The sequence below is a fragment of the Pseudomonas sp. PDM32 genome (genome assembly GCF_019219225.1).
In the GTDB taxonomy this organism is placed as follows: domain Bacteria; phylum Pseudomonadota; class Gammaproteobacteria; order Pseudomonadales; family Pseudomonadaceae; genus Aquipseudomonas; species Aquipseudomonas laurylsulfatiphila.
This window is the reverse complement of the sequence record NZ_JAHUWE010000007.1, coordinates 229,145-344,487: the sequence shown is the minus strand read 5'-3', so window position 1 is coordinate 344,487 and position 115,343 is coordinate 229,145. Positions and strand designations below refer to the sequence as shown.

Annotated in this window: 95 protein-coding genes and 1 pseudogene (2 of these 96 running past the window's edge); 53 read left to right on the top strand and 43 right to left on the bottom strand. The window is 61.1% G+C overall.

Going from position 1 to position 115,343, the window contains the following annotated elements:
- The 23 genes from KW846_RS15960 to gspM form a co-directional block, all read left to right on the top strand.
- Positions 1-939: the 3' portion of a pilus assembly protein PilM gene (locus tag KW846_RS15960; RefSeq protein WP_218483339.1), read on the top strand. 126 nt of this gene lie to the left of the window's left edge; only the last 939 of its 1,065 coding nucleotides appear in the window; the start codon falls outside the window, past its left edge; the stop codon is at positions 937-939.
- Positions 939-1,505: a PilN domain-containing protein gene (locus KW846_RS15955; RefSeq protein ID WP_218483337.1), complete on the top strand. Its 567-nt coding sequence runs from the start codon at positions 939-941 to the stop codon at positions 1,503-1,505. Before KW846_RS15960 ends, KW846_RS15955 begins: the two co-directional genes overlap by 1 nt.
- Positions 1,502-2,125, top strand: coding sequence for a type 4a pilus biogenesis protein PilO (locus KW846_RS15950; RefSeq protein WP_218483335.1), 624 nt, complete (start codon positions 1,502-1,504; stop codon positions 2,123-2,125). The genes KW846_RS15955 and KW846_RS15950 overlap by 4 nt, the downstream gene beginning before the upstream one ends.
- Positions 2,122-2,649, top strand: a complete 528-nt coding sequence (locus KW846_RS15945) for a pilus assembly protein PilP (protein WP_218483333.1) — start codon at positions 2,122-2,124, stop codon at positions 2,647-2,649. The genes KW846_RS15950 and KW846_RS15945 overlap by 4 nt, the downstream gene beginning before the upstream one ends.
- 13 nt (positions 2,650-2,662) lie before the next feature.
- Entirely contained in the window at positions 2,663-4,726 is a 2,064-nt protein-coding gene (gene pilQ / locus KW846_RS15940; protein WP_218483331.1) for a type IV pilus secretin PilQ, read from the top strand.
- 4 nt (positions 4,727-4,730) lie between these two features.
- A complete protein-coding gene (aroK, locus tag KW846_RS15935; protein WP_015093141.1) occupies positions 4,731-5,249 on the top strand; it encodes a shikimate kinase AroK in 519 nt (172 codons plus the stop codon).
- 150 nt (positions 5,250-5,399) lie between these two features.
- Positions 5,400-6,500: a 3-dehydroquinate synthase gene (gene aroB / locus KW846_RS15930; protein ID WP_007975598.1), complete on the top strand. Its 1,101-nt coding sequence runs from the start codon at positions 5,400-5,402 to the stop codon at positions 6,498-6,500.
- A gap of 10 nt (positions 6,501-6,510) precedes the next feature.
- Positions 6,511-8,106 (top strand): AAA family ATPase, encoded by a 1,596-nt coding sequence (locus KW846_RS15925; protein ID WP_218483328.1) that lies wholly within the window; start codon positions 6,511-6,513, stop codon positions 8,104-8,106.
- Between the two features lie 349 nt (positions 8,107-8,455).
- On the top strand, positions 8,456-12,901 hold the full coding sequence (gltB, locus tag KW846_RS15920) for a glutamate synthase large subunit (RefSeq protein ID WP_218483326.1): 4,446 nt from the start codon (positions 8,456-8,458) through the stop codon (positions 12,899-12,901).
- A 32-nt stretch (positions 12,902-12,933) separates the two neighbouring features.
- Positions 12,934-14,352 (top strand): FAD-dependent oxidoreductase, encoded by a 1,419-nt coding sequence (locus KW846_RS15915; protein ID WP_126048793.1) that lies wholly within the window; start codon positions 12,934-12,936, stop codon positions 14,350-14,352.
- A 255-nt stretch (positions 14,353-14,607) separates the two neighbouring features.
- Positions 14,608-15,675: a uroporphyrinogen decarboxylase gene (gene hemE / locus KW846_RS15910; RefSeq protein ID WP_095964623.1), complete on the top strand. Its 1,068-nt coding sequence runs from the start codon at positions 14,608-14,610 to the stop codon at positions 15,673-15,675.
- A gap of 512 nt (positions 15,676-16,187) precedes the next feature.
- Positions 16,188-17,654 carry an N-acetylglucosamine-binding protein GbpA gene (gene gbpA / locus KW846_RS15905; RefSeq protein WP_218483324.1) on the top strand — a complete coding sequence of 489 codons (1,467 nt, stop codon included), beginning with the start codon at positions 16,188-16,190 and terminating at the stop codon, positions 17,652-17,654.
- A gap of 58 nt (positions 17,655-17,712) precedes the next feature.
- Entirely contained in the window at positions 17,713-18,267 is a 555-nt protein-coding gene (locus KW846_RS15900; protein WP_371321753.1) for a type II secretion system protein N, read from the top strand.
- A gap of 8 nt (positions 18,268-18,275) precedes the next feature.
- On the top strand, positions 18,276-20,195 hold the full coding sequence (gspD, locus tag KW846_RS15895) for a type II secretion system secretin GspD (protein ID WP_218483322.1): 1,920 nt from the start codon (positions 18,276-18,278) through the stop codon (positions 20,193-20,195).
- A 3-nt stretch (positions 20,196-20,198) separates the two neighbouring features.
- On the top strand, positions 20,199-21,671 hold the full coding sequence (gene gspE / locus KW846_RS15890) for a type II secretion system ATPase GspE (RefSeq protein WP_218483320.1): 1,473 nt from the start codon (positions 20,199-20,201) through the stop codon (positions 21,669-21,671).
- Positions 21,672-21,674: 3 nt separating this feature from the next.
- Positions 21,675-22,883: a type II secretion system inner membrane protein GspF gene (gene gspF / locus KW846_RS15885; protein WP_218483318.1), complete on the top strand. Its 1,209-nt coding sequence runs from the start codon at positions 21,675-21,677 to the stop codon at positions 22,881-22,883.
- A 171-nt stretch (positions 22,884-23,054) separates the two neighbouring features.
- Positions 23,055-23,486, top strand: coding sequence for a type II secretion system major pseudopilin GspG (gene gspG / locus KW846_RS15880; protein ID WP_218483316.1), 432 nt, complete (start codon positions 23,055-23,057; stop codon positions 23,484-23,486).
- 3 nt (positions 23,487-23,489) lie between these two features.
- Positions 23,490-23,957 (top strand): type II secretion system minor pseudopilin GspH, encoded by a 468-nt coding sequence (gene gspH / locus KW846_RS15875; RefSeq protein ID WP_218483314.1) that lies wholly within the window; start codon positions 23,490-23,492, stop codon positions 23,955-23,957.
- Positions 23,950-24,333 carry a type II secretion system minor pseudopilin GspI gene (gene gspI, locus KW846_RS15870; protein WP_007975611.1) on the top strand — a complete coding sequence of 128 codons (384 nt, stop codon included), beginning with the start codon at positions 23,950-23,952 and terminating at the stop codon, positions 24,331-24,333. The genes gspH and gspI overlap by 8 nt, the downstream gene beginning before the upstream one ends.
- The gene (locus KW846_RS15865; protein WP_218483312.1) at positions 24,326-24,868 is read left to right on the top strand and encodes a type II secretion system protein GspJ; all 543 of its coding nucleotides are present in this window, start codon (positions 24,326-24,328) and stop codon (positions 24,866-24,868) included. Before gspI ends, KW846_RS15865 begins: the two co-directional genes overlap by 8 nt.
- The gene (locus tag KW846_RS15860) at positions 24,865-25,716 is read left to right on the top strand and encodes a type II secretion system protein GspK (protein WP_218483310.1); all 852 of its coding nucleotides are present in this window, start codon (positions 24,865-24,867) and stop codon (positions 25,714-25,716) included. Before KW846_RS15865 ends, KW846_RS15860 begins: the two co-directional genes overlap by 4 nt.
- Complete coding sequence (gene gspL, locus KW846_RS15855) at positions 25,713-26,819, top strand: type II secretion system protein GspL (protein ID WP_218483308.1); 1,107 nt, start codon at positions 25,713-25,715, stop codon at positions 26,817-26,819. Before KW846_RS15860 ends, gspL begins: the two co-directional genes overlap by 4 nt.
- On the top strand, positions 26,816-27,247 hold the full coding sequence (gene gspM, locus KW846_RS15850) for a type II secretion system protein GspM (protein ID WP_218483306.1): 432 nt from the start codon (positions 26,816-26,818) through the stop codon (positions 27,245-27,247). The genes gspL and gspM overlap by 4 nt, the downstream gene beginning before the upstream one ends.
- A 61-nt stretch (positions 27,248-27,308) precedes the next feature.
- Here gspM and KW846_RS15845 read toward each other — a convergent pair whose 3' ends face one another.
- The 3 genes from KW846_RS15845 to KW846_RS15835 form a co-directional block, all read right to left on the bottom strand.
- Positions 27,309-27,953: a retron system putative HNH endonuclease gene (locus KW846_RS15845; RefSeq protein WP_218483304.1), complete on the bottom strand. Its 645-nt coding sequence runs from the start codon at positions 27,951-27,953 to the stop codon at positions 27,309-27,311.
- On the bottom strand, positions 27,950-29,221 hold the full coding sequence (locus KW846_RS15840) for an AAA family ATPase (protein ID WP_218483302.1): 1,272 nt from the start codon (positions 29,219-29,221) through the stop codon (positions 27,950-27,952). Before KW846_RS15840 ends, KW846_RS15845 begins: the two co-directional genes overlap by 4 nt.
- Before the next feature lie 78 nt (positions 29,222-29,299).
- Entirely contained in the window at positions 29,300-30,577 is a 1,278-nt protein-coding gene (locus tag KW846_RS15835; protein WP_218483300.1) for an MFS transporter, read from the bottom strand.
- Between the two features lie 118 nt (positions 30,578-30,695).
- Between KW846_RS15835 and KW846_RS15830 the strand changes: the two genes are divergently transcribed.
- Positions 30,696-31,598, top strand: coding sequence for a LysR family transcriptional regulator (locus KW846_RS15830; protein ID WP_218483298.1), 903 nt, complete (start codon positions 30,696-30,698; stop codon positions 31,596-31,598).
- A 401-nt stretch (positions 31,599-31,999) separates the two neighbouring features.
- Entirely contained in the window at positions 32,000-32,215 is a 216-nt protein-coding gene (locus KW846_RS15825) for a DUF6124 family protein (protein WP_218483297.1), read from the top strand.
- A gap of 93 nt (positions 32,216-32,308) precedes the next feature.
- Here KW846_RS15825 and KW846_RS15820 read toward each other — a convergent pair whose 3' ends face one another.
- From KW846_RS15820 to KW846_RS15725, 20 genes are all read right to left on the bottom strand, one after another.
- Complete coding sequence (locus KW846_RS15820) at positions 32,309-33,535, bottom strand: beta-ketoacyl-ACP synthase (RefSeq protein WP_218483295.1); 1,227 nt, start codon at positions 33,533-33,535, stop codon at positions 32,309-32,311.
- Positions 33,535-34,263 carry a 3-oxoacyl-ACP reductase FabG gene (gene fabG / locus KW846_RS15815; RefSeq protein ID WP_102698590.1) on the bottom strand — a complete coding sequence of 243 codons (729 nt, stop codon included), beginning with the start codon at positions 34,261-34,263 and terminating at the stop codon, positions 33,535-33,537. Before fabG ends, KW846_RS15820 begins: the two co-directional genes overlap by 1 nt.
- The gene (locus tag KW846_RS15810; protein WP_218483293.1) at positions 34,260-34,721 is read right to left on the bottom strand and encodes a hotdog family protein; all 462 of its coding nucleotides are present in this window, start codon (positions 34,719-34,721) and stop codon (positions 34,260-34,262) included. The genes fabG and KW846_RS15810 overlap by 4 nt, the downstream gene beginning before the upstream one ends.
- Complete coding sequence (locus tag KW846_RS15805) at positions 34,718-35,914, bottom strand: beta-ketoacyl-[acyl-carrier-protein] synthase family protein (RefSeq protein ID WP_218483290.1); 1,197 nt, start codon at positions 35,912-35,914, stop codon at positions 34,718-34,720. Before KW846_RS15805 ends, KW846_RS15810 begins: the two co-directional genes overlap by 4 nt.
- A complete protein-coding gene (locus tag KW846_RS15800; protein WP_218483288.1) occupies positions 35,911-36,528 on the bottom strand; it encodes a hypothetical protein in 618 nt (205 codons plus the stop codon). The genes KW846_RS15805 and KW846_RS15800 overlap by 4 nt, the downstream gene beginning before the upstream one ends.
- Positions 36,528-37,253 carry a class I SAM-dependent methyltransferase gene (locus tag KW846_RS15795; protein ID WP_218483285.1) on the bottom strand — a complete coding sequence of 242 codons (726 nt, stop codon included), beginning with the start codon at positions 37,251-37,253 and terminating at the stop codon, positions 36,528-36,530. Before KW846_RS15795 ends, KW846_RS15800 begins: the two co-directional genes overlap by 1 nt.
- On the bottom strand, positions 37,250-38,497 hold the full coding sequence (locus KW846_RS15790; protein ID WP_218483283.1) for an NAD(P)/FAD-dependent oxidoreductase: 1,248 nt from the start codon (positions 38,495-38,497) through the stop codon (positions 37,250-37,252). The genes KW846_RS15795 and KW846_RS15790 overlap by 4 nt, the downstream gene beginning before the upstream one ends.
- Positions 38,484-39,641, bottom strand: a complete 1,158-nt coding sequence (locus KW846_RS15785; RefSeq protein ID WP_218483376.1) for a sodium:proton antiporter — start codon at positions 39,639-39,641, stop codon at positions 38,484-38,486. The genes KW846_RS15790 and KW846_RS15785 overlap by 14 nt, the downstream gene beginning before the upstream one ends.
- Positions 39,641-41,980, bottom strand: a complete 2,340-nt coding sequence (locus KW846_RS15780; RefSeq protein ID WP_218483280.1) for an MMPL family transporter — start codon at positions 41,978-41,980, stop codon at positions 39,641-39,643. The genes KW846_RS15785 and KW846_RS15780 overlap by 1 nt, the downstream gene beginning before the upstream one ends.
- Entirely contained in the window at positions 41,964-42,512 is a 549-nt protein-coding gene (locus KW846_RS15775; RefSeq protein ID WP_218483374.1) for an outer membrane lipoprotein carrier protein LolA, read from the bottom strand. The genes KW846_RS15780 and KW846_RS15775 overlap by 17 nt, the downstream gene beginning before the upstream one ends.
- Before the next feature lie 206 nt (positions 42,513-42,718).
- Complete coding sequence (locus KW846_RS15770; protein ID WP_218483278.1) at positions 42,719-43,144, bottom strand: thioesterase family protein; 426 nt, start codon at positions 43,142-43,144, stop codon at positions 42,719-42,721.
- Entirely contained in the window at positions 43,137-44,681 is a 1,545-nt protein-coding gene (hutH, locus tag KW846_RS15765; RefSeq protein WP_218483276.1) for a histidine ammonia-lyase, read from the bottom strand. Before hutH ends, KW846_RS15770 begins: the two co-directional genes overlap by 8 nt.
- Complete coding sequence (locus KW846_RS15760) at positions 44,662-45,603, bottom strand: glycosyl transferase (protein ID WP_218483274.1); 942 nt, start codon at positions 45,601-45,603, stop codon at positions 44,662-44,664. Before KW846_RS15760 ends, hutH begins: the two co-directional genes overlap by 20 nt.
- Positions 45,600-46,334, bottom strand: coding sequence for a glycosyltransferase family 2 protein (locus KW846_RS15755; protein ID WP_218483272.1), 735 nt, complete (start codon positions 46,332-46,334; stop codon positions 45,600-45,602). Before KW846_RS15755 ends, KW846_RS15760 begins: the two co-directional genes overlap by 4 nt.
- A gap of 149 nt (positions 46,335-46,483) precedes the next feature.
- Positions 46,484-48,163, bottom strand: a complete 1,680-nt coding sequence (locus KW846_RS15750; protein ID WP_218483270.1) for an acyl-CoA synthetase family protein — start codon at positions 48,161-48,163, stop codon at positions 46,484-46,486.
- Positions 48,160-48,705 (bottom strand): hypothetical protein, encoded by a 546-nt coding sequence (locus tag KW846_RS15745; RefSeq protein WP_015093164.1) that lies wholly within the window; start codon positions 48,703-48,705, stop codon positions 48,160-48,162. The genes KW846_RS15750 and KW846_RS15745 overlap by 4 nt, the downstream gene beginning before the upstream one ends.
- On the bottom strand, positions 48,702-48,956 hold the full coding sequence (locus tag KW846_RS15740) for an acyl carrier protein (protein WP_007972204.1): 255 nt from the start codon (positions 48,954-48,956) through the stop codon (positions 48,702-48,704). Before KW846_RS15740 ends, KW846_RS15745 begins: the two co-directional genes overlap by 4 nt.
- 9 nt (positions 48,957-48,965) lie before the next feature.
- Positions 48,966-49,241, bottom strand: a complete 276-nt coding sequence (locus KW846_RS15735) for a phosphopantetheine-binding protein (protein ID WP_095964643.1) — start codon at positions 49,239-49,241, stop codon at positions 48,966-48,968.
- Positions 49,219-50,031, bottom strand: coding sequence for a 1-acyl-sn-glycerol-3-phosphate acyltransferase (locus KW846_RS15730; protein ID WP_218483268.1), 813 nt, complete (start codon positions 50,029-50,031; stop codon positions 49,219-49,221). The genes KW846_RS15735 and KW846_RS15730 overlap by 23 nt, the downstream gene beginning before the upstream one ends.
- Positions 50,007-50,732, bottom strand: a complete 726-nt coding sequence (locus tag KW846_RS15725; RefSeq protein ID WP_218483266.1) for a beta-ketoacyl synthase chain length factor — start codon at positions 50,730-50,732, stop codon at positions 50,007-50,009. The genes KW846_RS15730 and KW846_RS15725 overlap by 25 nt, the downstream gene beginning before the upstream one ends.
- A 355-nt stretch (positions 50,733-51,087) precedes the next feature.
- Here KW846_RS15725 and KW846_RS15720 point away from each other — a divergent pair, with 355 nt between their 5' ends.
- Entirely contained in the window at positions 51,088-51,858 is a 771-nt protein-coding gene (locus KW846_RS15720) for a ParA family protein (RefSeq protein ID WP_218483264.1), read from the top strand.
- 126 nt (positions 51,859-51,984) lie between these two features.
- Here KW846_RS15720 and trxC read toward each other — a convergent pair whose 3' ends face one another.
- A complete protein-coding gene (gene trxC, locus KW846_RS15715; RefSeq protein ID WP_126048827.1) occupies positions 51,985-52,419 on the bottom strand; it encodes a thioredoxin TrxC in 435 nt (144 codons plus the stop codon).
- A gap of 195 nt (positions 52,420-52,614) precedes the next feature.
- On the opposite strand from trxC, the gene KW846_RS15710 reads away from it, so the two are divergent.
- The gene (locus KW846_RS15710; RefSeq protein WP_102698606.1) at positions 52,615-52,911 is read left to right on the top strand and encodes a type II toxin-antitoxin system HigB family toxin; all 297 of its coding nucleotides are present in this window, start codon (positions 52,615-52,617) and stop codon (positions 52,909-52,911) included.
- Positions 52,908-53,309 (top strand): type II toxin-antitoxin system HigA family antitoxin, encoded by a 402-nt coding sequence (locus KW846_RS15705; protein ID WP_102698607.1) that lies wholly within the window; start codon positions 52,908-52,910, stop codon positions 53,307-53,309. The genes KW846_RS15710 and KW846_RS15705 overlap by 4 nt, the downstream gene beginning before the upstream one ends.
- A 6-nt stretch (positions 53,310-53,315) precedes the next feature.
- On the opposite strand, the gene selO is transcribed toward KW846_RS15705, so the two are convergent.
- The 3 genes from selO to KW846_RS15690 are packed head-to-tail and all read right to left on the bottom strand — an operon-like array spanning position 53,316 to position 59,973.
- On the bottom strand, positions 53,316-54,779 hold the full coding sequence (gene selO / locus KW846_RS15700) for a protein adenylyltransferase SelO (RefSeq protein ID WP_218483263.1): 1,464 nt from the start codon (positions 54,777-54,779) through the stop codon (positions 53,316-53,318).
- Between the two features lie 48 nt (positions 54,780-54,827).
- Positions 54,828-58,196 (bottom strand): mechanosensitive channel MscK, encoded by a 3,369-nt coding sequence (mscK, locus tag KW846_RS15695; protein WP_116580751.1) that lies wholly within the window; start codon positions 58,194-58,196, stop codon positions 54,828-54,830.
- 34 nt (positions 58,197-58,230) lie between these two features.
- Complete coding sequence (locus tag KW846_RS15690; RefSeq protein ID WP_116580750.1) at positions 58,231-59,973, bottom strand: potassium/proton antiporter; 1,743 nt, start codon at positions 59,971-59,973, stop codon at positions 58,231-58,233.
- A 374-nt stretch (positions 59,974-60,347) separates the two neighbouring features.
- On the opposite strand from KW846_RS15690, the gene KW846_RS15685 reads away from it, so the two are divergent.
- The 4 genes and pseudogenes from KW846_RS15685 (at position 60,348) to KW846_RS30470 (ending at position 62,915) form a co-directional block, all read left to right on the top strand.
- Complete coding sequence (locus KW846_RS15685; protein WP_007971835.1) at positions 60,348-60,578, top strand: hypothetical protein; 231 nt, start codon at positions 60,348-60,350, stop codon at positions 60,576-60,578.
- Positions 60,575-60,877: a cell division protein ZapA gene (locus KW846_RS15680; RefSeq protein WP_007981180.1), complete on the top strand. Its 303-nt coding sequence runs from the start codon at positions 60,575-60,577 to the stop codon at positions 60,875-60,877. The genes KW846_RS15685 and KW846_RS15680 overlap by 4 nt, the downstream gene beginning before the upstream one ends.
- Positions 60,878-60,977: 100 nt before the next feature.
- A pseudogene (locus tag KW846_RS30475) lies at positions 60,978-62,051 on the top strand (cache domain-containing protein); the annotation flags it as partial.
- 18 nt (positions 62,052-62,069) lie between these two features.
- Positions 62,070-62,915: a methyl-accepting chemotaxis protein gene (locus KW846_RS30470; protein ID WP_371321755.1), complete on the top strand. Its 846-nt coding sequence runs from the start codon at positions 62,070-62,072 to the stop codon at positions 62,913-62,915.
- Between the two features lie 51 nt (positions 62,916-62,966).
- Here the strand turns inward: KW846_RS30470 and KW846_RS15670 are convergent, their stop codons facing one another.
- The 3 genes from KW846_RS15670 to putA all read right to left on the bottom strand — a co-directional run bounded on the left by KW846_RS15670 (position 62,967) and on the right by putA (position 69,828).
- Entirely contained in the window at positions 62,967-63,686 is a 720-nt protein-coding gene (locus KW846_RS15670) for a hypothetical protein (protein ID WP_218483261.1), read from the bottom strand.
- Positions 63,687-63,861: 175 nt separating this feature from the next.
- Positions 63,862-65,664, bottom strand: coding sequence for an acyl-CoA dehydrogenase (locus tag KW846_RS15665; protein ID WP_218483259.1), 1,803 nt, complete (start codon positions 65,662-65,664; stop codon positions 63,862-63,864).
- Positions 65,665-65,877: 213 nt separating this feature from the next.
- The gene (gene putA / locus KW846_RS15660; RefSeq protein WP_218483257.1) at positions 65,878-69,828 is read right to left on the bottom strand and encodes a trifunctional transcriptional regulator/proline dehydrogenase/L-glutamate gamma-semialdehyde dehydrogenase; all 3,951 of its coding nucleotides are present in this window, start codon (positions 69,826-69,828) and stop codon (positions 65,878-65,880) included.
- A 459-nt stretch (positions 69,829-70,287) separates the two neighbouring features.
- Here putA and putP point away from each other — a divergent pair, with 459 nt between their 5' ends.
- Positions 70,288-71,772, top strand: a complete 1,485-nt coding sequence (putP, locus tag KW846_RS15655; protein ID WP_218483255.1) for a sodium/proline symporter PutP — start codon at positions 70,288-70,290, stop codon at positions 71,770-71,772.
- Positions 71,773-71,852: 80 nt separating this feature from the next.
- On the opposite strand, the gene KW846_RS15650 is transcribed toward putP, so the two are convergent.
- Positions 71,853-72,347 (bottom strand): DUF2165 family protein, encoded by a 495-nt coding sequence (locus KW846_RS15650; RefSeq protein WP_218483253.1) that lies wholly within the window; start codon positions 72,345-72,347, stop codon positions 71,853-71,855.
- 207 nt (positions 72,348-72,554) lie between these two features.
- On the opposite strand from KW846_RS15650, the gene KW846_RS15645 reads away from it, so the two are divergent.
- Positions 72,555-73,391, top strand: a complete 837-nt coding sequence (locus tag KW846_RS15645) for a 23S rRNA (adenine(2030)-N(6))-methyltransferase RlmJ (protein WP_095964657.1) — start codon at positions 72,555-72,557, stop codon at positions 73,389-73,391.
- Positions 73,392-73,490: 99 nt separating this feature from the next.
- Here the strand turns inward: KW846_RS15645 and msrA are convergent, their stop codons facing one another.
- From msrA to aceE, 5 genes are all read right to left on the bottom strand, one after another.
- Complete coding sequence (gene msrA / locus KW846_RS15640) at positions 73,491-74,138, bottom strand: peptide-methionine (S)-S-oxide reductase MsrA (protein ID WP_218483251.1); 648 nt, start codon at positions 74,136-74,138, stop codon at positions 73,491-73,493.
- 63 nt (positions 74,139-74,201) lie between these two features.
- Positions 74,202-76,895, bottom strand: a complete 2,694-nt coding sequence (locus KW846_RS15635; RefSeq protein WP_007971820.1) for a bifunctional diguanylate cyclase/phosphodiesterase — start codon at positions 76,893-76,895, stop codon at positions 74,202-74,204.
- 235 nt (positions 76,896-77,130) lie between these two features.
- Entirely contained in the window at positions 77,131-78,525 is a 1,395-nt protein-coding gene (locus KW846_RS15630; protein ID WP_218483249.1) for an alkaline phosphatase D family protein, read from the bottom strand.
- Positions 78,526-78,798: 273 nt separating this feature from the next.
- Positions 78,799-80,757: a dihydrolipoyllysine-residue acetyltransferase gene (aceF, locus tag KW846_RS15625; RefSeq protein ID WP_218483247.1), complete on the bottom strand. Its 1,959-nt coding sequence runs from the start codon at positions 80,755-80,757 to the stop codon at positions 78,799-78,801.
- Positions 80,758-80,768: 11 nt separating this feature from the next.
- Positions 80,769-83,414: a pyruvate dehydrogenase (acetyl-transferring), homodimeric type gene (aceE, locus tag KW846_RS15620; RefSeq protein WP_116580741.1), complete on the bottom strand. Its 2,646-nt coding sequence runs from the start codon at positions 83,412-83,414 to the stop codon at positions 80,769-80,771.
- A 383-nt stretch (positions 83,415-83,797) separates the two neighbouring features.
- On the opposite strand from aceE, the gene glnE reads away from it, so the two are divergent.
- The 15 genes from glnE (at position 83,798) to KW846_RS15545 (ending at position 101,982) form a co-directional block, all read left to right on the top strand.
- On the top strand, positions 83,798-86,737 hold the full coding sequence (gene glnE, locus KW846_RS15615) for a bifunctional [glutamate--ammonia ligase]-adenylyl-L-tyrosine phosphorylase/[glutamate--ammonia-ligase] adenylyltransferase (protein WP_218483245.1): 2,940 nt from the start codon (positions 83,798-83,800) through the stop codon (positions 86,735-86,737).
- 307 nt (positions 86,738-87,044) lie between these two features.
- Positions 87,045-88,079 (top strand): lipopolysaccharide heptosyltransferase II, encoded by a 1,035-nt coding sequence (waaF, locus tag KW846_RS15610; RefSeq protein ID WP_218483243.1) that lies wholly within the window; start codon positions 87,045-87,047, stop codon positions 88,077-88,079.
- Position 88,080: 1 nt separating this feature from the next.
- The gene (gene waaC, locus KW846_RS15605) at positions 88,081-89,142 is read left to right on the top strand and encodes a lipopolysaccharide heptosyltransferase I (RefSeq protein WP_218483240.1); all 1,062 of its coding nucleotides are present in this window, start codon (positions 88,081-88,083) and stop codon (positions 89,140-89,142) included.
- Positions 89,142-90,266 (top strand): glycosyltransferase family 4 protein, encoded by a 1,125-nt coding sequence (locus tag KW846_RS15600; protein ID WP_218483238.1) that lies wholly within the window; start codon positions 89,142-89,144, stop codon positions 90,264-90,266. The genes waaC and KW846_RS15600 overlap by 1 nt, the downstream gene beginning before the upstream one ends.
- Positions 90,263-91,069: a lipopolysaccharide core heptose(I) kinase RfaP gene (gene rfaP / locus KW846_RS15595; RefSeq protein ID WP_218483235.1), complete on the top strand. Its 807-nt coding sequence runs from the start codon at positions 90,263-90,265 to the stop codon at positions 91,067-91,069. The genes KW846_RS15600 and rfaP overlap by 4 nt, the downstream gene beginning before the upstream one ends.
- Entirely contained in the window at positions 91,069-91,803 is a 735-nt protein-coding gene (locus KW846_RS15590; RefSeq protein ID WP_218475957.1) for a lipopolysaccharide kinase InaA family protein, read from the top strand. The genes rfaP and KW846_RS15590 overlap by 1 nt, the downstream gene beginning before the upstream one ends.
- Positions 91,800-92,552: a lipopolysaccharide kinase InaA family protein gene (locus KW846_RS15585; RefSeq protein WP_218483233.1), complete on the top strand. Its 753-nt coding sequence runs from the start codon at positions 91,800-91,802 to the stop codon at positions 92,550-92,552. Before KW846_RS15590 ends, KW846_RS15585 begins: the two co-directional genes overlap by 4 nt.
- Positions 92,552-94,003 carry a lipopolysaccharide kinase InaA family protein gene (locus tag KW846_RS15580; protein ID WP_218483230.1) on the top strand — a complete coding sequence of 484 codons (1,452 nt, stop codon included), beginning with the start codon at positions 92,552-92,554 and terminating at the stop codon, positions 94,001-94,003. The genes KW846_RS15585 and KW846_RS15580 overlap by 1 nt, the downstream gene beginning before the upstream one ends.
- A gap of 227 nt (positions 94,004-94,230) precedes the next feature.
- Positions 94,231-94,566 carry a YceK/YidQ family lipoprotein gene (locus KW846_RS15575; protein WP_218475963.1) on the top strand — a complete coding sequence of 112 codons (336 nt, stop codon included), beginning with the start codon at positions 94,231-94,233 and terminating at the stop codon, positions 94,564-94,566.
- A 165-nt stretch (positions 94,567-94,731) separates the two neighbouring features.
- Positions 94,732-96,489 (top strand): carbamoyltransferase, encoded by a 1,758-nt coding sequence (locus tag KW846_RS15570; RefSeq protein WP_116580734.1) that lies wholly within the window; start codon positions 94,732-94,734, stop codon positions 96,487-96,489.
- Positions 96,473-97,603, top strand: coding sequence for a glycosyltransferase (locus KW846_RS15565; protein WP_218483228.1), 1,131 nt, complete (start codon positions 96,473-96,475; stop codon positions 97,601-97,603). The genes KW846_RS15570 and KW846_RS15565 overlap by 17 nt, the downstream gene beginning before the upstream one ends.
- Complete coding sequence (locus tag KW846_RS15560; RefSeq protein ID WP_218483226.1) at positions 97,603-98,499, top strand: antimicrobial resistance protein Mig-14; 897 nt, start codon at positions 97,603-97,605, stop codon at positions 98,497-98,499. The genes KW846_RS15565 and KW846_RS15560 overlap by 1 nt, the downstream gene beginning before the upstream one ends.
- Positions 98,500-98,507: 8 nt before the next feature.
- On the top strand, positions 98,508-99,950 hold the full coding sequence (locus KW846_RS15555) for a PIG-L deacetylase family protein (protein WP_218483224.1): 1,443 nt from the start codon (positions 98,508-98,510) through the stop codon (positions 99,948-99,950).
- Positions 99,947-101,101, top strand: coding sequence for a glycosyltransferase family 4 protein (locus tag KW846_RS15550; RefSeq protein WP_218483222.1), 1,155 nt, complete (start codon positions 99,947-99,949; stop codon positions 101,099-101,101). Before KW846_RS15555 ends, KW846_RS15550 begins: the two co-directional genes overlap by 4 nt.
- Positions 101,098-101,982 carry a glycosyltransferase gene (locus KW846_RS15545; RefSeq protein ID WP_102698633.1) on the top strand — a complete coding sequence of 295 codons (885 nt, stop codon included), beginning with the start codon at positions 101,098-101,100 and terminating at the stop codon, positions 101,980-101,982. The genes KW846_RS15550 and KW846_RS15545 overlap by 4 nt, the downstream gene beginning before the upstream one ends.
- A 25-nt stretch (positions 101,983-102,007) precedes the next feature.
- On the opposite strand, the gene KW846_RS15540 is transcribed toward KW846_RS15545, so the two are convergent.
- Positions 102,008-103,228 (bottom strand): acyltransferase, encoded by a 1,221-nt coding sequence (locus KW846_RS15540; RefSeq protein ID WP_218483220.1) that lies wholly within the window; start codon positions 103,226-103,228, stop codon positions 102,008-102,010.
- Positions 103,228-105,090 carry a bifunctional O-antigen ligase/aminoglycoside phosphotransferase family protein gene (locus tag KW846_RS15535; RefSeq protein ID WP_218483218.1) on the bottom strand — a complete coding sequence of 621 codons (1,863 nt, stop codon included), beginning with the start codon at positions 105,088-105,090 and terminating at the stop codon, positions 103,228-103,230. Before KW846_RS15535 ends, KW846_RS15540 begins: the two co-directional genes overlap by 1 nt.
- A gap of 154 nt (positions 105,091-105,244) precedes the next feature.
- Between KW846_RS15535 and msbA the strand changes: the two genes are divergently transcribed.
- Positions 105,245-107,047 (top strand): lipid A export permease/ATP-binding protein MsbA, encoded by a 1,803-nt coding sequence (msbA, locus tag KW846_RS15530; RefSeq protein ID WP_218483216.1) that lies wholly within the window; start codon positions 105,245-105,247, stop codon positions 107,045-107,047.
- Between the two features lie 176 nt (positions 107,048-107,223).
- Positions 107,224-108,648 carry a bifunctional D-glycero-beta-D-manno-heptose-7-phosphate kinase/D-glycero-beta-D-manno-heptose 1-phosphate adenylyltransferase HldE gene (gene hldE, locus KW846_RS15525; protein ID WP_218475980.1) on the top strand — a complete coding sequence of 475 codons (1,425 nt, stop codon included), beginning with the start codon at positions 107,224-107,226 and terminating at the stop codon, positions 108,646-108,648.
- An 88-nt stretch (positions 108,649-108,736) separates the two neighbouring features.
- Here hldE and KW846_RS15520 read toward each other — a convergent pair whose 3' ends face one another.
- From KW846_RS15520 to KW846_RS15505, 4 genes are all read right to left on the bottom strand, one after another.
- Positions 108,737-109,705: a hypothetical protein gene (locus tag KW846_RS15520; protein WP_007977441.1), complete on the bottom strand. Its 969-nt coding sequence runs from the start codon at positions 109,703-109,705 to the stop codon at positions 108,737-108,739.
- A gap of 32 nt (positions 109,706-109,737) precedes the next feature.
- A complete protein-coding gene (locus tag KW846_RS15515; protein ID WP_104451584.1) occupies positions 109,738-110,550 on the bottom strand; it encodes an aldo/keto reductase in 813 nt (270 codons plus the stop codon).
- Positions 110,547-111,722 carry an FAD-binding oxidoreductase gene (locus KW846_RS15510; RefSeq protein ID WP_218483213.1) on the bottom strand — a complete coding sequence of 392 codons (1,176 nt, stop codon included), beginning with the start codon at positions 111,720-111,722 and terminating at the stop codon, positions 110,547-110,549. The genes KW846_RS15515 and KW846_RS15510 overlap by 4 nt, the downstream gene beginning before the upstream one ends.
- 201 nt (positions 111,723-111,923) lie before the next feature.
- Positions 111,924-112,256 (bottom strand): multidrug efflux SMR transporter, encoded by a 333-nt coding sequence (locus KW846_RS15505; protein ID WP_007977444.1) that lies wholly within the window; start codon positions 112,254-112,256, stop codon positions 111,924-111,926.
- 103 nt (positions 112,257-112,359) lie between these two features.
- Here KW846_RS15505 and KW846_RS15500 point away from each other — a divergent pair, with 103 nt between their 5' ends.
- Both KW846_RS15500 and waaA read left to right on the top strand, forming a co-directional pair.
- Positions 112,360-113,262 carry a LysR family transcriptional regulator gene (locus tag KW846_RS15500; protein WP_015093203.1) on the top strand — a complete coding sequence of 301 codons (903 nt, stop codon included), beginning with the start codon at positions 112,360-112,362 and terminating at the stop codon, positions 113,260-113,262.
- 11 nt (positions 113,263-113,273) lie between these two features.
- A complete protein-coding gene (waaA, locus tag KW846_RS15495; protein ID WP_218483211.1) occupies positions 113,274-114,551 on the top strand; it encodes a lipid IV(A) 3-deoxy-D-manno-octulosonic acid transferase in 1,278 nt (425 codons plus the stop codon).
- A 68-nt stretch (positions 114,552-114,619) separates the two neighbouring features.
- Here waaA and KW846_RS15490 read toward each other — a convergent pair whose 3' ends face one another.
- Positions 114,620-115,343 carry the 3' portion of a TolC family outer membrane protein gene (locus KW846_RS15490; protein WP_007977451.1) on the bottom strand. The gene runs 716 nt beyond the window's last position, so only the last 724 of its 1,440 coding nucleotides appear in the window; its start codon lies off the right edge, out of view; it ends in the stop codon at positions 114,620-114,622.

Genomic DNA, 115,343 nt, shown 5'->3' with positions numbered 1-115,343 from the left:
CCGTTGCCGGTAGGCGCGCTGATCGAAAAGAACATCGCTGACCTCGAAGGCGTGGGGCTGGCCCTCTCGCGCGCGCTGACCAGGGCCAGAACCGGCCTCAAGGGTGTGGCCGTGGCTGTGGCAGGCTCGGCGGTGATAACCAAGATCATCGAGATGGATGCCGCTCTTTCCGAAGACGAAATGGAAAGCCAGCTGAAGATCGAGGCGGATCAATACATCCCTTATCCCCTGGATGAAGTCGCGATCGACTTTGAAGTCCAGGGTTCCTCCGCGCGCAACCCGGAGCGCGTCAACGTGCTGCTCGCGGCTTGCCGCAAGGAAAACCTCGAGGTCCGCGAGGCCGCCCTGGCCCTGGCCGGGCTGACTGCCCGCGTAGTCGATGTCGAGGCCTACGCACTGGAGCGCTCCTTTGCGTTGCTGGCCAGTCGGCTTGCGGCTTCCGATGAGCCGTTGACGGTCGCAGTGGTGGATATCGGCGCCACCATGACCACCCTGAGCGTGCTGCACGGCGGGCGGATTATCTACACCCGTGAGCAACTGTTCGGCGGTCGGCAGTTGACCGGGGAAATCCAGCGTCGCTATGGCCTGACGCTGGAGCAGGCGAGTCTGGCGCAAAGGAAGGGCGGCCTGCCGGATGACTATGCCGGTGAGGTCTTGCAGCCCTTTCAACAGGCACTGGTGCAGCAGGTGTCGCGCTCGTTGCAATTCTTCTTTGCCGCCGGCCAGTACAGCGCCGTCGACCATATCCTGCTGGCCGGCGGTACCGCGTCGGTCCCGGGGCTGGACCGTTTGGTCGAGCGGCAATTGGGTACGCCGACCCTGATCGCGAACCCTTTTTCCGCAATGACGCTGGGCAGCAAGGTCAACGGTGCTGCCCTGGCGAGTGATGCCCCGGCGTTGATGATCGCCTGTGGTCTGGCCCTCAGGAGCTTCGACTGATGGCGCGGATCAACCTTTTACCCTGGCGCGAGGAGCGGCGTGAAGCCCGCCGCAAACGCTTTCTGCAGGTCCTGGTGGCCGCTATGGTGGGCACGATGGGTGCGGTGCTGGTTGCCAACCAGGCCATCAGCCGTGCCATCGACCGGCAAATCGCCCGTAACGATTACATCGGCAGGCAAATCGCCGTGGTCGATGAGCGGATCACGCAGATCACTGATCTCAAGGAGCGCCGCCAGCAACTGGTCGAGCGCATGCGCATCATCCAGGACCTGCAAGACAACCGCCAAATCAGCGGGCGAATATTTGACCAGCTGGCGCGGGCACTGCCTGACGGCGTGTATTTCACAGAAGTGAGAATGGCCGGAAAGACCTTGTCCATCACCGGTGCCGCGCAATCCAACAGCCGTGTTTCAGACTTGATGCGCAACCTCGAGGCATCAGACTGGTTCGATGCGCCGAGCCTGACTGAAGTCAAGGCCGCGGCTGCCGGTCAGGTGGCGCAGGCCAACATCTTCCAGTTGACCGTTCGCCAGACTCAACCCGCAGCACCGGAGGGCGGCAAATGAACCTGTCCGAATGGTTCGAAGGGTTGCGCAAGATCGACTTCAACGATCTGGACACCGGCAACATGGGGGCTTGGCCGCCGGTGATCAAGTGTCTGGTGGCTGGTTTGCTCATGCTTGTGGTGCTGGTCTTGGGCTACAACTTTTCCACTCGCGACCTCGAGAGCCAGCTCGATCTGAAGCGTGAGGAAGAGTCGACGCTCAAGGAGCAGTTGGCCGGCAAAGCCCGTATGGCGGCGAATCTCGATCTCTACACCCAGCAGTTGAAAGAGTTGGAGAACGCTTTCGGCGTGCTGTTGCGGCAACTTCCCGGCGACACCGAAGTGCCCGGCTTGCTGGAAGACATCACGCGTACAGGTCTGGGCAGTGGCCTGGAGTTCGAGGAGATCAAGCTGCTGCCGGAGGTCGCCCAGCCGTTCTACGTCGAGTTGCCGATCCAGATCACGGTCACCGGCGGTTACCACGACCTGGCCACCTTCGTCAGTGGTGTGGCCGGGTTGCCGCGAATCGTCACCTTGCACGATTTCGACCTTGCCCCCGTCAGTCCCCAGGGTGCTTCGAAACTGCGCTTGCGCATCCTCGCCAAGACCTACCGCTACAGCGAAACGGGGCGACATCAATGACCCTGGCGCGTTGTTTTCCGATGGCGCTGTTGCTGTCTGTTCTGTCCGGCTGTGGCGCTGGCGATGACTACAGCGATCTGGACGCCTACCTGGGCGAAATACGCCTGCGCGGCCCGGGCAATATTGAACCAACGCCGGTATTCCGGTCTTACCCGACATTCATCTACGAGGCAGCGAACCTGCGCAGTCCGTTTTCACCGCAGCTCAGTAATGATCTGGCGGCCCATCGGCGGGGTTCGCGCAATGTCAAACCCGACCCTGACCGGGTCAGGCAATACCTCGAAGGTTTCAACATCGAGCAGTTTGAAATGGTCGGCACTCTTTCCAATGCGACAGGCTCCTTTGCCTTGTTGCGCGGGGCGGGTGGCGTGCACCGCCTGAAGGTCGGTGATTACCTGGGGCGTAACGACGGACGAATCGTTGCGATCAGTGGTTCGCAAGTCGATGTGGTTGAAATTGTCCCTGATGGTCAGGGTGCGTGGCTGGAGCGTCCCCGGACCATCCCTTTGAAAGAGCACTCATAGTGGAACCCGCATAATGAACAGGATTTTCTCCGCCTTCGGCCTTTCGCTATGGATAGCGATGTTGTCGCCGATGGTACAAGCGGCCAATCTCAAGGCGCTGGATGTCGCTGCGCTGCCGGGAGACCGGGTCGAGTTGAAGTTGTCGTTCGATGCACCGCCCCCGTTGCCTCAGGGCTACATGACGGAGTCGCCGGCCCGGATTGCGCTGGATTTGCCGGGTGTCACCAGTCAACTGGCCAGCAAGACTCGCGATCTCGGCAGTGGAAATGCCCGTAGTGCAACGGTGGTGGAGGCCGGGGACCGTACGCGATTGATCATCAACCTGGCTCAGTCGGCCCCGTACGACTCGCGAATTGAAGGCAACAATTTGCTGGTGGTAGTCGGGCAGGGTGTCAAACCGTCGACACTCAGGTCGGCGGTCCCGGCAATGCCAGCACGCGCCGCTGCGACGCCAGGCAAGGCCATTCGGGGTGTGGATTTTCAGCGAGGCACGCAGGGCGAGGGCAACGTGGTGATCGACTTGTCGGATCCATCGATTGCGCCCGACATACAGCAGCGCGAGGGCAAGATTATTGTCGGGTTTGCCAAAACCCGATTGCCCGAGCCGCTGCGCGTGCGTCTGGATGTGAAGGATTTCGCCACGCCTGTGCAGTTCGTCAATGCCAGCGCAAGCGGCGATCGAGCCATCATCAGCATCGAGCCCGGTGGTGCGTTCGACTACTCGACCTATCAGACCGATAGCAAGCTCACGGTCAGCGTTCGCCCGGCGACGGTCGACGACCTGCAAAAGCGCAATGCCGGGCTACAGGCTTATAGCGGCGAGAAGCTTTCGCTGAATTTCCAGGACATCGATGTGCGTTCGGTGCTGCAATTGATCGCCGATTTCACCAACCTCAATCTGGTGGCCAGCGACACGGTGCAGGGTGGTATCACATTGCGCCTGCAGAACGTGCCGTGGGATCAGGCGCTGGATCTGGTGCTGAAAACCAAGGGGCTGGACAAGCGCAAGGTCGGCAATGTCCTGCTTGTTGCGCCGGCCGATGAAATTGCTGCTCGTGAGCGTCAGGAGCTGGAATCACAAAAGCAGATTGCCGATCTGGCGCCGTTGCGCCGGGAACTGTTGCAGGTGAATTACGCCAAGGCGGCGGACATCGCCAAGCTCTTCCAGTCGGTGACCAGTGCCGAAGCGAAACCCGACGAACGGGGGTCTATCACCGTCGACGAACGCACCAACAACATCATTGCCTACCAGACCCAGGAGCGGCTTGATGAGCTGCGCAGGATCGTCACGCAGCTGGATATCCCTGTGCGTCAGGTCATGATCGAGGCGCGGATTGTCGAAGCCAACGTCGACTATGACAAAAGCCTCGGGGTGCGCTGGGGCGGATCGATACAGAACAGGGGCAACTGGAACACCTCCGGTGTCAGCAATGGACTCAACGGGTCATCGACCATCGGCACGCCCGGCAGTACCAGTACCAACTCACCGTTCGTCGACATGGGCGTCGCCAACAACACCTCGGGAATCGGCATCGCGTTCATCACCGATAACGTCTTGCTGGACCTGGAGCTGACGGCCATGGAGAAAACCGGCAACGGGGAAATCGTCTCGCAACCCAAGGTGGTCACGTCCGACAAGGAAACCGCCAAGATCCTCAAGGGCACCGAGATTCCCTATCAGGAGGCCAGTTCCAGCGGCGCGACTTCGGTGTCGTTCAAGGAGGCTTCGCTGTCGCTGGAGGTGACGCCGCAGATCACGCCCGACAACCGGATCATCATGGAGGTCAAGGTGACCAAGGACGAACCGGACTACCTGAACAAGGTCCAGGATGTACCGCCGATCAAGAAAAATGAAGTCAACGCCAAGGTCCTGGTCAACGATGGCGAGACCATCGTCATTGGCGGCGTTTTCTCAAATACTCAGAGCAAGGTCGTAGATAAGGTGCCATTTCTTGGCGATGTGCCGTATCTTGGCCGCCTTTTCCGGCGTGATGTGGTTTCGGAGAAAAAATCCGAGCTGTTGGTATTCCTCACTCCGCGTATCATGAATAATCAGGCGATTGCTGTGAGTCATTGATTCTGTGCGAAATTTGATTCTTGTAGGACCGATGGGTGCTGGAAAAAGCACCATCGGCCGGTTGCTGGCCAAAGAGCTGCGCCTGCCATTCAAAGATTCCGATAAGGAAATTGAATTGCGCACGGGCGCCAATATCCCTTGGATCTTCGATAAAGAAGGCGAACCGGGCTTTCGTGATCGCGAGCAGGCAATGATTGCCGAGCTGTGCGACTACGACGGTGTGGTGCTGGCGACAGGCGGGGGCGCGGTCATGCGCGAAGCCAATCGTCGGGCACTGCATGCCGGTGGGCGGGTGGTTTATCTGCATGCCTCGGTCGAGCAGCAGGTCGGCCGCACGGCCCGTGACCGCAATCGGCCATTGTTGCGTACCGCCGATCCGGCCAAGACCCTTCGGGACTTGTTGGCGATCCGCGATCCGCTTTACCGGGAAATTGCCGACCTGGTGGTCGAAACCGATGAGCGACCACCGCGAATGGTCGTACTCGATATTCTAGAGCGCCTGCAGCAGTTGCCACCCCGTTAAAGCGCCGCGCGAAATGCGCTATCCTCGGCGTCTCGCGATGACCGCTCAAGGTTGTGGCGGATGGCTACCGAACGGCGTCACACCAGCAGATGCCGTGGATATTCGTTAACTCAAGGCAGGACGCCTGATTCATCTTCACTGTGGGGACACATGCAGACACTCAAGGTCGATCTAGGCGAGCGCAGCTACCCGATTCATATTGGCGAAGGTTTGTTGGATCAGCCTGAGCTGCTGGCCCCGCACATTCGCGGACGGCAAGTGGCGATCATCTCCAACGAGACTGTTGCACCACTCTATCTCGAGCGTCTGACCCGCAGCCTGGCGCAGTTCTCGGTGATTTCCGTGGTGCTGCCCGACGGTGAAGCCTTCAAGACCTGGGAAACCCTGCAACTGATTTTCGACGGTCTGCTGACCGCGCGGCATGATCGCCGCACCACGGTGATCGCCCTCGGTGGCGGTGTGATCGGTGACATGGCCGGCTTTGCCGCCGCCTGCTACCAGCGCGGCGTCGATTTCATCCAGGTTCCGACCACGCTGCTGTCGCAGGTCGACTCCTCGGTGGGTGGCAAGACCGGGATCAACCATCCGCTGGGCAAGAACATGGTCGGCGCCTTCTATCAGCCGAACGTGGTGCTGATCGATACCGCCAGTCTCAATACCCTGCCTGCGCGCGAACTGTCCGCCGGTCTGGCCGAAGTCATCAAGTACGGGCTGATCTGTGATGAGCCGTTCCTGACCTGGCTGGAAGACAACGTCGACCGCCTGCGCAACCTGGACCAGCAAGCCCTGACCTATGCCATCGAGCGCTCCTGCGCGGCCAAGGCCGCGGTGGTCGGTGCCGATGAGAAAGAGACGGGCGTCCGGGCCACATTGAACCTGGGCCACACTTTTGGCCACGCCATCGAAACCCACATGGGCTATGGTGTCTGGCTACATGGAGAAGCGGTGGCTGCTGGCACCGTGATGGCGCTGGAAATGTCCGCGCGACTGGGCTGGATCAGCGAGCAGGAGCGTGATCGCGGCATTCGTCTGTTCCAGCGTGCAGGGCTGCCGGTCATTCCGCCAGAAGAGATGACAGAAGCCGATTTCCTCGAACATATGTCCATTGATAAAAAAGTGATCGACGGTCGTTTGCGCCTGGTGCTGCTGCGCCACATGGGTGAAGCGGTGGTGACTGACGATTATCCGAAAGAGGTTCTACAGGCCACGCTGGGGGCAGACTACCGCGCCCTGGCTCAGCTTAAAGGTTAATAAGAACACGATGACTAGTTTGCATGCCGACGAGGCTTTCCTCGGCCATTACCAGTTGAGTCACGACCCTTTTGCTCCACGGGTGCCTGGCTTCAAATTTTTCCCGGCCCAGCGCAAACCCGTGCTGGGACAGTTGCATCACCTGGCCCGCTACAGTCAGTTGCTGCTGGTCGTCACCGGTCCCGAGGGCAGTGGTAAGACCCTGTTGCGTCAGGCCCTGGTCGCCAGCACCAACAAGCAGTCGGTACAAAGCGTGGTGGTGTCCGCCCGTGGCGCTGGCGATGCGGCCGGTGTGCTGCGTCAAGTGGCCCAGGCGCTGAATGTCGCCCAGGCGGATGCCGACGCTATCCTGGCCCAGGTGGTGCAGCTTGCGCTCACCGGCCAGGAAGTCTATTTGCTGGTCGATGACGCCGAACAGCTCGATGAGTCCGGCCTTGAGGTTCTGATGGTCCTGGCGGCCGGTGCGCCTGAAGGTCGCCCGCATGTGTTCCTGTTCGGTGAAACCTCGCTGATCGTTCAGCTTGAGGCTTTGCATCTCGAGGAGGAGCGATTCCACGTCATCGAACTGCAGCCCTATACCGAGGACGAAACCCGCGAGTATCTGGAGCAGCGGCTCGAGGGCGCTGGCCGCGGCATCGAACTTTTCACCGCGAATCAGATCTCTGATATTCACGAAAGCTCCGAAGGCTGGCCTGGCAGCATCAATCAGGTCGCTCGCGATGCAATGATCGAAGCCATGATCGCCAGCCGCTCTGCGGTCAAGCGTCCAAAAATGGGGTTCAATATGCCGAAGAAACACGTATTGGCGATTTCCGCCGTTGTCGTGGTTGCGGTAGCTGCCGCCTGGATGATACCGGGTCGCAACAAGGCGCCGACCACCGGTGCGCCGGCCAATGAACAGGCGCAACTGCCGCTTGGCCAGGGCCAGCCGACCGCGAATGGCGGTGCTCCGGCCGTCGAATTCGCCGGCAACACGCAGCCAATGCCATTGCCGTTGGTCGGCAACTCGCAACCGGTCATGCGCGCTCCGCTGGCTGAGGCCGCAGGCGGCATCACCGAAGGCGACGACGGCGTTCCGGTTGAAGGCTCCAGCGCCACACCGCCGACGGTGACCACTACGGCGCCGCCTGTGGGCGTTCCTGCCGGCCCTGCGCCGACACCAGCGGCCAAGCCGGCACCTGCGCCGACTCAGGTTGCCACGGCCAAGCCAGCACCTGCCCCAGCTCCAGTGGCCAAGCCTGCTCCAGTGCCAGCCAAGCCAGCCGTTGCTGCGGCGGCCAAGCCAGCCGAGAAACCGGCTCCGGCAGCCAAGGCGGCGGGTGGCACTTGGTACGCCGGTCAGGCACCGGGCAACTACGTGGTGCAAATCCTCGGCACCAGCTCCGAGACTGCCGCACAGAGCTTCGTCAAGGAGCAGGGCGGCGAGTACCGCTATTTCAAGAAAGTCCTCAATGGCAAGCCGCTCTACGTGATCACCTACGGCAACTTCGCCAATCGTGATGCAGCCGTTTCCGCCATCAAGGCCTTGCCAGCGAAGGTTCAGGCTGGTAAACCTTGGCCTCGCACTGTCGCCAGCGTCCAACAGGAACTGGCAACAACTCGCTGAAGATTCGGCGGCCTTACCCAGGCCGCCTCTCCAAGCACCTCAAAATTTCTACAAGTGCGCGCCGCCTTCTGGGCTGCGTGCCTTGTGGTGTCTGCGTCACAGTAGTCTTTGAGTCGTTGCGGTCAAAATTAAAAAAGTTTTGACTAGCACAGCATATCGCTTTAAACCTTTCACAAATGCGACATGGATTTGCGACATTTCGTCGTCAAATTTGTGAGGCCAAGTGTCGGTGTGTACAATGACCTCCCTTTTGTCCCCGCAAAGCTGGCGTACGTTCGGCGCGGATGGCAAGTGGTTGAATTGAAAAGAAATTTGCCTCGTGCAGAGGCAGCCTGGTGAGAAAGTGTCTATGAAAGCAGGTCTGTACCAACCAGATGAATTCAAGGATAACTGTGGTTTCGGCCTGATAGCCCATATGCAGGGCGAGCCCAGTCATACCCTTTTGCAAACGGCCATCGAGGCCCTGACCTGCATGACCCACCGCGGTGGGATTAATGCCGACGGCAAGACCGGTGACGGTTGCGGTCTGCTGATTCAAAAGCCGGACGTGTTCCTGCGAGCCATCGCCCAGGAAACCTTCGGCGTCGAAATGCCCAAGCAATATGCGGTGGGCATGGTCTTCTTCAACCAGGACCCGGTCAAAGCCGAAGCCGCTCGCGAGAACATGAACCGCGAGATCCTGGCCGCCGGCTTGCAGTTGGTCGGCTGGCGCAAAGTGCCGATCGACACCAGCGTCCTCGGCCGCCTGGCCCTTGAACGCCTGCCGCAGATCGAGCAAGTGTTCATCGGCGGTGAAGGCCTGAGCGACCAGGACATGGCCGTCAAGCTGTTCACCTCCCGTCGGCGCTCGTCCGTGGCCAACGCCGCCGACACCGACCACTACGTCTGCAGCTTTTCGCACAAGACCATCATTTACAAAGGCCTGATGATGCCGGCGGACTTGACCGCCTTCTATCCGGACCTGAGCGATGAGCGCCTGCAAACTTCGATTTGCGTGTTCCACCAGCGCTTCTCCACCAACACCCTGCCGAAATGGCCGCTGGCTCAACCGTTCCGCTTCCTGGCGCACAACGGCGAGATCAACACCATCACCGGCAACCGCAACTGGGCCGTGGCCCGTCGCACCAAGTTCACCAACGATCTGATGGACCTGGAAGAACTCGGCCCGCTGGTCAACCGCGTGGGTTCCGACTCCTCGAGCATGGACAACATGCTGGAGCTGATGGTCACCGGTGGCATCGACCTGTTCCGTGGCGTACGGATGATCATTCCGCCAGCGTGGCAGAACGTCGAGACCATGGACCCGGACCTGCGCGCGTTCTACGAATACAACTCGATGCACATGGAACCGTGGGACGGCCCGGCCGGCGTGGTAATGACCGACGGTCGCTACGCGGTGTGCCTGCTCGACCGTAACGGTCTGCGTCCGGCGCGTTGGGTCACCACCAAGAACGGCTTCATCACCCTGGCCTCGGAAATCGGTGTCTGGAACTACCAGCCTGAAGACGTGATCGCCAAGGGTCGCGTTGGCCCGGGGCAGATCTTTGCCGTGGACACCGAGACCGGTCAGATCCTCGACACCGATGCCATCGACAACCGTTTGAAGTCGCGTCATCCGTACAAGCAATGGCTGCGCAAGAATGCCCTGCGCATCCAGGCGACCATGGAAGACAACGACCACGGTTCGGCGTTCTACGACGTCGATCAGCTCAAGCAATACATGAAGATGTATCAGGTCACGTTCGAAGAGCGCGACCAGGTGCTGCGTCCGCTCGGCGAACAGGGCTACGAAGCCGTGGGCTCGATGGGCGACGATACGCCGATGGCCGTGCTGTCCCAGCGCGTGCGCACGCCGTACGACTATTTCCGCCAGCAGTTCGCGCAGGTCACCAACCCGCCAATCGACCCGCTGCGCGAAGCCATCGTCATGTCGCTGGAAATCTGCCTCGGTGCCGAGCGCAACATTTTCCAGGAGTCGCCGGAACACGCCTCGCGCGTGATCCTCAGCTCGCCGGTCATTTCCCCGGCCAAATGGCGCTCGCTGATGAACCTCGATCGTCCGGGCTTCGAGCGCGCGATTATCGACCTGAACTACGACGAAAGCGTCGGCCTCGAAGCGGCCATCCGCAACGTCGCCGATCAGGCTGAAGAAGCCGTGCGCGCCGGTCGTACCCAGGTCGTGCTGAGTGACCGTCACATCGCCCCGGGCAAGTTGCCGATCCATGCGTCCCTGGCTACCGGCGCGGTGCACCACCGCCTGACCGAAAAAGGCCTGCGTTGCGACTCCAACATCCTGGTGGAAACCGCAACCGCCCGCGATCCGCATCACTTTGCCGTGTTGATCGGTTTCGGTGCCTCTGCCGTTTATCCGTTCCTGGCGTACGAAGTGCTGGGCGACCTGATCCGTACCGGTGAAGTGTTGGGCGACCTCTACGAGGTGTTCAAGAACTACCGTAAAGGCATCACCAAGGGCCTGCTGAAGATCCTGTCGAAGATGGGCATCTCGACCATCACTTCGTACCGCGGTGCGCAGCTGTTCGAAGCCATCGGCCTGTCCGAGGAAGTCTGCAACCTGAGCTTCCGTGGCGTGCCGAGCCGCATCAAGGGTGCGCGTTTCGTTGACATCGAAGCCGAGCAGAAAGCCCTGGCCACTGAAGCCTGGAGTCCGCGCAAGCCGATCCAGCAAGGCGGCCTGCTGAAGTTCGTCCACGGTGGCGAATATCATGCGTACAACCCGGACGTGGTCAACACCCTGCAAGTCGCTGTGCAGCAGGGCGACTACAGCAAGTTCAAGGAATACACCTCGCTGGTGGACAACCGTCCGGTATCGATGATCCGCGACCTGCTGAAAGTCAAAACCCTCGACACTCCTTTGGACATGAGCGAGATCGAACCGCTGGAATCGGTGCTCAAGCGCTTCGACTCCGCCGGTATCTCCCTGGGCGCCCTGTCGCCGGAAGCTCACGAAGCCCTGGCCGAAGCCATGAACCGCCTCGGTGCGCGTTCCAACTCCGGCGAAGGCGGCGAAGACCCGGCGCGCTACGGCACCATCAAGAGCTCGAAAATCAAGCAGGTTGCGACTGGCCGTTTCGGTGTAACCCCGGAATACCTGGTCAACGCCGAAGTGCTGCAGATCAAGGTCGCCCAAGGCGCCAAGCCGGGCGAGGGTGGTCAACTGCCGGGCGGTAAAGTGAACGGTCTGATCGCCAAGCTGCGTTACGCAGTGCCAGGTGTGACCCTGATTTCGCCACCGCCGCACCACGACATCTATTCGATCGAAGACTTGTCGCAGCTGATTTTCGACCTGAAACAAGTCAACCCGAAGGCGCTGGTTTCGGTGAAGCTGGTAGCAGAGGCGGGCGTCGGCACCATCGCCGCCGGTGTGGCCAAGGCCTACGCGGACTTGATCACCATCTCCGGCTACGACGGCGGCACCGGTGCATCGCCGCTGACCTCGATCAAGTACGCGGGCGCGCCGTGGGAGCTCGGTCTGGCGGAAACCCACCAGACCCTGCGCGGCAACGACCTGCGTGGCAAAGTCCGGGTACAGACCGACGGCGGCCTGAAAACTGGCCTCGACGTGATCAAGGCGGCCATCCTCGGCGCTGAAAGCTTCGGCTTCGGCACCGCACCGATGATCGCCCTGGGCTGCAAATACCTGCGTATCTGCCACCTGAACAACTGCGCCACCGGCGTTGCGACCCAGAACGAGAAGCTGCGCAAGGACCACTACATCGGTACCGTCGACATGGTGGTGAACTTCTTCACCTACGTCGCCGAAGAAACCCGTGAGTGGCTGGCCAAGCTGGGCGTGCGTTCCCTCGAGGAACTGATCGGCCGTACCGATCTGCTGGAGGTCCTCGAAGGCCAGACCGCCAAGCAGCATCACCTGGACCTGACTCCGTTGCTGGGCAGCGACCATGTGCCGGCGGACAAGCCGCAGTTCTGTGGCGTAGACCGCAACCCGCCGTTCGACAAAGGCCTGCTGGCCGAGAAGATGGTCGACATGGCCACCTCGGCGATCAACGACCTGAGCGGCGCTGAATTCGCCCTGGATATCTGCAACTGCGACCGTTCCATCGGTGCACGGATCTCCGGCGAAATCGCGCGCAAGCACGGCAACCAGGGCATGGCCAATGCGCCGATCACCTTCCGCTTCAAGGGCACTGCGGGCCAGAGCTTTGGTGTGTGGAACGCCGGCGGCCTGAACATGTACCTGGAAGGCGACGCCAACGACTACGTCGGCAAGGGCATGACCGGCGGCAAGCTGGTGATCGTTCCGCCGAAGGGCAGCGTCTACCGCACCCAGGACAGTGCCATCATCGGCAACACCTGCCTGTACGGCGCCACGGGCGGCAAGCTTTTCGCCGCCGGCACCGCAGGCGAGCGTTTCGCCGTGCGTAACTCCGGTGCCCACACCGTGGTGGAAGGCACTGGCGATCACTGCTGCGAGTACATGACCGGTGGTTTCGTCTGCGTATTGGGCAAGACCGGTTACAACTTCGGCTCTGGCATGACCGGCGGTTTCGCCTATGTGCTCGACCAGGACAACACCTTCGTTGACCGGGTCAACCACGAACTGGTGGAAATCCAGCGGATCAGCGGCGAGGCGATGGAAGCCTACCGTAGCCACCTGCAACGCGTGCTGAACGAGTACGTCGAGGAAACCGACAGCGAGTGGGGTCGTGAACTCGCCGAGAACCTCGATGATTACGTGCGCCGTTTCTGGCTGGTCAAGCCCAAGGCTGCCAACCTGAAGTCGTTGCTTTCCAGCACCCGTGCCAACCCGCAGTGATATGCGCCTGAAGAGTTTGATGAGGTTTTAAAATGGCTGAACGTCTGAATAATGACTTCCAGTTCATCGAGGTCGGGCGCAAGGATCCGAAGAAGAAACTGTTGCGTCAACGCAAGAAAGAGTTCGTGGAAATCTACGAACCCTTCAAACCCCAGCAGTCGGCCGACCAGGCCCACCGCTGTCTGGGTTGCGGTAACCCGTATTGCGAATGGAAGTGCCCGGTGCACAACTTCATTCCCAACTGGCTGAAGCTGGTGGCCGAGGGCAACATCCTCCAGGCCGCCGAGTTGTCGCACCAGACCAACACCCTGCCGGAAGTCTGCGGCCGGGTGTGCCCGCAGGATCGTCTGTGCGAGGGTGCCTGCACCCTCAACGACGGCTTCGGCGCGGTGACCATCGGTTCGGTGGAGAAGTACATCACTGACACCGCGTTCGCCATGGGCTGGCGCCCGGACATGTCCAAGGTCAAGCCAACCGGAAAGCGTGTCGCGATCATCGGTGCCGGGCCGGCGGGCCTGGGTTGCGCCGATGTGCTGGTGCGCGGCGGCGTGACCCCGGTGGTGTTTGACAAGAACCCGGAAATCGGTGGCCTGCTGACCTTCGGCATCCCCGAGTTCAAGCTGGAAAAGACCGTGCTCAGCAATCGCCGCGAAGTCTTCACCGGCATGGGCATTGAGTTCCGCCTCAACACCGAGGTGGGCAAGGACGTGACCATGGAGCAACTGCTCGAAGAATACGATGCCGTATTCATGGGCATGGGCACCTACACCTACATGAAGGGCGGCTTCGCTGGTGAAGACCTGCCGGGCGTGTACGACGCGCTGGACTTCCTGATCGCCAACGTCAACCGCAACCTGGGCTTTGAAAAGTCGCCGGAAGATTTCGTCGACATGAAAGGCAAGAAGGTCGTGGTCCTGGGTGGTGGCGACACGGCGATGGACTGCAACCGTACCTCGATCCGCCAGGGCGCCAAGTCGGTGACCTGCGCCTATCGTCGTGACGAAGCGAACATGCCGGGCTCGCGCAAAGAGGTGAAGAACGCCAAGGAAGAAGGCGTGAAATTCCTCTACAACCGCCAGCCGATCGCGATTGTCGGCGAAGACAGGGTCGAAGGCGTGAAAGTGGTCGAGACCCGTCTCGGCGAGCCGGACGCCCGTGGCCGTCGCAGCCCCGAGCCGATCCCGGGTTCCGAAGAGATCATCCCGGCCGACGCCGTGGTCATCGCCTTCGGTTTCCGTCCGAGCCCGGCGCCGTGGTTCGAGCAGTTCGAGATCCAGACCGACAGCCAGGGCCGCGTCGTGGCACCGGAACAAGGCCAGTACAAGCACCAGACCAGCAACCCGAAAATCTTCGCCGGTGGCGACATGGTGCGCGGTTCGGACCTGGTGGTGACGGCGATCTTCGAAGGCCGTAATGCGGCTGAAGGGATCCTGGATTACCTGGGCGTCTAAGCACCCGATCCAGACTTGAAATGCAGTAAAAATGTGGGAGCGGGCTTGCTCGCGAAGAGGGAGTGTCAGTCGACAGTTTTGTTGCCTGACAAACCGCATTCGCGAGCAAGCCCGCTCCCACAGTTGTTTCGCGGTGTTGCTAAACTCTGTATTTCATTGCGACAAATTGACCCGATAGACAAAAGCCTCCGCTCTTGCCGTGCCTTTTGCGTCCGGCTCTGAGAAAATGCCCTCACTTTTTTTCCGGATGCCGACATGACTGCCCTGAAGAACGACCGTTTCCTGCGCGCCCTGCTCAAGCAACCCGTAGACGTCACCCCCGTGTGGATGATGCGTCAGGCCGGTCGCTACCTGCCTGAATACCGCGCCAGCCGCGCCAAGGCCGGCGATTTCATGAGCCTGTGCATGAACCCGGCGTTCGCTTGCGAAGTCACGATGCAACCGCTCGACCGCTATCCGCAACTGGACGCGGCGATCCTCTTTTCCGACATCCTGACCATCCCCGATGCCATGGGCCAGGGCCTGTACTTCGAAACCGGCGAAGGCCCGCGCTTCAAGAAAGTCGTCAGCACCCTGGCCGACATCGAAGCCCTGCCGATTCCCGACCCGCAGAAAGACCTCGGCTACGTGATGGATGCGGTCAGCACCATCCGTCGTGAACTGAACGGTCGTGTGCCGTTGATTGGTTTCTCCGGCAGCCCATGGACCCTGGCGACCTACATGGTCGAAGGCGGCTCGTCGAAAGACTTCCGCAAGACCAAGGCCATGCTCTACGACAACCCGCAAGCCATGCACCTGTTGCTGGACAAGCTTGCGCAGTCGGTCACCAGCTACCTCAACGGCCAGATCATGGCCGGTGCGCAAGCGGTGCAGATCTTCGACACCTGGGGTGGCAACCTGTCGGCAGCGGCGTACCAGGAGTTCTCCCTGGCCTACATGCGCAAAATCGTCAGCGGCCTGATTCGCGAGCACGAAGGCCGCAAGGTGCCGGTCATCCTGTTCACCAAAAACGGCGGCCTGTGGCTGGAAAGCATCGCCGATGCCGGTGCTGATGCATTGGGCCTGGACTGGACCTGCGACATCGGCAACGCCCGTGCCCGTGTTGGCGACAAGGTCGCGCTGCAAGGCAACATGGACCCGACGGTGCTCTACGCCAAACCGGAAGCCATTCGCGCTGAAGTCGGGCGCATTCTCGCCAGCTACGGCAAGGGCAGCGGCCACGTGTTCAACCTCGGTCATGGCATTACGCCGGAAGTCGATCCGGAACACGCCGGTGCATTCCTGCGCGCCGTGCATGAATTGTCGGCGCAATATCACGAGTAACGGCCAGCGCCGTTTTCCAGAGGCCTGTCCCGCCTCGTGCCGGACAGGTTTTTTATGGTTGTTCACGCCATGCCGGGGAGCACCGATAACTATTTGGTGGTGCACGTGTTCCCCTGTAGGAGCTGTCGAAGGCTGCGATCTTTTGATCTTGATCTTCAACAATCTCCAGATCGCAAAAGCAAAAGATCGTCCGAACGCGGCCCGAGCCTTCGGCAGCTCCTACAGATATTTCGTTATCTGTGTTCCCCCCGGGATTCCGTGAAGAACCTTTTTTATGCCCTGCAGAAATACATCTCCGGATGTAGCGTTTCTGTTGGCAGGGTATTCTCTTTCCTGATTGAAATTCGAATGAGCAGACCATTCCTGCCCAGCTCGATGATTACTCCTACATAGAATTCCTCGTCATCCCCGTAAGGTTCCAGACCCCTGTTCAGTACAACGCTGAACGATAACGAAGCAAATATCGCCGCCTGCAAGGCGTTTTGTTTTCGATAAGCAGTCTGGAACACATCATGAAAATTACATTTGATAAAAGAAGTGCATTAACGGCCTGCACCTCATCGATGATCCTGTTATCGGCAATGCTGGCCTCTCAAACCGTTTCCGCCCATGGCTATCTGGATGTGCCGCCGTCACGCGCACTGGCCTGCCAGAAAGGCTTGAACACCAACTGTGGTGGCGCCCAGTACGAGCCGCAGAGCGTCGGTGAAACCTTCAAGGGCTTTCCGGCAGGTGTCGGCGGTGCCCCCTTGCAGGGGCCGGTGGATGGCAAGATCGCCAGCGGCGGTCACGCGCTGTTCTCCGCACTGGACGCACAGTCCGCCACTCGCTGGCACCTGACGGAAATCAAGGATCGCAACATCGATTTCCAATGGCGTTACACCGCCGTTCACCCGGCTACCAAGCACGAGTATTTCATCTCCAGCGACGGTTGGAACCCGAACGAGTCGCTCAAGCGCACCACCTTCGAAAGCACGCCGTTCTGCACCATCGATGGCGGCAACCAGTTACCGGTGTCGGGTACCAGGCACAGCTGCACCCTCCCGTCTGACAAGTCCGGCCACCACGTCATCCTGGCCATCTGGACCGTCGGTGACACTGCCGCCGCGTTTTACAATGTCGCAGACGTGAACATCCTTGCTGAACCCGACTTGCCGGGCGGCTGGGCGCCAGTAGGCAGTATTGCGTCATCGACCCCGTTGCTGGTTGGTGACAAGGTCAAGGCCCGCGCGTTTACTGCCAAGGGCGAGAGTGCGCAATACAGCGTGGAAATCAGCATCGATAACGCTGAAGAAGGCATACCGCAAAACTGGTCGTATAAGCTGGCGGAAAAAATCAACCAGACCCACACCCTGGTTCGCGCCGGTATCCGTGACGAGAGCGGCAATGTTGCCCCGGTCAAAGGCACCAACCGCCTCTACGTGCAAAAAGAAAGCGGCGTAGTCCGCTATGAAGTGCAGTTGGACATGAAGGAAGACGCCGCTGCGCACATGGCGGTGACCTCTCAGCAAGCCGAATACGTCCTGGATAAAGGCCGGGCCAAAGTCGAATTCAGCATGACTGCGAACCGCGCGATGGACGTCGAAGCGACCTTGTTCGATCAGAACAACAAACCGGTCGGCACCACATCGGCACAAGTGGCCACCGGTTCCACCTCGTTGTCCCTGGATGTGCGCAGCAATCCTGGTGCGCACACGCTGACCCTGGTCGGCACCACCCTGGATGGCCGCACTACCCGTCAGGACACCAAGACCACTCAACTGACCGGCGATGGCGCGGTCATCGAATACGACTTCGTATTCCCTGAAGGCCTCAGCGACTACACCGCCGGCACCAAGGTGCTGCAACCGAAGACCGACGAAGTCTTTGAGTGCAAGCCATTCCCAGCGTCGGGTTATTGCAAGCAGTACGCCCCTACCGCCAACGGTTTTGAACCGGGTGTCGGTGCTCACTCGCACATGGCGTGGGACAAGTTGTAAGTCCCCGCAACTGGCTTCAGACGGCCTCAAAAAGGTCGCCTGAAGCTAGGTGTTTCTGTTGAGTACCGAGTTGAAAATGAAGGTTTCGAATTTTTCCGGACAACGCTTTCGGGCATGCCTGAGCAGCATTTGTTGGCTCGCGTTGCCAGTGGGCGCTGCGGTGTTTCTGGCGTGGCAGGAACGGGCGTTTCGCGAGCGCCTGGCTTCACCGTCGCCCGACATCGCAACGCTGGAGACGGTACCTGCACGTGAACCGCTCGAAACAACATCGATTGCCATTGTATTCGGCCTGACGACGGAGGCCACACCGCGGCCCAGCGCCGAACCGCTGACCCTGCAAGCGAGCTTTGTCAGCAGCGGACTATCCAAGGCACTGCTGGCCAATACTCAAGGCTCCCGTCTCTATCAGGTGGGCGAGCGTTTGCCTGGCGGCAGTGTCCTGCGTCGTATCGAGACCCACCAGGTTGTGCTGTGGAACAAGGGCCGGGAAGAGCTGCTAACGCTCGTCCCCTCTGGCGCAAGGTTCCTGACGGTACTCGAATCATCCGCCGATGCTCAATCGGCCACCACGACCACGCGTTTTTTACGCCCGCTCTCCGGGCAACCAGAGTGAAGAATTTCATGAACAGCTTCGTCGGCGCGCATTGGTTGCGTTCCATGCTTTTGCTTGCCGTTCTGGCGGCTGCAGCCTTCCCGGGCACGCTTCGAGGCGCCGAAGAAAAATGGCAACTGGCGATGAACAACGCAGAGCTGCGCGACATCGTCGAAGAGATCTCCAGCATTCTCGGGACCACGGTAGTCCTGGACCCCAAGGTCTCCGGTCGTATCACCGTCATGTCCCGGCAGGCCCTCGATCGTGAAGGGGTGCGCCGGTTGTTCTATTCAGTGCTCGACGCCCACAATTTTACGGTGATCGATGAGGGCGACCGGATTCTCATCACCCCGGTTGCCGAGGCCAGGACCCGGGCCGGTCAGGGCACGGTAAAAACCACCACGGCGTCGCAGTTCGTGACTGAAGTCATCGGATTGAACACCGGTAGCGCCACCGATATCGCCGGGCTGGTGCGGCCGTTGGTTTCTGCCAACGGTTATGTCGGCCCCTCGGTGTCGGCCAACGCGTTGGTGCTGACCGATACGGCCGCCAATGTGAAGCGCATCGCCCGGGTGATCCGTGAACTGGACTCGGGGCAGAACAACCTGCACGCGGTGCTTCAGCTCAAGCATGCCCAGGCGGGGGATGTCGCGCCAGTGATCGAGGCCTCCATGGGCAAGCGCAATGCCGAGTCGGCGATACAGGTACTGGCTGACATCCGGACCAATCGCCTGATTTTCATTGGCCCGCCGGTCGTTCGCCAGCGCTTGATCGAGCTGGCCCGTGGGCTCGATACGCCGGCCACCACGACCCTCGACAACGCCCGGGTGATTCGCCTGCGCCACAGCGATGCCAAGCAGTTGGCCGAGATTCTGGAGTCAATGGGGCAGGGCAGGAAACAGACGTCCGCCACCGGCAGCGCCAAGGACATGTCGGGCGGCGCAGCCTTCATGATCAAAGCCGACGAAAGCCAGAACGCACTGGTGCTGATTGCCGAGCCGGCACAGGTGCGGACCATCGAAAGCATCGTGCGCCAACTGGACCAACCGCGGGCCCAGGTGTTGATCCATGCCGCCATCGTCGAAATCTCCGGCGACATCGCCGAGGCCGTCGGAGTGCAGTGGAACCTCAATACCGGCGACGCCAAGGGCTTCATCAACTTTCCCGGCACCGACATTCCGATTGTCGGCGGGCTGAAGTTTGACGAGAAACGATCGGCGCCGGAAGGGGCGATCCTGCAACTGGGCAGCGACCGCTTCGGTGCGCTGATTTCGGCGCTGGCCAGCAACACCCACAGCAACTTGCTGTCCACCCCGAGCCTGTTGACCCTGGACAATCAGGAAGCAGAAATCATCGTCGGCCAGAACGTGCCGTTCAAGACCGGCTCCTACGCCACCAACAGCAACGGCGCGGATAATCCGTTCACCACCGTCGAGCGCAAGGACGTCGGCATCAGCCTGAAGATCAAGCCTTACATCAACGAAGGCTCGACGTTGCGCCTGGAGGTCGAGCAGGAAGTGTCGGACATCGCCCCCTCGGTGTCGGGCATCGACTCCTCGGACCTGATCACCAACAAGCGCGCGCTCAAAAGCACCATCCTCGCCGACGATGGCGAAATCATCGTGATCGGCGGCCTGATCCGCGACAGCGTGCGCACCCAGAAAAGCGGCGTGCCGCTGCTGCGTGACATTCCCTACCTCGGCGCGTTGTTCCGCTGGAGCCGCGACACCCAGACCAAAAGCAATCTGATGGTGTTCTTGCGCCCGACCATCGTGCGCAGCAAGGAGGACCTGTCCCAGGTCAGCCAGCAGCGTTACAACGCGCTGCGTGACCTGAGCAAGTCAGGAGCGGGGGAAAACAACTCGTTGTTGCTGCCATCCGAGGCACGCGGGTTGTTTGAACCGGCCAGTGACGCGCCAGTGTTCGACTTGCGCGGCAAGGCGCAGTAACCCATGGGCGAATTCAGCGAGCAATTGCCCTTCGGCTTCGCCCGGCGTTTTGGTGTGTTGCTGGAGCGTGACGGCGACGATCTGCGCCTTGCCCTGCGCAGCGATGCACCGCTCAGCGCACTGTCAGAGGCGCGCCGGGTGTGCGGGTCGACGCTGCCGTTCGTCATCGTCGACGCCGAAGAATACGCCTCACGCCTGGCGGCAGCCTATCGCGAGGGGCAAAGCGCGATGGAGCAGGTAGCCCAAGGGCTGGACGAAGAGCTGGACTTGCTCAGCCTGGTCGATCAGGTGCCGCAGACCGCCGACCTGCTGGAGCAACAGGGCGATGCGCCGATCATTCGCCTGATCAACGCACTGCTCGGTGAGGCCGTGCGCGAGCACGCCTCGGACGTGCACCTGGAAACCTTCGAGCAGTACCTCTCGGTGCGCATGCGGGTGGATGGCCAACTGCGTGAAATGCTCAGGCCCAAGCGCGAACTGGCGACGCTGCTGGTGTCGCGGATCAAGGTCATGGCGCGCCTGGACATCGCGGAAAAACGCGTGCCCCAGGATGGGCGAATGGCCTTGCGTCTGGCCGGGCATGAAGTCGATGTGCGGGTCTCGACGCTGCCTTCGGCCCACGGTGAACGGGTGGTGCTGCGCCTGCTCGACAAGCAGGCCGGGCGCCTGGACCTGCATCGGCTGGGCATGCCGGACGATACCCTCGCGGCCCTGCGCCAGCTATTGGGCAAACCCCACGGCATCCTGTTGGTGACCGGGCCGACCGGCTCCGGCAAGACCACCAGCCTGTACGCCGCGTTGAGCAGCTTGAATGACCAGACCCGCAACATCCTCACGGTCGAAGACCCGATCGAATATCACCTGCCGGGTGTGGGCCAGATGCCGGTCAATCCGAAAGTCGACATGACCTTTGCCCGCGGCCTGCGGGCGATTCTGCGCCAGGACCCGGACGTGGTGATGGTCGGCGAAATCCGCGACCGCGAAACCGCCGAGATCGCCGTGCAGGCGTCTTTGACCGGGCATCTGGTGCTGTCGACCTTGCACACCAACAGTGCGGTGGGCGCCGTCACGCGGCTGGTCGACATGGGCGTCGATGCCTACCTGTTGGCGTCCTCGCTGGTGGGCATTCTGGCCCAGCGCCTGCTGCGCACCCTGTGCCCCCATTGCAAGGTTTCGTACACCGCCGATGCAGCGGCCTGTGAGCGCCTGGGGCTCGACACGGCCACGTCGCACACCCTGTGCAAAGCCTCGGGCTGCGCGCAGTGCCAGCACGGCTATCGCGGGCGCATCGGCATCTACGAACTGATCAGCGTAACGCCCGCTGTCTCGGCGCTGATCCATCAGGGCGCCAGCGAGCAAATCCTCGTCGACGCAACGCGCAAGGTCTCGCGCAGCCTGTTCCAGGACGGGCGTCAGCGGGTGCTGGAAGGCTTGACCAGCCTCGATGAGTTGCTGCGCGTGACCCAGGAGCACTGACGGATGCCCACTTTCGACTACCGCGCCCTTGATGCCCAGGGCCGATCCTGCAAGGGGCGCCTGGAGGCCGATGGACCCCGTCATGCACGACAGCTGTTGCGCGAGCGTGGCGTGTGGCCGCGTGTGTTGATCGAGGTCCGGGTCGGCAGCGATACAGGCAGGCAAACTCGCGGCGCAGGCCTGAGCGCGGCTGATCTGGCGTTGTTGACCTTGCAGCTGGCAACGCTGGTTCAGGCCGGGCTGCCTCTGGAAGAAGCACTCGAGGCGGTGGCGAAACAGAGCTCGAAGCGCAAGGTCGCAGGCCTGCTCTCGGCGGTCAGGAGCCGGGTGATGGAAGGCCACGCCCTGGCCTCGGCCCTGGGACAATTTCCCAGGGCCTTCCCCGAATTGTTCCGCGCCACCGTGGCCGCCGGCGAACGCTCGGGGCATTTGGGCCATGTGCTGGAGCAACTGGCGGCTTATACACAGGCCCGCCAGGCCTCGCGGCAAAAGATCCAGATGGCCCTGGTGTACCCCTTGATCCTGATGCTGGCCAGCGCAGCAATCGTCGGTTTTCTGCTCGGCTACGTGGTGCCGGATGTGGTGAAGATCTTCGTCGACAGCGGCCAGCCGTTGCCCTGGCTGACCCAGGCACTGATCGGCGTGAGCAACGGCCTGCGCAACCATTTCCTGTTGCTGACAGGCGTGCTGGTGACGCTGTTCGGCCTGTGGCGCTGGAGCTGGCAGCAGCCGCAGTGGCGTCTGCGCTGGCATCGTTGGCTGCTGAGTGCGCCTGTCATAGGTGAAGTACTGCGGGCCATGGAAGCCGCGCGGTTTGCCAGCACCCTGGCGATCCTCGGCAAAAGTGCCGTGCCCTTGGTGGACGCATTGGAGATTGCCGCCGCGGTCATCGGCAACCTGACCATTCGCGCGCGGATGGTCGATGTCGCCCGTTCCGTGCGCGAAGGCGGAACGCTCACCCGCGGCCTGGAACTGAGCGGCGACATCCCGCCGATGATGTTGCACATGATCGCAAGCGGTGAACGTGCCGGCGAACTCGACCGCATGTTGGCCCGGGCCGCCGAACAACAGGAAAGCAGCCTCGCCGCGCGCATTGCGCTGGTGGTGAGCCTGTTCGAGCCGGCCATGCTGGTGCTGATGGGCGGCGTTGTGCTGCTGATCGTCATGGCCATCCTGCTTCCGATTCTCAGCCTCAACCAATTGGTGAATTGATCCATGCAACCTGTCCATAAAATCCTCCGTTCCCGGTGCCATGCTGACCCATCAAGACAATGTCGAGACGAACGAAAACCTGTGGCGAGGGAGCTTGCTCCCGTTGGGTCGCGCAGCGGCCCCGAAAAGGGATGGTGCGGCGATCCGACAAGCTCCCTCGCCACGGGCGCGGTGTCGCGTCAGCGCGGTTTTACCCTGATCGAAATCATGGTGGTGGTGGTCATCATCGGAGTGCTGGGGGCCATTGTGGTGCCGCAGTTCATGAGCCGTCCCGATCAGGCCAAGGTCACCGCCGCCAGAATCGATATCCAGGCCATCGCCACCGCCCTGGAAATGTATCGCCTCGACAACGCCCATTACCCCTCGACCCAGCAAGGCCTGGAAGCGTTGGTCAAACTTCCCTCCGGACTGCCCACGGCGCGTGGCTGGAACCCTGAGGGTTACCTCAAGAGCATGCCGGTCGACCCGTGGAACACGCCTTATCAGTACCTCAATCCGGGTGTGAGATCGACGGATGGCACGTACGACCTGTATTCCCTGGGTGCCGATGGCGTAGCCGGCGGTGAAGGGTTTGCAGCGGAAATCGGCAATTGGGGTCATTGAACCGTGGGCTACCGTTGCCGGGGATTTACGTTGTTGGAGTTGATGATCGTGATTGTCATGATCGGCTTTTTGCTGGGTATGGTGAGCTTTGCCGGTGGGGGCAATCCCGCGCGCGAGGTCAGGCAGGAGGCTGAGACGATGGTGCAGGTGATCCATCAATTGCGCGAGCGAGCGGTATTCGAGGGGCAGGACTATGGCTTGCGGCTGAGTACCGATGGCCACCGGCCGATGCGCCAGGGTGTTCACGGATGGGAATCGGTGGCGGAGCTTACTGACTGGCCCCTGAGCATGCGGGTGCATTTTCGGCATGACGGCTATGCGGTAGACCTGGACGCTGATGAAGGACCGCCGCAGTTGTTGATATTCAGCAACGATGAGACCAGCGTCTTCACCCTGACATTCGAGTCCAGCAACCGGACCTGGCTGAGGTTGTCCGGCGATGGCCTTGGCGAGGTGGAGATCGATGGCTAGCTCGCGATCCCGACCCGCCATGGGCGGTTTCACACTGCTGGAAATCATGGTGGCCCTGGCGGTCTTCGCGACACTGGCGGCTGCCGTGCTGTCGGCCAGTCAATACGTGGTCAAACAGCGTGGCGCCGTTGAGGCGCGACTGTTCGCGGCGTGGCTGGCGGACAACCGGTTGAACGAATTGCGCCTGCAACCCGGGTTGGCGGTTGGGCAGCAACAACAGGGGGTGTCCATGGATCAGCGCGACTGGGTGTTGCAGCAACACATCAGCGCCACCGGTGATCCACGTTTGCTCCAGGTCGACATTCAAGTCAGCCCCGCAAACAGTACACACGCCTTGCATCGTGCCAGCGGTTGGATACTCGCGGTTGATGAATAAGCAGCGCGGGTTCACCTTGCTGGAGCTGGTCATCGCCCTGGCGATCTTCACCGTGCTGGGGCTGGCCAGTTGGGGCTTGTTCGATAGCGTGGTGCGGGTGCAACGGGGCACGACGGCCCACGAGCGAGAACTCAGGAGCCTGCAACGCGCGGTGGCGGTGATCGAGCGGGATCTGCTGCATGTCACTGCGCAGCCGATGGTGCTCGCACCGCCGCTTTTGCAGTTCCAGCGCAGTCACTGGCGCAATCCCCTGGACCAGCCGCGCAGTGAGCTTCAAGCGCTGATCTATCGACTCGACGGCGACGTGCTGTGGCGCGAAAGCCAGGGCGAAGGCACCGAACTCGTGCAGCGGCAAAAACTGCTGGAGGACGTTCGCGAGTTGAACTGGCGCCTGTTCGACAGCCAGTCCGGATGGGTCGCAAATTGGCCGTCCGGGCAGGACGCGAAGGCGCCCCTGGCGCTGGAGGTGCAGGTCTCGGTCGGTCGCTTCGAATCGATTCGTCGGGTGTTGCCGATGCCGGGTGCATTGCCATGAACGGGCAGCAACGCGGCATGGCGTTGATCAGTGTTTTGCTGGTCCTGAGCCTGGCACTGCTGATCACCGCTGGCTTGTTGCGCAGCCATCACCTGTCGCTGCAAAGCAGCGGGCAACAGTTGCAGCAGATACACCTGCGCCAACTCGCATCGGGCGGGGAAAGCTGGGCGTTGCTGCTGTTGCGCGACGCGCTACAGGACAGGGAAAAACCCGTCGAGCGGATTCAGGGCTGGACGGCCATGGCGCCGGGTTTCGACGTTGAGGATGCGCAGATCCGCATCGATATCGATGACCTCGCCGGGCGTTTCAATCTCAACGCTTTGTTACGCCAGGGACAGGTGGACCAGGTCACCCTCAACCGTTGGGCGCGCCTGCTCGAGCTGCTCGAGCTTCCTCCCGTGCAATTGAGCCAGGTCGGGCCGTTGCGGGAACTGAGCCAGCTGCGCTTGCTTCCCGGCATTGACACTCGCCTGCTGCAACGACTGGAGCCCTGGGTGGCACTGCTGCCCACCGACGTCACCTTGAACATCAACACCGCACCGGCGTTGGTGTTGAGAACGCTCGGCGAGGTGGACGCCGCGACCGCCGATGCGCTGGCGCTTCAGGCCGCAACAACGCCCTGGGCGAGTGTCCAGACGTTTACCCAGGACCCGTTGCTCTCCGGGCAGGGCTTGAGCAGTCACGGCCTTGGCACCCATAGCCGGTGGTATCGGATCGGCGTGCAGGTGATCCGGGACGGGCGCCAATTGCATCTGGCCACGGATGTCGGGTACGACCCCAAGACTCAGCGGCTGACGGTGCTGCAACGACGTTTTCTTCCTACCAGTAGCCACGAGAAACCGCGATGAACACTTGGCTTTACCTGACCGCCGAGGGCCGGGATGCGCCATCCGCACTCTGGCCTTGCGTGTTGTGGTCCCCCACCGGTCAACGCCAGCCGATGCCACTGAGTCAGACGGCCTCGGCATTGCAGGGAAAGTCGGTCGATGTGCTGCTGCCCATGGAAATGTGCAGTTGGGTACGCAGCGAGCCATGGCCGGCACGGCGTAAACCCGAGGCCCAGGCCATCGCCTTCGCCGTGGAAGATCAACTGAGCGAGGCGCTGGACGTTGTGCATCTGGGTGTCGGCGCTCGTGATCGCGACGGCTGCTACCAGGCCATGGTCATCGGCCGGGAACGGTTGGCCGCCGTGCTCGCCCTGCTGCGCGAGACGGGTATCGAGGTGCGCGGGGTGTTCGTTGATGCCGATGTGTTGTCAGGTGATCAGCCGTGCGGCGCATGGTGGTTCGGTCGTTGGCTGTTGGGTGGAAGCCTTTCGGCACGCATGGCGTTGTCGCAAGACCACCTGGCGCTGCTCACCCCGCTATTGCCCAAGGACATGCAATGGCTGGACGAACGTGAGGACCCCGCTGTCATCGACCAATGCCTGACCCACCGCCCGATCCGGGCCATCAACCTGTTGCAAGGCGCATTCGCCCCACGCGGCAAGCGTCTGCCCTGGCGTGCCGGCGGGTGGGTGATGGTGATGCTGGCGCTGTTGATCTGGGGGGCCAGCGAGACGCGGATTCGCTTCATCGACAGCGAAGCCCGCCGCCTCGCCAGCCAAAATGAATTGCGATTCAAGGCGCTTTACCCGGAACAAGGCCGCATCGTCGATTTGGCAGCGCAGCTCAAGGCCCTGCAAAACCAGCCTGTCGAATCGCAAAACACCCGCATTGCGGGGCTGGTCCGGTTGGTTGAGCAGGTGATCGGCGCCAGCCCGGTCGAGGTCCGACGCATCGAGTTCAGAGCAGGTGAAGGCTGGAAAATCCAGCTGACCGCCAGCGGCTTTGCCGAGCTGGAGCAATTGCGTGAGCACGGACGCCAACAAGGCATGCCCATCCGGCTCGATAGTGCGAACAAAGCAGCAGACCGGGTGCACGCCACCCTCACCGTGGAGGACGAGGCATGATCCAGGCATGGCGGCGCCTTTCTGTGCGCGAACAAGGGCTGTTGCAGGTGTTGGGGGCTTTTTTGTTGGCGGTCGTGGTTTTCAGCCTGATCTGGCAACCGAACCGGCAGCGCCTGGAGATAGTCGAACGACAGTATCAACGGCAGGCGGAGCTGGCCGCGCAAATGCAGCGGGCGTCACCGCGCAGCCATGTCTCCGCCGACTCCGGTCAGCCCCTGTCGCTGCGCATCAGTGAAAGCGCAGCGGCAGCGGGGCTGGAAATCCGTCAGATGGAGAGCGATAGCGACCTGCTGCGCCTGACCCTCAATGGCAACGCGCAGCCGTTGATACAGTGGCTCGACGCTATGGAGCGCAACGGTGTCGCGTTGCAGTCGCTGACCCTGGAAAAACGTGACGATGCTTTGGAGGCGCGGCTGGTGCTCAGGTAGTTGCACTTCCTTTCAATAAAAACGCCCGGCTTATGCTGGGCGCTTTTCATTGTGCAGACTTTCAGTGTCCGATGAGCTGTTCGGCGTAGCGCGCGATCACATGATCGAAAGCTTGTTGCTCAAGAGCGCTGTTAGAGCGAATTGCATCAACGAGGCGGGTCAGATCTTCCTCGCTGGCCTGTGTGATGAACTCGTCATCGAACAGGCCACGGATTGTGCTCTGCCGGCGATTGTTGAGGTAGGCAATATCGAGTGCCAGTACTTCAATCATTTTCGTGGCCGGCAGATCGTCCCGCTTGGTGGCTTGAATTTCACCGGTTTGCAGATAACGGAAACGGTGTTCGCAATGCTCATCCATTGGAGATATGTGCTGCGCCTCGTCAAACCAGTTGCCTTTGCGATGACCACAGTGCAATGGATTGCCAGGTGTTGTCTCCCGCAGGCAGGAGGCGTGGAGGTTGTGGTACTCCAATGCCAACGCCTCATAGTGTTCTTGAGGTCTGAAGTGTTCAATATGACTGCTGGCAGCATCTATCTCTCTGCCGCAGTAGCAACAGAGGAAACCTTGTTCTTGCAGCAAACTGTTGTGCAAATCACGCTTTTGCGGATTTTGCAGTGTTGGATAAGTAGGACTCCACTCTTCGTTTGCCGAGCTTTTCCATCTTGTAAATGAAACGGGTTCAATTCCTTTGAGCACTCGTTTCATTTTTCGAGGATCTCCTTGCGCCTGATCAGCGCCTCTGCTCCAGCGAACTCCGGAAGATCAGGGGCTCTCAGCTTCAGTGCCTTGAGTTGCGCCTTGGCTTTCTTCAGGTCGTTGTCTTCCAGTGTTGAAAACAGTTCCGAGAGCAATTTTTCAATTTCGGGTTCGCGTTGTGTAACCCCCATGACTTCCTCCAGCACGCTGCTGGAGTCCAGACCATAGGTGACCCGAGGGTGGGACGGATCGCCGTTGTGCAGAACGATGACTTCTTCGGGTTGGAGGCTGCCGATGATTTGAGGGGAGTGGCTGGCGGCGATGAACTGGACTTTCGGGAAAGCTTGTTTCAGCGCAGGCACGATGTTGCGTTGCCAGGCTGGGTGAAGGTGGATGTCCAACTCGTCGATGATGACTACGCCTGAAGTGTTTTTCAGGACGTCCTTGCCCATGTGAGGGTTGAGGATGCACATGCGGCGGGCGATGTCGGCGAAGAGGGCGACCATGCCTCGCTGGCCGTCACTGAGGTTGTTGAAGGGAATGGTTGTACCACCTTCAACATCTATCAGTAGGCTTTGAAGCCTGAGGTCGTAACGAAGGTCTTTTGCATTCGGCAGAGCGATCTCGATTGCTTGATTGACTAGCGCCAGTTCGTCATCGAATGTCGATGTTACCGTTTTTGAATCCAGCAAATTTTGCATGCGTTCGAGCGTCTTGCCGATCAGCCAACTTTCGAAGTCTTTTAAGTCGGTAACTGCATCAAACCAGTTCGTGTAACCATCCAGGCGGGAGATTTTTTGTTGTGCCGCAAACTCGGCCGAAATATTTGCGCCTTTCCATTGACGATTAGATCGATAGAAAGCGAGAACAGGTAGCTCGACACTTTCTCCGAGATCGAACCTTGCGAGCTCTTTATCTGTTGCGAGCATTAAATCGAGGTCTGCCAAAGGTGGGAGATGGTCACCCGCTTGAGTGGTTTCCCATTTATTGACTCCTAAGATATCCCCCTTAGCTACAAGCAGAAGCGGGAACTCTCTTTCGAAGCGGCTACGACTTTCAAATTTGTTGATGACAAAGCGCACGTCGTTTTGGTCTAGGCCGATTGGCTGAGGTTTTATCGAATTCGCATATTCAATGAACGAAACGGCCACCGCCTGCAACAACGAAGTCTTCCCGCTCCCATTAACCCCTACCACCAGATTGAAACCCGGCTGAAAGTCGAAAGTGGCATCTTCGTAGCAACGAAAATTCTGAATGTGGAGACGGTCCAGGCGCATTCTGGCTTCCCTTTACCAAGACTGACGAATGCCGTCAGTGTACCTTGGCTCGCGATTACCGCTAGGGTGCAGTTGTGGCTAAACCTGCGCTGTACCCGGCAGCAGCGGCAACTTTGCCAGCTTCAACGCGATCAGCAGCGCAATCACCAGCAGCGTGCCGATGAACAGCCCGATTCCGTTCCAGCCACCCAGATGCCAGAACACGCCACCCGCCGTACCGGCAATGCTCGACCCGGCGTAGTAGCTGAACAGGTACAGCGATGACGCCTGGCCCTTGGCCTTGGTGGCGCGGCGGCCGATCCAGCTGCTGGCCACCGAATGGGCACCGAAGAAGCCGAAGGTGAACACCAGCATGCCGATGATCACCAGCGACAGCGGTGTGAACATCGTCAGCGCCAGGCCGGCGATCATCAGTGCAATGGTGCTCCAGAGCATTTTGCGTCGACCGAGCTTGTCGGCCAGGGCACCGATTTTCGCCGAGCTGTAGATACCCGACAGGTACACCACCGAGAGCATCCCGACGAACGCCTGTTCCATGTGATACGGCTCGGCCAGCAGGCGATAGCCGATGTAGTTGAACAGCGTGACGAACGCCCCCATCAGCACAAAGGCCTCGAGGAACAGCAGCGGCAAGCCGGCGTCGCGAAAGTGCATGGTGAAGCCGTCAAGCAGGCTGCGCGGATGCAACGAGCGAGAGCGGAAATTGCGCGATTCGGGGAGGATTTTCCAGAACACCGCCGCCGCAATCAGGGCCAGGCCGCCGATCACCAGCATTGCCGTGTGCCAACTGACGAAGTCGATCAGTACCCCGGTGATCAAGCGCCCGCTCATCCCGCCAATCGCGTTGCCGCCGATGTACAGGCCCATCGCCAGGCCGATGTGCTGCGGATGGATCTCTTCGCTCAGGTAGGTCATGGCGACCGCCGCCAGCCCGCTCAATGACAGGCCCACCAGCGCCCGCATCGCCAGCACCGCGTGCCAGCTCGGCAGCATCGCGCTGGCAAGGGTGCACAGGGCCGCGGCGAACAGCGCGGCGACCATCACCGGTTTGCGCCCGACGCGGTCGGAGATCGGCCCCGTGATCAGCAAGCCGAAAGCGAGCATACCGGTGGCGACAGAGAGGATCAGGCTGCTTTGCGCCGCGTTGATGGAGTATTCGTAGGACAGCAGCGGCATCATCGGTTGCACGCAGTAGAGCAGGGCGAAGGTCGCAAAGCCGCCGCAGAACAGCGCCAGCACCGTGCGCATGAACGCTGGGGTGCCTTTTTCGATGTAGATCTCCGCCAGCTCGACGACGATAGCGTCCGGCGCAGCGGGAGGAACTTCATGGGCGAGTGGGGCGACAGCAGTTTTCACGGGGGACCTCGGAGGACGCAGCCGGTCAGGCAATGAAAAAAGCATATAGCTGGCTAATGATTCAATCCAATATATTGTTCGACCTGTTTGATAGCTTTTACGACCTAATGGGGTTTCCATGGAATTGCGTCATCTGCGCTACTTCATCGCCGTCGCCGAAGAACTGCACTTCGGCCGCGCCGCACAGGTGCTGGGCATCTCCCAGCCGCCGCTGAGCCAGCAAATCCAGGCCCTGGAACAGGAAGTCGGCGCGCGGTTGTTCGAGCGTACCAATCGTCGGGTCGAGCTGAGTGAGGCCGGTCGGCTGTTTCTGGAAGAGGCGCGGCTGGTGCTGGCGCAGGTCGACAAAGCGGCGGATGTCGCGCGACGGGCGCAACTGGGTGAGTTGGGTGAATTGAAGATTGGCTTCACCTCGTCGGCCCCGTTCAACTCGACCATTCCCCAGGCGATTTTCTCTTTCCGTCAGCGCTTCCCGGCAGTGCATCTGAACCTGCGGGAAATGAGCAGCACCCAGGTGGCCGATGCGCTGGTGGACGAGTCGATTGAGGTCGGCATCATGCGCCCGCTCGGGCTGCCGGACTGCCTCAGCGTGGTCGAACTGATGCGTGAGCCGCTGGTCGCGGTGCTCAGCTCCAAGCATCCGTTGGTAGAGGGGAGCGAAGAGGGCCTGTTTCTGTCAGCCCTGGCCCTTGAGCCTTTCGTGTTCTTTCCGCGCAGCTATGGCAGTGGCCTGTATGCACAACTGCTCAGCCTGGCCCGGGACGCAGGCTTCAGCCCGCACTTCGCCCAGGAGGCTGGGGAGGCGATGACCATCATCGGGCTGGTGGCGGCGGGGCTCGGTGTTTCGGTGTTGCCGGCGTCTTATCAGCGGATGCGTATTGATGGTGTGGTCTATCGGCCGTTGCTTGATCCGGCGGCGGTGTCGGCGGTTTGGTTGGTGCAGCGCAAGGATCAGAAGTCGGCGATGGCCAAAGCGTTTGTTGAGCTGCTGACGAGGAAGGTTGAGCCACTGAAGTCGTGACGGCTGCGCCGTCCATTCGCGAGCAAGCTCGCTCCTACAGTTCAGAGTTTTCGCAGCTGCCCGTGGGACATTTCCGAAATCCCCCGGACAGGCTACAGCGCCTTGCGGCGCTGCCTACAACTACTCCAGAATCCGCCGGCTTGTGCGCTTTGAGGGCCATCGCTAATTTGATTCGCGTCACTGATTGTCAGTGATCGGGTTTAGCAGCCCGTAGCAAACCAAAGCGCATTTGCGCTCCTGATAGGCAGGTATGTCCATACCTGCCCTTGACGGTGGCTGTGCGCAGGGCGCCTTCGGGCGCGCCGGTTTTCGGTTTGTCCGGTCTGCTAACCTGCGTACAGCTGCCACCCTTATGATCAGCAACGATTCGGTGTGGCCGCCCACTTTCAGGACGCTGAATCATGACCAGTACAATCTTCCTCATCGCCCCCGACATCGACAACCGCACCCTGCTGGAATACGCCTGCGTGTCGCTGGCCTCGGCAAGCGTCATGGCGAGCGACTTCGCCAGAGACCTGAAGGGATCAGAGGGCCATACCCTGCTGGGCATCCAGCAGTCGATCATGTTGGGGGAGCTGGCGGTGAATCGGGTGTTGGATAACCTTGATCCGCCCTGAAAGCTACATCGCCCATCAAAAAGATCGCAGCCTTCGGCAGCTCCTACAGGTTTCTTGTAGGAGCTGCCGAAGGCTGCGATCTTTTGACGTTGCTTACGGCCAGCGCTTGAAAATCAGCGAAGTATTCACCCCGCCAAACGCAAAGTTGTTGTTCATCACGTACTGATTACTCATCTGCCGAAACTCGCCGCGCAGGTAGTCGAGCTTGCCGCAATGCGGGTCGACTTCGTCGAGGTTGAAGGTGTGGGCGTAGAGGTCGCGGTTCATCATTTCGATGCTGAACCAGGATTCCAGTGCACCGCAGGCGCCGAGGGTGTGGCCGAGGAAGCTCTTCTGCGAGCTGATGGGCATGTGTTCGCCGAACAGGCTGCTGGTGGCCAGGGTTTCGGCGATGTCGCCCTGTTCGGTGGCGGTGCCGTGGCCGTTGACGTAGCCGATGTCCGAAGGTGTCAGCCCGGCGTCTTCCAGGGCCAGTTCCATGGCCCTGCGCATGGTGATTTGCTCCGGACGGGTGGTGTGCTGGCCGTCGGCATTACTGCCGAACCCGACGATCTCGGCGTGGATGCGGGCGCCACGGGCCAGGGCGTGTTCCAGTTCTTCGAGCACCAGCATGCCGCCACCCTCACCGATCACCAGGCCATCGCGTGCGGTGTCGTAAGGGCGCGGGCTGCGTTGTGGGGTGTCGTTTTTCAGGCTGGTGGCGTAGAGCGCATCGAAGACCATGGCTTCGGTCGGGCACAGTTCCTCGGCGCCGCCGGCGAGCATCAGCGGCAGGCGGCCGAACTTGATCGCCTCGTAGGCATAGCCGATGCCCTGGCTGCCGCTGGTGCAGGCGCTGGACGTCGGAATCAGGCGGCCGGTGAGGCCGAAGAAGATGCTGATGTTCGCCGCGGTGGTGTGCGGCATCATGCGCACGTAGGAATTGGCGTTCAGGCCTTCGGCCACCGAGTTGAGCAGCATGTTGCCGAACGCCTTGATCTCGTCGGTGCTGCCGGTCGAGGAACCGCAGGCGACGCCCATACGCCCGTCCTTGATCGATTCGTCGCCCAACAGGCCGGCATCGGCCAGCGCCATCTCCGCCGCGCCCACCGCCAGCCGCGAGACCCGGCCCATGCTGCGCAGTTGCTTGCGGGTCCAGTGGCTTGGCACCTTGAAGTCATCGATGGGGGCTGCCAGGCGTGTGTTGAGTTCGGTAAAACGATCCCACTCGTCCATCCGGCGGATGCCGCTGCGGTTGGCCGCGAAGTTGCCGGCGATGGTGTCCCAGTCGCTGCCCAGTGAGGTAATGCCGGCCATGCCGGTGACGACGACGCGCTTCATCAGCACAGGCCTCCGTTGACGGCCAGAACCTGCCGGGTGATGTACGAGGCTTCCGCCGACATCAGGAAATTCACCGCGCCAGCCACCTCTTCAGGGGTGCCCATGCGTTGTGCGGGGATCATTTTCATCAGTTCTTCCACCGGCACGTTTTCATCGAGCATGGCTGTGTCGATCAGGCCGGGTGCGACACAGTTAACGGTGATTTTGCGCTTGCCCAGCTCGATCGCCAATGCCTTGGCCGCGCCGATCAACCCGGCCTTGGAAGCGCTGTAGTTGACCTGGCCACGGTTACCGATCAGCCCGGACACCGAGGTGATGCAGACAATTCGCCCGGCGGCGCGACGCCGGATCATCGGCATCATTACCGGGTGCAGCACGTTGTAGAAACCGTCGAGATTGGTGCGCATCACCACGTCCCAATCGTCCTCGCTCAGGGCCGGAAAGGCACCGTCCCGGGTCAGGCCGGCATTGAGCACCACGCCGTAGTAGGCGCCGTGGGTTTCCACGTCGGCTTCGAGAATTTCCTTGCAACGGGCGCGGTCGGCCACGTCGAACTGCAGGATGCGCGCACGGCGGCCCAAGGCCTCGACTTCGGCCTTGACGGCTTCGGCGTCGGCCAGGCCACTACGGCAATGCAGCACGATGTCGTGCCCGGCCCGGGCCAGGCGCAAGGCGATGGCGCGGCCGATGCCACGGCTGGAACCGGTGACCAGTACGGATTCAGTCATGACTGGACTCCTTCGGGTTCATGAAGATATTGAGCGGCCTGGGGTGGGCGGAACACGTTCAGACGAGCGGTGGCGTGAATCCCTTGGCCGTTGATGTGGCACTCGAACACGCCCATGCCGTTGTCGTCCTCCAGGGAGCGAATCCCGTGGAGGGTCAACTCGGTGCCGGCCGGGAAGCTTTCAACGTTGCATTCGAATTTTCGGCTGCCGAGCAGAAAGCCCAACTCCACCGCATCGCCGCGCTGACGCGCATGGCAACCGGCAAAGGCGGCCACGCTCTGCGCCATCAGTTCGATGCCGACCCAGGCCGGCAGGCTGCCGTCGGGGAGATTGAACAGGCCATCGGGCTTGACGGTCAGGCGGGTGTGAATCTGCTCTTCATCGAACGCCAGGACCTGATCGATAAGGATCATGTCGCCAGCGTGGGGCAGCAGTTCGGCGAGCGGCCAGTCAATCATGGGGCGTCTCCGATAATCAGGCTGACGTTGTTGCCACCGAAGGCAAAGGAATTGCTCATCAGGTAACGGGGTGCAATGGACGTCAGGCGAGTGGCCGGGGTCACCCATTGCAGCGGCGGCAATTCGGGATCGGGCTGCCCGTCCCAGACGTGCGGCGGCAGGGCATGCCCGCGATTGTCGGCGCTCAGGCTCAACCAGCAGAACGCCGCTTCCAGCGCCCCGGCTGCACCGAGGGTGTGGCCGGTCATGGGTTTGCTCGACGAGCAGGGCACACCGGCCGGGAACAGCGTTGCCACGGCCAGGCTTTCCATGGCGTCGTTGTGTTGGGTGGCAGTACCGTGCAGGTTCAGGTAAGCGATCTGCTCCGGTTGCAGGTTGGCGCGGCCCAAGGCTTTGCGCATGGCTTGCAGGGCGCCACGCCCCGTCGGCTCGGGGGCGGAAATGTGATGTGCATCGGAGCTGGCGCCGCTGCCGAGCAAGGCAATCGGCTGGCTGTCGCCTGCGTGTCTGGTCATCAGGAACAGCACCGCCGCTTCGCCAATGTTGATGCCGTTGCGGTTCACTGAAAACGGATTGCAACGCTGTTCCGAGACCGCTTCCAGCGCCGAGAAACCGTTGAGAGTCAGCTTGCACAGGGTATCGACACCGCCACACAGCACCGCGTCGCAGACGCCCAGGTCCAACAGGCGCTGGGCGCTCATCAAGGCCCGGGCACTGGAGGTGCAAGCCGTGGAAATGACATAGGCCGGCCCACTCAATTGCAGCCACTCGGCGAGGAAGTTTGCCGGCGCACCCAGCTCCTGTTGCTGGTAGTCGTACTCGGGCGGGAACTGCTTTTCGCGCAGGTAATGGGCCAGGCCCTGGCTGGCTTCGTCGATGCCCGAGGTACTGGTGCCGAGCACGACACCAATGCGATCGCGACCGTAAATCTGGATGGCGCTGTCGATGTCCGGGCGGATTTGCAGCGTGGCTTCCAGCAGCAGCTGATTGTTGCGACTGTGATGGCGCGACATGTCGGCTGGAAGGGGTGCCAGGTTGCCCTGGACTGCGCCGACCGGCAGCGTGCGTTGCGGCACCCACCCGGCTTGTTCGCGCATGCCGCCGCAGTCGCCGGCAAACAGGTGGCGGGCAACCTCCTGCTTGTCGCGGCCCAGCGCGCAGACCAATCCGAGGGCATTGAGGTAAGCCGTCATGGTGTTTCACCGCTCAGGGGCGTGACTTGATAGGTCGCACCTTTCGTAATCATCAATTCAAAATTCTGCGGTTGTGTGTAGCGGATGTCCCAGCGCTCGGGAAGGGACCGTTGTCTGCCGTGCTGCCAGGCGCCGGGATAGTTGGCCGCCAGTTCATCATCCGGCGTCAGCGCAAACAGCAGCGCTGCGAACAGTTCCCGGGCTTGCGGGTTGGGTGGCAACAAGCCGTCGGCGTGCCAGGTTTTATCGTTCAATAGCTGGCGGGCCTGGGGGATGCCCAGCAGGTCCATCATTGACCAGCGAATGCCCGTTTCTTCGCGCTGGATCACCACTACCCAGTCCAGGCGGTCGTCGGGTTTCAATAGCTGAATATGCAATTGCAGCGGCAACGGCAGATCCGGATTTTGCGCGGGCAATGGCGCCCGGCTGGTGCAGGCGCTCAGAAGCAGTGCCGCGGCGACCAACAGAAATCGCAACACACTGGCGACCCCTGTGGGAGCGGGCTTGCTCGCGAAAGCGGCAGTACATCCGACATATCCGCTGGCTGACCCACCGCTTTCGCGAGCAAGCCCGCTCCCACAGGTTGAGTATTTCAGGCGACGGGTAATCGACATCACACAGTTCCTTCAAAAGGTTTGCGCGCCACCACATTGACCAGGGTTTCTTCCCGTTGGCCAAAGGGTTTTGGCTTGCACACACCCAGGTATTCGAGCAGGCCGAAATCCTTGGCGCGACTCCACCACAGGTACGGATAAGACACGTTTTGCGCGGTAAATTCGAAACCCTGTTGTCGGATCATTTGCAGGTATTGCGCAGCACTTTTCTGCACGTCCATCGGGTGGCGGAACAACCAGCGGATCACCCAGGTATCAATGTAGGCCTCGGTGGACTCGGCGAACAGCAGATAACCGCCCGGCTTGAGCACGCGGTAGAACTCGGCCAGGGCCTGTTCCTGCTGCACCAGGTGATGGAACGTCTGGTGACAGAACAGCAGGTCGATACTGGCGTCCGCCAGCTTGAGGTTCGCGCAGTCGCTGCCGATCAGCTCCACGTCCATGCCCTGGCGCACCGCTTCTTCGGCGCTCTGGGTGAGGCTCTGCGGGTCGGCATCGATGCCGATCAGGCGAGCGGGCGCAAAGGCCTGGCGCAGCAGCGCGAATGACTTGCCCTGACCACAGCCTGCATCCAGCAGTATCGGGTCGGCAGGCGGCGCTTCGCTGAACAGGCCGCGCAAATCGTTGACCGCCAGCCGCAGCACATAGTGTTGCCAGATCCGGCTGCGCAGGAACCACAAACCGAAGCGGGTTTCTTCGACGTAGTGGTCGCTCAAGTGGTTCATGACGCAGCCCCTGCACAGAACTCCGATATCACCTTCAACCGGCGCCGGGCTTCGCTGACGAACGGGTTGCGTGGGTCCCAGGCATATCCTGCAAGGATGGAGCTGATCATTCCGCGAATTTCCGGCGAGCTGCTCTCATGGAAAATCACATCCTGGAAGGTTCCGGCGTACCAGCCTTCGACGTAGCAACGGAAGGTATCGACGCCGCGCTTGAGCGGCTCGGCGAATTCGGTTTGCCAGTCGACGGCTTCGCCTTGCAGCTGACGGTGCAATACCCCGGCCGCCATGCTCGCCGAACGCATGGCGATGGTCACGCCGGAAGAAAACACCGGGTCGAGGAATTCCGCGGCATTGCCCAGCAGTGCGAAACCCGGACCGTGCAAGGTTTTGACGTTGGCCGAGTAACCGCCGATGGTGCGGGCCGGGGTGTCCCACTGCGCATTTTGCAACACGCCGGCCAGGCTTGGCGTCTCGCCGATAAAGCCGCGCAGGCACTCGTCCAGATTGTCGCTGCGGCCGGCGAAACGTTCCTCGGCGGCAACCACGCCGACCGAGCAGCGCCCGTTGCTGAACGGAATGGTCCAGAACCAAAGGTCGCGTTGGGTCGGATGAGTGGTCACGAGGATCTTGCTGCGGTCGAAGGCCGGGTGGTCGATACGGTCTTCGATATGGGTGAACACGGCCTGGCGCACCGGGAAGTTCGACGGCGCCTCTAGGTCGAGCAAGCGCGGCAGCACGCGGCCGTAGCCACTGGCATCGAGCATGAAACCGGCCTCGATGCGGTATTCGCTGCCGTCCTCGCGGCGCACGCCGAGCTGCGGTTTTTCCGGGTCGATGTCGACGCTGACGATGGTTTCGCCATAGCGGATCTCCACGCCTTGAAGCGTGGCCTGATCGGCCAGCAGCTTGTCGAAATCGGCGCGCTGGACCTGAAATGTCGTTGATTTGCCGTGGCTGAACGTCTCGCCGAAATCGAACGCGCTGTAACGTTCGCCCCAGGCAAAGGCGGCACCGTTTTTCACCTGGAAGCCGGCCGCGTTGACGGCGTCGAGCATGCCCGCCTCTTCGACGAAATCCAGGCAATGGGCCAACAGGCTTTCACCGATGGAAAAGCGTGGAAAATGCTGACGCTCAATCACCAGCACATCGTGTCCCTTGCGCTTGAGCAATGCGGCGGCGATGGCGCCCGAAGGACCGGCACCGATGACCACGACCTGGCGGCATTCCATTTCAACGGTTGGCATGAGGGCTCCTTGCCGGGACAGCGGCTTTCAGGGGGATTCGGTGCATACCGGTCAGGGCTGGCAGCAATGTAGCGATCAGACCCATCAGCATCAGCGCAAAGTACAGCGGCGGGCTGATGAGTTGCTGTTGCAGCAACAGGTTGAGAAAGACGATCTCGCTCAAGCCGCGGATGTTCAGCAGCACACTTTCCCGCCAGCGGCTGGCGCCCTTGAACGAGGCCCCGGCCCAGCCGAGGCCGAGCCAGTTGCCCAGCAGTTTGCTCAGCATCGGCAACAGCAGCAGGGCGACCAGTTGCCCCCAGCCGAGGCTGTCCATCGCGCTGTGCACGTTGATCTGCACGATACCGAACGTGAGGATCAACGGGATGGCGATGTACGTCTGCAAACCGCTCATCCAGATGGCCGGCAGCGGCAGCACCAGTGGCGCTTTCAAGGCGGCCATGATCAATACATAGCCGATGCCGAAAATCAGCGCATTGAGCTTGTAGTGCTCGGCGACGACCAGCAGGGCGAAAAAACACAGGCTGTAGAGCCACGTCTGGCGCAAGCCAAGCAGCCGCAGCAGTACCGGCAGGCAGGCGCCGGCCAGTGGCAGCAACAGGCTGCTCAGGTGCAGGCTGCCCTGGGCGAGGCCGAACAATGTCCAGCAGGCGAGATCGATGAGGATCGCGGTTTGCACCAGACGCCGGGTGGCAGCGGGCGGGTAATCGATGTGTCGCAGGTACAGGTACAGCACCGGAATCGCGGTGATGGCGAACAACAGGCCGACGGCCAGCGAGCTGATCCAGGGTTGCGCCGGCAACAGCCAGATCGCCGTGGCCAGGCCACAGGCAAACGGAATGCAAAAGCTCGGCAGGGCGATTTTCAGGCTCTGGCGCTCCAGTTGCAGGTCGATCACATCGCTGAGGATGTAGCCCAGCAACAGGGCAAAACTCAGGCTGTAGAGGTTCTTCAGCCAGCCCGGCGACACCAGCTGCGCACCGCTCAATTGCCATTGCGGCTCGACCCAGAAATACATCAGCAGCGGCAAACCGAGGGTTGCCAGCAACAACTGGCTGACGATGGGAATCAGGCCAAAATGCCGGCCGACACGGGTCGCCAGCGCGAACAACGCCAGGGCCATCGCCCAGAACAGAACGATCATCACGTTGCATGCTCCGCGGCTGTGGGCGCGTGCACCTGTCGACCGGCCCAGGGTGCCAGCAGGAAGCTGAAGACCAGGCCGAGGCTCACCGACAATCCGAAGTTGCTCACCGCCGGGGTGCTCGACACCGCCAGCAGACCGAACGACAACCAGGTGGTCAACGCCGCCAGCAGGGTGCCCAACAGGCTCACGGCCGCGCCGCCGACCTGTTCGCGCATCAGGATCGCGTAATCGACGCTGATCGCCGTCACCAGCAGCAGGCCGAACAGGCTGAACAGGGTCAACGGCTGCCCCAGCCAACCGAGGCTGGCCAGGCTGCACAACGCCGCCAGTAGCGGCAGGGAGACGATGCGCAATGCACCGCCGAGACCGAACGGCAGGATAAGCACCAGTACGATCAGCACGCAGGAGGCGAGTTTCAGTTCAGCGGCGCTGATTTGGGTGGCGGCGAAGACAGTGTTCAATTCACCCAGTCGATCCACCAGTGTCACACCGGGTAGGTCCTCGCCCTGGAGCCGCAGCAGGGCCGGGTTGTTGATGCCTTGCAGGCTGACCATCGCCGCCACGCCGTCTTCGGTCGGCCCCAGCCACAGGGGCCGGTAGGGTTCTGCCAGCGGGCCGCTGAGCGCTGCGTCGATGTCCACGGCCGGCAGTGCCTGTAGCTTCGTCAGCTCGGCTTGCAGCGCCTCGGCCGGTACACCGATGTCGAGCAACGGCTGCCAGAGCGCCGGCAGTCTGCTCAACGCTTCGCGCACCTGCTGCTGTGCATTCGGCGGGCTGACTAGTTGATTGAGCGACAGATACCCCTGGAGCTTTTCCAGGCCAATCAATTGATCCAGTCGTTCGCTCAGGGCGGTCTGGCGTTCAAGCAATTGCTGCTGATTGGCGGCGCGTATCAGGAAGAACTGGCTGGTGGGTTGATAGCCGGTGATCTGTGCAATGGTCCGGGCTTCGTCGGTCAATTGTTGCGGTGCGCTGATCCACTGGCGAATGTCGTTTTTGCTGCTCAGCTGCAACAGCCCGCCCACGCAAAAGGCGATCAGCAGCGCCAGCAGGACTGGCGTTTTCACCTGATTGAGCAGTGCTTCACGACAGCCCAGCAAATGCTCGCAAACGCGCAATGGCCACTGCGCCGGACGCAGCTCCACGCCCTTGAGCAAGGCCGGCAGCAGGCACACGGCGGACAAATAAGCGCCGAGCAAACCGGCGGCAGAGAACACGGCAATCTGGGTCAGCGCCGGGAAGGGTGTCCAGGCCAGGGCCAGATAGCCGATACCGCTGGTGATCAGGCTCAGGGTCAACCCTGGCAGGGTCAGGCGCAGGGCCGGCCAGCTGTGCCAGGGTTTCAGGCTCCAGCTTTTGGACAGATAGTGCAGCGGGTAGTCGACCGCCACACCGATCAGGCTCGAACCCAGTACCAGGGTCATCACGTGCATATGGCCGAACAGCGCCACGCAGGCCACCGCTCCGAAGAGCATGCCCACCAGCACCGGCACGAACGCCAGCAACACGCGCCAGCGCCGGAAGGCCAAGAGCAGCAGTAACAGAATCCCGACGGTGGCACCGCCACCGACCCAGGTCATTTCCCGGGCGGCCTGTTGTTGCCCGTGGGCCGCGTACAGCAAGCCGCTGGCGGCGAGCAGTTGCACCTCGTGCTGCGCAGCTTGTTCGCGGCTGTGCTCGAGCAGGTCGGCCACTTGCAGCGGCAGGTTCATGTCGAAGGCGTTGCCGGTGGTGCGCGCACGCAGCAGCACCCAGCTTTTGCCATCGGCATCGGCGACCAGGGTGCCGCTGCCGATGTCCAGTTGCACCGAACCGCGTTGCGGCTGGCTGTTCTGGATGCGCCCGGTCAGGCCCAGCCAGTCGTCCTGGCTCGGCACCAGGCTGTAACCGTTGAACGGGTCGAACAAGGCTTGCACGCGTTGCTGGATAAAGGTGTCGGGGTGCTCGATCAGCAGTTGTCGGTCCACCGCCGAGAGCATCGCCAGGCGACTTTGCAGCAATTGCGTGCGCAGTGCCGGCAAGTCGGCTTGCAGGGTCCACTGGACCTTTTCGAACAGTCCGCTGGCCTGCCATTGCTCGCCGAGGGCTTGCGCCATGGCGACGGCTTGTTGGCGATCGGCGTGGCCGACCAGCACTAGCATTTCGCGGTTCAGCGGTTCTTGCATGCGTTGTTCGGCGCGCAGTTCCAGGGCGTCGGGCGCCGTGCCGGGCACCAGTTCCATCAGGTTCGCCGACAGTGGCGCGCCGTCACGCCATTGCCAACACGCGAGCGCCAGTACTGCCAGCAGCAGGATCAGAAACAGGCGTGGCAGTAACCGTTCACTCGGCAAAGTCATGTTGCTCCGCGTCGCTCAACGGCTGGGCGCTGGTGCTGTCCTGCATGCGCAACAACGTACTGTCGCCCTGGGTTTCGAGCAGTTCGATGCTCTGCACCAGTGCTGCGCCGGTAATGTTGATCTGGTTGAACACCTGCTTGAGCAGCATCGAGCGCGGCACCAGCGTGAGCTTCCAGTTCTGTGCGTCGCCGCTCAGGGACAGCTCGAAATCCCGTTGCAGGCCACTGCTGTCGCCTTGCAGCACGGCGAGGAACAAACGGTTCTGCTCGGCACCGGCGCTTTTGCCCGGCAGCATTTGCCAGACACTGCCGTCTCGCCGGGCAATGCCTTTGGTGGTGATGCGATAGTCCTGTTGCAAAGGCGTTTTCAGCAGCCACAACAAGCCGTGGTTTTTTGCCAGCACGAACGAGCCCTTGCTGGTCAGCGGCTGGGGCAGGGCGCGCAGGTGTTTCTCCTGGATGAAGTTGCCGTGGATCACCTCGGGTTTGGCCAGTTGCTCGCTGAGTTGTTGCAGGTCGAAGGCATGGGCCATGGAGGAGAGCCCGAACAGCGCCAGGGCAGCGAGGTATCTGAACACTGAAAAACGTGGCGAGCGAGCTTGCTCGCGTTGGGTCGCGTAGCGGCCCCAAGATGGCAGCGGACCTTGGCGACGTTGTGAGTGCTGCGCACTCAAGCGCGAGCAAGCTCGCTCGCCACAGGGATTTGGGGCGGTCACAAATGAGGTGTTGAGACCTGAAGTCATGCCAGCACCTTCTCAACAGCGTCGGTGAACACCTTCGGCGAGGCCAGTTGCATCTCGCGGCTGGCGAGGTCGACGGCGACCTGTACCGTCATGGCCCGGGTCAGGCGTTCACCGGTTTGCAGATCGCTGATCAGGTAGTTGATCTTCAAACGGTTCTCCCACTCCACCAGATTGGCGCGCACGTTGAGTTTCTGGCCGAACACCGCACCGCGCACGTAGCGCAATTGCAGGTCGATCACCGGCCACGCGTAGCCGGATTCGTTCATCGCCGTGTAGTTGTGGCCGATCGTGTCCAGCAGCGCGCAGCGGGCGACTTCCAGGTATTTGACGTAATGGCCGTGCCAGACCACGTGCATGCTGTCGACGTCAAAGAACGGTACGACGATTTCCGTGTCGGTGTGCAGAAGTCCCTTGCTACGCATGCAGCCTCCAGTGTTGTTGGGCGATGCGCTGCAGGCACAGGCGCAACTCGCCTTCCAGCGCGCGGTCTTCGATGACCGGTGGGAAGTCCCCGGCCAAGGCTTCGTGCATGGCGGCCAGTGCGGGTGGCAGTGGGCGCGCATCTTCGGCCTGGCCGCGCAGCCAGACACCCTGATTGGCCGCCAGCAGGGTGGCGGCTGCCACTTGTTCGGTGAGTTCCAATACGCGGATCGCATCCCGGGCGGCGATGGTGCCCATGCTGACTTTGTCCTGGTTGTGGCATTCGGTGGAGCGTGAGAAGACGCTGGCCGGCATGGTGTTTTTCAGTGCTTCGGCGGTCCAGGCGCTGGTGCCGATCTGCACGGCCTTGAAGCCGTGGTTGAGCATGGCGCGGTCAGCCGTGGCGCCGGACAGGTTGCTCGGCAAGCCATGGTTGTAGCGCTCGTCCACCAGCAGCGCGAGTTGCCGGTCCAGCAGGTCGGCGACGTTGGCCACGAGGTTTTTCAGGCTGTCCATGGCGAACGCGATGTGCCCGCCGTAGAAGTGCCCGCCGTGCAGCACGCGCTCGGCTTCGGCGTCGATGATCGGGTTGTCGTTGGCGCTGTTGAGTTCAATCTCGATGAACGAACGCAGCCAGTTCAGGCTGTCGGCCAGCACGCCCAGCACATGGGGCGCGCAGCGCAGGGAGTAGCGGTCTTGCAGGCGATGCAAGGGCGCGGTCGGCGCGTCGATGGCCAGATCCTTGCGCAGCCACGCGGCGACCTGCATCTGCCCCGGATGTGGCTTGGCGGCGAACAGGCGCTCGTCGAAGTGCTCCGGGTTGCCCTGCAGGGCGACCACGTTCAGCGCGGTGATGCGCGTGGCCAGTTGCAGCAGGTAATCGGCGCGGGCGAAGGCCAGGCAGGCGAGTCCGGTCATTACGGCAGTGCCATTCATCAGTGCCAGGGCTTCTTTCGGCCGCAGCACCAGTGGTTGCCAGCCGAGTTCGCGGTGCACATCGGTAGCCTGCCGGCGTTCGCCGCGGAACATCACTTCGCGTTCGCCGGACAGCGTGGCGGCAACGTACGAAAGCGGCGTCAGGTCACCGCTGGCGCCGACCGAGCCTTCCTCCGGAATCAGCGGCAGGATGTCGTGTTCAAGAAACGCCTGCAGGCGTTCGAGCAGCTCCACGCGCACCCCGGAAACACCGTGGCACAGCGACTGTAGACGCGCCGCTAATACCGCGCGGGTGGCCTGGGCGTCGAGCAGTCTGCCCAGCCCGCAGCCGTGGAAGGTGTACAGATGCTGCGGCAGCGCTTCGACGTGATGCAGCGGCACCGCGACCACACAGGAATCGCCATAACCGGTGGTCACGCCATAGATCACGCCTTCCTTGTCCAGCAGCGAGTCGAGAAAACGTGCACCCTTGGCGATGCGCTCGCGGTAGGCGGGATCGCTTTGCAACTGCGCCGGCACCTTGCGGTTGGCCAGTGCCAGCACATCTTCAATGCGCAGAGGGCGTTCGCCGAAGGTTACCGGCTCAAGCGTTGGCGTCGTCATCGGTCTTCCAGAAAGGGTAAAAGTTGAACCATTGTTGGGGCGCTTCGAGGCAATAGTGACTCAGGCGCTCGGCGTAGCGGGACGCCCACTGATGAATGACCTGTTCACGGTCGCTGCGTATCCAGGTGATTGCCTCAGCGAAGGGTTCAATGGTCAGTCGATAGTCGCCATCGGGCTTTTTCAGGCACAGCAGCAGATTGATCGGGCATTTCAGCAGGCCGGCCAGCAACCACGGGCCTTGAGGGAATCTGGCCGGATGGCCGAGAAAGTCCACGGTCACGCTGCGCCCGCCATGCAGCGGCACGCGGTCGCCGGCAATCGCCAGCCACTCGCCACGCTCCAGGCGCTCGCTCAGTTGCAGCATGATCCCCGGGTCCAGTTCGCTGACCTGAATCAGGCGCAAGTTGGTCGCCCCGGCTTCGCCCAGCAAACGGTTGAACTGTTCGGCGTGCTTGGTGTGCACCAGCACGTTCATCGTGACCTTTTCGCCGATTTCCGCCAGTGCGCGGCAGACTTCCAGGTTGCCTAGGTGTGCGCCCACCAGCATCTGGCCGCGGGCAGCGCGCAACTGCTCGCGCAGCAGCGCCGGGTCGATGATTTCGATTTGCTCGATGCTCAGCCTGCCGTTCCAGACGTCGAGTTTGTCGAGCATGGAGTCGGCGAACGCCATGAACTGGCCGAATACTCGCCAATGGCTCGGGCGCAGTTCGTTGCGACCGCTCCAGTCGGCCAGGCGTTGCTGGTATTGCCAGGCACTGTGTCGCGCACTGCGACCGAACAGGAAGAAGTACAGGACGATGCCGTACAACACCGGGCTCAGTACTCGACGGCCCAGCACTTTGGCGCCGAATGCGGTGAGCTTCATCAGCCAGAAACTGCCGCGCTCCTCGCGGTCGGCCCAGTGTTGTTTGTCGGCACTCATGTCCGCCACCGTCGCCAGAGGATCATGGGTGAGCGCAGCAACATGCCGAAGAACAGCCGCGTGTGCATGCTGGAAATCAGCACGTTGTCGTGGAACATCCGAAAATGCGAAACGCCGTCCAGCGGGTAACGGACTTTGGTTTGCAGCCATAACATCGGCTGATTGCGCCAGGCCAGGCGCACCAGGATGTCCGAGTCGAAGTCCATGCGCTTGCCGATTTTCGCCGACTCGATCAACGCCAGGACTGGTGGCAACGGGTAAACCCGGAAACCGCACATGGAGTCGCGAATCTGCAACGACAGGGTGTTGATCCAGACCATGACGTGGGTGAGGTAGCGCGCATACAAACGGCCTTTCGGCACGCTGGCGTCATATTGCGGATAACCGCAGATCACCGCCCGTGGGTGGCGGCGTGATTGTTCGATGAAGCGTTTGACGTCCTGCAAGTCGTGCTGGCCATCGGCATCCACCTGCAAGGCATGGCTGAAACCCAGGCGTGAAGCTTCGCGCAAGCCGGTCATGACCGCGCCGCCCTTGCCCTGGTTTTCGGCGAGGCGGATCAGGTAAACCATTTCACGCTGGGCCAGGCGGTCCAGTACCCGGGCGCAGCGCGGGCTGCTGGCATCGTCCACCAGGATGCACGGCAGATGGTTGGCGATCAGCGCATCGACCACTGTGGTGATGGCGTCTTCGTGGTTGTACACCGGGACAATGGCGCAGGGGCTATGCATGTTGGTGTACACCTGAAAGACCGAGGTGTCTGCTTCGCGAGCAGGCTCGCTCCCACATTGGATCGCATCCGAACTCGAAATTTGTTCTCGACACAAATCCAGTGTGGGAGCGGGCTTGCTCGCGAATGAGTGCGCAGCACTCACCAAACTTACACATGCGCCGCCTCCAGCAAGATCCGCCCGCTGGAGCAGGTGGCAGTTTCGTTGCGATAAGCGAAATACAGTTTGCCGCGCACCGGGTCGAAGCGCAGGTGCAGCTGGATTTCATCGCCCGGGCGTACCAGTTGCTGGAACTTCAAGACTTCCATGCCGGCGAATTTCTCCGGCAGGTTCATCAGTTGCCGGCCCAGGCTCAGCGCCCAGTCCACCTGCACCACACCAGGCAATACCGGCGCCTTGGGGAAGTGACCGCTAAAATAGGCCAGGTCCGGTGGCACGGCCAGTTGCAGGCTCCATTCGCCATCGCTTTCGACTTGCTCCAGCACCTCCGGGGTTTTGGGGCGCGGCGCCAGCAACAGGGCATCGACGTCGGCCTGGGGCAGCTTGCCCTGAGCGTTCAGCGGCAGTTGTCGCAGCAGGCGCCAACGCCTTGGCAGGGCCAGGGTTTCGCAGTGTTGGCTCAGGTGTTGGCGCAATTGCTCGGTGAAGCTGCGTCGGCCCAGATTGCGCAGAGCATGCAAACCGGCTTCGCTCGGGACCAACAAGGCCCCCAGGGAGGCGCGGTTTTCCTGAACCACGCCGAGCCGCGCTTCGCTGACCCAGTCATGGGCCATCAGCGCCTGCTCCAGCATCGGCAGCGAGATGCGTTTTTCTTCCAGTTTGACGATCCGGTCCAGTCGCCCGAGCAATTCAAAGCGACCATCGACGGCGATACGTGCTGAATCGGCAGTCTGTTCGACATGACCGTCAGGCAAGTAGGGCGAAGCGATCAGCAGCGCCCCTTCACTGTCTTGAGTCAGCGTGACATCGGCAAAGGGCTGCCAGAGTTCAGCGCCCTGACGCCAGGCGATGCCGCCGGTTTCCGAGCTGCCGAAAATTTCCGTTGGCCATTGCCCGAGACGCTCATGCAGGCTCTGTGCGGCCTCGACCGGCAATGCGCCGCCGGAGGAAAACACCCGGCGTACGCAGCTCAAGGCAGGCCAGTCGAGGTTGTCGCCCATGCGCTTGAGCAGCGCCGGGCTGGCCACCCAGGCAAAGGCCGGGTGCTCGCGGCTGGCACGTTGCAGGTCTTCCGGGAACGCCAATTGCTTGCGTACGAACGGACGTCCGGCGCACAACGGCCACAGTACCCGAAACAACAAACCGTAGATGTGCTGGGTGGCGACGCTGCCAATGATGCACGCCGGGCCCAGGCCAGAGCCCCACAGCTGTTCCAGGGCTTCGATTTCATTGGCCAGTTGACGCAGGTTTTTTTCGATGCGCTTGGGTTCGCCACTGGAACCGGATGTGCACAGGCTCAGCCGACAGTTATCCAGGTCCAGTACAGCGGCACTGAGCGGTGGCTGTTGGAAATCGCCAAGGTGCATGTCGCCCGGTTGATCGGTCAGCCACAGATCAACTTCGCCTGACCAGCGTTGACGGGTCTGCGGTTGCAGGTCGGACGGCAGCAGCACACTGACCCCGGCACGCCAGGCGCCGAGTAGGGCGATCGCCAGGTCGGCGGCATCCTCAAGGTGCACGGCCATCTGCCGTACACCCCGGGCTTGCAGGCCGGCGGCAAGGCTCAGCGACAGTTCGCACAGTCGGGCGTGATCCAGTGCCGGACCGGTCGTGATGGCACGGTCCGGCCGGGCCTTGAGCAGCAGGTGCTCAAGTTTTATCCAATTCATGGGTGGCCTCGTACCCTTAGTCGTATCAGCCATTCAATGGCAAACATCAGGCCTATCAATCCGTAGGAGATCAGGCCGGTGTACAGCGTCCACCAGCTCAGCGGCGCCCAGAGGGTCAGGGCGGCGGCACACAAACCGTTGCATAGAAAAAAGACGCTCCAGGCGACGGTCACCTGACGGGTATAGCGAATGCCCTCGGCCGGTAATTGCGGCTCGCGCACCCGGGCCAGGCGTTCGACGATCGGTGGGCCGAATGTCAGGCTCGAGCCGAAGAGCACCAACATGAAGGCGCTGATCAACACCGGATACCAGCGCAACAGCGCCGGGCTGTCGAACAGTGCCAGCAACAGGCAGAACACAATGGCCACCGTCGCCATCCACAGGCTGCCGGGCCGACGTTTGCCGGTCAGCGCCCGGGCCAGCCACAGTCCGCCCAGCAGTAGGCCGAACTGCCAGGGGGCGAAGTGCTCCATGCCGAAATACACCGCAAAGGGATACAAAAGGCCTGCCAGCAGCAGGCCGAGGCCAATCAGACGACTCATGCGGCCGGTTGAACCAGACGGTAGACCGCTTCGACCACGTCACTGACGGTACGCACCGATTTGAATTCTTCGGCGGCGATTTTCTTGCCCGTCTGACGTTTGATGTGATCGATCAGGTCGACCGCGTCGATGCTGTCGATTTCCAGGTCCTGATACAGGTTGGATTCCAGGCTCACACGCCCGGGGTCCAGTTCGAAAAGCTCGACCAGGGCATCGCGCAGGGTGTTGAAAATGTCGTCACGAGTTTGCATGGTCCGGTCTCAAGCTGCCTGTTTTGCGGTGACGAACGCCGCAAGGCTCGCCACGTTACTGAAGTGATTACGAGTGTCTTTGGCATCGGCATCGATTTTGATGCCGTACTTTTTCTGGATGGCCAGGCCCAGTTCCAGGGCGTCCACCGAGTCCAGGCCCAGGCCTTCGCCGAACAGCGTCTGCTCGTTGCCGATGTCTTCGGCGCTGATGTCCTCGAGGCCCAGGGCGTCGATGATCAGCTCTTTGATTTCCAGCACCAGGCTATGGGTGTTCCGATCGCTCATCTTCGGCGAGCTCCTTGATGAAGTAAGAATGCAAATAATCGTTGAGCTTGCGCGAGGCTTGCGGAGCCGGCCCCAGCGAGGCGAAGGCCTGTGGGTCTATATCGGCCCCGACCCGGAAACTGAAGTGCACGCGCCGCTTTGGGATGCGGTACCAGGGCTCGGCCTTGGTCAATGTGGTCGGGTTGACCTTGATAATGACCGGGGTGAGGATTTTCGCACCCCGCACGGCGATTGCCGCACCGCCCCGATGAAAGGCCGGGGCCTGTCCGGGCCGGGTGCGCGTGCCTTCGGGGAAAATGATCAGGGTCTGGCCGTCTTTCAGCGCATCGGCAGCCGCGTCGAGCATGTCCATGCTGCCGTCGTTGCTGATGTAATCGGTGCAGCGCAGCGGTCCGCGGGTGAAAGGGTTTTCCCAGAGGCTTTGCTTGACCACGCAATTGGCGTGACGCACCAGGCCGATCAGAAACACCACGTCGATCAGCGAGGGGTGATTGGCAAGGATCATTTGCCCGGGGCGACCGAGTTTTTCCGCGCCTTCAATGTCGTAGGTCAGCACCCCGGTACGGGCCATGAAGCGCACAAAAATCCAGAAACAGCGGCTGACGGTTTGCCGGGCCCGCAGCCGATGGGTGCGGGCGTCGCCGGGCAGGCAGTTCAGCACAGGGAAAATCACCAGGCGCAGGCACAGGCCGCCCAACCCGAACAGGGCAAAGCTCGCGGCGGTGGCCAGCAAGCGCCAGTAATAGGCGTCGCGGTTTTTCTCGGTCACGGGTTGCGTTGCCAGGTCCATACACGATTTTTCCAGGCATGTTGGCAGGTGGTTTGCTGGCCGAGCAGCATACGCAACAGATTCAGCGCGTGGGGCCAGCGGGATTTGGACAACGCTTCCGAGGGGCTGTTCAGGGACAACTGCCAGTCGGTACCTGGTGTGATCAGCAGGCCGACGGCATATGGGAACGGCACGTCGTCGATCCAGGTCGAGTACGCCTCGGGCGGCCGCTCTTCGGTGACCACCAGCAGTACCGCGCCAGCGCCTTCGGCCAGTAGCGCGGCAGCTTCGAGCATGCCGTGCTCCAGGCCATCGCCTGCGGCAGCCAGGGCCGTCATTTCGCTGGTTTCACCGCGCATGATCGACCACAAGCCAATAATCGCGTTATGCACAGACAAGCTGAACCGGGTCGGCGACAGCGGCTGGTCGGCGGCCAGATCACTGAGAATGTCGACGGTGTGCGGGGTTTCGCCGTGACGGGAAACAAAGACCAATGGCAGATCCTGCCGGCCTTCGGCCAATGGCCAGCCGACACTGAATGCCATCCGTGCCAGGCGGCTGAGCCTGCGGCGCCGCATGGCCGGTAGAAAGGAAACGTCGGGAGCGACATCGCTGTCCGACAGCACGACGGGTTGCCGGCTCCAGGCCTGCCAGTCGCTCACGCTCTCAAGCCCCGGGGCCCAGGCGCGCCATTGGGCGATGTTGAAGTTGATCACAGACATTCATCCCGCCCTCTCGGGCTTACTTGACGCGGGGAGTGGCCGAGAGCCGAGACTCACCCAGCGCGGCGTTTGCCGCCGAGTGGCGCGCATTATCCCGGTGCCGGGAACGTGTAGCAAATGCTGGTTACATTTTGCTCAACAAGATGCGGCGACTGGCTCGCAAAAACTGAGCGATTGGTAATTATTCACACAATCACTGCTCCGTCTGTCGGTTCCTGCGTCAAACCATCGGGCCGTTCACGGCTTTTCAAGCAAGAGAAGGCAACTGACTGTGTAGTCCCTGTGCCGACAAGGTAGCGAAGCAACGCCGTGCACCACTACACTCGGTCATTCTTTGATACACGGGGGTTTTGACATGCGGCGCGTGGTGTTCAATCAGAAGGGTGGTGTTGGCAAGTCCAGCATTGCCTGCAATCTGGCGGCGGTCAGTGCCAACGAGGGTTTTCGCACCTTGTTGGTGGATCTCGATGCCCAGGCCAACTCCACTCAGTACCTGACGGGGCTCACGGGTAGCGACATCCCGATGGGCATCGCCGATTTCTTCAAGCAGACGCTGTCTTCCGGGCCGTTCTCCAAAAAGAATCAGGTCGACATCTACGAAACCCCCTTCGATAACCTCCACGTCATTACCGCCACCGCCGAACTGGCGGACTTGCAGCCAAAGCTTGAAGCCAAGCACAAGATCAACAAGCTGCGTAAGTTGCTTGAGGAACTGAGCGAAGACTACGACCGGATTTACCTCGATACCCCGCCATCGCTGAATTTCTATGCAGTTTCTGCATTGATTGCCGCCGATCGTGTGTTGATTCCCTTCGATTGCGACAGTTTTTCACGCCAGGCACTGTACGGCCTGATGGCGGAAATCGAAGAGTTGAAGGACGACCATAACGAAGGCCTGGAAGTTGAAGGCATCGTCGTCAACCAGTTCCAGGCCCGCGCCAGCTTGCCCCAGCAAATCCTCGACGAACTGATCGCCGAAGGCCTGCCGGTGCTGCCGGTGTACCTGGCCAGCTCGGTACGCATGCGCGAATCCCACCAGGCCAACACGCCGCTGATCCATCTCGACCCGCGGCACAAGCTGACCCAGCAGTTTGTCGAGCTGCATAACCTGCTGGAAAACACCTGATTATCAGGAAACACGCAAAACCTGTGGGAGCGAGCCTGCTCGCGATGAGGGCTTCACAGTCAACATCACTGCTGACTGAAACACCGCTATCGCGAGCAAGCTCGCTCCCACAGGGGCTGTGTTGCCTCAGATACCCTGGCTACGCAGCCAGGCCATCAACTGCGGCAACGGAAACGCCCCGCTCTGCCGTGCGACCTCCCGGCCGTTCTTGAACAGGATCAGGCTCGGGATCGAGCGAATCCCCAACTGCGCGGACAACTGCTGGTTCGCCTCGCTGTCCAGCTTGGCCAACCGGCACTTGCCCTCCAGTTGCCCGGCCGCCTGCTCGAACACCGGTGCAAACGACTTGCACGGCCCACACCAGTCCGCCCACACGTCCACCAGCAGCGGCAGATCGCCTTTGATCTGGCTGGCGTAGTCGCCTTGTTTCAATTCAAACGGCTTGTTCAGCAGGACTTCGGCCTTGCAGCGTCCGCATTTCGGGTGGTCGTTGAGACGCTCGGCGGGGATGCGGTTGAGGCCGTTGCAGTGGGGGCAGGGGATGAGGAGTGGGTCGGTCATGAGCAAGGTCCAATGGGGAGCTGATAACACCTAGTTGGAGACGTTTGCTCATATTTTCAATCGTGCAGCGGTGTGCGGTGAATCTAGGCTTGAGTCTTGCCGAGCCAGACCGCTTGTCTGTAGAGCATTATCGCAACTTGCGATATTTTTGATCTGAGATTAACTTTCCATAGCAAAATGCGATAAGGATGTTGCATGCATGTTCTCACCGAAAAAAGAGTACGTGAAGCCAAGGCGAAATGGCCAATGGCAGCCAACGCGCTGGATCATTGGTATCAATTAGCCAAAGGAAGCAAGCCGTCGGATTTTGCGGCGATGAGAACCACCTTTCCTGCAGTCGACAAGGTGGGCGAGTTTCATGTTTTCGATATCGGTGGCAACAAATTGCGGCTGATCGCTTTTGTCAGGTATCGATCGCAAAAGCTTTATATCAAGCATGTGCTGGACCACCGCGAATATGATCGCGGTAAATGGAAGGAGGAAAGAGCATGAGTGTCCTGATCGAAAGAGCTGCCGAGCATTGGGAGTTCGTCTCGCCGTTGCTTCGAAAACCGAAAAGCGAAGACGACTATGACCTGTTGGCACAGGCGCTGGACGAGTTGCTCGAGATGACCGGCGACGATGAGTCCCACCCGTTGATGAGTCTGGTAGACATCATTGGTGACTGGATTGAAGAATGGGATCACAAGCATCACCCAATGCCGAAGCCCAGCGGAGTCGAGGTTCTTGGCTACTTGATGCGCGAACACGGCTTGAGCCAGAGCGACCTGCCTGGCGTCGGCCCTCAGTCGGTCGTTTCCGAGATCCTGAGCGGCAAACGCCAGCTCAACCTGCGGCAGATCCGCTGGTTGGCCGAACGTTTCGGTGTGTCTGTAGAAACCTTTATCTGACCCGCCTCACGACGAACAACTGATCTCCAGATGCTTGCCCCATTCCGGTGGCCTCTCTGCGTAGCTTTCCATCCCCGGTTGTTCCTCGAATGGATTGCTCAGCACCGCGTGCAGTCGTCGAACTTCTGAATAGTCGCGGCTCTCTGCCGCATCGATGGCCTTTTGCGCCAGATAATTGCGCAGGATGTACAGCGGGTTGACCGCGTGCATCCGCCGGCGGCGCTGCTCCTGATCAAGCGTGCCTTCACGGCTGACTCGGGCGACGTAGAGCTCGCCCCAGGCATCAAAGCCCTTGAGATCGACGAAGTCGTCGCGCAAGCGGGTGATCGCCTGTTCCGGTGCTTCATCACCCAAACGGCGGAAAAATAGACTGTAGTCGACGCCGCTGTTTTGCATCAGTTGCAGCAGGTTCTCCAGCAGTTTCTGGTCGTCATCCTCTGCGGTGGTCAGGCCGAGACGACGGCGCATCAGGTCCAGGTAATGGGCCTGGAACAGCGGCAGGTAGAGGCCGAGGGTTTCGCGCAGGGCTTCGACGCTGATGAACGGCGTCAGGGCCTGAGCCAAGGCGCTGAGGTTCCACTGGCCAACCGGCACCTGGTTGCTGAAGGAGTAACGGCCCTGGTCGTCGGAGTGGTTGCAGATGAAGTTGGCGTCGAAGTCGTCGAGGAAGGCGAACGGGCCGAAGTCGAATGTAATCCCGAGGATCGACATGTTGTCGGTATTCATCACTCCGTGGCAGAAGCCATAGGCCTGCCATTTGGCGATCAGTTCGGCGTTGCGCTCGACCACTTCGCGGAACATCGCCAGGTAGGGTTCCGGTTGTTCCAGGCACTGCGGGAAGTGCATGGCCAGCACGTGATCACCCAGTACTTTCTGCTGCTCGGGGCGTTTGGTGTAGTAGAAGTATTCGAAGTGGCCGAAGCGCACGTGGCTTGGTGCCAGGCGCAGGACCATGGCCGCGCGCTCCTGCTTTTCACGCCACACCGGGGTGTCGGAGCCGATCACGCACAGGGCGCGGGTGGTCGGGATATTCAGGGCATTCAGGGCTTCGGAAGCGAGGAACTCGCGGATCGACGAACGCAGTACCGCCCGGCCATCGCCCATGCGTGAAAACGGCGTCTGGCCGGCGCCCTTGAGGTGCAGGTCCCAGTGTTCGCCGGCCTCGTTGTACACCTCGCCGAGCAACAGGCCGCGACCGTCGCCCAGTTGTGGGTTGTAGGAGCCGAACTGATGCCCGGAATAGACCATCGCCCTCGGAATCGCATCGGCCCAGAGCTTGTGGCCGCTGAACAGTTCGGCGAACTCCGGGGTTTCGGCCTCGGCCGGGTCGAGGTCCAGCAGGGCCATGGCGGCGGGGCTGGCCACGACCAGGCGCGGATTGTCGATGGGCTCGGGCAGCACATGGGCGGAAAACGCTTCGCCCAGGCGGTCGAAGCGATTATCGAAGGTGAGTTCGTCGAGGGCTTTCAAGGGCCGGCTCCAGCAGAATGTCCGAGCATTCTGCTGGGGAATGGCCGGTTAGTCGAGTTTGGCGGCGGGCGGTTCTTGCGCCGGCTTGCCGTCGACGATCGGCACGATGGTTTTCGCTTCCGGCTCGATCGGCACCATCTTGTATTCCTGGCCGTGCAGGTTCTTGAGGTAGACCTCCATCTGCCGGAACGAGATGTTGATGTGCTGCTTCTTGAACTCGCGGTTGATGAAGCGGTTGACCTCGTCGAGCACCGGGTTGCGGTCGCCGAGGTCGCGCACATGCATGCGCAACTCGTGGTCGAGGGTGCTTTCGCCGAAATTCAGGAAGTACACATGCGGCTCCGGGTCTTTCAGGACGCGCGGGTTGTCCCGTGCAGCCTTGAGCAGCAGTTCTTTCACCAGGTCCAGGTCCGAGCCGTAGTCGACGCCGAGCTTGAGGGTCACCCGGGTGATGGTGTCGGTCAGCGACCAGTTGATCAGTTGCCCGGTAATGAACGTCTTGTTCGGGACGATGATGTCCTTGCGGTCGAAGTCGGTGATGGTCGTGGCGCGGATGCGGATCTTGCTCACCGTACCCGACAGGTTGCCGATGGTGATGGTGTCACCGATCCGCACCGGACGTTCGAACAGGATCATGATGCCGGAAATGAAGTTGGCGAAGATTTCCTGCATGCCGAAACCGAGGCCGACCGACAGCGCCGCCACCAGCCATTGCAACTTGTCCCAGCTCACGCCCAGGGTCGACAGGGTCGAGACGAAGCCGACGCCGGCGATCACGTACGAGAGCAGCGTGGTGGTCGCGTAGGCGCTGCCTTGGGCCAGGTTGAGCTTGGACAGCACGAAGACTTCCAGCAGGCCGGGCAAGTTGCGCGCCAGGGCGAAGGTGATGCCGATGATGATCAGCGCACCGAGCATGTCGCCGATGCTGATCGGCACCATGCTCATGTTGGCGCCGGTGCCGCTGGTGTATTCGTAGAGGGTGATGTTGTCCAGGTACGAGAACACGGTGATCAGGTCGGCCCAGACCCAGTACAGCGCCGCCATGAAGCCGCCGAGCAGCGCCAGGCGGATCAGGCGCAGGGACTGTTCGTTGACCTTCTCGATGTCCATGGTCGGTTCTTCGATCACCGCTTCGCCGTCGCCGGCCTCTTTGGCGGCCAGGCGCTTGGCCAGGGCGCGCTGGTAGGCCAGCCGCCGGGCCGCCACACTGAGGCCGCGCACGAAGGTGGCTTCGATCACCAGCCAGAACATCAGCAGATACAGGGTGTTGATCAAGCGGTCGCTGAGCTTCAGTGCGGTGTAGTAGTAGCCGAAGCACACCGCCACGAACAGCGCGACGGGCAGGGCGGTGAACAGGATCCCCACCAGTTTGCGGAACAGCGAAGCGTTCTCGTGGGTCGGGCTGCTGATGAGCAAGCGGCTGAGCAGCAAGGTCATCAAGGCGTAGCAGATCAGCACCACCGGCATGCCGAGCACGTCATCGGCCAGTGCCGCCGGTTGCAGTTCGGCAACGGCCACTACGGTCACCAGGGCCATGACCACGATGCCGAGGCGGCGGATCCATCTGCGCAGGAATTCCACCTGGGGCTTTTCCCAGCGGAAATGCAGTTCTGCCACGCCACCCGGCGCGAGGATCCGGTAGGCGGTGTAGAACACCAGCCAGGCCCCGGCCATTTGCAGCAGCGCCGCGCCCATATTGGCGTTCTGCCCGCGGGCGTCGATTTGCAGGGCCAGCCCGCACAAGGCGAGGCCCAGGGAAACCGGCATCGCCAGCAGGACGTTGATCAGAATCGCCTGCGGGGTGTGCCACTGGCTATCGCGCTTGAAGTGACCGATGTCCTGGTGAACCTTGTTCAGTCGTGCGTACAGACTCTTGCGCCGCCACAGCAGTGCACCGATCAGCAGGGCCAATGGCAGGAACAGCAGCGGGCGCTGGGTCAGGCCATCGGTCAGTTCGCTCAGGCTTGACAGTACCGGCAGCGAATCGAGCTGACGCTGCAGGCGATCCGGCACGCTGTGAATCCACTCCAGGTCCAGCGGCTTGTTGCTGGGAATCCAGAACATCTGTTCATCGAGCGTCGCCCGCAGGCTTTGCGCGGTGCTGAGCAGTTGCTTCTGGTTCAGTTGCAGGGTGATGGATTCGTTGAGCACCGCGCTCAGTTCACGATTGAGCCGCTCCAGCAGGTCGGCGCGGGTGGTGGCCAGTTCCATCAGGCTTTTGCGCAACTGCGGCGTGACTTGCTCGGGCGGCTGGGTCGACAGCAGGTTCTCAACGTAGGTGGTCGGGTTGCTCAGCAGTTCCCGTTGCTGGCTGACTTCGAACTGATACAGGCGAATGTCAGCGATCTGGTCGGCCAGGTTGCGGTCGAGCCGCAGGCGCGGCAAGGCCTGTTTCTGCTTGTAGAGAATTTTCGAGAGCAGCAGGCTGCCTTTGAGTACGTTGATTTGCTCGTCCAGCGCCGAATCGCTCTGGGTCAGGCTGTCCAGTTGTTGCTTGGTCTGCAGGTTCTGCTGGGTGACTTCGTTGAGGCGGTCGGTGCTTTTGAGCAGGTAGTCCGAGAGCTTCAGGTTGGCCGCGCTTTCGGTGGCCAGCAGGCTGCTGCCGCCGGCCTTCTGCGCTTCGATGGACTGCTGGGTGACCGTTTCCTGGGACAACGCCAGGCGCTTCTGGTTGATCAGGGTTTGCAGCTCCTGGATTTCCTTGTCCAGGCGGTCGGATCGCTCCGACAACAGGTCATGCTGGCTGTTGCCGAGGTCTTGCAATTGGGTATTGCCGGCCAGTTCCTGGCGGCGCAGCGGGATCAGGGCGTTCAGCGCTGCCAGTTCGGCATTGAGCTGGTCGCGCTGCTCGGCGCTCAGGGTCTTGCCGGCGTCCTTGCCGTTCTTGAGGATATTGTTGATCTGCTGAATGCGCGTCTGGCTGCTGGATATCTCCGCCTGGGCGCGCTCGGGGCGGGTCTGGGCAGTGATGATCAGGCTGTTGGCATCGCCCAGGGCCTTTTGCAGGTCGCTTTGCTGGGTGGAGCGCTCAGTGAGCATTTGCTCCAGCTGCTGGATCGTTTCTTTGGCGAAACGCTGCGCCACCGGCACCACGGCGCTGGCCTTGAGGCGGGTCAGTTCACGCTGGTTTTCCACCGTCTGCTTGGGTGCCGAACTCAACGTTTGCTTGAGCTCGGCCAGCTTCTGCTCGTAGTCACGCTTGTTGTTGAGCTGGTTCAGCGTGTTTTGCAGGACGGTTTGCAGGGCCTTCTGATCGGCTTCCGGCAGTTTGCGGTCGGCAATCTTGTCCAGACTCGCTTGCACGGCTTCGCTGGAGGGCGGTTCGGCCGCTTGCGCCGCTTGTGAAAAACCAAGGGGGCCGACAGAGAGACTCAAGCCCAACAGGGCAATGGCGAAAAAGGAGCGCAGGTTAGGCATAAAGACCGGTCAAGCAAGTGAGAGTGGAAGCAGTTTAGAGGAAGAGTCCGGGACCCGGGCGACTTCCTTCGGGGAATCTGACGCCCACTTTGCCGATCTTGTTCCCGTCCATGACCGCCACGGTCCAGATGGTGTTGTTCCATTCCACCTGGTCACCTACCACCGGCGCGCCGCCGACTTTCTGGGCAATGAAGCGGCCCAGGGACATGTCCGGATCGATGCCTTCGAACTTCAGCCCATACAGGGCCGCAACCGCGGCCAGCTGGGCGTCTCCTTCGAGTACGAAGTCGCCGAAGAAGCGCAGGTCGAGGCCCCGTTGTGGCGCCTGGCTGAAGAGTTTTCCGAGGGCCGGCAGGTTGTGTTCATGGCCGATAACACACAGCAAATCATCGACTTCCAGCACCGTACTACCCGACGGATGGAGCAATTGTTGACCACGAAACAGGGCGGCAATACGGGTGCCTTCGGGCATTTTCAGCTCACGCAGGGGCGAACCGATGCACCATTTTTCCGCGCCGAGGCGATAAACGAACAGCTCCCACTCGCTGGTGACATGCACTTCCAGGGCCGAGCGCGAAATGGGTGCAGGCTCCGGAGGTACCGTCACCTTCAGCAGCTTGGCGACCCACGGCAGACTCGTGCCCTGAACCAGCAGCGACACCAGCACGATAAAGAAGGCGAGATTGAAGTACAGCTGGGCGTTGGGCAGGCCGGCCATCAGCGGGAACACCGCGAGAATGATCGGAACCGCGCCGCGCAAACCGACCCAGGAAATGAACGCTTTCTCGCGACCGTGGAATGCCTTGAACGGCAGCAGGCCGACCACCACCGACAATGGCCGGGCAAACAGAATCATCCACAGCGCCAGTGCCAGTGCTGGCAAGGCGATTGGCAGCAGGTCGTGAGGTGTGACCAACAGCCCCAGCACCAGGAACATGCCGATCTGCGCCAGCCAAGCCATGCCGTCGAGCATGTGCAAAATGCCGTGGCGGCTGCGCACCGGACGGTTGCCGATCACCAGGCCGCACAGGTACACGGCAAGGAAGCCGCTGCCGTGCAGGGCGTTGGTCAGGGCAAACACCACCAGGCCACCGGCAATGACGAGGATCGGATAAAGACCGGTGGCCAGGTTGATGCGGTTGACCAGTTGCAACATGAGCCAGCCACCGCCCAGGCCGATGACGCCACCGATACCGAATTCGCGCAGCAGGTGGGTCAGCAGGCTCCAGTGCAGGCCGGTCTGGCCGCTGGCGAGCATGTCAATCAGGGTGACGGTGAGGAACACCGCCATCGGGTCGTTGCTGCCGGATTCGATTTCCAGGCTGGCGGTTACCCGTTCGTTCAGGCCCTTGCCACCCAATAGCGAGAACACCGCCGCGGCGTCGGTGGAGCCGACAATGGCGCCGATCAGCAGGCCCTGGATCAGGTTCAGGTCGAACAGCCAGGCGGCCGCCATGCCGGTCAAGCCAGTGGTAATCAGCACCCCGACCGTGGCCAATGAGAGCGCCGGCCATAACGCCACGCGGAAGCTCGAGACCCGGGTACGCAAGCCGCCGTCGAGCAGGATCACCGCCAGTGCGAGGTTGCCGACCAGGTAAGCCGTGGGGTAGTTGTCGAAGATAATGCCGCCGCCATCGACGCCGGCCGCCATGCCGACGGCCAGGATGATCACCAGAATCGGGATGCCGAGGCGTGACGAAAGGGAACTCACCAGAATGCTCGCACCTACCAGCAACGCGCCGATCAAGAACAGGCTGTTGATGGTCGTCGCATTCAAAGTCAGTACTCCAGAAAGCTGAAAGGCGGGCACAAACTGACCATGCAGTCTGCGTGCCAGCGATTCTAACCTGTTGAAATGTGATGCTGTCAAAAAGCTTTTGCAGGTCAAAGGATCGCAGCCTGCGGCAGCTCCTACAGGTCACGCGAGTCTGTGCAGGAGCTGCGGCAGGCTGCGATCTTTTGGTCATCACTTTTGCGTAGCAAAGGCCTCGGCGACGAATTGCAGGAACCAGATTGGCTTATCACAGTCTTTAAAACTCGCGAGGAAGGTCGCCCGTCAGCAAAATCAAGGCTTTGCGCCTGTATAACCCTGGCATCCACAGTGACTTTTCTTTATCGTACGCGCCCTTTGAAAAAGCCCGGAATATCAAAATGTTGGAAGCATCCCTAAGCCAATTGGAACAACTGGTCAGCGACCTGGTGCAGCAGAACCAGACCCTGCTCGGCACCAACCAGACCCTGACTGCAGAACTGGCCCAGGCCAAGGATGAAAACGAAAGCCTGCAACTGAGCCTGATGGAGCAGGAAGAGAAACAAGGCGCCACGGCGGCTCGCATCCAGGCCCTGGTTGAGCGCGTCAGCGCAGGCCCTGTCAGCGCATGAGTTACAACGCCGCAGGGGTAAAAGTCGTCTCGATCCTGGGGGAAGACTATTCGATCAAGGCACCGGCCGGGGAAGAGCAAACCCTGCTGGACGCCGCGATGATGTTGAAGGCAGCCCTGGCCGAAACCAAGAGAAAGTACCCGACGCTGATCGGTGACCGACTGCTGGTGCTGGCGGCGATGAATCTGTGCTCCCAGCAGATTGAAATGCAGAAACAGCACAAGCTCGAACTCGACCGTTATCAAGAGCAAGTCAGCGCCACGGTTGAAGTGATCTCCAAGACGATCAATCAGGCCTGATCGGTTTTGCGCACAACCAAAGAATAGATTGTCGGTTGGTTTGTATACAATCGGCACGGCTGTTGCAGTGTTTCAGCCTCTTATTCTTTGGGGGTGCTCCATGCAGTTCTGGCGACGCAGTATTCAATGGCAGTTGATCCTGAGCATGGGCACCGCCCTTCTGGTCAGTATCCTGATCGTGGTTGGCATTTATACCCTTGTGGTCAACCGTCTCGCCCAGAGCTATCTGGTCGAACAAGCCTTGCCGTCGAGCATCGAAGCGATGCGCAACGACATCGAGCGGATCCTCGTCCAGCCCCTCACCGCCGCCAAGGACATCGCCAGCAACAGCATGGTGCGCGACTGGTTGGCCGGGGGTGAAGACAGTGCCCGGGCCGGCACGTTTACTACCTATCTCGAAGGCATTCGCGCCGAGCACAAAGCCTTTACCGCGCTGATTGTCGGCACCGCATCCAACCACTACTTCACCGAAAAAGGCCTGGACCGGACCCTTAGCCGCTCCAATCCCAAAGACGCCTGGTTCTACGCGTTCCTCGACAGCAATCAGCCGCGCACCCTCAATATCGATAACGACACAGCCACCGGAGAATTGGCGCTGTTCATCGACCTCAAGGTCGAACAGGCTGGTAAAGTCGTGGGCGTTGCGGGGCTTGGCCTGAGCATGAAGGAGCTGTCGGAGCTGATCCACAATTTCAGCTTCGGGGAGCGCGGCAAGGTCTATCTCGTGCGTTCCGACGGTTTGATCCAGGTCCATCCCGAGGCGCAATTCAGCGGCAAACGCACCTTGACCGAGCAGATCGGCGCTACGGCGGCGCAAACGCTGATGAGTCAAAAAGCCGCCACCAGTAGCGGCTTCGAGCGCGACGGCGAAGACTTCCTCGCCTTGAGCTTACCGCTGCGCGATCTCGGCTGGACCCTGGTGGCCGAAGTGCCGCAATCGCAGATCTACGCTGAAGCCCGCCGCGCCATGTGGATGAGCAGCGGCATCGGCCTGGCGATTGCACTGGTGTGCCTGCTGCTGGTGGTGTTGCTGGCCCGTGGGCTGGTGCGGCCGATTCGCCAGGTAACAGCGGCGCTGGTGGCCATCGGTAGCGGTGGTGGAGATTTGACCCAGAGACTGGATGCCAGCCGCGCCGATGAGCTGGGTGATCTGGCGCGTGGCTTCAATCGCTTCCTGGATAGCCAGCGCGACATGATCGGTGAAGTACTGACCACCAGCGAGCGCCTGCGCACCGCTGTCGGCCAGGTGGCGCGGGTGGTGGACAACACCGCCGAACGCTCTGGTCGTCAGCAGGAAATGACCGACATGGTCGCCACCGCTGTTCACGAAATGGGCCTGACCGTGCAGGACATTGCGCAGAATGCCGGCAACGCGGCGTTCGCCTCACAAACCGCCCGTGATGAAGCGCTGCAGGCGCGGGAAGTGGTGGGTGGTTCTATCCGCCACATTGAAAGCATGTCCCGGGAAATCGGCGTCGCGGCCACGGCGGTGGCCGAGCTGGCTCATCAAGTGGCATCCATCGATCAGGTGCTGGCGGTGATTCGCGGGATTTCCGAGCAGACTAACCTGCTGGCGCTCAACGCCGCTATCGAAGCGGCGCGCGCTGGCGACATGGGGCGTGGGTTCGCCGTGGTGGCCGATGAGGTGCGCACCCTCGCGCGGCGTACGCAATCGTCCACCGATGAAATCCAGCAGATGATCGGCAGCCTCAAGCAAGGCGCGGAGAACGCGGTGTCGTCAATGCATTCCGGGCAAGCCGCGACGGGCACGGGTGTCGAGTCGAGCCAGCGTACCGGCACCTCGTTGACCGCGATTACCGGGCAAGTGGAGCGCATCAGCGACATGAACCATCAGGTGGCGACGGCGACGGAAGAGCAGTCGGCCGTGACCGAAGAGATTAACCGTAACGTGCAGGGCATTTCCGATCTGGCGCGGGCGACGGCGGGGGAGGTCAGGGCTTGTCGTGAGGATTGCCAGACGTTGCAGCGGTTGGCGGATGACCTGGCGCGGCAGATGGGTGGGTTTCGGTTGAGCTAATAGTTTTAATAATAAGACGCGCCGATAAGGGCGCGTCTGCAAGGTGAAGAACTATACCTTTATCAGCAATATTTCCCGTCCATAGAAGTGAACTCCACCGGTGGTTTGCAAATAAAAAACCTGTTTTTCCTTGACTCTCCATTCTACAAATTGCTCATCAATATAGATGTCATCCGCCGCTAGCGTTCTGAACATGTCGTCTTGTGTGAGCGCTACAGGATTAGTGTTATTTCCGTTGGGGGTTACAATTTCATTAAAGTATATATCGTTGCCGACTTTTCTATATGTTTTTTCGCTGATACGTACGTCGCCTTGATCCTTTACGACATCGTTGACTCTGGCCGACTTGTAAAACTGAGAGTCGGTGAGCATTACATAAGGATCTATAAGTGTTTTTGACTTCTTACCCCTTAATGGCGTGCCATAAACCGTTGCATTCCATTGATCGGGGCCGATACGCGTAAAGTCTTTGAAAGTGACACGGTGGGTGCTCAGGTAATGATCGTCTACCGATGTGACCTCAAACATTGCCGTAGAAGTGGTTTCTACACTTAATTCAACGTTGTTTGATGTCGTGATGATAATCCGCGTTTTTTCATCAGTAAGGCGGTAATGGTTTTTGCTGAGAACAGTGGACAGTGTTGAATCTATATTCGTCCAGACAGTGCCACGTCGCAAAGGTGTGGATGAGATAGAGGCGAGGATGCAGTAATCTTGTGTGACAAGCCCTGAAAGCTTTATGGATCGCTCTTCGAAAGTGTGTTTGCGCATGGTGATTCGCTCGTTAGAATGTAAGAGGTGGACCTCGAGTCGTACTTGCCGGGCAAACTACATGTCAGGCGAAAACACCTTATCTTGCATCATTGTTTCCCACACCTGTCAAAGATGACAGGTGTGGGAAACATTTTAATAGGAGGTCGATTACCCGCTCACCGTCCATCGGGGTTCAAAACCACTCATCCTGCATGCCCAGGCACACATCATCCCGCGCCTCAAGAATCGCCAGCTCATGGTGGCACCCCGGTACTTCCCACGTCAGGAAGTAGCGCGCCGCCTGCAACTTGCCTTTATAGAAGCTCACATCCGCAGCATTGCCTTTTGCCAGCCCTTCCTCGGCACGAATGGCCTGTTCCAGCCAACGCCAGCCGATCACCGTGTGCCCGAACACCTTCAGGTAAAGCGCCGAGTTCGCCAGGCTGCTATTGACCTTGCCTTGCCCCAAATCCGTCAGCAAACCAATGGTCACGGCTTGCAGGCGCGCCACCAGTTTCTCCAACGGCTCGCGCAGCGGCGTCAGCGACTCGAACGCCTGGGCACGTTCGGTTGTGTCGGCGATCAGGCGGATCAGTTGCTTGAGCCCCGCGCCACCGTTCTGTGCCAGTTTGCGGCCCAGCAGGTCCAGCGATTGAATGCCGTGGGTGCCTTCGTGGATCGGGTTCAGACGGTTGTCGCGATAGTACTGCTCCACCGGGTATTCACGGGTGTAGCCGTGGCCGCCGAGGATCTGGATCGCCAGTTCGTTGGCCTTCAGGCAGAACTCCGAGGGCCAGGATTTGACGATTGGCGTCAGCAAGTCCAGCAGTTCATGGGCCTGCTTGCGCTCGGTTTCGGTTTCAAGGGTGGTGGTGTCGTCGAACAGTCGCGCCGCGTACAGGCCGAGGTCGAACGAGCCTTCAACGTAGGCCTTTTGTGTCAGCAGCATGCGTTTGACGTCGGCGTGCTGAATGATTGCCACCGGCGCAGTGTTCGGGTCCTTGCTGTCCGGCACTCGGCCTTGCGGACGCTCACGGGCGTATTCCAGCGAATACAGGTAGCCGGCGTAGCCGAGCATCACCGCCCCCATGCCGACGCCAATCCGCGCCTCGTTCATCATCTGGAACATGTGGCTCAAGCCCTGGTGCGGCTTGCCCACCAGATAGCCGACACACTCGCCGTTATCGCCGAAATTCAGCGCGGTGGAGGTGGTGCCGCGCCAGCCCATCTTGTGGAACAGCCCGGCCAGCAACACGTCGTTGCGCTGGCCGAGGCTGCCGTCATCGTTGACCAGGAACTTGGGCACGATGAACAGCGAAATGCCTTTCACACCGGCCGGTGCGTCCGGCAACTTGGCCAGCACCATGTGCACGATGTTTTCCGACAGCGGATGATCACCGCCGGAGATGAAGATCTTGTTGCCCTTGAGGCGATAAGTGCCGTCGGAAGCAGGCTCGGCGCGGGTACGAATATCCGACAGCGACGAGCCCGCGTGGGGTTCGGTCAGGGCCATGGTGCCGAAGAAACGGCCGTCGATCATCGGTTGCAGGAAGCGGCGCTTTTGCTCCTCGGTACCAAAGCTTTCGATCAGGTTGGCCGCGCCCATGGTCAGGAACGGATAAGAGGTCGAAGCGGCGTTGGCCGATTGGAAGTGTGCAAAGCAAGCCTGGGACAGCAGTGTAGGAAGTTGCATGCCGCCGGCGTCGAAACTGCGCGCGGCGTTGAGGAAGCCGGCTTCGAGGAAAGCATCCACCGCCGGTTTCACTTCCGGAATCAGAATCGCCTGACCGTTCTCGTAACGCGGCTCGTTCTCGTCGCCCTTGCGGTTGTGCGGGGCGAAGAACTTCTCGGCGATGCTGCGGGCGGTGCCAATGGCTGCATCGAAGGTTTCGCGATTGTGCTCGGCGAAACGTTCACGCTGGGTCAGGCCCTCGGCATCGAGGACTTCATACAGCTCGAAAGCCAGATTGCGGGAACTGAGCAACGTCTCGGACATGGCGGCCTACCTTCTATTGGGATGGGCCGAGTCTAAGGTTGGGAATAGAGGCTGAACAGGATGATTGATCTTGGTGATGGAGAAGCAAAAGATCGCAGCCTTCGGCAGCTCCTACAGGAAAACGCATTCCAAATGTAGGAGCTGCCGAAGGCTGCGATCTTTTGATCTTGCTTTAAAGCTCGGGCAGCCGCAGCTGCCCGGTCCTGTTACGGCTTAGCCAATCGTCATCAAGCTGGCATTACCACCCGCCGCCGCCGTGTTGACGCTCAACGCACGCTCGATCACCAAACGCTCCAGCGCAATGTTGGTCTCGCCCTGCGACAGGCCCTGAACCCCGACAATCGCACCGGCACGCTTGGCAACCTGCTGGCAAACCGCACGCAACTGGTCGGAATGGCCGTGATGCACAACCGCGTCAATCACCACTTCGTCCTTGTTCCAGTCGGAAACCAGCTTGATGCGCGCCTGAATCTCCTTCGGCAGACGTGCGAACAGCGCCTTGGTCAGTTCACCTTCCGGCCACACCGCCGAACCGCCGACAGCCAGTACCGCCGCCAGTTGAGTCAGCAGGTCGCCTTCGACTTCTGCCAGGCACAGCACGTGTTCCCGTGGCAGGATCGCGTAGCTGTTGCGCTCGCCGGTCGGGCCGGCCAGAACGCGGGTGATGCCGCTTTGCGATTGCGCGGCGAATTGCACGCACAGGGTGCTCAGGTCGGCAAACTTGTTACTGTCGGCCCAGGCTTTCAGAGCGGTCAGCGGCTTGCTCATGGCGTCGCGCAGACGAACGTCCGGTGCTGCGGCGGCATCGCCACGAGCGAAGGATTGTTCGATCGCATCGGCAGGGCGGGTCGACAGCAGGCGGTACAGGTACAGCGGGCCACCGGCTTTCGGGCCGGTACCCGACAGGCCTTCGCCGCCGAACGGCTGCACGCCGACCACGGCACCGACGATGTTGCGGTTGACGTAGACGTTACCGGCATTGACGTTGTCGATCACCTTGGCGATGGTTTCGTCGATGCGGGTGTGCACGCCCAGGGTCAGGCCGTAGCCGGAAGCGTTGATCTGGCCGATCAGTTGATCGATGTCTTTGCGCTTGTAGCGAACCACGTGCAGCACCGGGCCAAAGATCTCCCGCTGTAGTTCGTCGAAGCTTTCCAGTTCGATCAGGGTCGGCATCACGAAAGTGCCGCGTTTGACTTCTTCGGCGTCGGCGATGGCCACCTGGTACACGCTGCGACCTTTGTCGCGCATGGCCTGGATGTGCTTTTCGATGCCAGCCTTGGCTTCGGCGTCGATCACCGGACCGATGTCCACGGACAGACGCTCAGGGTTGCCGAGACGGCTTTCAGCCATCGCACCCTTGAGCATTTCGATGACGCGGTCGGCGGAATCTTCCTGCAGGCACAGGACGCGCAGGGCCGAGCAACGCTGGCCGGCACTGTCGAATGCCGACGAAACCACGTCGATCACCACTTGTTCGGTCAGTGCCGAAGAGTCGACGATCATCGCGTTCTGGCCACCGGTTTCGGCGATCAGCGGGATCGGACGGCCCTGGCTGTCCAGGCGGCCGGCGATGTTGCGTTGCAGCAAGCGCGCGACTTCGGTGGAACCGGTGAACATCACGCCTTTGACGCGATCGTCGCCGACCAGGCCGGCACCCACGGTTTCACCGCGACCCGGCAGCAGTTGCAGCACGCCTTCAGGGATGCCGGCTTCGAGCAGCAGGCGCACGGCTTGAGCGGCGACCAGCGGCGTTTGTTCCGCAGGCTTGGCCAATACCGGGTTACCGGCGGCCAGCGCAGCAGCCACTTGACCACTGAAGATCGCCAGCGGGAAGTTCCACGGGCTGATGCACACCACTGGACCCAGCGGACGGTGAGCGTCGTTGGTGAAGTCGTTGCGTGCCTGCACCGCGTAGTAACGCAGGAAGTCCACGGCTTCACGCACTTCGGCGATGGCATTGGCAAAGGTCTTGCCGGCTTCGCGGGCCAGCAGGCCCATCAACGGCTGGATCTCGGCTTCCATCAGGTCGGCGGCACGTTCCAGGATCGCGGCGCGTTCGGCGGGCGGTGTGGCCTGCCAGATCGGCGCAGCGTTGAGGGCGCACTGGATCGCGTTGTCGACGTCTTCGACGGTGGCTTCCTGCACATGGCCGACCACGTCACGCAGATCGGACGGGTTCAACACGGGAGCCGGGGCTTCGTTGCTGGATGCGCAGCCGAGTATCGGTGCGGCTTTCCAGTGGTTGTGCGCGGTAGCGAGAAGTGCGCAGGACAGCGACGCCAAACGATGTTCGTTGGCCATGTCGATGCCGCTGGAGTTGGCGCGCTCGGCGCCATACAGGTCACGCGGCAACGGAATGCGCGGGTGCGGCAGGCCGAAACCCCCTTCCACGGTTGCCATCTGCTCGATGCTGGCTACCGGATCGGCCACCAGTTCCTGAATCGAAATCGACTGGTCGGCGATACGGTTGACGAACGAGGTGTTCGCGCCGTTTTCCAGCAGGCGACGCACCAGGTAGGCCAGCAGGGTCTCGTGGGTGCCGACCGGTGCGTACACGCGGCACGGACGGTTCAGCTTGCCTTCGGAGACTTTGCCTACAACCTGTTCGTACAGCGGTTCACCCATGCCGTGCAGGCACTGGAACTCGTACTGGCCCGGGTAATAGTTCTGACCGGCGATGTGATAAATGGCCGACAGGGTGTGGGCGTTGTGCGTGGCGAACTGCGGGTAGATGACTTCCGGCACCGACAGCAATTTGCGTGCGCAAGCGATGTAGGACACGTCGGTGTACACCTTGCGGGTATAGACCGGGTAGCCTTCCAGGCCTTCGACCTGGGCGCGCTTGATTTCGCTGTCCCAGTACGCGCCTTTTACCAGGCGGATCATCAGACGATGACGGCTGCGGCGAGCCAGGTCGATCACGTAGTCGATCACGTACGGGCAACGCTTCTGATAAGCCTGGATCACGAAACCGATGCCGTTCCAGCCGGTCAGTTGCGGCTCGAAGCACAGGCGCTCGAGCAGGTCCAGCGACAGCTCGAGGCGGTCGGCTTCTTCGGCGTCGATGTTCAGGCCGATGTCGTATTGCTTGGCCAGCAAGGTCAGCGACAGCAGGCGCGGGTACAGTTCATCCATCACGCGCTCGTACTGGGCGCGGCTGTAGCGCGGGTGCAGGGCGGACAGCTTGATGGAAATGCCCGGGCCTTCATAAATCCCGCGACCGTGGGAGGCCTTGCCGATCGAGTGGATGGCTTGTTCGTACGAGGCCAGGTACTTCTGGGCGTCGTGCTCGGTGAGTGCGGCTTCACCCAGCATGTCGTAGGAATAGCGGAAGCCCTTGGCTTCGAACTTGCTGGCGTTGGCTAGGGCTTCGGCGATGGTTTCGCCGGTCACGAACTGCTCGCCCATCAGGCGCATGGCCATGTCGACGCCCTTGCGGATCATCGGCTCGCCGCTCTTGCCGATGATGCGGCTCAGGGACGAAGTCAGCCCGGCTTCGTTGTGGGTCGACACCAGCTTGCCGGTCAGCAGCAGGCCCCAGGTGGCGGCGTTGACGAACAGCGACGGGCTGTTGCCCAGGTGCGGCTGCCAGTTGCCGGTGCTGATCTTGTCGCGGATCAGGGCGTCACGGGTGCCTTTGTCCGGGATGCGCAGCAGCGCTTCGGCCAGGCACATCAGCGCCACGCCTTCCTGGGACGACAGGGAGAATTCCTGCAGCAGGCCCTGAACGATGCCGGCGCGGCCGCCAGCGCTCTTCTGATTGCGCAGTTTTTCAGCAATCGAGGCAGCGAGTTTGTTGGTGGCTTCGGCCATCGGTGCCGGCAGGCGAGCCTGTTCGATCAGCATCGGCACGACTTCCGGCTCAGGGCGGCGGTAGGCGGCGGTGATCGAGGCGCGCAGTACCGACTGCGGCAGGATGCTTTCGGCGAATTCGAGGAAGCACTGGTGGGCGTGATCCAGAGGCGCGTCGACGCTGTCGTCGGAGTCCTTGGTCAAACCGCTCAGCTCGGTCAGGGTTGCACCACCCTCGAGTTTTTCCAGGTAATTGAAGATTGCCTGCTTGATCAACCAGTGCGGCGTGCGATCAATCGAGGTCGCGGCGGCCTTGAGGCGTTCGCGGGTCGGGTCGTCAAGTTTGACCCCAAGGGTGGTGGTAGCCATGTTTTTATCCTCATGTTTGCCACGACTGCGTGGCATCAGCTGGCGGCAAGATTAGCCGTGCGACTGTTGAGGTGCAACCGGGTGCAACCTTTTTTTGTCGGAATATTACGCAGCTCGTCAGGAAATAAATTCTGGTACGGATGTGCCGTATCTGCTTGGTGCTTTTTAACGCGGTTGGCTCTGTTTCTTGCTCCGAAAAGGAGCAAAAACCGGTGTTTGATATTTATTTCCGACTAGGTGCAACTTATTCTCCAGAAACTGGTTGCACCTTATTTGCTTTGTTGAATAGCATTCGCGCCCAAGGTGCAACCCGGAAAAATCCGGGTGCTCCGGCTGATGGCTTTCCTGGGGAAACATCAGTCATAAATGCGCGGGAATCCGGATCGTCTGTCAAACGTATGCGTTTGCGAGCGGTTCACCAGCCGCCGCTACATAAAAACAAAGCCAGGGCGTAACTTAATGAGCGTAAGCAATCCAACCCTGATCACGTTCGTGATCTACATCGCAGCAATGGTGCTGATCGGCTTGATGGCCTATCGCTCCACCAACAACCTTTCCGACTATATTCTGGGCGGTCGCAGCCTGGGCAGCGTCGTGACTGCACTGTCCGCCGGTGCCTCCGACATGAGCGGCTGGTTGTTGATGGGCTTGCCCGGCGCAATCTACATGTCCGGTCTTTCCGAAAGCTGGATCGCCATCGGCCTGATCGTCGGCGCCTACTTGAACTGGCTGTTCGTCGCCGGCCGTCTGCGCGTGCAAACCGAGCACAACGGTGATGCACTGACCCTGCCGGACTACTTCGCCAGCCGTTTCGAAGACAAGAGCGGCCTGCTGCGGATCATCTCTGCGGTCGTGATCCTGGTGTTCTTCACCATCTACTGCGCTTCCGGCATTGTGGCCGGTGCCCGTTTGTTCGAAAGCACCTTCGGCATGTCCTACGAAACAGCGCTGTGGGCCGGTGCTGCGGCGACGATTGCCTACACCTTTATCGGCGGATTCCTGGCCGTAAGCTGGACAGATACCGTACAAGCCACCCTGATGATCTTCGCGTTGATCCTGACGCCAATCATCGTGCTGTTGGCCACCGGTGGTGTCGACACAACCTTCCTGGCCATCGAAGCGCAAGACCCAAGCAACTTCGACATGCTCAAGGGCACCACTTTCATCGGCATCATCTCGCTGATGGGTTGGGGTCTGGGCTACTTCGGTCAGCCGCACATCCTCGCGCGTTTCATGGCGGCTGATTCGGTGAAATCGATTGCCAAGGCCCGACGCATCTCCATGACCTGGATGATCCTGTGCCTGGGCGGCACCGTGGCAGTCGGCTTCTTCGGTATCGCCTACTTCTCGGCGCACCCGGATGTGGCTGGCGCAGTCTCCGAGAACCACGAGCGTGTGTTTATCGAGCTGGCCAAGATCCTGTTCAACCCATGGATCGCGGGTATCCTGCTGTCGGCCATTCTGGCGGCGGTCATGAGCACCCTGAGCTGCCAGTTGCTGGTGTGCTCGAGCGCCCTGACCGAAGACTTCTACAAGACCTTCCTGCGTAAATCCGCTTCGCAGCTGGAACTGGTCTGGGTCGGTCGTGCCATGGTGCTGCTGGTTGCCCTGATTGCTATCGCACTGGCAGCCAACCCGGAAAACCGCGTACTGGGTCTGGTGAGCTACGCCTGGGCCGGCTTCGGTGCCGCATTCGGTCCGGTCGTACTGATCTCCGTGATCTGGAAAGACATGACCCGCAACGGCGCACTGGCCGGCATCCTGGTCGGCGCGATCACCGTGATCGTCTGGAAACACTTCGAACTGCTGGGCCTGTACGAAATCATCCCGGGCTTCATCTTCGCCAGCCTGGCGATCTACTTCGTAAGCAAAATGGGCACACCGACTGCCGGCATGTTCCAGCGTTTCGCGGCGGCAGAGAATGATTATCGTCTGAACAAGTGATGAGTGATGGGGGGAACGCTTCCCGTCCCTGATAAAAAAACGGCTCGCAGCTTTTGGTGCGGGCCGTTTTTTATTGGTGATCAGTCAAGATCGGAATCGGGCTGATTCAGAAAGATCAGCACGCCCAGTATTGCCATGTAGAACCTGAAGGCTGCGTCCTGACCATTCCAAATATCGGATTGCCACATCAGAAACCACTCACCTCCAACAACCATGAAGCCGAAAAACCACACGAAAAACCCGGTCGTCAAACCCGCTACGGCCCACTTCCTGGCCTGTCTGAACTCATGCCCACCGGCTGACCGCGAGCGCCAGAGCTGTAGTGCGCCGTAGCCAAGAAGTCCACAGGTAATGGCTTCGCCAAGGATGATCAGCCAGTAAGCCCCATGCCACACCCAAGGCAGATCAATTGCGCGATACCGGGCGGCGTTGTCAGGGAAGGTGGTATCCATGCTCAGCACATGCCGGACGAAGTTGAAGTTGGAAGCGTAGTCGGTGATGTTGTTGAACACGGTCATGAAGGCGAATGCGGCGAGCGCCAGCGTCATTGCAATCTTTGCGTAGCGAATGGTCATTTGTGCGTCCTTTGCTTTTTTCGACAAAGAACGCTATCACACCGGTTTGCAGGTTCGGGAGTCATCCTGTTGTGAGGCGTTTCTGAATTTGTCGAGTGATGGTGCGTGCTTGTTGCCGCTATGAATGCTTGAAGTGTCCGCTCAGTCGCCAACCCCTGACTTGCCGGCCGGTAAAAGGTAAACTTCCCGGCCTTCGCAGGAGCAACCATGAATTATCGTCACGCCTTCCATGCCGGCAATCACGCCGATGTGTTCAAACACCTGACCTTGACCCGCCTCATCGCCCTGATGTCGCGCAAGGAGCAGCCGTTTGCCTATCTCGACACTCACGCCGGCATCGGTCTGTATGACCTTCAGGGTGATCAGGCCAGCCGTACCGGCGAGTACCTGGAAGGCATTGCGCGTTTGTGGGGTCAGCCGGATCTGCCGATCCTGACCGCCGATTACATGCAGGTGCTGCATGAGATGAACCCGGATGGCCAGTTGCGCTATTACCCGGGGTCGCCGGAGCTGGCGCGACGTTTGACTCGCCCGCAGGACCGCGTGTTGCTCAATGAGAAACACCCGGAAGACGGCGTGCTGCTCAAGGATAATATGGCCGGTGATCGTCGGGTCAAGGTGCACCTGGGCGAAGGCTGGCATGTGTCGCGGGCCTTGTTGCCGGTGCCGGAGAAGCGTGCGGTGATGTTGATCGATCCGCCGTTCGAGAAGCTCGACGAGATGCAGCGTTGTGCCGCGTCGCTCAAGGAAGCGATTGGCCGGATGCGCCAGACTGTGGCGGCGATCTGGTACCCGGTGAAGGATCAGCGCGCGCTGCGGCGGTTCTACCAGGACCTGGCCGGTACCGGTGCGCCGAAGTTGTTGCGGGTGGAGTTGCTGGTGCATCCGCTGGATACGCCGAACAGCCTGAACGGCTCCGGGCTGGCGATTGCCAATCCGCCGTGGGGGCTGGAGGAGGAGTTGCGTGAGCTGCTGCCGTGGTTGTCCGAGAAGCTTGGACAGACCCAGGGTGGGTGGCGGATGGATTGGTTGATTGCCGAGTAACAAGCGGCGTGATCAAAAGATCGCAGCCTGCGGCAGCTCCTACAGGTTATTCGTACGCCTGTAGGAGCTGCCGAAGGCTGCGATCTTTTGTTTTAGCGATCAGATCGGGCAGGTCACGCCGGTACCGCCGATGCCGCAGTAGCCTTCTGGATTCTTGGCCAGGTACTGCTGGTGGTAAGCCTCGGCGAAGTAGACCGTTGGGGCTTCTTCGATTTCGGTGGTGATGTCGCCTTTGCCAGCCTTGGTCAGTTCGACCTGGAACACTTCTTTGCTGCGTTTGGCAGCGGCCAATTGCGTCGGATTGGTCGCATAGATCACCGAGCGATATTGGGTGCCGATGTCGTTGCCCTGACGCATGCCCTGGGTCGGGTTGTGCAGTTCCCAGAACATCTTCAGCAATTCTTCGTAACTGACTTTTGCCGGCTCATAGACCACGAGCACCACTTCGCTGTGGCCGGTCAGGCCTGAGCAGACTTCTTCGTACGTAGGGTTTGGCGTGAAACCGCCGGCGTAACCCACCACGGTGCTGACGACGCCTTCACGCTGCCAGAAACGACGTTCCGCCCCCCAGAAGCAGCCGAGGCCGAAGATCGCGAAGTCGACATCGGTGGCGAACGGACCCAGCAGCGGGGCGTCGTGGACGAAATGTCTTTCCGGCAGGTTCATCGGGGTTTCGCGGCCAGGCAGAGCTTGTTCTTTAGTAGGGAGCACGTTTTTGTTCACCAGAATTTCCGAGCGCAGAACCATGATCAGTCCTCTCAGTCAGGATAATTAGACAGACAAGCAGTTTGCCCGAGAGTTGGATCGCTGTCAGGCGATTGGGCCACGCGGGTAGCGTTTGAGCTTTTCGATCAGCTCATTGCCCGGGATCGGACGGTCGAACAGGTAGCCCTGGCCGACGTCGCAGCGGTGACGGCGCAGGAACGACAACTGATCGGCGGTTTCGATGCCTTCAGCCACGACCTTGAGTTTCAGGTTGTGGGCCATGGCGATCACCGCGGAGGTGATTTCCATGTCGTCCTGGTTGTCCGGGATTTCGTGGATGAAGCTTCGATCGATCTTGATGATGTCGATGGGGAATTTTTTCAAGTAGCTGAGCGACGAGTAACCGGTGCCGAAGTCGTCCATGGCCAGGGTCAGGCCCAGGCGCTTGAGCTGGTCGAGTTGCAAGTGGGTGTCTTCGGTGGCCTCCAGCAGCAGGCCTTCGGTCAGCTCCAGCTCCAGCAAATGCGCGGGCAGGGCTTCTTCCTTGAGGATGGTGGCGATGGAGGCCACCAGGTCCGGGTCGGAGAATTGCTTGGGCGACAGGTTGATCGCCACTTGCAGGTTGCCCAGGCCGGCGGCGGTCAGCGCTTTGCTCATGCGGCAGGCCTGGCGGGCGATCCATTTGCCGATCGGGATGATCAGCCCGGTTTCCTCGGCGACGCTGATGAACTGATCCGGACGGATCATGCCCTTTTCCGGATGATCCCAGCGCAGCAAGGCTTCCATGCCCAGCAAGCGACCGCTGCGCAGGCACAGCTTGGGCTGGTAGAACACGTCGAGTTCGTTCTGGGTCAGGGCGCGGCGCAGGTTGTTTTCGACGAACAGCTTGTAGCTGGCTTCGGCGTTCAATGCTTCGGTGAACACTTGCACCTGATGTTTGCCATTGGCCTTGGCCTTGTGCAGCGCCAGCCCGGCGTTGCGCATCAGGGTTTGCGGGTCGCGCCCGTGCAGTGGCGCGCAGGCCAGGCCCACGGACCCCGTGACACTGATCAACTGGTTGTCGACGAACATCGGTTTGTCGAGGGTCGCCAGCAACTGATTGGCCACTTGCTGACCCATCGTGAGGTCACTGTTGTCCAGCAACACGGCGAATTCGTTACTGGCGAATCGCGCCAGGCTGCCGCTCGGGATCAGGCTGTTGCGCAGGCGTCGGGCCAGACTGATCAGCAATTTGTCGCCAGTCTGGTGGCCGAGGCTGTCGTTGATCCGCTTGAAATTGTCGATGTCCACCAGCAACAGGCTGATCGGCGCGTCGCTGTCGCGGGCGAAGCGTTCATCGAGGTTGCGGATGAACGCCGGGCGGTTGCCGAGATTAGTCAGGTTGTCGGTGTAGGCCAGGCGCTCGATACGCTGCTGAGCGAGCTTGGTCTGGGTGATGTCTTCGTAGATGCCGATGTAGTGGGTCAGCTCGCGGTTGTCGCCGTACACCTTGGAGATCGACAACTGGCCCCAGTAAGGTTCGAGGTTTTTCCGGCGGCTCTTGAATTCGCCCTGCCAACTGTTGCTCTTGGCCAGTGCCGAAGGCGCGTCGAACAGCAGTTCGCTGAGGTTCTCCAGGGCCGGCAGTTCCGACAGGCGCTGACCGTGCACTTCTTCGGTGGAGTACTGGGTGATGGCGGTGAAGCTCGGGTTGACGTACTCCACCACGCCATCGCAGTTGACCAGCAGAAAGGCGTTGGCACTTTGCTCGACCGCACGCTGGAACAGGTGCAGGGCGCTGGTTGCGGTGCGCCGGTTGTGGTTGCTGATGACCTGGGCGAACTGGTCGGCCAGTTCTCCGGCGAAGGCGATTTCATCGGACTGCCAGGCACGGGTCGCACCGATTTGTTCCAGGCACAAAACGCCAACCACCTGGCCATCGACACGGATACTGGCGTCGAGCATCGCGTTGACGTCGCGCGGGCGCAGGCTTTCGGCCATCTCCCGGGTGCGCGGGTCGTGCATGGCGTTATGGGCGTCGATGGCACGGCCTGTGTGCAGGGCGTCGAGGTAATCGGGGAACACGCTGACGTCGATCGGCTGCGGCAGCAGGTATTCCTGATTCGTGCGGTGATAGGCCGAGATCGGCACCAGCATCGAGCCTTCGAGGCTCCACAGGCTGGCGCAGTCGATTTGGTAAATGTCGCAGGCGCTGCGGGTGATCAACTCGGCGGCTTCGCGCAAGGAGTTGTTGCTGCTGTAGCGCTGACGGGTAAGCAGCAGGATCAGGTCCTGCTGGGCACGCACCCGGTCCAGATGCAGCAATTGCTCCTGTTGGGCGCGCTGATTGAGCTCCAGGGCGATTTGCAGGCGCGAGTTCTGGGTTTCCAGGTCCAGGGCTGGTTGCAGCGGGTCATCCTCGAACAGGCCGTCAATGACCAACAGGTAGCCGCGCAACAGGTGGCGATTGTGTTGTTTGTAGGCTTCGCCCAATTCCAGCAGATTCAGGGAGCCGGAGGCCGTATGCAGGGTGTAGCGGATCAGGTAATGCGTGCTTTGGGTCAGTTGTTGCTGGACCGCGTCATGAAGTTGATAGCGCGCTTCCGGCTCCATCAGGCTGGCGTAGGGCGAACCTACCAGTGCACACAGCTCCACGGCGGGCAGGCCGAACTGGCGTTCGCAATTGGGATCGAGAAACAGGAGCGCCCAGCTGGGTTCATTAAGCCGTTCGAAACGCAGCATGCCGAGCCGCGAGGGCACAGGCAACTGCGTCACTACCTCGGCCACCATACGGCTGGCGGCATCGGGTTGGCTTTTCATGGAGGGAAACTCGCTTCGAATATGCTGAACGCGCTGGGCTCACGCCCTCTTTACTGTTACCTGCGGCAAGGTTGCATCATTGCGACACCGACTGACAAGAGAGATGAAGGCTAAGTGCTATAAGAATATGTCGGCAGACGACGGGTTTTCTTCAGTCGGTGGCAAAAAGTAATGCTATTCGCTGAAAAGTTCGCAGTTTTGCAAGTATTGCTATTGACTGCGATCCGTTTCCGGGTCAGCGAAACGGGATGCCAATCGACTGCAACAGCTTGCCTTCCCGATCGTGATAATTCACCAGGAGCTGCCCGGCCTCGACGACCAGGTGTGCAAAGTTATCCTGGCTGATCACGTTGCTGGTCAGCTCATTCCGATAGTCGCCGGAGGCGGTGCGAACCACGGGTTGACCGAGGACGAACGTGGAGGCCGTGGCATAGGGCAACATTTTGCTGTTGCACAGCGGTGACGAGACGATGGTGTGGACTTCGAAGTCCGGGTCCTCGCTGTGGGTCAGGCGGCTGGTCAGCGAGCCGTGGACATCGCCGGAAATGAACACGACGTTCTTGATGCGGTGAGTACGGATGGTCTCCAGCAACCGTAACCGTTGTTCAGGGAAGGCCTGCCAGGCGTCATCATCCGAGCGTTTGCGATCAGGGTAGAGCATGACACTGGTGACCACGAATTTGACCCGCGCCGGGCTGTGGATCAGCCAGTCGCACAAGGCCTGCTCCTGGTCGGCATCAAGAATGCGTCGGTCAGTGGCCGACAGATTGCGTCGGGTTCGACTGTCGGTAACAAACCATTCGATATCACCTTCAGTAAATTGATACCAGTATTTGTCCAGTCGTTTATTTATCTGCCCATCATTGGTTAGTTCATGGGCTGGACTATGACTGGCCTGATACAACTCATAGGCCCTGATTGCGTTTGCATATAAGTAGTCGTCGGACTTGCTCTTGTTGATGGGCCAGTTGTCTTCTATCTCATGGTCATCAAGGATCATGTAAGTGGGCAGGTTGGACATTAGGCTGGCGATATTGATCTGTGAAAACGCCACGCGGTATTTATGCAGTATTTCCTTGAGTTCCCGATCCGGGGCAATGATGTTCAAGTCATCGATATAGACTTGGTCTCCCGTCATCACCAGCGCACTGACGGGAGGGCTGGCTTGTTCCACTAGCCGTGAAATTGAAGCGAAGACTCTGTCGCCCAAATTAGGGGCAAATGCGATGCCGGCGGTCATTTGCAGATATCGGCAGGAGCCGACAATGTAGGCCCTTGGCAGACTGGCCTGGCTGGAACGGGTGCGCAAGTGATAAACCTGCCTTGGCCAATGCAGCGGCAGCTCCTTCACTGTGTCTACGGTGTGCGCCGGGCCGGGGGGGCTGAACCACCCGGCCTGATATTCATAATCGGAGTCGGCGCACAGGTTATTTAGTGCAAAGACTTCGCACATGTCGTGTTCGGGTTCGAGTTTTGCAAAGTTGCCTTTTGACCAGTGATCCTCGCCTTGTCTTCTATAGCGAATTCCGGCAAATACCAAAGTGTCCTTGTTGTGTTTGCCGCGTAAAAAAATACGCGCGTGATTGGTTGTGGTGTGGCCAATAATCGGGCCGACAGTTGGTTTAAGCATGTTTGAGTCCATTCGGCTGCCAGCGAGTTAGTTAGAATGTTGTTTCGAATGCAATAAGAGGTCTTTCAGTCAAGGCTAATTATTTAACTCGAAAAAATATCTGGCAGAAATGGATTGGGTTTGTGGGCAATATCAGCCACAAATGTAGGAAGGCGTCTTAAGTAAAAGTTCAGGCAAAAAAAGCCCCGCCAAATTGGCGGGGTTGAGGTACGAGCGTGGCGCTCGGAAACGTGGAACGCGATCGGCCCTCCGGTGAAGGAGGGCCGATCGGTGTTACAGGAGCATGGTGCGGATGTCGCCCAGCAGGTCGCTCAGACGCTTGGTGAAGCGTGCAGCAGCGGCGCCGTTGATCACGCGGTGATCGTAGGACAGCGACAGTGGCAGCATCAGTTTCGGCTGGAAGGCTTTGCCGTCCCAGACTGGCTGGATGGTGGCCTTGGAAACACCGAGGATCGCCACTTCCGGCGCGTTGACGATCGGCGTGAAGCCGGTGCCGCCAATGTGGCCGAGGCTGGAAATGGTGAAGCAAGCGCCTTGCATCTCGTCCGACGAAAGCTTCTTGGTCCGGGCTTTTTCAGCCAGGGAAGCGGCTTCGGCAGCCAGTTGCAGCAGGCTCTTCTGGTCGACGTTCTTGATGACCGGTACCAGCAGGCCATCCGGGGTGTCGACGGCGAAGCCGATGTTCACGTATTTCTTGCGGATGATCGCTTTGCCGCTTGGTGCCAGCGAGCTGTTGAAGTCCGGCAGTTCCTTGAGCAGGTGTGCGCAGGACTTGAGCAGCAACGGCAGGATGGTCAGCTTGACGCCGGCCTTCTCTGCAACGGCTTTCTGGGCAACACGGAACGCTTCGAGTTCGGTGATATCCGCCGAATCGAATTGCGTCACGTGCGGCACGTTCAGCCAGCTGCGGTGCAGGTTGGCAGCACCGACCTGCATCAGGCGGGTCATCGGCACTTCTTCGATTTCACCGAAGCGGCTGAAGTCCACGACCGGAATCGGCGGGATGCCCGCGCCACCGGTTGCGCCGGCAGCAGCGGCCGGTGCTTCCTTGGCCTTCTGCATCATGGCCTTGACGTAAACCTGCACATCTTCTTTCAGGATGCGACCGTGCGGACCGCTGGCGCCGACGGCGCTCAGCTCGACGCCGAACTCGCGGGCCAGTTGACGCACGGCAGGGCCGGCGTGAACTTTTGCGCCAGGCTTGGCTGGAGCGGCAACCGGGGCAGCAGGTGCGGCGGCCGGTGCAGCAGCGGCTGGAGTCGAAGCAGGAGCGCTCGGAGCCGCAGCGGCAGGTACCGGAGCAGCAGCCGGTGCAGCGCCTTTGACTTTCAACTTGAGGATCAGGTCGCCAGTACCGACTTCGTCATCGAGCTTGATGGAAACGCTTTCCACCACGCCAGCGGCTGGCGATGGAATTTCCATGCTGGCCTTGTCGGATTCCAGGGTGATCAGCGACTGGTCGGCCTCAACGGTGTCTCCGGCCTTGACCAGGACTTCGATGATCTTGGCCTTGCCCGCCGAACCGATGTCCGGAACGTGGATGTCCTGGACGCTGTCGGCAACCGGTGCAGCCGGAGCTGCTGCAGGTGCAGGTGCAGGCGCGGCGGCAGCAGCTGGAGCGGCAGCCTGGGCCGGGGCGGCAGCCGGTGCCGCAGCACCTGCCACTTCCAGATCCAGGATCAGGTCGCCGGTGCCGACTTCGTCGTTGAGCTTGACGCTGATGGCCTTGACCACGCCAGCGGCAGGCGACGGGATTTCCATGCTCGCCTTGTCGGATTCCAGGGTGATCAGCGACTGATCAGCCGCGACGGTGTCGCCGACCTTGACCTGGATCTCGATGATCTGGGCCTTGCCCGACGAACCGATGTCCGGCACGTGCACTTGCTGAACGCTGGCGGCAGCCGGCGCAGCAGCAGGAGCGGCGGCAGGGGCAGCAGCCGGTTTGGCTTCAGCCTTGGCAGCCGGCGCAGCGGCAGCCGCAGGGGCTGGCGCTGCGGCACCTTCGACTTCCAGTTCCAGCAGTTCGTCGCCTTCTTTCAGGCGATCGCCCAGCTTCACTTTCAGGCTCTTGATGATACCGGCCTTCGGCGCAGGCACTTCCATGCTCGCCTTGTCCGACTCAAGTGTCAGGATGCTCTGGTCGGCTTCGATACGGTCGCCGACCTTCACAAACAGTTCAATTACTTCACCTTCACCGCTGCCGATGTCAGGTACGCGAATGAGTTCGCTCACAGAATCTCTCCTCAGCAGTCCAGTGGGTTGCGTTTTTCCGGGTTGATACCGAACTTGGCAATGGCCTCGGCCACAACCTTAGGTTCGATGTCACCACGGTCAGCCAGTGCTTCCAGGGCTGCCAACACCACGAATTGACGGTCGACTTCGAAGAAATGACGCAGTTTCTTACGGCTGTCGCTGCGGCCGAAACCGTCGGTGCCCAGGACTTTGAATTCCTTGGACGGTACCCACTGACGGATCTGCTCGGCGAACAGTTTCATGTAGTCGGTAGAGGCAATGACCGGACCCTTGCGACCGTTCAGGCACTCTTCGACATAGCTCAGCTTAGGCTTCTGGCCAGGGTGCAGACGGTTGCTGCGCTCAACGGCCAGGCCGTCGCGACGCAGTTCGTTGAAGCTGGTAACGCTCCACACGTCGGCGCCGACGTTGAACTCTTCACGCAGGATCTTCGCGGCTTCACGGACTTCACGCAGGATGGTGCCGGAGCCCATCAGCTGAACGTGGTGCGCCGCTTCGCGGTTGTCTTCCTCGAGCAGGTACATGCCTTTCTTGATGCCTTCTTCGGCACCGGCCGGCATGGCTGGCTGCTGGTACGACTCGTTCATCACGGTGATGTAGTAGAAGACGTCCTGTTGCTCTTCGGTCATCTTCTTCATGCCGTCCTGAATGATCACCGCCAGCTCGTAGCCGTAGGTTGGATCGTAGGTGCGGCAGTTCGGGATGGTGGCAGCCAGCAGGTGGCTGTGACCGTCTTCGTGTTGCAGGCCTTCACCGTTCAGGGTGGTACGGCCGGCGGTGCCGCCGATCAGGAAGCCACGGGTGCGGCTGTCGCCAGCGGCCCAGGCCAGGTCACCGATACGCTGGAAGCCGAACATCGAGTAGAAGATGTAGAACGGCAGCATCGGCTGGTTGTGGCTGGAGTACGAAGTACCGGCAGCGATGAAGGAGCTCATGGCGCCCGCTTCGTTGATGCCTTCTTCGAGGATCTGGCCCTTCTGGTCTTCCTTGTAGAACATCACCTGGTCTTTATCGACTGGCTCGTAGAGCTGGCCGACGGAGGAGTAGATGCCCAACTGACGGAACATGCCTTCCATGCCGAAGGTACGGGCTTCGTCCGGGATGATCGGCACGATGCGCGGACCGATTTCCTTGTCCTTGACCAGTTGCGCGAGGATCCGCACGAAGGCCATGGTGGTGGAGATTTCACGGTCGCCCGAGCCGTCCAGGATCGCCTTGAGGGTGTCCAGCGGCGGAGTCGGGATGTTGAAGCTGTGAGCGCGACGCTGTGGCACGAAACCGCCCAGTGCGGTACGGCGCTCGCTCAGGTAACGGGCTTCGGCGCTGCCTTCTTCCGGTTTGAAGAACGGCAGGTTTTCCAGCTCGTCGTCCTTGACCGGGATGTCGAAGCGATCGCGGAACAACTTCAGGCTTTCGACGTCGACTTTCTTGGTGTTGTGCGCGGTGTTCTTCGCTTCGCCGGCACCGGTGCCATAACCCTTGATGGTCTTGGCCAGGATGACGGTCGGTTGTTCCTTGTGGTTGACCGCTTCGTGGTACGCCGCGTAGACCTTGTACGGGTCGTGGCCGCCACGGTTGAGTTTCCAGATCTCGTCGTCGGACAGGTCTTCAACCATCGCCTTGAGTTCCGGCGTGTTGAAGAAGTGTTCACGCACGAACGCGCCGTCTTTGGCTTTGTAGTTCTGGTACTCGCCGTCGATGACTTCGTCCATGCGGCGTTGCAGGATGCCGTCGACATCCTTGGCCAGCAGTGGGTCCCAGAAACGGCCCCAGATGACTTTGGTCACGTTCCACTGAGCACCGCGGAACACGCCTTCGAGTTCCTGGATGATCTTGCCGTTGCCGCGAACCGGGCCGTCGAGGCGCTGCAGGTTGCAGTTGATGACGAAGATCAGGTTGTCCAGCTTCTCGCGGCCGGCCAGGGAGATCGCGCCCAGGGATTCCGGCTCGTCGCACTCGCCGTCGCCCAGGAAGCACCAGACTTTCTGTTTGCCTGGCTGGATGAAGCCGCGGTGTTCCAGGTACTTCATGAAGCGTGCCTGGTAGATCGCCTGGATCGGGCCCAGACCCATGGATACGGTCGGGAACTGCCAGAAGTCAGGCATCAGCCAAGGGTGCGGGTAGGACGACAGGCCCTGACCGTCGACTTCCTGGCGGAAGTTGTTCATCTGGTCTTCGGTGATGCGGCCTTCCATGAATGCGCGGGCGTAAACGCCTGGCGAGGTGTGGCCCTGGAAGTAGATCAGGTCGCCGCCGTGTTCGTCGGTCGGGGCCTGGAAGAAGTAGTTGAAGCCGATGTCATACAGGGTCGCACTGGAAGCGAAGCTGGAGATGTGACCGCCGAGGTCAGAATCCTTCAGGTTCGTACGCATCACCATGGCCATCGCGTTCCAGCGTACCAGCGAGCGAATGCGGCGTTCCATGAACAGGTCGCCAGGCATGCGTGCTTCGTGGGTAACGGGGATCGTGTTGCGGTAAGGCGTGGTGATGGCGTAAGGCAACTGCGAACCGCTGCGGGTCGCCAGTTCACCCATACGGGTCATCAGATAGTGAGCACGGTCTTCGCCTTCTTTGTCGAGAACCGATTCCAGGGCGTCCAGCCATTCCTGGGTTTCGACGGGATCGAGGTCTTGCATGGCTTGCTCCAGGGCGGAAAGGCTACCAGAATCGGTTGCCTGAGTTAGCGACTGGCCTTGTGGGCAGACGTTATGAATTCTTGGATTGCCGACAGGTTGTTCCGGCGGCGTGTAGTTTTACTACAAATCTTCCGGCATTTCAGCCCGTCTAATGTATATACGAGTAGTAAAACTACAGATGAGCGGCTTGTGGCCCCCGGCTGCGTTGTGAGAATAATCGTTAAGGTTGGTCTTTTTCCAACTAAAAAAGGTAAAAGCTTGATGCTGGCTGCCAAAATAAAAGAAATTTCAGCTATTTCTAACTTTTGTTCGACACTCCTTCAGGTAGTGGGTTTTCGAAAACCACTACATGCAGTCCGTTGTACGCCGATCAAGGATAGACCATGAGCCTCCCTTCGCTTGCCGAACTGCCCGCCATTCTCCAGCCGTTTGTCACCCGCGCCGAGCAGTCGTTCCGGGCTGCCGTCGCCACTCTGGACGATGATCACGGGCTGTCTGCCTGGTCGCCAGAGCGCTGGGCGCAATTTGCCCGCGTCACCGCCGCCAGCGATTTCGTGATTGAACAGTCTGTTCGTGACCCTTTGATGTTGCTGCAGCTGGTGCAGTCCGGTGAGCTGGACCGCAGCTACGTGCCCGGTGAATTGTGCGCGCAGATCGCGGCCGCCGTGAGCACGGCCGAGACCGACGATCTGCTTGGCCGTGCCCTGCGCCGCCAGCGAGCGCGCCATCAGGTGCGGATCATCTGGCGCGACCTGACCCGCCAGGCCGATTTGATCCAGACCTGCCGCGACCTCTCAGACATGGCCGATGCCAGCATCGATCAGGCCTATCAATGGTTGTACGTGCGGCATTGCCAGCAATTCGGCGTGCCAACCGGGCGGCGCAGCGGCGAGCCGCAGCAGATGGTCATCCTCGGCATGGGCAAGCTCGGCGCCGTGGAGTTGAACCTGTCGTCGGACATCGACCTGATTTTCGCCTATCCCGAGGGCGGCGAAACCGTCGGTGTGAAGCGCGCGCTGGATAACCAGGAATTCTTCATTCGTCTGGGTCAGCGGCTGATCAAGGCCCTGGACCCGATGACCGTCGACGGCTTTGTATTCCGCGTCGACATGCGCTTGCGCCCCTACGGTTCGGCGGGCGCGCTGGTGCTGAGCTTCAACGCGCTGGAGCAGTATTACCAGGACCAGGGTCGTGACTGGGAACGTTACGCGATGATCAAGTCGCGGGTGGTGGCCGGCGACCAGGTGGCTGGCGCGCAACTCCAAGACATGCTGCGGCCGTTCGTTTACCGGCGATACCTGGACTTCTCGGCCATCGAAGCGCTGCGCACCATGAAGCAGTTGATCCAGCAGGAAGTGCGGCGCAAGGGCATGGCCGACAACATCAAGCTCGGCTCTGGCGGTATTCGTGAAGTCGAGTTCATTGCCCAGGCGTTCCAACTGATCCACGGCGGCCGCGACCTGAGCTTGCAGCAGCGCCCGCTATTAAAGGTGCTGAGCACCCTGGAAGGTCAGGGTTATCTGCCGCCGGCCGTGATCAGTGAGCTGCGCGAAGGCTACGAATTCCTGCGTTACACCGAACACGCGATTCAGGCGATCGCTGACCGTCAGACGCAAATGTTGCCCGATGGCGAGCAGGATCAGGCGCGCATTGCCTTTATGCTGGGTTTCGCCAACTGGACGGCATTCCACGAACAACTGATGTACTGGCGTGGCCGGGTAGCCTGGCACTTCGGGCAGGTGATCGCCGATCCCGACGAAGAGCAGGGCGCCGAAAGCGAAGTGGTGGTTGGCGGCGAGTGGTTGCCGCTGTGGGAAGAGGCTCAGGACGATGAGGCCGCTTGCCGCCAGCTGGAGGAGGGTGGTTTCAAGGATGCCCCCAAGGCCTTGAAAGCCTTGGCCGGTCTGCGCAGCAGTCCGCAATTGCGGGCGATGCAGCGTCTGGGACGCGAACGCCTCGATGCGTTTATTCCGCGTTTGCTGGCGCAGGCCGTGGAGCATGCCAATCCGGATCTGGTGCTGGAACGCGTGTTGCCGCTGGTTGAAGCCGTGGCCCGTCGCTCCGCGTACCTGGTGCTGCTGACCGAGAACCCTGGCGCCTTGCGGCGTTTGCTGACGTTGTGCGCCGCGAGCCCGTGGATCGCCGAGCAAATCACCCGTTTCCCGCTGCTGCTCGACGAATTGCTCAACGAAGGCCGACTGTTCAAGCCGCCATTGGCGCCAGAACTGGCAGCCGAGTTGCGCGAGCGCCTGACGCGGATTCCCGAGGACGACCTCGAGCAGCAAATGGAAGCGCTGCGTCACTTCAAACTGGCGCACCGCTTGCGGGTGGCCGCTTCGGAAATCGCCGGCAGCCTGCCGCTGATGAAAGTCAGCGACTACCTGACCTGGCTCGCCGAAGCGATTCTGGAACAGGTGCTCGCACTGGCCTGGCGACAGACCGTGGCCAAGTACGGCACGCCCCTGCGCACCGATGGCACCTTGTGCGATCCCGGCTTCATCATTGTCGGTTATGGGAAAGTCGGCGGCCTGGAACTCGGGCATGGTTCGGACCTGGACCTGGTGTTCATCCACGACGGTGATCCGCAAGCTGAAACCGATGGGCCAAAACCCATCGACGGCGCGCAATTTTTCACCCGGCTGGGGCAGCGGATCATTCACCTGCTGACGGCGCAGACCAACTCCGGGCAGTTGTATGAAGTGGATATGCGTCTGCGGCCGTCCGGTGCGTCAGGTTTGCTGGTGAGTTCTTTGGGGGCGTTTGCCCGTTATCAGGAGAACGAAGCCTGGACCTGGGAGCATCAGGCGCTGGTGCGGGCGCGGGTGTTGGTGGGCAGTCAGGACGTCGGCCAGGCCTTCGAGAAAGTCCGCGCCGCGATATTGGGCAAGACGCGTGATTTGCCGACCCTGCGCCAGGAGGTCAGCGAGATGCGCGCCAAGATGCGCGATAACCTCGGCAGCAAGAGCACGGCGGCCGGCACCGGGGCAAATGCCTTCGAAGCCACGGCGCCGTTCGATATCAAGCAGGACGCCGGAGGTATCGTCGATATCGAATTTATGGTGCAATACGCGGCCCTGGCGTGGTCCGAAACACACCCGCCATTGCTGCGCTGGACCGACAACATCCGCATTCTGGAAGAGCTGGAGCACGAAGGGCTGATGCCCGTCGAAGATGCCAGCCTGTTGCGTGAAGCGTATAAAGCGTACCGTTCCGCCGCCCACCGACAGGCTCTGCAGAAGAACCCGGGGGTGATACCGGCCGACCAGTTCGCGGACGAACGGCAGCAGGTCATGCGGATCTGGCGTGAGCTGGGGCTACGCTGAAACGCGTCAGTCGCAGCGACAAGATTCAAAGGTGGGAGCGGGCTTGCTCGCGAAGGCGGAGTGTCAGTCGATAGAGATATTGAATGTGATGGCCCCTTCGCGAGCAAGCCCGCTCCCACAGTCGATCTGCAGTGTCGGGCAGATCGAGGTACGCCAATACCCAATGTGGGAGCGAGCCTGCTCGCGATAGCGGAGTGACAGTCGACAGCAATGTTGAAGGTGATGACCCATCGCAAGCCGCCATGCTCCCGCAGAGATTCTCGAGGCGGGGAGGCGTAGGCCTCCCCGGTTCGTTTATGGAAACCACATGAAAATTCTGATCGTTGGGCCCAGTTGGGTCGGTGACATGGTGATGGCGCAGACACTTTTCCAGTGTCTCAAGCAACGCCACCCGCAGTGCGAAATCGACGTGCTGGCCCCCGAGTGGAGCCGGCCGATTCTTGAGCGCATGCCCGAAGTTCGCCAGGCCTTGAGCTTTCCGCTCGGTCATGGCGTGCTGGAGTTGGCGACGCGCCGGCGCATCGGCAAATCCCTGGCCGGCCAGTATGACCAGGCGATCCTGTTGCCCAATTCCCTGAAGTCGGCGCTGGTGCCGTTCTTTGCCGGCATTCCGAAACGCACCGGCTGGCGTGGCGAGTTCCGCTATGGCCTGCTCAATGACGTGCGTACGCTGGATAAGGATCGTTATCCGCTGATGATCGAGCGCTTCATGGCCCTGGCCTACGAGCCGGGCGTCGAGCTGCCAAAACCCTATCCGCGTCCGACGCTGCAGATCGACCCGGTCACCCGCGAGGCGGCGCTGGCCAAGTTCGGCCTGGCCCTCGACCGTCCGGTGTTGGCCCTGTGCCCCGGCGCCGAGTTTGGCGAGTCCAAGCGCTGGCCGTCCGAGCATTACGCCAAGGTCGCCGAAACGAAGATCCGTGAAGGCTGGCAAGTCTGGCTGTTCGGTTCGAAAAACGACCACGCCGTGGGCGAAGACATCCGCGCACGGTTGATTCCCGGCCTGCGCGAAGAATCGGTCAACCTCAGCGGCGGCACCTCGCTGGCCGAAGCCATCGACTTGCTGTCCTGTGCCGATTCGGTGGTCTCCAACGACTCCGGCCTGATGCACGTCGCTGCCGCGCTGAACCGCCCGCTGGTCGCGGTCTACGGCTCGACGTCGCCGGGTTTCACGCCACCGTTGGCCGAGCACGTGGAAATCGTACGCCTGGGCATCGAGTGCAGCCCGTGCTTCGATCGCACCTGCCGTTTCGGCCATTACAACTGCCTGCGCCAGCTCATGCCGCAGGCGGTGAACGAAGCCTTGCAGCGGTTGCAAGGCACTCCGGTCGAGGTCAAATAGCTTGCGGGTTCTGTTGATCAAGACTTCTTCGCTGGGCGACGTCATTCATGCGTTGCCGGCGTTGACCGATGCGGCGCGGGCGATTCCCGGCATCCAGTTCGACTGGGTGGTGGAAGAAGGCTTTGCCGAAATCCCGACCTGGCATCCGGCGGTGGGCAAGGTGATTCCGGTGGCGATCCGTCGCTGGCGCAAAAACATCTGGCAGACCATCAAGAGCGGTGAGTGGAAGCGCTTCAAGCAAAGCGTGCGCGCCACGAAATACGACTTGGTGATCGACGCCCAAGGCTTGCTGAAAAGCGCCTGGCTGACCCGTTACGTCAAGGCACCGGTGGCCGGCCTCGATAAAAGCTCGGCGCGCGAGCCCATCGCTGCGCGTTTTTACGATCGGCGTCTGGCCGTTGCCCGTGGGCAGCACGCGGTGGAGCGGGTGCGTCAGTTGTTCGCCATCGCCTTGGGCTATGACTTGCCAAAAGGCATGGGCGACTACGGTCTGAATGTCGAGCGCCTGGTGGAATTGCCGCGCAAGAACCCGTACGTGGTGTTTCTGCATGGCACCACCTGGGACACCAAACACTGGCCCGAAGCCTATTGGCGCGAGCTGACCGAACGGGTCGGCTACCTGGGCGTCGGGGTCAAGCTGCCTTGGGGCAATGCCCTGGAGAAAGCCCGCGCCGAGCGCATTGCTGCCGGTTTCAAACACGCCGAAGTGTTGCCCAAACTGAACCTGGCCGGTGTCGGCAAGGTACTGGCCGGCGCGCAAGCCTGCGTGGCAGTGGATACCGGCCTGGGCCACCTGGCCGCCGCGCTGGATGTGCCGACGCTGTCGCTGTTCGGTCCGACCAATCCGGGCCTGACCGGCGCCTACGGCAAAGTGCAGATTCACCTGGCCAGCGACTTCCCGTGTGCGCCGTGCCTGCAAAAGAAATGCACCTATCAACCGACGGCCGAAGATGCCCGTCAATTTGACCTGAAACGCGAGTGGCCGTTGTGCTTCACGCGTCTGAACCCCGAGCGTGTCGCCAGCCGACTGAGCACGTTGTTAATGGCTGAGGAGCTGCGCTGATGCAATTGGCATTTGTCCTGTACAAATATTTTCCGTTTGGCGGCTTGCAGCGCGACTTCATGCGCATTGCCCTGGAGTGCCAGAAGCGCGGCCATCAGATTCGCGTCTACACGCTGATCTGGGAGGGCGACGTTCCGCCGGGCTTCGAAGTGCTGGTGGCGCCGGTCAAGGCGTTCTTCAACCATCGACGCAACGAAAAGCTCAGCGAATGGATGGAGGCCGACCTGGCCGAGCGCCCGGTCGACCGCCTGATCGGCTTCAACAAAATGCCGGGCCTGGACGTCTACTACGCCGCCGACGGCTGCTTCGAAGACAAGGCGCAGAACCTGCGCAACTCGCTGTATCGCCGTTGGGGCCGCTATCGCCACTTCGCCGAATACGAGCGTGCGGTGTTCGCCAAGGATGCGAAGACCGAAGTGTTGATGATTTCCGAAGTCCAGCAACCGCTGTTCATCAAGCATTACGACACACCGCTGGAGCGTTTCCATCTGCTGCCACCGGGTATCGCCCAGGACCGTCGCCGACCGACCGATGCTGATGAGATTCGCGCCGGGTTCCGCGCTGAGTTCGACCTCAAGGACGACGAACTGCTGCTGGTGCAGATCGGCTCCGGATTCAAGACCAAAGGTGTGGACCGCAGCCTCAAGGCACTGGCGGCATTGCCTGCCGAGCTGAGGAAGCGCACCCGACTGTTTGTAATTGGCCAGGATGACCCCAAGTTATTCCAGATGCAGAGCGCGACATTGGGGTTGGGCGACAACGTCACGTTCCTCAAGGGGCGCAGCGATATCCCGCGTTTCCTGTTGGGTGCCGATCTGCTGATCCACCCGGCGTACAACGAAAATACCGGCACCGTGCTGCTCGAAGCACTGGTGGCCGGCTTGCCGGTGTTGGTGAGCGCGGTGTGCGGGTACGCCCATTACATCGCCGAGGCCGACGCTGGCCTGGTGCTGGACGAACCCTTCGATCAGGCGCAGCTGACGCAATACCTGACCGGCATGTTGAACGACGCTCAAGCAAGGGCGGCCTGGAGCCGCAATGGTCTGGCCTTCGCCGAAACGGCCGACCTCTACAGCATGCCGCAACACGCGGCCGATGTGATTCTGGCGGAGCACGCTAAATGAAGTTGATGCTGGCTGAACCGTTCAAGAGCCTCTGGGCCGGACGCGACCCGTTCGCCGAAGTCGAGGGGCTCAAGGGCGAGGTTTACCGCGAGCTGGAAGCACGCCGGACATTGCGCACGGAAGTCGACGGCAATGGGTTTTTCGTGAAAATCCACCGAGGCATCGGCTGGGGCGAGATCTTCAAGAACCTGCTCACTGCCAAGCTCCCGGTGCTGGGTGCCGGTCAGGAATGGAAGGCCATTCAGCGCCTGCAGGAAGCCGGCGTGCCGACCATGACCGCCGTCGCGTATGGCGAGAAGGGCAGTAACCCGGCCGACCAGCACTCGTTCATCGTTACCGAAGAGTTGGCGCCCACCGTCAGCCTCGAAGACTTCAGCGTCAACTGGGTCAAGCAGCCGCCCGAGCCAAAACTCAAGCGCGCGCTGATCGCCGAAGTCGCACGTATGACCGGCATGATGCACCGCGCCGGGGTCAATCACCGCGACTGCTACATCTGCCATTTCCTGCTGCACACCGACAAACCGGTGACCGCTGACGACTTCAAGCTTTCGGTGATCGACCTGCACCGCGCCCAGACCCGTCCGGCGATCACCTCGCGCTGGCGCAACAAGGATCTGGCCGCCCTGTACTTTTCTGCCCTGGACATCGGCCTGACCCGCCGCGACAAACTGCGTTTTCTCAAGGGCTATTTCCAGCAACCGCTGCGGCAGATCCTGAGCGAAGAAGCCGGGCTGCTGAGCTGGCTCGATGGCAAGGCCAACAAGCTCTACGAACGTAAACAGCGATACGGGGATGCGCTCTGATGTCGGGTTGGAAACTGGAGCCGGCCTACAGCGATCTGGCAAAGGACTTTGGCAGCCTTGAGGCGGTGTTTGCACTTCAGGGTGAGCAGTTGACCAAGGACCTGCTCTCCGAGGTCATTCGCGTTCAGCGCAATGGCGTCAACTATTACGTCAAGCGCTACGTGGGTGCCGGCAAAGGCTTGCGGCGTTACCTCGGCAAGCCTCGGGTGAAGATGGAGTGGCAGAACCTCAAGCGCTTCGCCAAGTGGGGCATTCCCACGGCCGAAGTGGTGGCCTGGGGGCTGGAGCGGCGCGGTGCCGCCTACGCTCGCGGCGCGATGATTACCCGGGAGCTGCCGCGTACCGAAGACTTGTCGGCACTGGCTGAGCGACGCGATCCGAAACTGTCGGATCGCGCCTGGGTCGATGCCGTCAGTCGTCAGTTGGCCCAGTACACCCGGACCATGCACGACCACCGTTTCACCCATAATGATCTGAAGTGGCGCAACCTGCTGATCGACGATGAGGCTCGACTGTTTCTGATCGATTGCCCCAACGGCGATTTCTGGCGCGGTTTCTGGCTCAAGTACCGCATCACCAAGGATCTGGCGTGCCTGGACAAGGTCGCCAAGTATCAACTGTCGGCTACCCAGCGCCTGCGCTTTTACCTGCAATACCGCAACCGGACCCGGCTCAACGCCGCGGACAAGAAACGCATCCGGCACGTGGTGAGATTTTTCGAGGGACGCGAATGACTGATTTTCTGGCCGCTGAAGACCGTGCGCTGCTTGAGCGCCATGGACTCGGCACGTTCGAGGCACTCTGGGCCAAACAGCTCGATGCGGTGGACGAACCCAACACCGGTCGCGGCGGCTGGAGCAGTGTGTTTCGGCTGGATCTGGAAGGTCATGGCTACTACCTCAAGCGCCAAAGCAACTACCTGACCCGCACCTTGCGCGCGCCGTTCGGCGAGCCGAGTTTCGCCCGCGAGTTTCGCAACATCTCCCGTTATCGGAAGTTGGGTATTCCAGCGCTGGAAGCGGTGTTCTACGGGCAGCGCAAGGTCAATGGCGAAGTCCGCGCGATCCTGCTGACCCGCGCCCTGGACGGCTGGGACGATCTCGACTCGCTGTTGCAACGCTGGGCTCAATTGAGCCCTGAGCAGCACTCGGAAATCCTCAAGGCCAGTGGCGAACTAGCCCGGCAACTGCACGCTGCACGCCAGGTGCACGGGTGTTTCTATCCCAAGCACATTTTCATGCGTGCCACCGGCCACGGCTACCAGGCTCAATTGATCGACCTGGAAAAGACCCGGCCGCTGCTGTACGGGCAGCGTGACCGCATCAAGGACCTGGAACCGCTGACGCGCCGCGCGCCCGAGTGGGGCGAATCGCAGCTGCGGCAATTGCTGGCGGCCTATCTGGATCAGCCGCAGGACAGTTCGCTGATCGACAGCTGGCTGCAGCGCTTGACCGCACGGCGCAGCCAAAAGGGGCCACGTTGATGCGTTTGTCCGACTTGAAATCCGCTGGCCGCCATCCGGCTTTGCCGCTGAGCGTTTCGCTGGCCGATGCCGCTGGCCCCGCCGATTTGCAACTGTTGAGCCTTTTGCGGGTATTGCCGGGGCAGCGTTATGTCGGTGCCGGTGTCTGGCGTGGCCGGCCGGTGTTGGCCAAGTTGCTGGTCGGCAGCAAGGCTGCACGGCATTTTCAGCGTGAACTGGACGGCGTGCGCCTGCTCTCCGACCAGGGCCTGACCACGCCGCAGTTGTTGGCCGACGGCCTGAAAGACGGCGAGGGTGGCTGGCTGCTGTTTGATTTCCTTGAGCATGCCGAAAGCCTGGGCGACACCTGGAAACAGGTTGAGCAGCAGCCCGTACTGTCCGATGGACAAGGGGCGGTGCTGGCCGAGGCGTTGGGTGCGATCGGTCAGATGCATCGCAGGGGCCTGTGGCAGGAAGACCTGCACCTGGACAATCTACTGCGCCAGGGCGGCCGCCTGTACCTGATCGATGGTGCCGGTATCTGCGGCGAGACGCCTGGCCAGCCGCTGTCGCGGCAGAAAGTCCTGGAAAACCTCGGGGTGTTCTTCGCCCAGTTGCCGAAGTCGATCGAGCCCTTCATTGAAGAGTTGCTGGTGTATTACCTGCTCAGCAACGGCGAGCACGCCTTGCCCATGGAGGCGCTGCAGAAGCAGATCGACAAGGTCCGCAACTGGCGTCTCAAGGACTACCTGATCAAGGTCGGCCGCGAGTGCACGCTGTTCAGCGTCCAGCGCGGGGCCTTCGGACTGCGGGCGATTCGCCGCGAGGAAGAGGCGTCGATGGTACCGGTGCTGGAGCAGGCCGATGCCTTGCTCGATCAGGGGCATCTGTACAAGACCGGCGGCGCGGCGAGTGTTGGCAAGGTCGAGGTGGATGGCCGCACGCTGGTGATCAAGCGCTACAACATCAAGGGTGTTGCCCACTGGCTCAAGCGTTTCTGGCGCCCGAGCCGGGCCTGGCATTCGTGGCGCGAAGGCAATCGCCTGGCGTTCCTCGGGATTGCCACGCCCAAGCCGCTGGCGTTGCTGGAGAAGCGTTTCCTGTGGCTGCGCAGCCGGGCGTACTTGATCACCGAGTATCTACCGGGGCCGGACATCATCGAGCGTTTTGCGCCCTATGTTGAAAGCGGTGACGCACCCCAGGCCGAACTGGCGGCGCTGGATCATCTGTTTGCCGAGCTGATTCGTTTGCGTATCAGCCATGGCGACTTCAAGGGTCATAACCTGTTCTGGCAGCAGGATCGCTGGGCGTTGATCGACCTCGACTCGATGTGCCAGCACGGCTCGCTCGGCAGTTATGCACCGGCATATGCGCGGGATCGGGCGCGGTTCATGCGTAATTGGCCTGAAGGCAGTGCCCTTTATCAGGTCATCGATCAGCGTCTTCCCAAAGACATCTCCAGCGCGGCCTGAATCCTTTTCGCGAGCAGGCTCGCTCCCACAGGGATCGTGGGTGAGCACATAGCCTGTGAATGCCTCGGTCAAAATGTGGGAGCGGGCTTGCCCGCGAAGGGGCCGGAACAGCCAACCGAGAAAGCAGACAGGTTCTTGTGAACCGTCCTACGCGATCTTGGGAAGCCATGAACTGTGGCCGAAATCACCCCGATGCTAGTTTGCCTGACGTTCTCGGAGGGCAGGCTGTGTCGATCAAAATGGCAGTTTCATCAGGTGTTTTGTCCGTGTCACTAATGGGCTGTGGGACCGCCGCTACGGTCCTCCAGGATGAGGCCGATGCAGCGCACGGGCTGCGCAGGCAAAAAACCTATTGTCAGTCCATTCCCCGGGTCTATAGCGGCCTCGCTTATGACTTCTGCGTACTGAACGCACCGCCCGACCCCACGGGTGTCCTCGTGCCGCTCATTTTGCTCGACCTGGCCCTGTCCGGCGCACTGGACACCGCCGCTTTGCCCTACACGATTTACCGGCAGAGCGTGGACGGCAATATCCTTGTCTACTGGCGCCCTTCGAGCGGCTGAAAATACCCTGTGGTCCCCGCTGCAGTTGCTCGCCGCTTGCGGCTAGAGGCTTGCCGCCGCTTTTACGCTATAATCCCGCCCTTTAGCTGTCTCTCGCCCCTTGCGAGGGCACATTAATTTTTGAGGCGCTTGCGCCTGCATGCAGACTAAAGAGGCTAGACCCCTGTGGCATTGACGATTCTTGGCCTGTCCGGCGCCCTTAGCCATGATCCTTCCGCAGCCCTGTACATCGACGGCAAGCTGGTCGCGGCAGCTGAAGAGGAGCGCTTCGTACGCGATAAACATGCAAAGAACCGCATGCCTTACGAATCGGCGAAATTCTGCCTGGAACAGGCCGGTATCAAGCCGTCCGACGTTGACGTGGTCGCGATTCCGTTCGCCCCGATCAGCCTGTTCGGCAAGGCCCGCTGGCAGTACGCCAAGCGTTACTGGTACGCCCCGGACCGTGCACTCGACGCGATCCTGATGGGCAACCGTCGCTACAAGCGCTATCGCAACAAGATCGTCTGGTGCCTGGAGCAACTGGGCTTTGATCCGAAGAAGATCAAGATCGAGCCGGTCGAGCATCACCTGGCCCACGCCTCCAGCGCTTACCACTGCTCCGGCTTCAAGGAAAAAACCGCGATCCTGGGCATCGACGGCAAGGGCGAGTACGCCACGACCTTCTTCGGTTACGGCGAAAACGGCAAGATCCACAAGATCAAGGAATTCTTCGATCCGGACTCCCTCGGCGGCCTGTACGGCGCGATCACCGAGTTCCTCGGTTTCGACATGCTCGACGGTGAGTTCAAGGTCATGGGCATGGCGCCGTACGGCGACGCCAGCAAATACGATTTCTCGCGCCTGGCTTCGTTCGAAAACGGCGAACTGGTGATCAACACCGACTACGCCAACGTCATCGGTCTGCGTCGCTATAAAGAGAAGGGCAAGGGTTACTACTTCTCGCCGAAGCTGATCGAGTGGTTGGGTCCCAAGCGCGAAGGCGACATCGCCGACGAGCCTTACATCCACTACGCCGCCAGCATTCAAGCGCTGTTCGAGAAAATTGCGCTGCAGATGATCGACTACTACCTGGGCGACGTGCTCAAGGAAACCGGCAAGCTGGCCTACGCCGGTGGCTGTGCGTTGAACGTCAAGCTCAACCAGAAAATCATCGCCCGCGACGACGTCAAGGAGCTGTTCGTACAGCCGGCGTCCGGTGACGCCGGTACCGCAGTGGGCGCGGCAGCCTATGTGTCCCACGCCCGTGGCGTACCGGTCGAGAAGATGGAGCACGTCTACCTCGGTCCGTCGTACAGCAACGAAGACGTGATCGCGGCCTGCGCCCGTCACGCCAACAAGCCGACGTGGCGCAAGCTCGACAACATGCCGGAGCAGATCGCCAAGATCATGGTCGATGGCAACCCGGTGGCCTGGTTCCAGGGCCGTATGGAGTTCGGTCCGCGTGCATTGGGTGGTCGTTCGATCATCGGTTGCCCGAGCGTGCCCGGTGTGGCCGATCGCATCAACCACCAGATCAAGTTCCGCGAGCGCTGGAGGCCTTTCTGCCCGTCGATGCTCGACACCGTGGCGCCGCAGATGATCAAGATCGATCACCCGGCTCCGTTCATGACCTTCACCTTCGAAGTGGCGGAAGAATGGAAGACCCGCGTGCCGGAAGTCGTCCACGAAGACGGCACCTCCCGCGCCCAGGTGCTCAAGCGCGAATACAACCCGCGCTACTACGACATGATGAAAGCGCTGGAAGTGCTCACCGGCAACGGCGTGTCGCTCAACACCTCGCTCAACCGTCGCGGCGAACCGATGATCTGCTCGCCGACTGACGCGCTGAACATGTTCTTCGGTTCGGATCTACAGTATCTGATCATGGAAGACATCCTGGTGGTCAAAGAGGGCGCAAACGCCTATGACACGTTCGGCTGAACGTCATGTGCTGCAGTTCTGCCACGGCTATGACGGGCCGTTCCTGGACTGCGCACGGCAGTACGCCAGCCTGTTCGCGGGGACTGGCTATCGCGTGACCACGGTGTTTCTCACCGGGGTTGCCGATGCCGAAGTCGCCGCGGGCTGCGCCTCCGACGAGGTGCTGTTCATGGAGTACAGTTCCAAGGCCATTCGTGGCCTGAAACTGGGCGCCATCGGCGATCTGCGTAAGATCGCCGCGTCGCGCAACTTCAGTTTCTGCATCGCTCATCGCTTCAAGCCTATCTATATCGCCCTGCTCGGTACGTCGTTGCCGGTCATTGGCGTGCACCACGGGTTTGAAGACTACAAGCGCGGCAGCCGCAAACTGTTCACCCATATATTCCGCAAGCGTTTGAGCTTGCTCGGTGTGTCCGACGCGGTGCGCGACGACATGCGCAGTTGCCTGCCGAAGTGGCCGGCTTCGCGAATTCAGACGTTGTACAACCGCATCGACGTCGATGCCTTGCAAGCCACCCAGGTGTCGGCTCGCGAGGCCCGGGAAACCCTCGGGCTGGCGGCGGATGCCTGGATTGTCGGCAACGTCGGACGCCTGCATCCGGACAAGGACCAGGCCACGCTGCTCGATGGTTTCGCCGAGGCATTGCCGCAGTTGCCGGCCAACAGCCAGTTGGTGATTCTCGGCAAGGGGCGCCTGGAGGAAGACCTCAAGGCTCAGGCCCGCGAGCTGGGTATCGGCGACCGGGTGCTGTTCCTCGGCCAGGTGCCGGATGCGCGCAACTATTTCCGCGCCTTCGACGTGTTCGCCCTGAGCTCCGATCACGAACCGTTCGGCATGGTGCTGCTGGAGGCCATGGCCGCCGGCGTGCCCTTGCTCGCCACGGCATGCGGCGGCGCGAAGGAAGTGGTCGAAGGCGTGGGCATCCTGTTCCCCTTGGGCGATGCCGGGCATCTGGCCCAGGGCCTGCAACACCTGGCTGCCATGGATGATCAGCAACGCAGGCAGTGTGCCGAGATGATGCTCGAGCGCTTGCGCGAACGCTTTTCCGACCGCGCAGTGCGCGATGCTTTCTGGCACTTGCCGCACGTTACCGAACTGGCACAGAGGGGCTGATGCTCAACCGATTTCAAGGCTGGCGCGAGCGTGGCTGGGCGGTAGTCGACGCCTCGACTTACGCCGAAACCTGGCAGCGTTATGGCGGCAGCGTCGCAACTCATCCCATGGTGGTCGAGCGCCTGGCGCAACTGGCCGACATCCCGGTGCGTTACCTGGCCTGGATGCAGGGTGACGAGGTCAAAGCGGCGATCCCGACCTGGGGGCGCGACCTGGCCTTGTCCAAGGACGTGCTCAAGCGTCGCGGCAAGAAAGGCCTGTTCGACCTGGGCAACGCCGAGATCATCCTGCCGGCCGCGGCCGATACCCAGGCGCCTTTGCGCCATCGCGGGCGCTATCTGTCGGCGTTGAACGAGGGGCGGTTCACCGGCATCAGGTTGCAGGCCGAACAATTGGCGATGGCCCGCACACCGGAAGAACTATCGAAAAAGTTTCGCTACAACCAGCGCCGTGAATTGCGTCTGCTGGAAGAGGCCGGGGGCGTGGTACGGCCGGTGTCCGATTTCTCCAGCGCAGAGCTGTCAGCGATTTATTGCGACCTGTTCCAGCGCCGCTGGGGTTTCCCGGCGACGGGGGCCGAACGCATGGCCGAGGTTATCGAGTTGCTGCGCGAGTTGCTGATCGGTTCGGTGATTTTTCTCAACGATGCGCCGATTGCAATTCAATTGGTGTACCGCGTCGAAACTCCGCAGTGGATCAGCGTTGAGTACATCAACGGCGGGGTCGATCCCGAGACTCGCGAGTTCAGCCCCGGCAGTGTGCTGAGTTTTCTCAATACACAAAGCGCTTGGGAGCATGCCCGGGCGCAGGACAAGCCGTTGCGTTTTTCTTTCGGTCGCGCCGACCGTGAATACAAGGATCGCTGGTGCAACCCTGTGCCGGTCTTCACCGTATGAGCCAAGCCATGAGCCGCAAACAGCAACTGCTCAAGCGCCATCGGCGCACTAAACGCATCGGCCTGTTGATCGCGCTGGTGCTGTTGATCGTCATCGGTGTACTGGTGGCCTGGTGGTTGCCGCTGGTGCTGGCGGTACTGGGCTGGATGGCTCATGAAGCCTGGTTTGCCGACCATCTGTTCTACTCGCCGAAAGACGATTATCAGTACAGCTTTCCCCCGTACACGCCTCAGCCCAAGGTGCACCTGAGCGGTGAACACTTGCGGCTGGACGAGGGGGTGATGCTGGTCGACGACGCGACGCTGGTGCTGGCCCTGCGGGTAAAAAGCACCTGGCTGGGTCGTTTTTTCGATCCGGTGGTCGAGTTGGCAGGGGGCGACAACCCTGACCGACAAACCTTCGAACGGGGCGTAAACGGCCTGCGTTACCTCAATCTCAGTGGTCAGGCTCAGGCGCTGTCCCGTGGTGACCTGCGCTTGCGCGGGCGTTTCTGTCGGGTGTTCGGCGAGCCGGTGCTGTGGGCGCTGGAACATCCGGATTACCGGCGTCAGCGGGTGATGGTCATCGCGCCCCACGCCGATGACGCCGAGCTGGCAGCCTACGGTTTGTACAGCCAGGCCGACGAAACCTGGATCGTCACGCTGACTGCCGGTGAAATCGAAGCCGAACACTATCGGCAGATGGGCCTGAACAAGGTCGATGCGGCCCGCTTGAAAGGCCGCCTGCGCACATGGGACAGCATTGCCGTACCGCGTTGGGCCGGTGTGCCCGAGGCTCGCTGCGTACAGCTGGGTTATTTCTGCCTGCAACTGGCGAGCATGCAGGCCGCGCCTGGCGTGCCGGCGGGATCGCGGGAAGCGGACCTGAGCGACACCCGACTATTTCGCCAGCTGAATCCTTTCGCACTGCCAGGCGATGCCGATGGCGCACCGACCTGGAACAACTTGCTGGCCGATCTTCGCGAATTGCTGCTGCGGGCCCGGCCAGAGGTCATCGTGCTGCCGCATCCGACCCTGGATCCGCATCCCGATCATATCTGCGCCCAGGCGGCAGTCCTCGAGGCCTTGCAAGGCCTGGACTGGCAACCGACCACGCTGTTGGGCTACGCCAACCACCTGCACGACAACGACCGTTGGCCGATGGGCGATAGCGGTGACGGCATCGCCTTGCCGCCGGCCTTCGATTCCGTCCAGCCGATGCAGCCTTATTGCCTGCCGATGCCGCTGGAGCAACAGCGGGACAAGGCCATGGCGTTGGGCATGATGCACGACCTGCAGCCGCCGATGCCGTTCAAGCGCCGCTTGCGTCGCTTGATCCAGCGGTTGTTGGTCGGCCGGGTGCCGCCCACCTACGGCGAGAACGAATTCTTTCGCAAGGCCGTCCGGCGCCACGAGCTTTTGTGGTCCATCAAGCACACACCAGGCAATCTTTCTCAGCGGGGAGAGTTATGAGTCAGCGGTCAAAGGTCCTGCAACTGCAGCCTGACTACAACGTCAAAGCCCATGATTTCGCCGACCTCGCGGAGCAAATCGTCAAGGCCCTGCCCACCGATCGATATGAAGTGACCGCCGCGTTTCTGCGGGGTAAACCCGGACCGGGCGAAGCGGTGAGCCGGGCCGATCGTTCGGTGTACTTCGAGTTTTCCGACAAGTCCCTCAAGGGCATGCGCCTGCGGGCGATGTGGCAGCTGTACAAGTTCTGCCGCCGGGAAAAATTCGATGTGGTGATCTGCAACCGCTTCAAGCCGGTGAACATGATGCTGGCACTCAACCGCTGGTTGAAAGTGCCGTTGTGCATTGGCATTTCCCACGGCTTTGGCGAGTACGACCGTTTTTACCGGCGCCGCCAGACCCAGCGCCTGATCGATCGTCACTGGCGTTTCGTCGGTGTGTCGCCAGCGGTAAAACAGTATCTGCTGGACTGCGACTGTGGCTTCACCGACCAGAATACCTATGCCATCACCAACGCCATCGACATCGAGCAGGCCGAGGCTTTGCAGCACAGCCGCGAGAAAGCCCGTGAAATGCTCGGCATCGATCCGTCGGTACGGCTGATCGGTGCACTGGGGCGGCTGGTGCCGGTCAAGGGCCATATCTATTTGCTGCAGGCCTTTGCCGCGCTCAAGGACAAGTACCCGAATACCCAGTTGGCGATCATCGGTGCCGGCCGCGAAGAGTCGCGCCTGTCGGCTGAGATCGACCGCCTCGGCCTCGGCGGTCGCGCCCATTTGCTGGGGTTCAAGGAAATTGCCCTGCAGTACATTCGCGCTTTCGACATCTGGACCATGCCGTCCCTGGCCGAGGGCCTCGGGTTGGCGCTGCTCGAAGGCATGAGTGGGCATTTGCCGGTGATTGCCTCGAACGTGCCGGCCATGTTGCCGCTCATCGAGGGGGCCGGTGGCCTGGCGATTACGCCCAAGGATGTGCCGACGCTGCAAGCTGCGCTGGACACTTACCTCGGGCTGTCGGATGACGAACTCATGGTCAAGGGCGAGCAGGCTTTCCGTTATCTGCAACAACACCATGACATCGAGGAGTTCCGTCGCGAATACCTCAATCTGATCGACTCCGGCCTGGAACAGGCCCGTAAGGAACAGCCATGAACGACGCGCAACCCATCGTCACGGTCATTATCGCGTCGTACAACCACGGCCCCTACATCGAGCAGAGCATTCTCAGCGTCCTCAATCAGACCTATCGGAACATTGAGTTGCTAGTGGTCGACGATGGCTCGAAGGATGACAGCGTCGAGCGGATCAAGGCGTTGCAGGCCACCCATGGTTTCGACTTTCGGGTCCAGGAAAACCAGGGGCTGACCAACACCCTCAATGGTGCGATTGCCCGGGCAAAGGGTAGCCTGATCGTGCCGTTCGGTTCGGATGACATCATGTTGCCGGAGCGAATCGCCATCCAGGTCGCGCATATGGACGGCAAGCCCGAGGTCGGCATTTGTGCCGGCAACATCGAGCTGATCGATGCCGACGGCAACCTCTACCCGGAGAAGCGCCAGCGCCGGGATGTGCCGTTCCGTCGCCTGGACTTCGATGACATGTTCCTGGAGCGCAAGCCCTATCCTCCGGCACCCACCCTGATGATCCGGCGCGAAGCGCTAGAGAAGGTGGGCGGGTTCGACCCGACCATTCGCCTGGAAGATTTGCTGATCGAGTTGAAGGTGACCCATGCCGGTTACTTCATCGATGGTCTGAACGTGTTGATGGCACGCTATCGCAAGCACGCCACCAACTCCTACAAGAATCACCGATTCATGATCGACAGCATCCTGCGCACCTACGCGCTCTTCAGCGATCACCCGCTGTATGACGAGGTGCGCTACAAGTTTCTCAATTCCATGTTCCTCAAGACCGCCAACCGCGATCGCAAGCTGGCGCGTGAGTTGCTTGCGCAGATTCCCTTCAAGGCCTGGAACAAGAAAACCTGGCGTGGGTTGGGTCGGATGTATTTCTCACGGCTGGAGAAAGATTGAGACAGGGGGGGCAAGGGGGGATGGCTCAGCGTTGTTGAGCCGACTTCTCCAGTTCTTTCCCGGCCTTCCTGTTCTGGCGCAACCAGTGCAGGGTTTTCTTGCCGGCATTGATGCCGGGCCTTTCGATGTACTGGTAAGTCAGACTGCTGATGATGATCAACAGGCAACTGCACACGGCCAGCAACGGCAGGAAGACCCAGGCTTGCCGAGCATCAAGATGCAACAACGGCGGTAGTCGCTGCAGCAGAATCCAGAGCACGAAACCGTGCAGCAAATACGTGCTGTAGCTGATCTCCCCGAGCCAGCGAATGCTGCGTGGCCTCAGGGCGCCGAACAGGGTATTGCCGGATGCCACGATCACAAAAAACAGTGACAGCAGCAGTAGCGCCCCCAGGTTGAATGCACGGCTGAACACCGTAAAGGCGATGGCCAGGGCGAGCAGGGCGATGATGCCCGCCAGTGGAGTCAGGCTCCAGGCGACCCATTGTGGTCGGCGAATCCAGTACGCTGCAGCGATGCCACCGAGAAAGCTGGCCAGGAAGTGCTTCTTCAGCGAGTGTTCCCAGCCGAGCACCTGGTACAGGGCGTAGATGCCGATCAGGCACAGCACCGTCTGCATCCAGCCACCGCGATAAATGAACACCATGGCGGCCAGTGGCAGGGCCAGGTAGAAAAAAACCTCGTACCCCAGCGTCCAGGTGACATTGGAGATCAGCATGCCCGTCTGGTGGTATTGGTTGACGTCTGGCCGGTCGAAGGTCAGCCAGGCAAGGGTCTGGCCGATGAGCTGGATACCGGAGTCCTTGAGTTCCCAGTCCTGCAGATAGAACACGCAGACAAACACAGTCAACATCAGCGGCAGGTAGAGCGGGTAGAGGCGAAATAGCCGCGATACCGCAAATGCCAGCCAGTCGTGTCGCCGCCGGTGGGTGAGCAAGCGGTCCCAGAACAGAAAGCCGGTGATCATGAAGAAGAGGGCAACACTGCCCTGGCCGAGCTGCGAGTAGAAATTGCTCGGTGGGAAATCGATCACGCCGGTTCGCAGAAAGATCCAGGTAATGACCGAGTGGTGCACGAACACGCCGAAAGCCAGATACCCGCGCAAGCCGTCGATGCTGGCAAAGCGGCTTTCACCGCCATGCTCCAGCTGTCGGGTGAATGCTGGCACCGTGCGCAGCAGTAGCGCAGCGGTCGCGATGGCAAGCAGATAGCCCGTCATCGCGATAAGCGGATTGGTTTCTGTCATCAGTGAGCCTGGGCCGGAGGATTCGCCGCCAGCACTTGCCTGTGCAAATTATCCACGTCGGCTTTCGAGGCCGCCGCGGCGTATCCCTGCAGTAACGCTTCGAAGTGGTCTTCGAACAGCCAACGCCGGTCTTCTGCGTAGCGCTGCATATGGCGCAGGTTACGCCGACGCAGGGACGGGCTCAATGATGAAGGGTAGATTCGCAGGTCGGCCAGGTCGATCAGGCCGAACTCGCCGTCCTCCAGCACCAGCACATTGCCCAGGTGCAGGGAGCGGAAGTAGATCCCTTTCTGATGCAGTTGAGCCATGAACCTGCCGAAGCGCTCCACCAGTGCCTGGCGCACCGCCGGGGCGGTGATGCCTTGCAGGATCTGGCGCAGCGTGTTGCCCGGCAACGGCGAGTAGTGCACCGCGGTGCTGCCGTCTTCGAACCGGTAGAGATCGAGGATTTGCGGGGTCGGGATGCCCATGCTGCGCAGTTGCACACTGTTGACGGCAAAACGATCGGAATAGGGCGTGAAACTGCCCGAGGTATACCAGCGACGCCGGCGGAACAGCTTGAGAAAGCTGCCGTCGGTCAGACGCAGGACTTTGGGCCCCAAACCGTCTTCTTCGATGACCCGGGCATCGGCCGTCAGTTGCTGCAGGGCGCTTGGCGCCGCGGCCTTGATCTGCGTGTCCAGCAGGCGTCTGGCCCGTTGATTGATACTCAATGCGGCGATCAGCGCCAGGGGGATCCACAGCAGGAACCAGTGCTCCTTGGGGCGCGAGATAATCCCGCCACCTTCAGTCAGGCCTGCGCCGATACCGAAGGCCAGCCAGGCCGAGGCAATGATGAACAGCGGTTGCACGCGATGGCGCCGGCTACTGATGAGGCCCCATGCGAGGAAGAACAGCCATGGCAGCAGGCCGATAATGCCGACGTAGTAGAGCACACCCAGGGCAAAGCTATGGGGCTCTTGCAGGGTGTAGCCGACGCCCGGGTCCAGGGTCAGCCGGGCGTTGTAGCCATGTCCGATCCACGGATGTTCAGCGATCCTGCCCAAGGTCAATTGCCAGAGCTCGATGCGGAAGGAACTGCCTCTTTCGATGATTTTGTCCGCTAATAGCGCGAAAGTCGCCGCTCCGGCGATGAACATGGAGGCAAGCAAGAGGACCGAGCGTCGATTCCAGCAGATGAAACCCAGCCACAGCGCAGCGAATGTCAGTGCAACCAGTGGCGTCCTGGAGCCGGTGGCCAGCACGGTGGCGAACATGATCGCCATCGCTGGCAAGCTCAACCAAAGAATCCGGGGGCGCTTGCAGGTCATGCTCAGGCTTAGCCAGTAGGTACAGAAAAAGCCGAAGACGTGGGAGCTGAGCAGTGGATTATCGAACGCGCCGACACCGATCAGGCGCATTTCCGGTTGGTAGATCAGGTCAAACCTGTAGAGGTTATAGGCGGAGATGATCAACGCCAACGTCGCGGCGCAGAACAGCAGGGGTTGAATGATTTCGCTGCGATAGCGCACCAGCAGGTAGCAGCCAACGAACAGCATCAGGGTGTGCAATGGCGGTTTGAACTGGCCAAATTCGATTTCGTCGCCCGGCCCCCAGGACAGGCTGAGCAGTGCCCACCCCACAAACAGCAGGGCTGCAATGACGATCGGTTCGTGCAGCAGCTCCTTGGCGAGCCGCGGCCGCAGGCACAGTGCAATCAGTGCCGGAATGCTGAACAGGCCATAATAGAGCTTGTGATGCACACTGCGCCCCGGCAGGAAAAACAGTGCACAAAGCAGCAATAAGTAACCGAGCGGAAGGATCCACAAACAAATGAAATCGAAGATTCTGTTGGACGTGCTGTTCAAAGCGTTTAATTGCATGCTGAGTAACTTATTCCTGAATTGAGCGACCGTACCAAGGCAGGGACAGCGGGTGGCGATTTGACGTGCCACAATACACAGACTGTATGCGATTGCCAGAACCCTGGGGAAGCTGTGCTAAAGTCAGCGTCCTTTTCATCGACATTCGCGTGATATGACCGACTCCAGTCTCTCCGCAAGCCCATCGAGCTTGAAAATCTACTTCCGCCTGCTCGGCTATGTCCGGCCGTATATCAGCCTGTTCCTGATCAGCATCGTCGGTTTTCTGATTTTCGCTTCGACGCAGCCAATGCTGGGCTACATCCTCAAGTACTTCGTCGACGGTCTATCCAATCCTGAAGCGGCGCTGTTTCCAACCGTGCCCTACCTGCGCGACCTGCAACTGCTGCAGGCGGTGCCGTTGCTGATCATCCTGATCGCCGCGTGGCAGGGGTTGGGGTCGTACCTGGGCAATTACTTCCTGGCCAAGGTTTCCCTGGGCCTGGTCCATGACTTGCGGGTCCAGTTGTTCAACAACCTGCTGGTGTTGCCGAACCGGTATTTCGACAAGCATAACTCGGGGCACCTGATTTCACGTATCACCTTCAACGTGACCATGGTCACGGGGGCGGCAACAGATGCGATCAAGGTCGTAATTCGTGAAGGCATGACGGTGGTCTTCCTGTTTGCCTCGCTGTTGTACATGAACTGGCGCCTGACGCTGGTAATGGTCGCCATCCTGCCGCTGATTGCCATCATGGTGCGCACGGCCAGCAAGAAATTCCGCAAGCAAAGCAAGAAAATCCAGTTGGCCATGGGCGACGTGACGCACGTGGCGTCCGAAACGATCCAGGGCTATCGCGTGGTGCGCAGCTTCGGCGGTGAAAAATACGAAGAGAAACGCTTCTTCGACGCCAGCCAGGGCAATACCGACAAGCAATTGCGCATGACCCGCACCGGCGCCATCTATACGCCGCTGCTGCAACTGGTGATCTACACCGCCATGGCCGTGCTGATGTTCCTTGTGCTGTTCCTGCGTGGCGATGCGTCCGCCGGCGACATGGTGGCCTACATCACCCTGGCCGGCCTGCTGCCCAAGCCGATTCGCCAGCTGTCCGAAGTCAGCTCGACCATCCAGAAAGGTGTGGCCGGTGCTGAAAGTATCTTCGAGCAACTGGATGTCGAGCCTGAAGTCGATACCGGTACCGTCGAGCGTGATGTCGTCAGCGGCCGCCTGGACGTGCGCAACCTCAGCTTTACCTACCCTGACACCGAGCGTCAGGTGCTCAATGACATCAGTTTCTCGGTCGAGCCCGGGCAAATGGTGGCGCTGGTGGGGCGTTCGGGCAGCGGCAAGTCGACCCTGGCCAACCTGATTCCGCGTTTCTATCACCACGACAAGGGCGAAATCCTCATCGATGGCGTCGAGGTGGAACAGTACAAGCTGTTGAACCTGCGTCGGCATATCGCCCAGGTGACTCAGCACGTGACCCTGTTCAGCGACACGGTGGCCAACAACATCGCCTATGGCGACTTGGCGGGGGCACCCCGTGAAGACATCGAAAAAGCGGCCAAGGATGCCTACGCGATGGACTTCATCGCTCAATTGCCCGAAGGCCTGGACACCCAGGTCGGGGAAAACGGCGTGCTGTTGTCCGGTGGCCAGCGTCAACGCCTGGCGATTGCCCGGGCGCTGTTGAAGAATGCCCCGCTGCTGATTCTCGACGAGGCGACTTCGGCACTCGACACCGAGTCCGAGCGGCATATCCAGGCCGCCCTGGATCAGGTCATGAAAGGTCGCACCACGCTGGTGATCGCTCATCGCTTGTCGACCATCGAGAAGGCCGACCTGATCCTGGTCATGGATCAGGGGAAAATCGTCGAGCGCGGCACCCACGAGCAACTGCTGGCGCAAAACGGCTACTACTCGCGCCTCAACGCGATGGGCCTCGACGCCCCGGCCGAAGACATCGCCTGACCCCGAAAGGGCGAGCCTGGCTCGCCCTTTCGTGCCGGTGCCGTCGCCTGGCGGGTCTTCTGCTCAAAAAATGAGCAAAAATACCCGGCAAATCATCCCGTTGCAGCCACCGCACAAGCCGACGCCAACCCTGTGTTAATATCGCGCCCCTGTTCATTCTGTATGTGGGTTGCACCATGAAGTTGTCCATGCCGCGATTCGATCAAGCCCCTGTCTTGGTGGTCGGCGATGTCATGCTCGACCGTTACTGGCATGGTGGTACCTCACGGATTTCCCCTGAGGCGCCGGTGCCGGTGGTCAAGGTCGATCACATCGAGGACCGTCCGGGCGGCGCTGCCAACGTTGCCTTGAACATTGCCGCCCTGGGGGCTCCGGCCTCGCTGGTCGGTGTAACCGGCGACGATGAAGCCGCCAATAGCCTGGTCAACAGCCTCAAGGGCGCTGGCGTGCGGGCCATCTTCCAGCGCATTGCGCACCAGCCGACCATCGTCAAGCTGCGGGTCATGAGTCGTCACCAGCAACTGCTGCGCATCGACTTCGAAGAACCCTTCGCCACCGACGCGCTGGCGCTGGCCGCGCAGGTCGACGAGTTGCTCGAAGGCATCAAGGTGCTGGTGCTGTCCGACTACGGCAAAGGCGCACTGAAAAATCATCAGGCGCTGATCCAGGCCGCCCGGGCCCGCGGCATTCCGGTGCTGGCCGATCCAAAGGGCAAGGATTTTTCGATCTACCGTGGTGCAAGCCTGATCACGCCGAACCTCAACGAATTCGAAACCATCGTCGGTGGTTGCGCCGATGAACACGAGCTGGTCAACAAGGGCGCGCAGCTGATGCACGACCTGGACCTCGGTGCCTTGCTGGTGACCCGTGGCGAACACGGCATGACCTTGCTGCGTCCGGATCATCCGGCGCTGCACCTGCCGGCCCGTGCCCGTGAAGTGTTCGACGTGACCGGTGCCGGCGATACAGTGATTTCCACCCTGGCAGCAGCGATTGCCGCGGGTGAAGAACTGCCTCACGCCGTGGCCCTGGCCAACCTGGCAGCCGGTATCGTGGTGGGCAAGCTCGGTACGGCGGCCATCAGTGCGCCGGAACTGCGTCGTGCGATCCAGCGTGCGGAAGGTTCCGAGCGCGGTGTGCTGGGTCTTGAGCAACTGTTGCTGGCGGTCGATGATGCCCGCGCGCACAACGAGCGGATCGTGTTCACCAACGGTTGCTTCGACATCCTGCATGCCGGCCACGTGACCTATCTGGAACAGGCGCGGGCCCAGGGCGATCGCCTGATCGTCGCGATCAACGACGATGCATCGGTCAGCCGCCTGAAAGGGCCGGGCCGTCCGATCAACAGTGTCGACCGGCGCATGGCGGTGCTGGCCGGCCTGGGCGCGGTGGACTGGGTCATCAGTTTCCCGGAAGGCACCCCGGAAAACCTGCTGAGCGCGATCAAGCCGGACGTGCTGGTCAAGGGTGGCGACTACGGGATCGACCAGGTGGTCGGCGCGGACATCGTGACGGCCTACGGCGGTACCGTGAAAGTGCTGGGGCTGGTGGAAAACAGCTCGACCACGGCGATTGTCGAGAAGATCCGCAAGTCCGAATGAGGCCATAAACGATCGCAGCCTGCGGCAGCTCCTACACAGGTGTACACATAACCCTGTAGGAGCTGCCGCAGGCTGCGATCTTTTGCTTTTAAGAGCTGACCTTCTTGCGCGGCACGATTTTCTTCAGCAGCAGCTTGGCCTTCCCGCGTAACCGCGCCAAACCCGAATCCTTCCCCGGCGGGGTCAACCCCTGCTGCCTCACCCAGTCCTTCCAGCGAATTCGTTCATCGCGCACCAGCCAGCCTTCCTGTCGGGCAAAACTCTCGGCCAGGTACAGGCCGCGCGTGCTGGCCGGGTGCAGTTGATCCTTTTTCAGGGTGTAGAGCTCAGCCATCGGGTGGCCGTCCTGCAAGGGCATCAAGTACAGATCGGGGCGCTTGCGATCGAGACGGGCGACGAGTTGATCGCCTTCCAGCCTTTCATCGACATGGAACAGACTCAGGGATTTGGCTTCCTTGGGAACGTCCAGGCGCAGGTCGTAAATCAGTTGCAGCGACGCCGTCGGCAAATGCACGTAAGCCCGCGGACGCTCCATCAATGTCAGATTGGCGCAACGCACCGGCCGCGCCGAGCCGGACAATGGCGATAAGCGAAACGGCAGGGCTTCGCGGTAATGCAGGGCGGCCGAGTAAGGTGCCGGCAGCCAGGTGTCATTGAATCGGCCACCGAGCCAGCCTTCCGGAGTTTCCAGCAGGCATTCTTCGGCAATCTCCTGGATAGCCGTGTGCAGGGGGAGGTTCAGTTCGTGGGCCGGCACGTAACCGGAGATCAGCTTGAGCACCACGTCGCCACGGTCCTGCCGACGCTGACGCACCAGCACCCAGTAGTCGCGATTCTGCCAATGCAGGGTCAGGCGCACCGAGACCCCGAGATTGGCCAGCTCCAGGGCAAATCGTTCGCTGTCGCCGACCGTGACCGGCCGACGACGTTGCAGTGTCTGGGAGAAATTCAGCGGTCTGCCGACGCTCTGGTAGCTCAGGCCTTCAGGAGTCGCTTCGACGAATAACGGCAGGGTCTTGAAGTTGCTCGGGTTCTTTCTGATGAGCGTGCGCGACATGTCGGCTCCTGCTTAAGGCCGCGTGAGCGGCGTCAGTGGCTACGTAGGACCTGGGCAACGGTCGCGACATTGTGGGCGAGGTGCAGCGGATTGATGGTCCCGACAATAGCACTGGCAACGCCCGGATGTTCAAACAGCAACTCGAAACTGGCGCGCACCGGGTCCACGCCAGGACTCAGGCATACGTGACCGCTGGCGAGGGCTTTCTTGACCAGAATGGCTTTGCCGTGTGCAGCAGCATAGTCAATGACGGCCTTCTCGTTTTGTTCGTTCAGATTGTAGGTGACCATCGCGCAGTCGCCTTGCTCCAGCGCCTTCAATCCGCCTTCGACGGTCTTGCCGGAAAACCCGAAGCCGCCAATCTTGCCTTCGGCCTTGAGTTCGGCGAGGGTTTCGTAGACTTCGCAGTCATTGAGGATCGCCAGGTCGTTGCCATCGGAGTGCACCAGCACCAGATCGATGAAGTCCGTTTCCAGGCGTTGCAGGCTGCGTTCTACCGACATGCGCGTGTGTGCCGCGCTGAAATCGTGACGGGACTGGCCGTCGGCAAACTCTTCACCCACCTTGCTGACAATCACCCAATCCTGACGCTGGCCGCGCAGCAACGGGCCGAGGCGTTCTTCGCTGCGGCCATAGGCCGGGGCCGTGTCGATCAGGTTGATGCCCAGGTCGCGGGCAAGCTTGAGCAGCATGCGCGCTTCATCGTCATCGGGAATCCGGAAGCCGTTGGGGTATTTCACACCTTGGTCGCGGCCCAGTTTCACCGTGCCCAGGCCCAGGGGTGAAACCAGCAGGCCGCTGCTGCCCAGCGGGCGATGCAAGTCATGCAGGGTCGGTTGGCTCATGGCAACAGTTGCTCCCAGGCCGGTACGCTCATCGGTGGCTTCGGCAGTACAGGCAGTGCTGCCGGGTGGCCTGGCTGGATACCATCGCGGGTCAGGCTGGCGATGACCCGGTCAGCGAAGTCCGGCGCCAGGGCGAGTTTGGTTGGCCAGCCCACCAGCAGCCGGCCTTCTTCTGCGAGAAACGCATTGTCGGGGCGGGTTAGGCCCAATTGCAGGGGTTCGGCGCGATCCACGCGCAGGGTGGCCCACTGCGCTGTGCTCAGGTCGATCCACGGCAGCAACTGGCCGAGTTCTTTCTGTGCGGTGGCGATTTGCTCCGCAGGCTCACGGAGCACGCCTTCGCTTTCGGCGATGTCGCCACCCATGTACCAGACCCATTGACCGTCGGCGGCCGGGTGGGTGGTGACGGTAATGCGCGGTTTGGTGCCGCCGCCCAGGCAGTGGGCGTACAGCGGTTTGAGGCTCGGCCCCTTGGCGATGATCATGTGCAGCGGTCGACGCTGCATCGCCGGCTCGCTGAGGCCCAATGCTTCGAGCAGTTGCGCTGTGCCCGCGCCGGCGCTCAAGACGATGCGCTGGGCGCGGATCTCGCGCTCATCGACGATCAGGCCGACCAGCTTGCCACCCTCCAGCAGCGGTTCGATCTTCTGCCCGGCGAGCAAGCCGTCACCGGCGAGGTCGGCGAGGCGCTGGATCAGGCTCGGCACATCGATCACCAGTTCCGCCAGGCGATAGACCTTGCCCTTGAAGCGCTTGTCCTGCAGCGCGGGCGGCAACTGGTCGCCCTTGACCTGATCGACGCGCCCGCGCACGGCCTTGCTGGCGAAGAAGCTGGTCAGGTTGCCGGCGAGGGTGCCAGGGGACCACAGGTAATGGGCTTCAGAGAGCAGACGTACACCAGACAGGTCCAGCTCGCCGTCACCGGCCAGGGCTTCACGCCAGCGGCGCGGCATATCGGCGATGGCTTCCGAAGCGCCGGTCAGGGCTCCGTGCAATGCGTACTTGGCACCACCGTGGATAATGCCCTGGGACTTCACGGTCTGCCCGCCGCCGAGGCTGGCGCTTTCCACCAGCACGGTCGAAAAACCCTGGCGGCGCAGGCGCGCGTTCAGCCAGAGGCCGGCGACACCAGCGCCGACAATCAGAACGTCGGTGGAAATAACGGATGGCATGCAGCGACCTCTGTGTTCAAGACGAGGGCGCAGTATACAGACTCGAAGATTGGAGGGGCTGACGCCAGCACTCTCGAGCCAACGAGTAACCCAGTGGGAGCGAGCTTGCTCGCGATAGCGGTGGGTCAGTCAACATTGATGTTGAATTCCATGCCGTCATCGCGAGCAAGCTCGCTCCCACTGGGGGTCGCGTTTCGAGTTCTAATGCCCTGCAGTCTTGGAGAATAGCTGGATGACCACAACCCCCAGCACAATCAACGCCATCCCCAGCATCGCCGGCACATCCAGCTTCTGCCCGTAGATAAACAGCGCCGCGACGCTGACCATCACGATCCCCATGCCGGCCCACACGGCATACGCCACACCCACGGGAACGCTGCGCACCACCAGGGTCAGCATCCAGAAGGCAATGCCGTAGCCGAGGATGACCAGCACCAGTGGCAGCGGGGTGCTGAGGCCTTTGACGGCTTTCATCGAAACAGTGGCAATCACTTCGGCGCAGATGGCAATGGCCAAGTAGTAGTAAGCGGTCATGGGTCAATCCTCGTGTGAAGTGTTGCTCTCTGAGGTCGGCATTCTAGTGATTCGCCAGATGCGGTAAAGTCATTACCTATCTGTTTTGAAGATGGGTTGAGCCATGAGCATGCAATGGAATCTGGAGCAGTTGCGGTTGTTTGTCAGCGTAGCGGAGCAGCGATCGTTTTCTGCCGTGGCGCGGGATCAGCGCAAGGCGCAGTCGGCGGTCAGCAGTGCGATAGCGTTGCTGGAGGATGACCTTGGCGTCAGCCTGTTCGACCGCAGCAGCGGCCGTCAGCCGAAGCTCACTGAAGCCGGTACCGCGTTGCTGGACGAAGCACGGGAAGTGTTGCGTCAGTGTGAACGGCTCAATGGCCGGGCATTGGCGATGATGCGTGGCCAGGAGGCCCGACTGCGCGTGGCCCAGGATGAGGCGATGCCTTATCAGCCGATCATCGAAAGCTTCGAGGCCCTGGCGGAAAAATTCCCCAGCCTTGAAGTGCAACTGACCAGTGCCGCCCAGGGCGATGTCGCGCGCAAGCTGGTGGAGCGGCGCGCCGATCTGGGGTTGCTGTTCTTTCACGATCAGATTCCCGAGGCGCTTGAGCGTCGCGTGCTGGGCAGCGTGGAAATGGTTACGGTGTGCGGCAAGGATCATCCGTTGGCGGGCAAAGGCACGGTCGACGGCCAGCAATTGGCGCAGCATCGGCAGTTGCTGATGTCCACGGAGTCGAGCATTTATCCCGGCAGTGATCCCGCCAGCCCGCAAGTCTGGCGCGCCGACAGTTTCTATGTGATGGCCGAATGGCTGGTGCGGGGCCTCGGCTGGGCGTGGTTGCCGCGCCACGTGGTGCAATACCCGACCTATCAGAACCAGATGGTCGAACTGGTCAGCGAATGGACCCCGCCGGCCCTGGTGGTGGAGTTGGTATGGCGCCGGGACGAACCGCTTGGTCCGGCCGCGCGCTGGCTTGCCGAACGTTTTGCCGTGCACTTGCAGACGATTGGCGAAAAAAGCCGATAAACTCCGCCGCCATGAATAGAACTCTCTACACCGCGCTGTTTTATCTGGGGCTGCCACTGGTAGCGATTCGGCTTTGGCTGCGCGCGCGCAAGGCGCCGGCGTACGCCAGGCGCATCGGCGAGCGCTTCTCCTGCGGGATGCCGGCGATGAAACCGGGCGGCATCTGGGTGCATGCCGTGTCGGTGGGCGAAAGCATTGCTGCCGCGCCGATGATCCGAGCCCTGCTGGCGCGTTATCCGACTCTGCCGATCACTGTGACCTGCATGACGCCGACCGGTTCGGAGCGCATCCTCGCGCTGTTTGCCAATGAGCCGCGCATCCAGCACTGCTATCTGCCTTACGATTTGCCCTGCGCCGCCCGGCGCTTCCTCGATCGGGTCCGGCCAAAACTGGCGGTGATCATGGAAACCGAGCTGTGGCCCAACCATATCCATCAATGTGCCAAGCGCGGGATTCCCGTGGCGCTGGCCAATGCGCGACTGTCCGAGCGTTCGGCCAAGGGCTACGGCCGGTTCCGCAAGCTGACCCAGCCGATGCTGGCCGAGATGAGCCTGTTCGCGGTGCAGACCGAGGCCGAAGCCCAGCGCTTCCGTGATCTGGGTGCGCGACCGGAAACCGTCGAGGTCACCGGTTCGATCAAGTTCGACCTGACCATCGACCCGCAACTGCTCGAGCGCGCCAGTCAGTTGCGCGGGCAATGGCAGGCGCTGGAGCGACCGGTGTGGATCGCGGCCAGTACCCATGACGGCGAAGACGAGGTCGTGCTGGCGGCTCATCGTCAGTTGCTGGCCAGTCACCCCGATGCGTTGCTGATTCTGGTGCCGCGTCATCCGGAACGCTTCAATTCGGTTTACGGGCTGTGCCAGCAACAAGGGTTTGCCACCGTCCGGCGCTCCAGTGGCGACGCGGTCAGTGCCGATACTTCAGTGTTGCTGGGCGACACCATGGGCGAGTTGCTGTTTCTCTACGCCCTGGCTGACAGTGCCTTCGTCGGCGGCAGCCTGGTGCCGAACGGCGGGCATAACCTGCTGGAGCCGGCGGCCCTCGCCAAACCGGTGCTGAGCGGGCCGCATCTTTTCAACTTCCTCGAAATCGCTGCGCAGTTGCGCAGTGCCGGGGCGTTGCAGGAAGTGGAGGATGCCGAAGGGTTGGCGGTGGCGGTGCAGCGGCTGTTCGAACTGCCGCGTGATGCACAGCACATGGCAGAGGCCGGGTTGAAGGTGATGCGCGCCAACCAGGGGGCGTTGCAGCGCTTGCTGGACGGGTTGGGGCGGTTGATCGAGCGGTAGACCGAGTCGTCTGGCAGAAAAAGATCGCAGCCTGCGGCAGCTCCTACAGCAGGCTGCGATCTTTTGCTTTATTGCTCCGGTCGCGCTTTCAACTGCTCCGCTGCCGCCTTGGCCAGATCCGGTGGCAGGAAATCCTTGTCCGGGTTGTAGTTGGGATTGAGCCAGCGTGCGAGGTTTTGCAGGTCCCCCGGATTCAACGTGCCGGCCTGTTGCTTCAGGCGCAGGTTGTCGAGGATGTAGTCGTAGCGGGTGTTGTTGTAGTCGCGCACCGAGTTGTAGAGCGAGCGCTGCGCATCCAGCACGTCGACGATGTTTCGCGTACCCACCTGATAGCCGATTTCAGTCGCTTCCACCGCACTCTGGTTGGAGATGATCGATTGCTTGCGCGCCTGTACCTGCTCGACATCGGTGTTCACCGCGCGGTGCAGGTCGCGGGTGTTTTCCACGATGCTGCGGCGCAGGGCTTCGCGTTGCTGCTCGGTCTGGTCCAGTTGTGCATACGACTGACGCACCTGGGAGTTGATCAGGCCGCCGCTGTAGATCGGGATGTTCAGTTGCAGGCCGACGGTGGTTTGATCGACGTCGCCACCGTACGCCTGGGGCAGGTTGTTCGGGTTGCTGAAGCCCAGTGCGTCGTTGTCGCCTTTCTCGTACTTGGCGATCGCATCAACCGTTGGCAAGTGCCCGGACTTGCGCTGCTTGAGGGTTTGTTCGGCGGCGCTGACGGCATAGTTGCTGGCCAGCAGATTGAGGTTCTGCCTGCCCGCCGTCTCGACCCAGGCCTTGGCGTCG

Coding starts and splice junctions, on each gene's coding strand:
- KW846_RS15710 (WP_102698606.1), top strand. CDS start 52,615: ATGCATGTTCTCACCGAAAAAAGAGTACGTGAAGCCAAGGCGAAATGG.
- KW846_RS15925 (WP_218483328.1), top strand. CDS start 6,511: ATGACTAGTTTGCATGCCGACGAGGCTTTCCTCGGCCATTACCAGTTG.
- gspF (WP_218483318.1), top strand. CDS start 21,675: ATGCCCACTTTCGACTACCGCGCCCTTGATGCCCAGGGCCGATCCTGC.
- KW846_RS15745 (WP_015093164.1), bottom strand. CDS start 48,705: ATGAGTCGTCTGATTGGCCTCGGCCTGCTGCTGGCAGGCCTTTTGTAT.
- KW846_RS30470 (WP_371321755.1), top strand. CDS start 62,070: ATGATCGGTGAAGTACTGACCACCAGCGAGCGCCTGCGCACCGCTGTC.
- KW846_RS15535 (WP_218483218.1), bottom strand. CDS start 105,090: ATGCAATTAAACGCTTTGAACAGCACGTCCAACAGAATCTTCGATTTC.
- KW846_RS15630 (WP_218483249.1), bottom strand. CDS start 78,525: ATGCTTAAACCAACTGTCGGCCCGATTATTGGCCACACCACAACCAAT.
- KW846_RS15770 (WP_218483278.1), bottom strand. CDS start 43,144: ATGCGTAGCAAGGGACTTCTGCACACCGACACGGAAATCGTCGTACCG.
- gbpA (WP_218483324.1), top strand. CDS start 16,188: ATGAAAATTACATTTGATAAAAGAAGTGCATTAACGGCCTGCACCTCA.
- gspM (WP_218483306.1), top strand. CDS start 26,816: ATGATCCAGGCATGGCGGCGCCTTTCTGTGCGCGAACAAGGGCTGTTG.
- msbA (WP_218483216.1), top strand. CDS start 105,245: ATGACCGACTCCAGTCTCTCCGCAAGCCCATCGAGCTTGAAAATCTAC.
- KW846_RS15510 (WP_218483213.1), bottom strand. CDS start 111,722: ATGCCATCCGTTATTTCCACCGACGTTCTGATTGTCGGCGCTGGTGTC.
- KW846_RS15780 (WP_218483280.1), bottom strand. CDS start 41,980: ATGACTTTGCCGAGTGAACGGTTACTGCCACGCCTGTTTCTGATCCTG.
- msrA (WP_218483251.1), bottom strand. CDS start 74,138: ATGGTTCTGCGCTCGGAAATTCTGGTGAACAAAAACGTGCTCCCTACT.
- KW846_RS15865 (WP_218483312.1), top strand. CDS start 24,326: ATGAATAAGCAGCGCGGGTTCACCTTGCTGGAGCTGGTCATCGCCCTG.
- trxC (WP_126048827.1), bottom strand. CDS start 52,419: ATGACCGACCCACTCCTCATCCCCTGCCCCCACTGCAACGGCCTCAAC.
- putA (WP_218483257.1), bottom strand. CDS start 69,828: ATGGCTACCACCACCCTTGGGGTCAAACTTGACGACCCGACCCGCGAA.
- KW846_RS15720 (WP_218483264.1), top strand. CDS start 51,088: ATGCGGCGCGTGGTGTTCAATCAGAAGGGTGGTGTTGGCAAGTCCAGC.
- KW846_RS15915 (WP_126048793.1), top strand. CDS start 12,934: ATGGCTGAACGTCTGAATAATGACTTCCAGTTCATCGAGGTCGGGCGC.
- KW846_RS15800 (WP_218483288.1), bottom strand. CDS start 36,528: ATGTCGATTACCCGTCGCCTGAAATACTCAACCTGTGGGAGCGGGCTT.
- KW846_RS15580 (WP_218483230.1), top strand. CDS start 92,552: ATGCGTTTGTCCGACTTGAAATCCGCTGGCCGCCATCCGGCTTTGCCG.
- KW846_RS15795 (WP_218483285.1), bottom strand. CDS start 37,253: ATGAACCACTTGAGCGACCACTACGTCGAAGAAACCCGCTTCGGTTTG.
- KW846_RS15805 (WP_218483290.1), bottom strand. CDS start 35,914: ATGACGGCTTACCTCAATGCCCTCGGATTGGTCTGCGCGCTGGGCCGC.
- rfaP (WP_218483235.1), top strand. CDS start 90,263: ATGAAGTTGATGCTGGCTGAACCGTTCAAGAGCCTCTGGGCCGGACGC.
- waaA (WP_218483211.1), top strand. CDS start 113,274: ATGAATAGAACTCTCTACACCGCGCTGTTTTATCTGGGGCTGCCACTG.
- KW846_RS15790 (WP_218483283.1), bottom strand. CDS start 38,497: ATGCCAACCGTTGAAATGGAATGCCGCCAGGTCGTGGTCATCGGTGCC.
- KW846_RS15670 (WP_218483261.1), bottom strand. CDS start 63,686: ATGCGCAAACACACTTTCGAAGAGCGATCCATAAAGCTTTCAGGGCTT.
- KW846_RS15500 (WP_015093203.1), top strand. CDS start 112,360: ATGAGCATGCAATGGAATCTGGAGCAGTTGCGGTTGTTTGTCAGCGTA.
- KW846_RS15505 (WP_007977444.1), bottom strand. CDS start 112,256: ATGACCGCTTACTACTACTTGGCCATTGCCATCTGCGCCGAAGTGATT.
- glnE (WP_218483245.1), top strand. CDS start 83,798: ATGAGCCTCCCTTCGCTTGCCGAACTGCCCGCCATTCTCCAGCCGTTT.
- KW846_RS15735 (WP_095964643.1), bottom strand. CDS start 49,241: ATGAGCGATCGGAACACCCATAGCCTGGTGCTGGAAATCAAAGAGCTG.
- waaF (WP_218483243.1), top strand. CDS start 87,045: ATGAAAATTCTGATCGTTGGGCCCAGTTGGGTCGGTGACATGGTGATG.
- hutH (WP_218483276.1), bottom strand. CDS start 44,681: ATGACGACGCCAACGCTTGAGCCGGTAACCTTCGGCGAACGCCCTCTG.
- fabG (WP_102698590.1), bottom strand. CDS start 34,263: ATGACTGAATCCGTACTGGTCACCGGTTCCAGCCGTGGCATCGGCCGC.
- KW846_RS15845 (WP_218483304.1), bottom strand. CDS start 27,953: ATGAAACGAGTGCTCAAAGGAATTGAACCCGTTTCATTTACAAGATGG.
- KW846_RS15520 (WP_007977441.1), bottom strand. CDS start 109,705: ATGTCGCGCACGCTCATCAGAAAGAACCCGAGCAACTTCAAGACCCTG.
- KW846_RS15680 (WP_007981180.1), top strand. CDS start 60,575: ATGAGTTACAACGCCGCAGGGGTAAAAGTCGTCTCGATCCTGGGGGAA.
- mscK (WP_116580751.1), bottom strand. CDS start 58,196: ATGCCTAACCTGCGCTCCTTTTTCGCCATTGCCCTGTTGGGCTTGAGT.
- KW846_RS15555 (WP_218483224.1), top strand. CDS start 98,508: ATGAGCCGCAAACAGCAACTGCTCAAGCGCCATCGGCGCACTAAACGC.
- KW846_RS15945 (WP_218483333.1), top strand. CDS start 2,122: ATGACCCTGGCGCGTTGTTTTCCGATGGCGCTGTTGCTGTCTGTTCTG.
- hemE (WP_095964623.1), top strand. CDS start 14,608: ATGACTGCCCTGAAGAACGACCGTTTCCTGCGCGCCCTGCTCAAGCAA.
- gspL (WP_218483308.1), top strand. CDS start 25,713: ATGAACACTTGGCTTTACCTGACCGCCGAGGGCCGGGATGCGCCATCC.
- KW846_RS15590 (WP_218475957.1), top strand. CDS start 91,069: ATGTCGGGTTGGAAACTGGAGCCGGCCTACAGCGATCTGGCAAAGGAC.
- KW846_RS15650 (WP_218483253.1), bottom strand. CDS start 72,347: ATGACCATTCGCTACGCAAAGATTGCAATGACGCTGGCGCTCGCCGCA.
- KW846_RS15645 (WP_095964657.1), top strand. CDS start 72,555: ATGAATTATCGTCACGCCTTCCATGCCGGCAATCACGCCGATGTGTTC.
- KW846_RS15665 (WP_218483259.1), bottom strand. CDS start 65,664: ATGTCCGAGACGTTGCTCAGTTCCCGCAATCTGGCTTTCGAGCTGTAT.
- gspE (WP_218483320.1), top strand. CDS start 20,199: ATGGGCGAATTCAGCGAGCAATTGCCCTTCGGCTTCGCCCGGCGTTTT.
- KW846_RS15515 (WP_104451584.1), bottom strand. CDS start 110,550: ATGAGCCAACCGACCCTGCATGACTTGCATCGCCCGCTGGGCAGCAGC.
- KW846_RS15545 (WP_102698633.1), top strand. CDS start 101,098: ATGAACGACGCGCAACCCATCGTCACGGTCATTATCGCGTCGTACAAC.
- KW846_RS15705 (WP_102698607.1), top strand. CDS start 52,908: ATGAGTGTCCTGATCGAAAGAGCTGCCGAGCATTGGGAGTTCGTCTCG.
- KW846_RS15825 (WP_218483297.1), top strand. CDS start 32,000: ATGACCAGTACAATCTTCCTCATCGCCCCCGACATCGACAACCGCACC.
- KW846_RS15760 (WP_218483274.1), bottom strand. CDS start 45,603: ATGAGTGCCGACAAACAACACTGGGCCGACCGCGAGGAGCGCGGCAGT.
- hldE (WP_218475980.1), top strand. CDS start 107,224: ATGAAGTTGTCCATGCCGCGATTCGATCAAGCCCCTGTCTTGGTGGTC.
- pilQ (WP_218483331.1), top strand. CDS start 2,663: ATGAACAGGATTTTCTCCGCCTTCGGCCTTTCGCTATGGATAGCGATG.
- KW846_RS15740 (WP_007972204.1), bottom strand. CDS start 48,956: ATGCAAACTCGTGACGACATTTTCAACACCCTGCGCGATGCCCTGGTC.
- KW846_RS15750 (WP_218483270.1), bottom strand. CDS start 48,163: ATGAATTGGATAAAACTTGAGCACCTGCTGCTCAAGGCCCGGCCGGAC.
- KW846_RS15775 (WP_218483374.1), bottom strand. CDS start 42,512: ATGGCCCATGCCTTCGACCTGCAACAACTCAGCGAGCAACTGGCCAAA.
- KW846_RS15730 (WP_218483268.1), bottom strand. CDS start 50,031: ATGGACCTGGCAACGCAACCCGTGACCGAGAAAAACCGCGACGCCTAT.
- KW846_RS15830 (WP_218483298.1), top strand. CDS start 30,696: ATGGAATTGCGTCATCTGCGCTACTTCATCGCCGTCGCCGAAGAACTG.
- KW846_RS15785 (WP_218483376.1), bottom strand. CDS start 39,641: ATGATCGTTCTGTTCTGGGCGATGGCCCTGGCGTTGTTCGCGCTGGCG.
- KW846_RS15635 (WP_007971820.1), bottom strand. CDS start 76,895: ATGAAAAGCCAACCCGATGCCGCCAGCCGTATGGTGGCCGAGGTAGTG.
- gspI (WP_007975611.1), top strand. CDS start 23,950: ATGGCTAGCTCGCGATCCCGACCCGCCATGGGCGGTTTCACACTGCTG.
- KW846_RS15755 (WP_218483272.1), bottom strand. CDS start 46,334: ATGCATAGCCCCTGCGCCATTGTCCCGGTGTACAACCACGAAGACGCC.
- KW846_RS15565 (WP_218483228.1), top strand. CDS start 96,473: ATGACACGTTCGGCTGAACGTCATGTGCTGCAGTTCTGCCACGGCTAT.
- KW846_RS15725 (WP_218483266.1), bottom strand. CDS start 50,732: ATGTCTGTGATCAACTTCAACATCGCCCAATGGCGCGCCTGGGCCCCG.
- KW846_RS15950 (WP_218483335.1), top strand. CDS start 1,502: ATGAACCTGTCCGAATGGTTCGAAGGGTTGCGCAAGATCGACTTCAAC.
- putP (WP_218483255.1), top strand. CDS start 70,288: ATGAGCGTAAGCAATCCAACCCTGATCACGTTCGTGATCTACATCGCA.
- KW846_RS15550 (WP_218483222.1), top strand. CDS start 99,947: ATGAGTCAGCGGTCAAAGGTCCTGCAACTGCAGCCTGACTACAACGTC.
- KW846_RS15685 (WP_007971835.1), top strand. CDS start 60,348: ATGTTGGAAGCATCCCTAAGCCAATTGGAACAACTGGTCAGCGACCTG.
- KW846_RS15540 (WP_218483220.1), bottom strand. CDS start 103,228: ATGACAGAAACCAATCCGCTTATCGCGATGACGGGCTATCTGCTTGCC.
- KW846_RS15585 (WP_218483233.1), top strand. CDS start 91,800: ATGACTGATTTTCTGGCCGCTGAAGACCGTGCGCTGCTTGAGCGCCAT.
- KW846_RS15860 (WP_218483310.1), top strand. CDS start 24,865: ATGAACGGGCAGCAACGCGGCATGGCGTTGATCAGTGTTTTGCTGGTC.
- KW846_RS15820 (WP_218483295.1), bottom strand. CDS start 33,535: ATGAAGCGCGTCGTCGTCACCGGCATGGCCGGCATTACCTCACTGGGC.
- gspD (WP_218483322.1), top strand. CDS start 18,276: ATGAACAGCTTCGTCGGCGCGCATTGGTTGCGTTCCATGCTTTTGCTT.
- gltB (WP_218483326.1), top strand. CDS start 8,456: ATGAAAGCAGGTCTGTACCAACCAGATGAATTCAAGGATAACTGTGGT.
- KW846_RS15810 (WP_218483293.1), bottom strand. CDS start 34,721: ATGATTGACTGGCCGCTCGCCGAACTGCTGCCCCACGCTGGCGACATG.
- KW846_RS15560 (WP_218483226.1), top strand. CDS start 97,603: ATGCTCAACCGATTTCAAGGCTGGCGCGAGCGTGGCTGGGCGGTAGTC.
- aceE (WP_116580741.1), bottom strand. CDS start 83,414: ATGCAAGACCTCGATCCCGTCGAAACCCAGGAATGGCTGGACGCCCTG.
- KW846_RS15955 (WP_218483337.1), top strand. CDS start 939: ATGGCGCGGATCAACCTTTTACCCTGGCGCGAGGAGCGGCGTGAAGCC.
- aroB (WP_007975598.1), top strand. CDS start 5,400: ATGCAGACACTCAAGGTCGATCTAGGCGAGCGCAGCTACCCGATTCAT.
- KW846_RS15840 (WP_218483302.1), bottom strand. CDS start 29,221: ATGCGCCTGGACCGTCTCCACATTCAGAATTTTCGTTGCTACGAAGAT.
- KW846_RS15600 (WP_218483238.1), top strand. CDS start 89,142: ATGCAATTGGCATTTGTCCTGTACAAATATTTTCCGTTTGGCGGCTTG.